Here is a 115,343-nt window from a genome sequence, read left to right as displayed (position 1 = left end):
CCAGGACTTCGACGCCTGGCTGGCACAGGTCGCGCCCCCCTACGACGAGGACCCCGAGGACCACCTGGCCGTGGTGCACGCGCACCCGCGCTGGGTGGTCTCCGCGCTGTGGGACGCCCTCGGCGGCGGCCGGGCCGGGATCGAGGACCTGCTGGCCGCCGACAACGAGCGGCCCGAGGTGACCTTGGTGGCCCGCCCCGGGCGCGCCACCCCCGCGGAGATCGCCGGCTCGCTGCCCGACGGCAGCACCGAACCGGGCCGCTGGTCGCCGTACGCGCTGCGCCTTGCCGAGGGCGGCGACCCGGCGGCGGTCGACGCGGTCCGCGAGGGGCGGGCCGGTGTGCAGGACGAGGGCAGCCAGCTGGTGGCCGCCGCACTCGCCGCGGCCCCGCTGGACGGCCCCGACCGGCGCTGGCTCGACGGCTGCGCGGGCCCCGGCGGCAAGGCGGCGCTGCTGGCCGCGCTCGCCGCCGAGCGCGGCGCCCTGCTGGTGGCCGCCGAGAAGCAGCCGCACCGGGCCCGGCTGGTCGGCCGGGCGTTGGCCGGCAACCCCGGCCCGTACCAGGTCGTCGTCGCCGACGGCACCCGTCCGGTCTGGGTGCCGGGCTCCTTCGACCGGGTGCTGGTCGACGTGCCCTGCACCGGTCTCGGCGCCCTGCGCCGCCGTCCGGAGGCCCGCTGGCGGCGGCGCGCCGAGGACGTCGCCGGGTTCGGCCCGCTGCAGCGCGGCCTGCTGGCCGAGGCGCTGCGGGCGGTGCGGGTCGGCGGCATCGTCGCCTACGCCACCTGCTCCCCGCACCTGGCCGAGACCCGCGCCGTGGTCGACGACATCCTCCGTGGCGACCAGGCCCCGGACGCCGAACTCATCGACGCCCGGCCGCTGCTGCCCGGTGTCCCCGTGCTCGGGGACGGCCCGGACCTCCAGCTGTGGCCGCATCTGCACGGCACCGACGCGATGTACCTGGCGCTGCTGCGCCGCACCGGCTGACCGGCGCTATCGCCGCTCCACCGGTATGCCGGCCGGCTCCGGCGCGGGCGGCGATGGTGCCCCCGCCGCGCCGAGCCGGCTCGCGCCGCCCGCACACCAGATGTGCTACTCGTCCAGCTTCGCCCGCCATGAGTGCGATCCCCCTGATCCGCTCGTGGTGTCCCCCGTCTGCCTTCCGCCGCGGGGGCGGGAAGACCGGCCAGAAGGCAAGCATGGCAGGACTCTCGGACAGCCGTGCGAAAGCCTGTGGACAACTCCTCCGGCGTATCGCGCGGGACCGCGCGCCGCCCGCCGTGCGCCCGCGTGGACCGCGCTGCACCGGCGGCCCGGAATCTGATTTGCTGGCCGTATGACCGTGCAGATCAACCCCAGCATCCTGTCCGCCGACTTCGCCCGGCTCGCCGAGGAGGCGCAAGCGGTCGAGGGCGCCGACTGGCTCCATGTCGACGTGATGGACAACCACTTCGTCCCCAACCTCACGCTGGGCGTTCCGGCCGTCGAGGCACTGGGCAAGACGACCGGGATCCCGCTCGACTGCCATCTGATGATCGAGCAGCCCGACCGCTGGGCACCCGCCTATGTCGAGGCGGGCGCGGGTTCGGTCACCTTCCACGCCGAGGCCGCGGCGGCCCCGGTCCGGCTGGCCCGGGAGATCCGGGCGAAGGGCGCCAGGGCGTCGATGGCACTCAAGCCGGCCACCCCGGTGGAGCCGTACGAGGACCTGCTGCCGGAGCTCGACATGCTGCTGATCATGACGGTGGAGCCCGGCTTCGGCGGCCAGGCGTTCCTGGACATCATGCTGCCCAAGATCCGCCGCACCCGGGCGCTGATCGAGCGGCACGGACTGGAGATGTGGCTCCAGGTGGACGGCGGTGTCTCGGCCGAGACCATCGAGCGGTGCGCGGAGGCGGGGGCCGACGTCTTCGTCGCCGGGTCCGCGGTCTACGGTGCTGACGACCCCGCGGCGGCGGTCCGTTCGCTGCGTGCACAGGCCACCGCGGCCCGCGCCCACTGAGCCCGCCCGTCCCGGGGGCGACGGCCGGGGAACGGGCCCGCGACCGTCCGGCGAACGGGTACGGACACCGGGCCGGTGCACCGGAAGCTACGCGCCCGTAACCTTGGGGATCTGGGAGGATGAGCGCTGAGCGGATCAGATGGGCGACTGGGGAGAGGCGACGTGAGCACAGGCCGCGCACAGCTGCGTATGGGCCCTGGCGAGATGGTCCAGGCGGCGGCGATGGCACGTCGCTTCTATCTGGAGGGCAAGTCGAAGATCCAGATCGCCGAGGAGTTCGGGGTCAGCCGCTTCAAGGTGGCCCGGGTGCTGGAGACCGCCCTCGAACGAGACCTGGTGCGGATCGAGATCCGGGTGCCCGCCGAACTCGACGCCGAACGCTCCGACGCGCTGCGCGCCCATTACGGGCTGCGGCACGCGGTGGTCGTGGAGACCCCGGCGGACCAGGCGGACGCGCCCGACCCGGAGAATCTGGGCGTGGTCGCCGCCGGTCTGCTGGGCGAACTGGTCAACGACGGTGATGTGCTCGGCCTGACCTGGGGCCGGTCCATCATCACCATGGCCAACGCGCTGGAGCACCTGGCGCCGTGCACGGTGGTCCAGCTCACCGGTGTATACGACGTCGGCACCACGGAACGCGGCTCGGTGGAGGCGGTACGCACCGCGGCCGCGGTCTCCGGCGGCGAGGCGCACCCGCTGTACGCACCGATGGTGCTCGCCGACTCGGCGACGGCCACCGCGCTGCGCTCGCAGAGCCAGATCGCGGCCGCCATGGGCTATTTCGACAAGGTGACCGTCGCGGTGGTGTCCATCGGCTCCTGGGAGGCGGGCATCTCCACCGTCCACGACGCCCTCACCGACGCCGAGCGCGAGCACTACGCCGGTCTCGGCGCCGCCGCCGAGATGTCCTCGCACCTGTTCGACGCGCAGGGCCGCCGGGTGGGCCGCGACCTGGGGGAGCGGTGCATCACCATCGACGCGGACCGACTGCGCCGGATCCCGGAGGTGCTGGCCATCGCGGGCGGCATGCGCAAGGCCGCGGCCATCGACGCGGTGCTCCGCTCGGGTCTGGTCACCAGCCTGGTCACCGACACCGCCGCCGCGGACCATCTGCTGCACTCCACCGGGCCGGCGCTGCGTCCCGCCCTGGACCGCGCGGACCCCGACGGGTCCTGAACCGCCGGGCGCCGGTGGGCGCGCTGCCGCCGTGGCGATGATCACGTGTGGCAGCATCGGCGCATGCTCGTGCTCGACCTGGCCGGTGTCGCCGACCGGCAGTCCTTCATGGACCGCTGCATCGCCGACCTGCGTCTTCCCGACTGGTTCGGCCGTAACTGGGACGCGCTCGCCGACTGCCTGACCGACCTCTCCTGGTGGCCCGCCGAGCCCGGCGGCCGGGAGCTGCGGGTGCGCAACTGGCAGGACTGCGCGGCCTCGATGCCCCGCGAGTGGCGGATCATCAAGGAGATCCTGCGGGACGCGGAGGTCTTCTGGCGGCACACCGACGCCGAGCTCTTCATCATCCTGGAGGACAGCTGACCCGGCCGCGAACCGGCCGTGAACGGCTGGCCCGGGCCGCGAACGCCCGGGGACGGCTGACGACGGCCGCGGCCGGCCGCGGGGCAGCCCGCCCCGCGGCCGGCCGATCGCCGGAGACGGCTCAGTAGCCGCCGCCTGAGGGCTGCTGCGACGTGCTCTTGGTGATCTGCTTGCCGTTGGTGCCCACGACGTACCACTTGGCGCCGAAGGCGTTCTGCCCCTGTCCGTTGGTCTGGCCGGCCTTGGTGTCGCCGGCGAACCGGTAGAGCGGGTGGCCGTTGTAGGTGGCCTGCTTGCTGCCGTCGCTGCGGGTGGCGGTGGAGAGCAGGCTGCCCTTGACCCCGCTGCCCGCGGTCGGCTTGCCCTTCACGATCAGCGGAGGCCACGCCGAGGCACACGCTCCGTTGCAGGTGGACTGGTTCTTCTTCTTGTCCGCCTGGAAGAGGTAGAGGACCTGGTTCTTGCTGGTCACCAGGATCGTGCCCAGATTCCCCTTGTGCGAGGCCACCGTCACCGACGCGGCGTCCGCCGCGGCCTCCGGCGCGACCGAGGTGGCGGACGCGCTGCTCGACGCGCTCTTGCCGCTGTCGGAGCAGGCGGTGGCGGCCGCGGCCACGAGTACGACGGCGGCTGCTGCGGTGACTGCTCTGGCGTGGTGCCTCACGGGGACTCCTCTGGTCCGGGCGGCCCTGGCGGGCGGCTGACGGCCCGCCGGATCGGGGCCGCGCATCCCCACTGAACGACAGCGCGGGGGCACCGACCAGCCGGGCGGAGCCGTCCGGGGTACCTCTCCGGGAACGCGGCGAGGGCGGGCCGGGAGCCGGCGGAAGCCACCACCGTGAGGACCCGCGGCCGGCCGGAGGAACAGTGACCGCCCGCGGATGCGCCACGAAGGGCGGACATCGGGGATGATGGTCAGAATGCGTTTCCTCAATGATGTGCAGCCCGCGTACGACCTGACCTACGACGATGTCTTCATGGTGCCGCGCCGCAGCGCGGTCGGTTCCCGGCAGGGTGTGGACCTGCGGTCCCCCGACGGGACGGGCACCACGATTCCGCTGGTCGTGGCGAACATGACCGCCATCGCGGGCCGCCGGATGGCCGAGACGGTCGCCCGCCGCGGCGGCCTGGTGGTCATCCCGCAGGACATCCCGATCCAGGTGATCACCGAGGTGATCGGCTGGGTCAAGCAGCGCCACCTGGTGCTGGACACCCCGATCACGCTGGCACCCGGCCAGACCGTCGCCGACGCGCTGGCGCTGCTGCCCAAGCGCGCGCACGGCGCGGGTGTGGTGGTCGACGACGGCCGCCCGGTCGGTGTGGTCACCGAGTCCGACCTCACCGGGGTGGACCGCTTCACCCAGCTCTCCGAGGTGATGTCCAAGGACGTCTTCCGGGTGGCGGCGGACATCGACCCGCGGGACGCCTTCAACCGGCTGGAGGCCGCGCACCGCAAGTTCGCCCCCGCGGTGGACGCGGACGGCCGGCTGGCCGGCATCCTCACCAGGACCGCGGCGCTGCGCGCCACCCTCTACGAGCCCGCGGTGGACGGCCGGGGACGGCTGCGGATCGCCGCCGCGGTCGGTATCAACGGCGATGTGGCAGGCAAGGCCAAGCAGCTGCTGGAGGCCGGCGTGGACACCCTTGTGGTGGACACCGCCCACGGTCACCAGGAGTCCATGCTCACCGCGGTCCGTGCGGTACGCGGCCTGGACCCGCAGGTGCCTGTGGTGGCGGGCAACGTGGTGGCGGCCGAGGGCGTACGCGATCTGATCGAGGCGGGCGCGGACATCATCAAGGTGGGCGTCGGCCCCGGCGCGATGTGCACCACCCGGATGATGACCGGCGTCGGCCGCCCGCAGTTCTCCGCGGTGCTGGAGTGCGCCGCCGAGGCGCGCAGGCACGGCAAGCACGTCTGGGCCGACGGCGGGGTACGGCACCCGCGCGACGTGGCGATGGCGCTCGCCGCCGGCGCCTCCAATGTGATGATCGGCTCCTGGTTCGCCGGTACGTACGAGTCACCCGGTGATCTGCAGCAGGCCGCCGACGGCCGGTTCTACAAGGAGTCCTTCGGTATGGCCTCGGCCCGCGCGGTGCGGAACCGTACCAGCGAGGAGTCGGCGTATGACCGGGCCCGCAAGGGGCTCTTCGAGGAGGGCATCTCCACCTCGCGGATGTTCCTCGACCCGTCCCGGCCGGGCGTGGAGGATCTGATCGACTCGATCATCGCCGGGGTGCGCAGCGCCTGCACCTACGCGGGCGCCGCCTCCCTGGAGGAGTTCGCCGAGCGGGCGGTGGTCGGCGTGCAGAGCGCGGCCGGTTACGCGGAGGGTCAGCCGCTGCACGTCAGCTGGCAGTAGCCATGCCCCTGAACGAGCTGGATGAGCGGATCGTCCACGCGCTGGCCGCCGACGCACGCCGCTCCTACGCGGACATCGGCGCCGAGGTCGGCCTGTCGGCGCCGGCCGTCAAACGCCGGGTGGACCGGCTGCTGGCGGCCGGCGCGATCACCGGGTTCACGGTACGGGTCGACCCGGCGGCGCTCGGCTGGCAGACCGAGGCGCTGGTCGAGCTCTACTGCCGCCACAACACCTCGCCCTCCGACATCAGGCGCGGCCTTGCCCGCTATCCCGAGGTGGCGTCGGCCTCCACGGTGACCGGGGAGGCCGACGCGGTGGTGCAGGTCTTCGCCGCCGACGTCCGGCACTTCGAGCAGGTGCTGGAGCGGATCGCGGGGGAGCCGTTCGTCACCCGGACGAAGTCGGTGCTGGTGCTCTCGCCGCTGCTGCGCAGGTACGGGGCCGGGAGCCCGGACTGACCTCCGGCAGCGTCCAGGGCAGCCACACGATGGAGTGAATGTCGCTTTTGAGGTGATTGTTTTGTTTCGGGCTGTCTGGCGTGGTTAGTCGCATGGATGAGGCCAAGGCCAGATCGGCCCCGGCAGTCCAAGGAGGCGACATGATCACGCGCGACCAGATACCCCAGGTCGTGGGCCATCCGGTCCATGATTCCCAGGGGAAGAAGATCGGCGACGCCAAGCACATGTACCTGGACGACCGCACCGGCGAGCCGGAGTGGGTCACCGTCAAGACCGGCTTCTTCGGCAACAACGAGACGTTCGTGCCGACGCGTGCCGCCCGCCTGACCGAAGATCACCTGGAAGTCCCGTACGACAAGGACCAGGTGAAGGGTGCGCCGAACGTCGACGTCGACTCGGGCGGCCACCTTTCGGTCGAAGAGGAACGCCATCTGTACAGCTATTACGGGATGGAGAGCCGGGGCGCGGGCGGCGACAGCGGAACGCCGGGAGCCGAGGCGGGGACGGCCGGGGCGGCAGGCGCGGGCGGAGCCGCCGGCATGCGCAAGGAGTCCGGCCAGGACATGGCCGGCGAGCGGACGTCCGCCGAGGGGATGAGCGGCAGCGAAGCGGGCGTGGGCAGCGGCTCCGCCGATTACGCGGCCGGCCGCACCGGACCTGCGCAGCGCCTCTCGGGCATCGAGGACGACGCGATGACCCGCTCCGAGGAGGAGATGCACGTCGAGGTCGAGCGCCGCACCGCGGGGCGGGCCCGGCTGCACAAGTATGTCGAGGTCGAGGAGGTCGAGCAGACCATCCCGATCCGGCACGAGGAGGTACGGCTCGAACGCGAGCCGATCACCGAGGAGAACCGCGGCGCCGCCCTGAAGGGGTCGGAGATCAGCGAGGCCGAGCACGAGGTGGTCCTCCACGAGGAGCAGCCCGTCATCGACACCCGGGTGGTCCCCAAGGAGCGCGTCCGGATGCGCGTCGAGGAGCACGTCGAACAGAAGACGGTGCACGGCCGGGTCCGCAAGGAGCGTATCGAGACCGACCTCGCCGACTCCGACACCGCCGAGAAGTCCGCGCCCTCAGCCGACCAGGGCCGCGACGACCCCCGATTCCGCTAGGGGTCCGGCACCGCTCGGCAGCACCCCGGCCCCGGCCGGCCCGCACGACGGGCCGCCCGGGGCCGAGGCGTGTCACGGCCGCGCCGCCACCCCCGAGGACCCGCGCAACGAATCGCCGTAAAGGGTTCCGAAGACGCAACGAATCGCTCTGCCGGCCGCAATGTTCGCGGCTTCCGCCGGGTCAGGGCGCCGCGTACCGTCGAGGGGGATTCACCACCCCCACCTGACCTGGCGGAAGAGGCCCCATGGCACCGTTGCGCGTCGCGCTGCTGCAGGGCCCCCCGGGAGTGCCCGGCGCAGTGGCGGAGAGCCTGGCAGCACTGGAGCGGGCCGCGCGCACCGCGGTGGGCCGGGGGGCGCGGCTGCTGGTGACCAGCGAACTCTTCCTGACCGGCTACGCGGTCGGCGGCCGGATGGCGGAGCTGGCCGAACCCGCCGGCGGGGCCTCCGAGCAGCGGGTGGCGGAGATCGCCGCCCGGCACCGGATCGGCATCGTCTACGGCGCCCCCGAGCGGGACGGCGACGCCGTCCTCAACACCGCGCGGTTCGTCGGCGCCGACGGCCGGCTGCTGGCCGCCTACCGCAAGACCCATCTCTTCGGTGAGTACGAGCGCGAGATCTTCCGCCCGGGCGCAGAACCCGTCGTACAGGCCGGCTTCGACGGCGTGCGGATCGGCCTGCTGATCTGCTACGACGTGGAATTCCCCGAGACGGTGCGCGCGCACGCGCTGACCGGCACCGAGCTGCTGGTGGTGCCCACCGCGCTGATGCGGCCGTACGACTTTGTCGCCCACACCCTGGTGCCGGCCCGCGCCTACGAGAACGGTCTGCACCTCGCCTACGTCAACCGCTGCGGCCCTGAAGGCCGTTACGACTTCGCCGGGCTGAGCTGCCTGGCCGGACCCGACGGCGCCGTCCGGGCCCGGGCCGGCGGCGGCGCCGAACTCCTCGTCGGCGACGTCGACCCCGCGGTGCTGCGGGCCGCCCGCGCAGAGACCCCCTATCTGTCCGACCGCCGGCCCGAGCTGTACGGCGCGCTCACCCGGAGAACCACCCCATGACGTCCGTGCCCACCGCCGTCCACGACGAGCAGCACATCGAGGCGCAGGCGCAGCCGCCCATCACGATGTTCGGCCCCGACTTCCCCTTCGCCTACGACGACTACCTCGCGCACCCGGCCGGCCTCGGCGCCGTCCCGCCCACCGAGCACGGCACCGAGGTCGCGGTCGTCGGCGGCGGGCTGTCCGGCCTGGTCACCGCGTACGAGCTGATGAGAATGGGACTGCGGCCGGTCCTCTACGAGGCCGACCGGATCGGCGGCAGGCTGCGTACCGTCACCTTCGACGGCTGCGACCCCGGGCTCACCGCCGAGATGGGCGCGATGCGCTTCCCGCCGTCCTCCACCGCCTTCCAGCACTACGTGGACCTGGTCGGCCTGGAGACCAGGCCGTTCCCCAACCCGCTGGCACCGGTCACCCCCTCGACCGTGGTGGACCTCAAGGGTGAGAGCCACTACGCCACGTCGGTGGACGACCTCCCCGAGGTCTTCCACCAGGTGATGCGTGCCTGGAACACCTGCCTGGAGGACGGCGCCGACTTCTCCGCGATGCAGCGTGCGCTGCGCACCCGGGACGTGCCGGCGATCCGCGCGATCTGGTCCCCGCTGGTCGAGAAGCTGGACAACCAGACCTTCTACGGCTTCCTCTGCGACTCCCCGGCCTTCCGCTCCTTCCGGCACCGGGAGATCTTCGGCCAGGTCGGCTTCGGCACCGGCGGCTGGGACACCGACTTCCCCAACTCCATCCTGGAGATCCTGCGGGTCGTCTACACCGGCGCCGACGACGACCACCGCGGCATCGTCGGCGGCAGTCGGCAACTCCCCCTGCGGCTGTGGGAACACCAGCCGGACAAGCTGCTGCACTGGCCGCGCGGCACGTCGCTGCGTTCGCTGCACGGCGGCGAGCCACGGCCCGCGGTCACCGCGCTGCACCGCACCGCGGGCAACCGGATCACCGTCACCGATTCGTCCGGCGACATCCGCGGCTACCGGGCGGTGGTCTTCACCGCGCAGAGCTGGATGCTGCTGTCCAAGATCGCCTGCGACGACTCGCTCTTCCCGATCGACCACTGGACCGCCGTCGAGCGGACCCACTACATGGAGTCCAGCAAGCTCTTCGTGCCGGTCGACCGCCCGTTCTGGCGGGACAAGGACCCGCGGACCGGCCGGGACCTGATGTCGATGACGCTCACCGACCGGATGACCCGCGGTACGTACCTGCTGGACGACGGGCCGGACCGTCCCGCCGCCATCTGCCTGTCGTACACCTGGGCCGACGACAGCCTCAAGTGGCTGCCGCTGAGCGCGCACGAGCGGATGGAGGTGATGCTGACGTCGCTCGGTGAGATCTATCCCGGGGTGGACATCAGGAAGCATGTGATCGGCAATCCGGTGACCGTCTCGTGGGAGAACGAGCCGTACTTCATGGGGGCGTTCAAGGCGAATCTGCCGGGGCACTACCGCTACCAGCGGCGGCTGTTCACGCACTTCATGCAGGACACGCTGCCCCCGCAGAAGCGGGGGATCTTTCTGGCCGGGGACGACATCTCGTGGACCGCGGGGTGGGCGGAGGGCGCGGTGCAGACCGCGCTCAACGCGGTGTGGGGCGTGCTGCACCACCTCGGCGGCGCCACGGATCCGCTCAACCCCGGCCCTGGGGACGTCTACGAGGAGATCGCGCCGGTGCTGCTGCCGGAGGACTGAGGCGGTCAGTCGCCCAGCGGGGTGAGCAGGAAGCGGCCGACCAGGCCGACGCCCGCGTCGAGCCGGGTCACGCACTCGTCGTAGGCGTCGTCGGTCTCCCGCAGCGCCCACAGCAGCCGGGCCGCCGCCCAGGCCGCGTCCCTGGCCCGCTCCAGGCTCCACGCGCCCACCACATGGGTCAGCGGGTCGGCGAGCTCCAGTACGTCGGGGCCGGGCATCAGCTCCTCCCTGACCCGCTCCTCGATCGCGGTCAGCACGTCGCCGATCCGGTCGAAGTCGCCTTCCAGCGTGCGCAGTTCGAGATCGCCCGCCCGGCAGGTGTCCACCACCGCCAGCGCCAGGTCGTGGCCGATGTGCGCGTTGATCCCGGCCAGCGCGAACTGGACGGGACGGATGCCGCGGTGGCCGCGGAGCCGCAGCAGCGGGCGCCAGCATGCGGGCGGGCGCCGGCCGGCGATGTCGTCCTCGATCGCGGCGAGGTAGCGGCCCGCGAACCGTACGGCCAGCTCGCCGGCGGCGTCCTGGTCGGCGAACTCCCGCGCGGCCAGGCGCCGCCGCACCTCCTCGGTGACGGACAGATACACCCGGTTGAAGACCGCGACCCCGTCCCGGTGCGGCAGCGCCGCGTTGAGGCTCCGCATCCGGGAGAGCACCTGGGCCACGTCTGCCGGGTCGGGGCGCCGTGCGGTCGTCATCCCCCCAGCGTGCCGCCCCCGGCCCCGCCGGCCCGGCGGCGGCACACCCCGGCCCCCCGAAATGGTGAACACGGCCGCTGCGGCACGCCCGGCAGCGCTCCAAACGGCGCGGGGGCGGTTATCCGGGGAGTAATGCTCCCTGGACAGCGCCTGGCCGCAGGGCCCGCGCGGCCGCATCCTGGAAGGCGTGAACCCTCCGGACCTCGCCGAATTCCTGCGCCGCTGCCGTTCCCGGCTGGCCCCCGCCGACGTGGGTCTCACCGGCGGCGCCCGGCGGCGCTCGCCCGGGCTGCGGCGGGAGGAGGTGGCCCGGCTCGCCGGGATGTCGGCCGACTACTACACCCGGCTGGAACAGGGCCGTGCCTCGCGCCCGTCCCGGCAGATGCTGACCGCGATGGCCCGGGCGCTGCGGCTGACCGCCGGCGAGCGGGACCGCCTGTTCGTCCTGGCGGACGAGGAGCCGCCGCGGGAGGCAGGCGGCTGCGGGCACGTCCGCCCCGGCCTGCTGCTCGTCCTGGACCGGCTCCACGACACCCCGGCCGAGGTGGTCACCGAGCTCGGGGACGTACTCGCGCAGAACACGATGGCCGCCGCGCTCTTCGGCGACATCTCGGCCCGTGCGCCGCGCGACCGCAACCTCGTGCGGCGGCTGTTCACCGACCCGGACGCGCTCGCCCTCATCCCGGCCGCGGACCACGAGGCGCTGGCCCGCGAGCACGTGGCGCACCTGCGGGAGCTGCTCGCGGCCCGCCCCGGCGACCCGCGGCCGGCCGCGCTGGTCGCCGAACTCCTCGCGGCCAGCGCGCTCTTCGCCCGGCTGTGGGACGGCCCCGGGGCCCTCCCACGCCCCTGCGACGTCCGACGCCTGCGGCACCCGGTGGTCGGCGAACTCGTGCTGGACCGCGAGGTGCTGCTGAGCTCCGGCCACGACCAGCGGCTGATCGTGCACAGCGCCCGCCCCGGGACCGCCTCGTACGAACGGCTGCGGCTGCTGCGCGTGGTGGGACTGCAGGACCTCACCGCGAGCTGAGCGGCGCCCGGGTTCCCCGGCCGCTGACGGGCCCAACTCCCCCTGCCCGTACGGGTGATGGCGGCGCGCCTGTGCCATGGCGTATTCCCGCGGCATGATTTCGCGCCGCCCGTCTCCAACCGGCCGGGACGGGCGGCTAACGTAATGACCACGGTCCGGCGGGCTCGATTCCCCCGTGCGTGCCCGCCGGACCCTTATCCGTACTGCTTGCGGGCCCGGCCCCGGCCGGGTGACCCGCGGGGCCTCTGCCCCCGGGACCACCCCGTATCCCCGCACCGCCTTGACCGCCGCCGGCCCGGTCAGTCCACCGCGCTCCTGCTGGGCACCGGCGACGACTCGGAGCCGGCGGGCGAGGGGATCAGCGTCCTCGGCGGCGGCCTCAGTACCCCGGCGCCCAGTACCAGGCCCAGCGTCAGCACCGTCACCAGGGTGAAGGAGACGGAGAGCGAACTGGCGCCCGCGATCCCGCCGATCGCGGCCGGCGCCACCAGCCCCGAGGTGTACGTGACGGTGGCGACACCGGCTATCGCCTGGCTCGGCACCGGCCCGCGCCGCCCGGCGGCGGCGAAGCAGAGCGGGACCACCACCGAGACGCCCACGCCCACCAGGGCGAAGCCCGCGATCGCCGGGACCGGGCTGTGCGCCAGCACCACCATCGTGCCGCCGATCGTGGCCACCACCCCGCCGGCCCGCACCGCGGTGACCGCGCCCAGCCGGCGGACCACGAAGTCGCCCAGCAGCCTGGCCGTCGCCATCGTGCACGAGAAAGCGGTGTACGCCAGTGCCGCGACCGCCGGTGAGGCATGGGCGATGTCCCGCAGATAGACCGCGCACCAGTCGGAGGTGCCGCCCTCGGCGAAGACCCCGCAGAAGCCGACCGCGCCGATGACCAGGGCGGCGCGCGGCGGCAGCGCGAACCGCGGTGGTGCCTCCTCGTCCTCCGCCGGGTGGATGTCGGGCGCGCCCGCGCAGACCAGCAGGCCGACCACCAGCAGCACCGCCGACACCAGGCCCAGATGGACCCGGGCGTCCAGCCCGGCGTGCGCGGCCGGCACACCGACCGCGGCGCCGATCAGGGTGCCGACGCTCCACATCCCGTGCAGCCCGGACATGATCGACTTGCCCTTGATCTCCTCGATGCCGACCCCGAGCGCGTTCATCACCACATCCGCCATGCCGGCGCTGGCGCCGAAGAGCAGCAGCGCGAGGCAGAGCCAGGGCAGTCCGGGCGCGAGGACCGGCAGCGGGAGGACCACGCACCACAGACCGAGCAGCATCCGCAGCGCGGTCCGGGAGCCGAACCGGTGCATCAGCCGGCCGGCCAGCGGCATCAGCAGCGAGGAACCGATCGCCGGGCAGACCAGGGCAAGGCCCAACTGGCCCGCACTCAGGTGCAGATGATCCTTGAGCCAGGGGATACGGGTGGCGAAGGTGCCGTTCGCCGCACCGTGCACGGCGAAGGCGACGGCGATGGTCAGGTGGGCCCGGCGGGCCGAAGCGGGGGCGCGCCCGGTGGCGTCAGCGCTCTGCATGGCCGGTAAACTATCAGGAAGGCTCCCTGAATGATAAGGAGTTTTCCGGTCTGGAAGGATCGCCGCATGACCGCCGTGACCCGCGCGTATCCCGGGCGCAATGCGTCGCCCCGTACCGCCCGCGCCATCAACGACCGGCTCGCCCTGCGGCTGCTCCAGGAGGAAGGGCCGCTCACCGCGGGGCGGTTGAAGGAACTGACCGGGATGTCCCGGCCCAGCGTCGCCGACCTGGTCGAACGGCTCCAGGAGTCCGGCCTGATCCAGGTGGTCGGCGAGGCGGGGGAGGCCAAGCGGGGACCCAACGCCCGGGTCTACGGGATCGTGGCCGACCGGGCCTACGTCGCCGGCCTCGACGTCCGCATCGAGAGCATCGGGGTGGAGATCGCCGACCTGCTCGGGCGGACCGCCGGCCGGGCGGAACTGCCGGTCGCCCCGGACCTGCCGCCGGAGAAGATCGTCGCGGCGGGGATCGCGCTGCTCGACCGGACGGTGCGGGCGGCCGGCGCCTCCACCGGGCTGCACACCGTGGCCTTCGGCGCGCCCGGGCTGATCGACCCGGTGACCGGCCGGCTCAGCTCCTCCGGGGCGCTGCCCGCCTGGCACAGCGACCTGGTGGACGAGGTGCGCAAGCACTTCGGGGTGCCGGTGCTGCTGGAGAACGAGGTGAACCTCGCGGCGGTGGCGGAACTGCGGACCGGCGGCCCCGACACCTTCGTCCTGCTGTGGATCGGGGGCGGCGTCGGCGCCGGGGTCGTACTGGAAGGCAGACTGCGGCGCGGGGTCTCCGGGGGAGCGGGCGAGGTCGGCTTCCTGCCGATCTCGCCGACCGGGGAACTGCCGACGGCCACCGACTGCGACAACGGGTACCACGGGCTGGTTGGCAGCCGGGCGGTGTGCGCGCTCGCGGCGCGGCACGGGATCGCCACCGGCCCGCTCGCCGACGCCGGAGCGGCGGGCGAGGCGGTGCGGTCCGCGCTGGCGTCCGGGGCGTCCGGGGAGGCGTTCCTGGACGAACTGGCGGCGCGGATCGCGCTCGGCGCGGCGGCGATGTGCGCCGTGCTGGACCCGGGACGGGTGGTGCTGGCCGGAGAGGTCGGGCAGGCCGGTGGTCCCGCGCTGGCGGCGCTGGTCGGCCGGCGGCTGGCCCGGCTCTCGCCGCTGCGGACCGCGGTCCAGGTCACAGCGGTCGAAGGGGAGGCGATCCTGCGGGGCGCGGTGATCACGGCGGTGGACGCCGCCCAGGACGCGCTCTTCGCCCCCCGGGCCTGACCGTCCCGCCGGGCAAACCCCCGCACTGTGTGAGAGACCGCACAGGGGAAGGCCGGGCCGGGCGTGGAGCGGCGTGGCACCATGGAGGACGTATCAGTGACGTTTGCGCACTCCGGGGTCGGTGCAATTCCGAACCGGCGGTTACAGTCCGCGACCCGACCGCAACCAGCGGCCGGTTGACCAGGTGAAACTCCTGGACCGACGGTTAAAGTCCGGATGGGAGGCAGTGCGCGGCGGGCGTTCATCACGGTACGCCGCCGCACGGCGGGTCACGCGGACAGCGTGGTTCCCGCGAGTGTTCCGGTGTGCAGCGAGGACCGTTCCGCTTCAAGTCCCACCACGCCCCGGAGTCCGTGCCCGAAGAGGCAGGAGGACCCGGTGGCCACCGCCACGGAAACCGACGCGATGCGTCGCGCTGTCGCGCTGTCCGCCCGCGCGCTCGGCGCCACCGCACCCAACCCGGTGGTCGGCTGTGTGATCCTGGACGCCGCCGGCGAGCCGGCCGGCGAAGGCTGGCACCGCAAGGCCGGCGGCCCGCACGCCGAAGTGCACGCGCTGGCCGCCGCCGGGGAGCGCGCCCGCGGCGGCACCGCGCTCGTCACGCTGGAACCCTGCAACCACACCGGCCGTACCGGCCCCTGCGCCCAGGCGCTGATCCAGGCCGGCGTCGCCCGGGTCGTCTACGCCGTCGCCGACCCCAGCCCGGCCGCGGCCGGCGGCGGACAGACGCTGCGCGCCGCAGGCGTGGACGTCGACAGCGGCCTGCTCGCCGCGGAGGCCGAGGCGGTCAACACCGCCTGGCTCACCGCCGTCCGCAAGGGCCGCCCCCATGTGCGGTGGAAGTACGCCGCCACCCTGGACGGCCGGATCGCCGCCGCCGACGGCAGCAGCCGCTGGATCACCTCCCCGCAGGCGCGAGCCGACGTCCACCGGCTGCGTGCCGAGTCCGACGCGGTCGTGGTCGGCTCCGGCACCCTGCTCGCCGACGACCCCCAGCTGGCGGCGCGCGGCATCGACGGTGCCACCCAGCCGCTGCGGGTGGTCGTCGACACCAGGGCCCGTATCAGCCCCGGTGCCCGGGTGCTGGACGACACCGCCCCCACCCTGATCGCCGTCGCCGAGGACGCCGACACCTCCCACCTGCCCGGCGTCGACACCGTCGCACTGCCGTACGCCAAGAGCGGCATCGGCCTCGAAGTCACCGCCCTGCTCGCGGAGTTGCACGCCCGCGGGGTGCGCTCGGTGCTGCTGGAGGGCGGGGCGACGCTCGCCGGGGCCTTCGTCGCGGCCGGCGCGGTCGACACCGTCACCGGCTACCTCGCTCCCGTACTGCTCGGCGCCGGCCCGGCCGTGCTCGCCGGCGCAGGAATCAGCACCATCGCGCAGGCGTTCCGGCTCGACGTGACAGACGTCGAACGACTCGGACCCGATCTGCGTGTCACCGCCGTCCCCACCGCCCGTCAGGAGAGTTGAAGTGTTCACCGGAATCGTCGAAGAACTGGGTGAGGTCACCGCCGTCGAGAACCTCGGCGACGCCTCCCGCTTCACCGTCCGCGGCCCGGTCGTGACCGAGGACGCCAAGCACGGCGACTCCATCGCCGTCAACGGCGTCTGCCTGACCGTGGTCGAGTTCGGGGACGGTGCCTTCACCGCCGACGTGATGGCCGAGACGCTGAACCGCTCCAGCCTCGGCGCCCTAGCCCCCGGCTCCCGGGTCAACCTGGAGCGGCCGATGGCACTGGGCGGACGGCTCGGCGGGCACCTCGTCCAGGGCCATGTGGACGGCACCGGCACCGTACTGGAGCGCACCCCGGGCGAGCACTGGGAGATCGTGAAGATCGCACTGCCCGCCGGACTCGCCCGCTACGTCGTGGAGAAGGGCTCGATCACGGTGGACGGCATCAGCCTCACCGTGGTGGAGGCGGCGGCCGGTCACTTCACGGTGAGCCTCATCCCGACCACCCTCGCGCTGACCACGCTCGGCATCAAGCAGCCGGGTGACCCGGTCAACCTCGAAGTGGACGTCATCGCCAAGTACGTGGAGCGCATGATGCAGCCGGCGGCCGAAGGGACCGGTGCCAAGTGACTGCCGTGCACTGGCTGAACAGCGAGGCGTTCACCGCCTTCGACCAGCACGTGGTCTGGTCCGACCTGATCGGCAACCTGCTCGGCCTGGCCGCTCTCGCGCTGGGCTGGCGGCGGGCCGTGCTCACCTGGCCGGTCCAGCTGCTCTCCGGGGCGGTGCTGGTCGCCGCCTTCTGGGGCGCGCACCTCGGCGGCGGCGTCGGCAAGCAGTTCGTGGTGATCACGGTGGCCGGCTGGGGCTGGTACCAGTGGCGGCGCGGCCGGTCCGGCGACGGACGCCTCGCCATCCGCTTCGCCACCTGGCGGGAGCGGGCCGTCCTGGTGGCCGCCACCGGTCTTGGCACCGTCGCGGTCGCCTCGCTCTTCCTCGCCTTCCCCTCGCTGTCCTGGAACCCGTGGCCGGACGCGTACATCTTCACCGGCACCCTCGCCGCGATGGTCGCGCAGGCCCGCGGCTGGGTCGAGTTCTGGTTCGCCTGGCTCGCCGTCGACCTGGTCGGCGTGCCGCTGAACTTCCACAGCGGACTGCCCTTCTCCGGGCTGGTCTACATCATCTACTTCGTCCTGGTGATCGCCGGTATGTACGCCTGGTGGCAGCAGACCCGGCGTACGCCCACCGGCCCGGCCAGGAGCAGGACCAGCACCTCCACCGTCGCGGAAGGAGTGACGGCATGAACGCCGTGACAGCAGTGCAGGACGCGAGCGAGCACTGGTACGACGACACCGCCCTCGTGCTCGACCCGGTCGAGCGTGCCATCGCCGACATCGCGGCCGGCCGGCCGGTGGTGGTCGTCGACGACGAGAACCGGGAGAACGAGGGCGACCTGATCGTCGCCGCCGAGAAGATCACCCCGCAGATCGTCGCCTTCATGATGAGCGAGTGCCGCGGACTGATCTGCGTCCCCATGGAGCCGGGCGAACTCGACCGGCTTGACCTGCCGCAGATGGTCGGCGCCAACACCGAGTCGATGCGTACCGCCTTCACCGTGTCGGTGGACGCCGGCCCGGCGCACGGTGTCACCACCGGTATCTCCGCCGCCGACCGGGCCGCCACCATCCGGCTGCTCGCCGACCCGTCCGCCGCCGCGGCCGACTTCGTCCGTCCGGGGCATGTCTTCCCGCTGCGCGCCCGCGCCGGCGGGGTGCTGGTGCGGCCCGGCCACACCGAGGCCGGCGTGGACCTGGCCCGGCTCGCCGGGCTGCGGCCTGCCGCGGCCATCGTGGAGATCGCGCTGGAGGACGGCACGATGGCCCGGCTGCCGGAGCTGGTGCCCTTCGCCCGCAAGCACGGCCTGTCGGTCATCTCCATCGAGGACCTGATCGCCTACCGCCGCTCCGCCGAGCCCGCCGTCCGCCGGGAGGCCGGCGCCGCCCCGCTGCCCACCGTCCGGCGGGAGGCCAGCACCGCGCTGCCCACCGTCCACGGCGACTTCCGCGCCTACGGCTACCGCGCCACCGACGACGGCGTGGAGCACATCGCGCTGGTCGCCGGTGACATCGGCGACGGCCACGACGTCCTGGTCCGGGTGCACTCCGAGTGCCTGACCGGCGATGTCTTCGGCTCCCAGCGCTGCGACTGCGGTCCGCAGCTGCAGACCGCGCTCCGCAAGGTCGCCGAGGCCGGCCGCGGAGTGGTGCTCTACCTGCGCGGGCACGAGGGGCGCGGCATCGGCCTGATGTCCAAGCTGCGGGCGTACGAACTCCAGGAGCGCGGCCGGGACACCCTCGACGCCAACCTGGAGCTCGGGCTGCCCGCCGACGCCCGTGACTACGGCGCCGCCGCGAGCATCCTCGCCGACCTCGGGGTGCGCTCGCTGCGGCTGATGACGAACAACCCCGAGAAGACCGGCGCGCTGGTCCGGCACGGTCTGGACGTCAGGGGCCGCGAGCCGATGCCGGTCGCGGCCGGGGAGCACAATCTGCGCTACCTGCGGACCAAGCGCGACCGGATGGGCCACGACCTGCCGTGGCTCGACGCGGCGGCCCACTGATCACCGGCCGGTCCGGTACCGCCGGAACGGCCGGCGCACCCGGCACGGCACGCACAGCCGGTACAGCACGTATGTCCACTCCACCCAGTACACCCAGCACATCCAGCACTGAGCACCGAGGAGAGAAGTGAGCGGTAAGGGCGCCCCCGAGCTGACCGTGAAGAACTGCGGCGACCTGCGGGTCGCGGTGATCGCGGCGCAGTGGCACACCCAGGTGATGGACGGGCTCGTCGACGGGGCCGTACGCGCCCTGCACGACCTCGGCATCGACGAGCCGACCCTGCTGCGGGTGCCGGGCAGCTTCGAACTCCCGGTCGTCGCCAAGGTGCTGGCCGGCCGTGGCTACGACGCCATCGTGGCGCTCGGGGTGATCATCCGCGGCGGCACCCCGCACTTCGAGTACGTCTCGCAGGGCGTCACCTCCGGGCTGACCCAGGTCGCCGTGGACACCGGCGTCCCGGTCGGCTTCGGCGTACTGACCTGCGACACCGAGGAGCAGGCACTGGACCGGGCCGGGCTGCCCGGCTCGAACGAGGACAAGGGGCACGAGGCGGTGACCGCCGCGGTGGCCACCGCGACCATCCTGCGCTCAGTATCTGAACCATGGCGGTGACCGGCGGGCACTTCCCCGTACGCTAGGACCACCATGGCCAACAAGACATTCGAGGAGCTCTTCACCGAGCTTCAGCACAAGGCCGCCACCGGCGACCCCAGCCAGTCCCGCACCGCCGAACTCGTCGGCAAGGGTGTGCACGCGATCGGCAAGAAGGTGGTCGAGGAGGCCGCGGAGGTGTGGATGGCGGCCGAGTACGAAGGGGCCGCCGCCACCGCCGAGGAGATCTCCCAACTGCTCTACCACGTTCAGGTGATGATGGTCGCCCGGGGAATCTCCCTGGACGACGTCTACGCCCATCTGTAAGGCTGCCGCCCGTTCCCGTGCGGCAGCACGGGCACCATCAGCACCACCGGCGGCAGCCGGCAGCACCCGGCAGTACGCCACCGTCGCACCAGCAGACTCCCCGACCAGCCAAGAGAAGGAAACCGTCCTCATGCTGCGCATCGCCGTCCCCAACAAGGGCTCACTGTCCGCGCCTGCGGCGGCCATGCTGCATGAGGCCGGGTACCGCCAGCGCAAGGAGTCCAAGGAACTCGTCATGGTCGACGCGGTCAACGGCGTCGAGTTCTTCTACCTGCGGCCCCGCGACATCGCGATCTACGTCAGCACCGGCCGGCTCGACATCGGCGTCACCGGCCGCGACCTGCTGCTGGACTCCGGGGCGAACGCCGAGGAGATCCTGCAGCTCGGCTTCGCCCGCTCCACCTTCCGGTACGCCGGCAGGCCCGGCACCGCCACCAGCGTGCAGGACCTCGTCGGGATGACGGTCGCCACCTCCTACGAGGGCGTCGTCGAGAAGCACCTCGCCGACAACGGTGTGGCCGCTTCCGTGGTCCACCTCGACGGCGCGGTGGAGACCGCGATCCAGCTCGGGGTCGCCGAGGTCATCGCCGATGTGGTGGAGACCGGCACCTCCCTGCGCAACGCCGGTCTTGAGAGTTTCGGCGAGCCGATCATGGAGTCGGAGGCGGTCGTCATCCGCCGGGTCGGCGCCGACGCCGACGACCCCAAGGTGCAGCAGTTCCTGCGCCGGCTGCAGGGCGTCCTGGTCGCCCGGCGCTACGTGATGATGGACTACGACATCCGCGTCGAGCAGGTCGAGCGGGCCGTCGCCCTCACCCCCGGCCTGGAGTCGCCCACCGTCTCCCCGCTGCACCACGAGGGCTGGGTCGCGGTCCGCGCCATGGTCCCCACCGCCGACGCCCAGCGGATCATGGACGAGCTGTACGACCTCGGCGCCCGGGCCATCCTGACCACCGGCATCCACGCCGCCCGGCTGTGACCTCCACCGGTCACCACGGCGCCACCCGGGATGACCTGCCGGTGACCTTCCGGCCGGTCGTCACCCGGGTGGTGCTGCTCACCCTGGGTGCCGCCCTGTTCGCCGCGCTCACCGCGGTCGCCGTCGCGATGCCGCACGACGGCGCCGCCCCGTGGAGCACCGGGGAGCGGGTCGTGGTGAGCCTCACCGGCGCGGTGTTCTGCGCGGTGCTGGTGCTGCTCAGCCGGCCCAAGGCGGTCGCCGACGCGGCCGGCCTCACCGTCGTCAACCTCGTCGTCAAGCGCCGGCTTGCCTGGCCCGAGGTGCTGGCCGTGCACCTGCGCAACGGTGACGCCTGGGTCCACCTCGACCTCGCCGACGGCACCAGCCTGGCCGTGATGGGCATCCAGCCCGGTATCGCCAAGGGGCAGGCGCTCCGTGACGCACTGCGACTGCGCACCCTGGTCGAGGAACTGGGCGAGGCCCACGGCAGTGCCACGCACGAGTCGTACTGACCGCACCCGGCACACGCGCCTTCGCGTCGCCCGCCGCAATGACTACCCTGGAGCGGACGGCGCCGACCGCGCCCGCCCCGCACCCCCTTGCCGCACCGCGGCCCGCGGGGCCCCGACCGACTGAGGAGTGACTTCCACAGCCCGATGGACGAACCGTCCGGTAGTACGTGCGCCGCCCCTCCCGCCCTGGAGATCTCCACCCCGGCCCGAGGAGCGGCGGCCTCATGAGCACCTCTCTGCTGCTGCTCGCGGCAGCTTTCGTGCTGATCCTCGCCAACGGATTCTTCGTCGCCGCCGAATTCGGCCTGGTGACCGTGGAACGACCCGCCGCCGAACGTGCCGCGGCAGCCGGTGACCGCCGTGCCCGCAGTGTGGTGGCGGCACTGAGCAAGCTCTCCTTCCAGCTCTCCGGCACCCAGCTGGGCATCACCATCACCTCGCTGGTGGTCGGCATGCTCGCCGAACCCGCCCTCGGGGACCTGCTCTCCGGGCCGGTCGGCTCGGTCGGGATACCGGACGGCGTCGCCCCCGCCGTCGCGGTGGTGCTGGGCATGATCGTGGCCTCCGCCGTCCAGATGGTGATCGGCGAGCTGGTCCCCAAGAACTGGGCGGTCTCCCGCCCGCTGGCCGTCGCCCGGATGGTCGCCGGACCGCAGCGCGTCTTCTCCCGCGCCTTCCGGCCGGTCATCGAAGTGCTCAACGGGACCGCCAACCGCCTGGTGCGGATGCTCGGTGTCGAGCCCGCCGACGAGCTCGCCTCCGCCCGCTCACCCTCCGAGCTGGTCTCGCTGGCCCGGCACTCCGCGCTGGCCGGCGCCCTGGAGCAGGACACCGCGGACCTCTTCGTCCGCACCCTGTCGCTCGGCCACCTCACCGCGGAGAACGTGATGACCCCGCGGGTGCGGGTCAGCGCGCTGGAGGACACCGCGACCGCCGCGGACGTCCTCAACCTCACCCGGGCCACCGGCCTGTCGCGTTTCCCGGTCTACCGGGAGCGGCTGGACGACATCTCCGGCATGGTGCACCTCAAGGACGCCCTCGCCGTCCCCGCCGAGCTGCGCGACCGCACCTCGGCCGGCCGGATCGCGGTTGCCCCGCTGCTGGTGCCGGAGACCCTGCCGGCCCAGCTGCTGCTGGAACTGCTGCGCAGCCAGCAGCCGATCGCGGTGGTGGTCGACGAGTACGGCGGCACCGCCGGGGTGGTCACCCTGGAGGACATCGTCGAAGAGCTGGTCGGCGAGGTCCGCGACGAGCACGACGCCGTGGACGTGCCGGAACTCGCCGCCGCCCCGGCCGAGAACGGCCACCCCGCCTGGGACGCCGACGGCGGCAGCCGGATCGACACGCTGGCCAGGATCGGCCTGTACGCGCCGGAGGGACCGTACGAGACGGTCGCCGGCCTGGTGGCCGACCTGCTGGCCAGAATCCCGGAGGTCGGTGACACCGTGGAACTGCCGCAGTGGCTGCTGCGGGTCGAGGAAGTCGGCCACCACCGCGCCGAACGGGTACGGATCGTGCGTACCGGTCCGGTCGCGGGCGAGGAGAGCGAGCGATGAGCGCGCTCCAACTCCTGCTCGCGGCACTTCTGGTGCTCGGCAACGGCTTCTTCGTCGGCGCCGAGTTCGCCCTGGTCTCGGTCCGCCGCAGCCAGATCGAACCGCTCGCCGCCGAGCAGCGCCGGGCCCGTACCGTCCTGCACGGCCTGGAGCACCTGCCGCAGATGATGGCCGCCGCGCAGTTCGGGGTCACCGTCTGCTCGCTGACCCTCGGCGCGGTCGCCGAACCGACCGTCGCGCACCTGCTGGAACCGCTCTTCACCGCCGCGCGGATGCCCGGGGAACTGGTGCACCCGGCCGGCTACGTCATCGCGCTGGCCCTGGTGGTCTTCCTGCACCTGGTGATCGGCGAACTCGTACCGAAGAACCTGGCGATGGCCGACCCCGAGAAGACCGCACTGTGGCTCAGTCCCGGCCTCATCGGTTTCGCCCGGGTGTTCCGGCCGGTCATCGTGGTGCTCGGCGCGAGCGCGCGGCTGATCCTGCGGGTCTTCAAGGTCGAGCCGAAGGACGCGGTGGACGCGGTGTTCACCAGCGCCGAGCTGACGCTGCTGGTCGAGGACGCCCGGCGGGCCGGGCTGCTCGACTCCGACGAGCAGGAGCGGCTGGAGGACGCCCTCGAACTGGGCACCCGGCCGGTCACCGAGGTGCTGCTCACCCCCGGCGAGCTGATCACCCTGCCGCCGAGCGCGACGCCCCGGGAGATCGAGGAGCTGACGGTACGCACCGGGTACTCCCGCTTTCCGGTCGCGGCGCCCGCCGCGGACGGCGGTGGGCCGGGCTACCTCGGCTATCTGCACGTCAAGGACGTGCTCGACGCGGAGGACGTGGACCGGGCGGTGCCGCAGCGGCTCTGGCGGCCGATGACCACACTCCGGGCCGACCTGCCGCTCGACGACGCGCTCACCGCGATGCGGCGGGCCGCCTCCCATCTGGCGGCGGTCGCCGACGCGTCGGGGCGCGTGCTGGGTCTGGTCGCGCTGGAGGACGTGCTGGAGATGCTGGTGGGGGAGGTCCGCGACCCCGCCCACCGGGACGCGGACGTCCCGGCCCCCACCTCCCCGGAGGCGGACCCGGCCGAACTCGTCCGCTGACGGCGCGGTGCCCTAACGGGTGGCGGTGCCCCGGTCTCCCGGGGCACCGCTACTCCGCGGGGTCGGGCGGAGGCGTGCCGGGACCACGGCCGGAGAGGACCTCGCCGTACGCCTGCATGAGGTCGGGGAGGCGGAGGGTGGAGAGCTCGTCGCGGCCGGGGGTCGTCGGGTACTCGGAAAGCCGCAGGTCCCGGTAGGCGCAGCTCTTCTCGTACAAGGTGCGCAGCAGCCGGCCGTTGCCGAGTTCGTCGATCCACCCCTGGTCCACCACGTGACCGCTGATCGCCGAGAGCTCCTCGCGCGCCTCCTCGTCCCAGTGGTCACCGTTCTCGGCGGCCAGCACCTCACCGATCCGGGTCAGCTCGGCGGGACGGTAACTGGGGAAGTCCACCCGGGTGGTGAAGCGCGAGCTGAGCCCGGGGTTGGTGGCGAGCAGCCGGTCCATCCCCTCGGGATACCCCGCCAGGATCACCACCAGCCGGTCGCGGTTGTCCTCCGCGCGTTTCAGCAGCACCTGGAGCGCCTCGTCGCCGTACGCGTCGCCCTTGCTGTAACCGGAGTTGGACAGCGCGTACGCCTCGTCCACGAAGAGCACCCCGCCCAGCGCCGAGTCGATCAGCTCATTGGCCTTCACCGCGGTCTGCCCCAGGAACTCGCCCACCAGATCGGAGCGTTGGGCCTCCACCAGATGGTCGCCGCCCAGCAGTCCGAGTGCGTAGAAGACCCGGCCGAGGATCCGGGCCACGGTGGTCTTGCCGGTGCCCGAGGGGCCGGAGAAGACGAAGTGCCGCTTCGGCGGCTGCACCGGAAGCCCCTGACCGGAGCGCAGCCGGGCCATCCGCAGCTGCGCCGACAGCGCTTTGACCTGCCGCTTGACCGGCTCCAGGCCGACCATCCGGTCGAGTTCGGCGAGCGCCTGGGTCAGGAGCACCGGATCGGAGCCGCCGAGCGGCAGTTGGGGCGGCAGGGCGCCGGCGAGCGGGGCCGAGGACCGGTCGCGTATGCCGTCCTCCAGCGGACCGGGGCCCAGCAGCGAGTCCTCCAGGTCGGGGCCGGGGCCGGCCGCGCCCGCCGGGTCGGGCAGCAGCGGCGGCTCCAGGTCGGCCGCGCCCTCCGGTACGGCCTGGCCGGTGCCGCCGAGCGACACGGCCGCCAGGCCCACGCCCTCGTCCAGCCCGTCGTCGGTCTCGTGTATCGCCGCCAGCCGCGCGGCGGTGTCCATGAAGGCCGGGTCCACCCGGTGCACGGCCCGGTAGAGCGGTACGGCGGCGGCGGTACGGCCGGTGCCCTCGTAGGCGCGGGCCAGCCAGTACCGCAGCTCCTTGCGCTGCGGCTGTTCGCTGCGGCAGCGCATCAGGGCGGCGGCGAGCAGCGGTTCGGCCTGGCCGCACATCTCCAGGCGGACCCGGGCCATGCCGCCGAAGAGGCCGGCCTCGATGCCGAGCACCGGGTCGCCGAGCAGCGGTTCGGTGTGCCGGACCAGGTGCTCCCAGTCCTTGACCAGATACGCCCGGCAGGCGTGCAGGAAGCGGACCTGCGGATCGGTGTCGATCGGCGGGCAGTCCGCCAGCGCCCGGTCGAGTTCGGCGACATGGCGGCCGTCCAGCCAGTGCGAGGCGTGCGCGAGCAGCAGGTCGCGGCTGGTCTCCAGCACCGGCTGCACCCACCAGCCCAGCCAGTACCAGGAGTTGAGGGTGCGCCGGTGGGCGGCCCGCTGCTCGCCGAAGCGGTCGCGGTGCCGGTACATCTGGAGCAGGGCGGTGGAGGTGTCGGCGCGCAGCGCGTGCAGGCCCAGCCAGGCGTCGGCCATCCCGGGGTCCATCCGTACCGCGGCGCGGAACTCCTCCTCGGCCTGGACGTAGGCGCCCATGGTGTACGCGTCGACCCCGCGCAGCCAGGCGAGATCGGCCGGGGCTCCCGGACGGTCGGTGCCGAAGTCCATCAAGTCCCCACCCATCCGTCCCCCGCGCCGACGCTGCCTCGTCCCAACCCCTGGCCACGGGTTGGGAGTTGAGGCAGGCAACGGCATCCCCCATGCCACCGCGCCGCCCCCCTTTCGGCATCGTACCCGCGATACTCCGAACGCCGTAGGGTGCCGTGAGAAGCGGAACCCAGGTGGCGTTCAGGACGCGAGGTGCCGGGGTGATCACGGGGAGTGAGAGCGCCGGGCTCGCAAGGCGGGCATACCGGGCGGGCGGACAGGACGGAGCCCCCGGTCACGGGGGAACAACCGGGGGCTCCGCGTCTGCTGAGCGGCCGCTTTCCTGCCGCTTGTTGAAAACGTAATTGCTGGATACCCGGGCGGTCAAGCGGTGTTGGGGCGGCTGTACGAGGCCGGGTATGCCTCCGGCGCGGGTCGCCGTCAACCCGCTACGTACGGTGACCTCGTACGGTGGGAACCGTCCGTACCGCCCCTCCTGTTTCGGCCCGGTAGCCGTCGGAGGTCTGGTGAACCAGCAGGTCCGCGAAGGGCCGGGACGGGTCGGCGGTGAAGTGCGCGTCCTCGTCGCGGGTCCAGCCGGTCCAGAAGTGCGCGAGCTGCGGGCCGTCGCGCCGCAGTCCCCGCCGGCGCGCGGTGCCGGGGTCCACCTCCAGCCACAGCAGGAGCGCGAGGTGCGGGCGTACGGCGAGGCGGCCGGTGCCGACGCCTTCCAGCAGGACCACGGGCGCGGGCGGCACCTCCTCTTCGCCGGCGAACCGGCGGGCCACCCAGTCGTACACCTGATGGCGGGCGGGGCGGCCTTCGGCCAGTGGGGTCAGTACCTGTTCGGTGAGGCGGTCGGTCCAGTCGAACGGCTGCTCGTGCGTGGCGAGGTCGTCGGTGTGCACGGTGGGGGCGCCGCCCAGCTCCGCGGCCAGCCGGGCGGCGAACGTCGTTTTCCCCGACCCGGCGTGCCCGTCCACGGCCACGAGCCGCACGGGGCCGCACGAGGGTGCGAGCGTGGGGAGCAGTGCGGCAAGCCGCGGCAGCGTGAGGTCGCCCATGCGGCCGAGCGTATGCCACCCACCCCGACCCCGCCCGGCGTCCCCCTCCCGGCACGGGGGTGCCCTACCAGGGCCGCGGGGTGCCTTCCCGGCACGGGGTGCCCTACCAGGGGCGCGGGGCGCCTTCCCGGCACGGGGTGCCCCACCAGGGGCGCGAGGAACTGCGCGGGCAACCGGCCACCGGCCGGTGGTCCGGACACGACAGCGACAGCCCCTCTCGGCCGGTGACGGAGTGCGGCCCTGTCGTGGCCGTTCGCGCAGTTCCTCGCGCCCCTTCGGGGCGCGGGTTCTCTTCGCGGAGTGGCTCGCCCCATGGGGGCGCGGGGAACTGCGCGGGCAACCACCCACCGGCCGGTGGTCCGGACACGACAGCGACTGCCCCTTTGCGCCGGTGGCGGGGTGCGGCGGCGTCGTGGCTGGTCGCGCAGTTCCTCGCGCCCCTTCGGGGCGCGGGTTCTCTTCGCGGAGTGGCTCGCCCCATGGGGGCGCGGGGAACTGCGCGAGCAACCACCCACCGGCCGGTGGTCCGGACACGACAGCGACTGCCCCTTTGCGCCGGTGGCGGGGTACGGCGGCGTCGTGGCTGGTCGCGCAGTTCCTCGCGCCCCTGGTAGGGCACCGCTGACCGCGAGGGGACCGGTAACGTGGAGGGCGTGAGTGGAAGTGAAGGCGTTGGGGAACTGTTCTCGTCGGAGCGGGTGGCGCTCGCACGGCGGGCCGCCGGAAAGGCGGGGCTCGACGCGCTGCTGGTGGCGCCCGGCGCCGACCTGCGCTATCTGACCGGATACCACGCCCTCCCGCTGGAGCGGCTCACCTGCCTGGTCGTACCGGCCGAGGCGGACCCGTTCCTCGTGGTGCCCGCACTGGAGAAGGCCGCCGCCGAGGCGTCCCCGGCCGGCGCGCTCGGCATCGAGATCACCGGGTTCGGCGAGACGGACGACGCGTACGAGCTGATCGCCCGCCGCCTCCCGCCGAACACCCGCCTCTTCGCGGTGGACAACCACATGTGGGCGGAGAAACTGCTCGCCTTCCAGGCCGCACTGCCCGGCGCCCAGGCCGTGCTGGCCGGCGACGTGCTCTCCGGCCTGCGGATGCGCAAGACGCCCGCCGAAGTGGCCGCCCTGCGCCGGGCCGGCGCGGCCATCGACCGGGTGCACCGCCGGATCGGCGAGTGGCTCAAGCCCGGCCGCACCGAGCGCGAGGTCGCCAAGGACATCGCCGACGCCATCATCGCGGCCGGCCACGCCACCGTGGACTTCGTGATCGTCGGGTCGGGACCCAACGGCGCCAGCCCGCACCACGAGGTCTCCGACCGGGTGATCAGGGCCGGGGACCCGGTGGTGGTCGACATCGGCGGCACCACCGCCGAGGGCTACTGCTCGGACTCCACCCGCACCTATGCCGTGGGCGAGCCGCCCGCCGCCTTCCGCGAGCTCTACGACGTGCTGCTGCGCGCCCAGACCGCGCAGACCGACGCGGTCCGGCCCGGCGTCACCGCCGAGGAACTCGACGCGGTGGGCCGCGACATCATCACCCGTGCGGGCTACGGCGAGCACTTCATCCACCGCACCGGCCACGGCATCGGCATGGAGACGCACGAGGAGCCGTACATCGTGGCCGGCAGCGCCCGCCCGCTGGAGCCGGGCATGGCCTTCTCCGTCGAACCCGGGATCTATCTCCCCGGCACCTTCGGCGCCCGGATCGAGGACATCGCCGTCTGTACCGACGAGGGCGGTGAGCGACTCAATCTGACCGGGCGTGACCTGGTGATTCTTCCCGGTTGACCGCCAGTGGTCCAGACCAATATTGGTTGCGCCACGCAGCCGGAAACCCTGGTGGAAACGGCCGGTGAACGGCGATAGTGGTCAGCATCCGCCCTCGCGTCCTTTTAGGGCGCGGGCGGGCTTTTCCCGTTCACGTCGAGGGAAACCGAGGGATTCAGCCATGACCCACCACGCGCCCCGGCGTGCCGTGCTGACCGCCGCACTCGCGGTCGCCGCCGCCGCCGCGACCGCGTCCACCGCGGAAGCCGTCCCGGCCCCCGCCGGTGCCGCCGCCCCCAATGCCGCACCGCGGACTTCCGGGGGCAAGCCCGCTCCCGACGACGCGCCTGTCGACTACCACGGCTGGACGTCGTACCCCGACTGGCTGTTCGGCGTGCACAAGGGGACGCTCCCGCTGCCAGGGCAGCGGCCGGGCGTACGGATCGCCCGGGCGACCGGCACGTTCGACTACACCGACCCGCACACCGGCACCACCGCCACCTGGGAGTCGGCCTCGTGGACCTCCCCGGTCCGCCGGGTGCCGCACCCGGCCAGTGAGCTGGTCGCCTCCTGGAACGCCCACACCCCGGCCGGCACCTGGATCCAGATCGAACTGCTCGGTACGTACACCGACGGCACCGCCACCCCCGCCTACATCATGGGCCGCTGGACCGCGGGCGACGGCCCCGAGGACATCCGGCGCACCTCCGTCGACGACCAGACCGACGGCAAGAGCAGCATCTGGACCGACACCTTCTCCATCGACGACGCGGCGGCCGGCCCGCTGCTGGCCTCCTACCGGCTGCGGCTGACGCTCTTCCGCAAGCCCGGCAGCCGGGAGACCCCGACCGTCTGGCGGCTGGGGGCGATGGCGTCGAACATCCCCGACCGCTACACCGTGCCGGCCTCCGTGCCGGGCGTGGGCGCGGGTGTCGAACTCCCGGTGCCGCCGTACTCGCAGAACATCCACAAGGGCGAGTACCCGCAGTACGACAACGGCGGCGAGGCGTGGTGCAGCCCCACCTCGTCCACCATGGCGATCGAGTACTGGGGCCGTGGCCCCACCAAGGCCGACCTGGCCTGGGTGGACCCCTCCTACGCCGACCCGCAGGTGGACCAGGGCGCGCGCTACACCTACGACTACCAGTACGAGGGCTGCGGCAACTGGCCCTTCAACGCCGCCTACGCGGCCACCTACAAGGACCTCCAGGGCGTCGTCACCCGGCTGCACTCGCTCAACGACGTCGAGCGGCTGATCAAGGCCGGTATCCCGGTGATAACGTCTCAGTCCTTCCTCGCCAGTGAGCTCGACGGGGCCGGTTACGGCACCTCAGGCCACCTGATGTGCCTGGTCGGCTTCACCCCCGAGGGCGACGTGGTCGCCAACGACCCGGCGAGCGACAGCGACGCGGTGGTCCGCAACGTCTACAAGCGGGCCCAGTTCGAGACCATCTGGCTGAGGACCAAGCGGCTCAACGCCTCCGGCGGAGTCTCCAGCGGCAGCGGCGGGGTCTGCTACCTCTACTTCCCCGCCAAGCCGTCCCCGGCGCAGCGTCGCGCGCTGGCCTCGGTGGGCGTCGCCTGACCCGGAGGACCCGGAGGACCCGGAGCATCGGGAGCATCAGGAGAGCCCGGACACCGGCGTCCGGCAGCTGAGCGGGCCGCCCCCTTCGTTACGGAAGGGGGCGGCCCGTTCCGGTCCAAGTGGTAGAGACCAATTTGTGGATTGCTCTAAAGGTCTGGACCAAATCATTGACGGGTGCACGGCGAAGGCAGGATTCTGCTGCCACATCCCCCCATAGAGAGGTCCGACGTGAGACGACTCAAAGCTCTCGGTTCGGGTGTCGCCGCCGCCGTGCTCGCCGTCGCGGGGCTCGGCGCCGCAGCGGCCGTCAGCGCGGGGCAGGCCGGCGCCGCGACGTCAGCGGCAAGCGCGCTCGGCAACAACTGGTACGCCGCCGCCCCCTACTTGATGCCTCTGGACAACAATCCGCCGGACGCGGGCCAGATCATGGACGCCACCGGTCTGAAGGCCTTCCAGCTCGCCTTCATCCTCGCGCCCAACTCCGGCGGCTGTACGCCGACCTGGGGCGGCACCAGCGCGGTCTCCTCCGACACCGCGGTGAGTGCCGTGATCTCCGCGATCCGCGCCAAGGGCGGTGACGTGTCCGCCTCCATCGGCGGCTACGGCGGCACCAAGCTCGGCCAGGCGTGCTCCGACGCGGCTTCCACGGCCGCCGCGTACCAGCAGGTCATCAACAAGTACCAGCTCAAGGCGATGGACTTCGACCTGGAGGAGCCGGAGTACGAGAACACCGCCGCGGTCGCGCACGAGATCGGCGCCGCCAAGATCCTCCAGCAGAACAACCCGGGCCTGTTCATCTCGGTGACCACCGCGGGCACCGCGGCCGGCACCGGCTGGTTCGGCCAGCAGATGCTCAACGAGGCCAAGGCGCAGGGCTTCACGCCGAACAACTTCTCCATCATGCCGTTCGACGGCGGCTTCAACGGGGCGGCCTCCCAGACCAGCGCGCTCACCGCGTTCAACGGCCTGCTCAAGACCACCTTCGGCTGGGACACCGCGACCGCGTACGCCCACGAGGGCTTCTCCGGGATGAACGGCCGCAGCGACTCCGGCGAGTACTTCTACCAGGCCGACTTCCAGACCGTGCTGGACTACGCGACCAGCCACGGCATGGGCCGCTTCACCTTCTGGTCGCTCAACCGCGACCGCCAGTGCAGCCCGCCGGACAACGGCACCACCTCCGGCACGTGCAGCAGTGTGGCGCAGGGCGCGTGGGACTTCGCCAAGTACTCGGTGCGGTTCGCCGGGGCCACCCCGCCCACCAACCCGCCCACGACGCCGCCGACCACTCCGCCGTCCGGCGGCTCCTGCACCGTCCCGCAGTGGACAGCCGGCGCGGTCTACACCAACGGTAACGAGGTCGCGCACAACGGCCACAAGTGGAAGGCCAAGTGGTGGACCACCAACGAGGAGCCCGGCACCACCGGCGAGTGGGGCGTGTGGCAGGACGAGGGCGCCTGCTGACACAATGCCGGGGCGCCCGCTGACACCGCGCGGGCGCTTGTCCGGCGGCTTGCCGGCACTGTCCTGATCCCGGGAGCGGGTCCGCGGCGCACACCGTCGCGGACCCGCTCCGGCGTCTGCGTGTCCCCGCAGATGCGCGTACGCGCATATACGCATGGCGGTCGTTGTTGGCTGAAAACGGACGCTGGATCTCCGGTTTCGTGTTTCCCTCCGAACAAGTGATCAGTAGCCTCGTTGACAGCACCTCGCAGCACGCGCCCCTCATCCGGCGCGGGCCTGCACTCGGCGAACCTCCGTACCAGACGCGTCCGTTGAGCCCGATACCTGTGGAGACACCGACCGTGACCGACCGTCCGTCCTGGGCCCCGCAGGGCATCGACATGAACGCGCCCAGCGTCTCCCGGATCTACGACTACTTCCTCGGCGGCTCGCACAACTTCGAGGTGGACCGGGAAGCGGCCCGGGCGGCGCTGCTGGCCATGCCGAGCGCACCGAAAATCAGCCAGGCGAACCGGGCCGTGATGCGCCGCGCGGTGCGGTTCGCGATGAGCCGCGGCATCACCCAGTTCCTGGACATCGGTTCCGGCATCCCCACCTTCGGCAATGTGCACGAGGTCGCCCAGGGCATCGACCCCGACGCGCGGGTCGTCTACGTCGACTACGACCCGGTGGCCGTCGCCCACAGCCGCGCGGTGCTGGAGAAGGTCGACAACGCCACTGTCGCCGCGGCAGACCTGCGGGAACCCCAGAGCATCCTGGACCACCCGGAGACCCGCCGGCTGCTCGACTTCGACCGGCCGGTCGCCCTGATGCTGGTCGCGGTGGTGCACTTCCTGCCGGACTCGGCGCACCCGGCCGAGGCCATCGCCACCCTGCGCGACGCGCTGGCGCCCGGCAGCGTCATGGTGATGACCCACGCCACCTTGGAGCACGGCCACACCCCGGACGGCCAGCGCGGCGTACAGCAGGCGTACCAGCGCACCGGCACACCGCTGCTGATGCGGAGCGTCGCCGAGCTGGAACCTTTCTTCGCGGGCTTCGAGATCGTCGAACCCGGCATCGTCCCGCTGCCGTACTGGCGCCCGGACACCCCCGAGCCCGAGATCGAGGACCCCGCCGTACTCCATGGGCTCGCGGGTGTGGGGCTGAAGGCGTGACCGCGGGGCCGGCCGGGGGCGAGCGGGACGCGGGGGTCGCGGGAGCGGCCGGCGCAGCCGCCACCACCGGCGCCCCCACCGGCGCTCCCACCGGCGTCGTCGCCTCCGCCGACGAGGTCGAGGAGAGCAGCCTGCGCCGGTTCGCCGCGATCTGGAGCCGGGCGATCTACCCGGTCACCGCCACCTCGATGACCCGCCCCGAGTTCGAGGAGCACCTGGTGCCGCTGGCCCGGGTGCTGCGCGACGCGCTGCGGGCCGACCGCTTCGACCCGCGGGCGGCGGTCCCGGTCGGCGCCGCCCTGGTCGCCGCGCACTGCACCGACCCCGAGTCGCTGCCCAGCGTGCTCGGCGTCATCGACGCCTATCTGGTGCTGTACTGCGCACCCGGCCCCGGCACACCCGCCGACGAGAGCCGGGCCCGCTGCGCCCGGCTCCAGCACGCGGTGGCCGTCGGCTTCTCCGCGGCGCTGCGCGAACGCACCCTGGCCGAGCAGGAATCCCTCTCCCGCGCCGCACTCGCCGCGCAGGCCGACGCCGAACGCGCACTCGCCGAGAGCGAGGCCCGCTTCCGGGCGGTCTTCGAAGGCGCCGCCATCGGGATCGGCATCGCCGACACCGAGGGCCGGGTGCTGGAGATCAATGACGCGCTGGCCCGGATGTTCGGCGGTCAGGCGCACGCGATGCGCCGCAACGTCGACGCATGGGTGCACGCCGAGAACCCGGCCCGTTTCCGCGGGCTCAACACCGACATGATGCGCGGCGAGATCGACGCCTACCACGTGGAGAAGGCCTACCCGCGGGCCGACGGCTCCCTGCTGTGGGCCAACGTCCGCGCGTCCGTGCTGCGCGACCCGGCCGGCCGTCCCCAGTACCAACTGGCCCTCTTCGAGGACATCACCGAACGCCGCGGGCTGCTCCAGCGGCTGCGTCACGAGGCCACCCATGACGCGCTCACCGGCCTGCCCAACCGGGCGCTCTTCTTCGAGCGGCTCGACCAGGCACTGGCCGAGCCCGACCGGCAGATCGGGATCTGCTACCTGGACCTCGACGGCTTCAAGACGGTCAACGACAGCCTCGGGCACGCGGTCGGCGACCAGCTGCTGGTCGCGGTCGCCGAGCGGCTCAGCGGCTGCCTCACCTCGCCGGAGCAGCTGGTCGCCCGGATCGGCGGTGACGAGTTCGTCGCCGTCCACACCGACCCGCCGAGCCTGCGCGAGGTCACCGACCTGGCCGGCCGGATCCTCGCTGCCCTGGCCACCCCGGTCCTGCTCGATGGCCGCGAACTGACGGTGCACGGCAGCATCGGCATCGTGCACGGCCCGGCCGGCGGACGCGCCGCCGCCGACGTACTGCGCAGCGCCGACATCACCATGTACCGGGCCAAGGAGCTGGGCGGGAACCGCTACGAGGTCGCCGACCCCGACGCCGACGCCCGCGCGATCACCCGGCACGGGCTGACCAACCGGCTGCCCACCGCCCTGGAACGGGGCGAGTTCTTCGTCGAGTACCAGCCGCTGATCGGACTGGAGGACGGCGCCGTGCACGGCGCGGAGGCCCTGGTGCGCTGGTGCCACCCGGTGCACGGCGTGCTCGGCCCCGACCGGTTCATATCCCTGGCCGAGGACACCGGACAGATCGTGCCGCTCGGCCGCTGGGTGCTGGAGCAGGCCGCCGCGCAGGCCCGCGACTGGCAGCTCGAACACCGCGGTGGCCGCGCCCCGCGGGTCAATGTCAACCTCTCGCCGATCCAGCTGCACCACCCCGATCTCGTCGTCGACGTGGCCCGGGTGCTGCACGAGACCGGTCTCGCCCCCGAGTCGCTCTGCCTCGAAGTCACCGAGAGCGCCCTGATCGGCGCCGACGAGGACCAGCTCAAGCCGCTGCGCCGGATCGCCGACCTCGGGGTGTCCATCGCGCTCGACGACTTCGGCACCGGCTACTCCAACCTCTCCTCGCTGCGCTGGCTGCCGGTCAGCGTGCTCAAGCTCGACCGCGCCTTCACCCGCGGCATGCGCCGGCGGCCCGCCGACCCGGTCGACCTCAAGATCGTCGAGGGCATCGTCTCGCTGGCGCACGCCCTCGGCCTCACCGTCACCGTCGAAGGCATCGAGACCCGTACCCAGGCCGACTACCTCCGTGAACTGGGCTGCGACACCGGCCAGGGCTGGTACTACGCCCGCCCGGGACCGCCGGACCGCCTGCACACGCTGCTCCTCGCGGACGCGAGCTGACGCCACCGGCCGGCAGGTGCCGTGATGGAATCACCGGGTACGCGTCTGTGACCGGGTGACGAGGTTCGCCCACCGAGCCGCCCGGGAGAACCGCTGAACACCGCCACCGCCGAGGTCCTCTCCGTGGCCTGCCTGCTCGGGGTGCTCGCCTTCGCGGTGGTGCGCCCCCGGGGCCTGCCGGAGGCCGCCGCGGCGGTGCCGGCCGCGGCCCTGCTGATCGCGGTCGGGGCGGTCGGGCGGGGCGACGCCTGGGACCAGATCAAGGAGCTGGCGCCGGTCGTCGGATTCCTCGCCGCGGTCCTGGTACTGGCCGAACTGTGCGCCGACGACGGGCTGTTCACCGCGGCCGGCGACGCGGTCGCGCGGGCCTGCCGGGGTGAGCCGGGGCGGCTGCTCGCGGGGGTCTTCACGGTCGCCGCGGTGGTGACCGCGGTACTGAGCCTGGACGCCACCGTGGTCCTGCTCACGCCGGTGATCATCGCGACCGCGGCACGGACCGGCGCCAGGGCCCGGCCGCACGTCTACGCGTGCGCGCACCTGTCGAACTCGGCCTCCCTGCTGCTGCCGGTCTCCAACCTGACGAACCTGCTGGCCTTCTCCGCCGCCGGGATCACCTTCACCCGGTTCGCCGCCCTGATGGCGCTGCCCTGGCTGCTCTCGGTGGGGATCGAGTACGCGGTCTTCCGCCGGTACTTCGCCGCGGACCTGGCCGGCACCGAGCACCCCCCGGAGCAGGGCGAACCGCCCAAGGTGCCGGTGTTCACGCTGGTGGTGCTGGCACTGACGCTCGCCGGTTTCGCGGTCACCTCGTTCGCCGGCGTCAACCCCGCCTGGGCGGCGCTCGCGGGCGCGCTGGTGCTGGGTGTACGGGCCCTGCGCCGCCGCCGGGCCACCGTGCGGGGGCTGGTGGTGGCGGCCGGACCGCTCTTCTGCCTCTTCGTGCTGGCGCTCGGCGTCGTGGTGAAGGCGGTGGTGGACAACGGGCTCGCCGACGCCGCGGGCCAGGTGCTGCCCGGCGGCTCAGGACTGCCCGCCCTGCTGGGCATCGCCGCCTTCGCCGCCGTGCTGGCCAACCTGATCAACAACCTGCCGGCCGTCCTCGCCCTGCTCCCGCTGGTCGCCGAGAGCGGCCCCGGGCCGGTGCTCGCCGTCCTGATCGGCGTCAACCTCGGCCCCAACCTCACCTACGTCGGCTCGCTCGCCACGTTGCTGTGGCGCCGGGTGCTGCACGACCACGGCACCGACGCCTCGCTGCGGACCTTCACCCGGCTGGGCCTGCTCACCGTGCCGCCGACGCTGCTCGCCTCGACGGTCGCGCTCTGGGCGGGCCTGCGGATCGGCTGACCGCCCCGCTCACTGCTTGGTGAGGGAGTCCGGGGCCCCGTTCGCCACCGTCCCCCCGGCCAGGCCGAGCTTCATGTGCCGGGAGTCGGTCAGGGTGAGCGTGTAGACGTTCTCGGTCAGGCAGGTGTCCGTCGCGTTCGGGTCCGTGGGCCGGGCGCTGCTGACGCCGAGCTGCACGCTGCTGCCCTGCACACCGGTCAGCAGCAGTTGCTCCGTACAGCCGAGTTCGGCGCCGGTGCCGACCGCGCTGATGCTGGCGATGTCCTGGCCGACCACACTGCCCTTCTGGCCGGCGCGCAGGGTGAGGGTGACCTTGACGCTGTCGGTGGCCGGCTGGAAACCCGAGGCGTTCGGATCGCCGGGACCCGAGCCGGTCCAGGTGCCCACCATCGCGGCGGGCAGCGCGTCCGGGTCGGCGCTCTCGCTGGCGGTGCTCGGCGCCGAGGTGGACGGCGTACCGCCGCCGCCCCCGGTCGAGCCGGCGTTGTCGGAGCCGGAGCCGCTCAGCTTGTCCACCAGCACGCCGACGAGCACCAGCACCACCACCGCGGCCGCCACGCCCGCGATCAGCGGGCCGCGCCTGTGGGGGCCGCCGGAGGCACCGGGCGGCCGTGCGGGCGGCGGCACCGGGCCCCAGCCGCCGCTCGTCGGCCCGGACGGTCCGGGCTGCGCGGGCACGGACTGTCCGGGCCGGGCCTGCCCTGGTACGGGGGCCGCTGCGGACGGGCCGGTCCGGTACGCCGGGTGGTAGGCCGCCGGGCGCGTCGTCGTGGGGGCGTACGGGGAGGGACCCAGCGCCGCGTCCGCGGTCGCCGCGGCGGTCATCGGCGGACGGGCCGGGTCCTGGGCCGCCGGCTCACCCAGCAGGGCCCGCATCTCGTCCTCACGCGCCCGCAGGTCCGCCGCCAGCCCCGGCGGCTGCCGCTCGGCCCAGCCGCCGGTCCCGCGCTCCGCGGCGGGCAGCAGCTCCAGCGCCGCGTGCGCCGTGGGCCGCTCCTGCGGGTCCTTCAGCAGACAGGCCCGTATCAGCGGCAGAACCTCCGCCGGCACGCCGTCCAGGTCGGGCTCCTCGTGCACCACCCGGTAGAGCAGCGCCGGGGTGGACGGCTCCTCCCCGAGGCGGTTGAACGGGCCGCGGCCGGTCGCCGCGTAGACCAGCACCGCGCCCAGCGCGAAGACGTCCCCCGGCTCGGCGGAGGCCCCCGCCGTGGCCTGCTCGGGTGCCATGTAGCCGGGTGAGCCGATCACCCCGCCGGTGCGGGTGTGCCGGGAGTCCTCGGCGGCGCGGGCGATGCCGAAGTCGATCAGCAGCGGGCGGGTGCCGGGCAGCAGCACATTGGACGGCTTCACGTCCCGGTGGGCCAGCCCCGCCTGGTGGACGGTGTGGAGCCCCTCGCACAGCTCCGCCGCGAGCGCGGTCAGGCTCGGCGCGGGCAGCGGCCCGTGCGCGGTCACCCACTCGGCCAGCGACGGCGCCGCGACGTACTCGGTGGCGAGCCACTGCGGGCTGGTGCCCGGCGGCGAGAAGTCCACCACCGCCACCGTCCACGGCGACCGCGCCCGGTCGGCGTGCCGGATCTCCCGGGCGAAGCGCTCCCCGAACGCGGGGTCAAGCCCGAACTCCGACCGTACGGTCTTCAGCGCCAGCGCCCGGCCGGCCGGGGTACGTGCCAGATACACCTGGCCCATGCCCCCCGCACCCAGCCGCGCGAACAGCGGATATCCACCGACCGACTGCGGATCGGCGGCCCCCAATCTCTCCATGGCGGAAGCGTACGACGCGCCTGTGCCGCGCCCCCGCCGGATCCCGAAACCGGTACCCGGCGCCCGTCGCGCCCCCCAACAGGCGTAACGGGTCCCCATGCGTCGAAGACCCCCGCAGCCGGGCCGGAACGGTCGTGACGGAGCGGCCCGGATCGGGCATACTCCAACCCCCCGGACCCGTTGATCACTCGTGTGCCGCGACCCGGCAGGGGAATATCGGGTACGGGGTATCGCCCGCCGGACGGCTCCGCCACACCCTCAGCGGTGCCGCCGTCGCCCCGACACAGGGAGGACGTCCCGCAATGACGCAGCACGGACAGGACCCACGAGGTCCCCGACCCGTCCACCGCCGGCTGCCGACCGAAGAGGCCGGTGAACTGCTCGCCCTGACCCGCGAGATCGCCCAGCGGGCCATCGCCCCCACGGCCGCCGCCGAGGAGGACGCCGGGGTCTTTCCGCGCGACACCTTCCGGCTGATCGGCGAGGCAGGTCTGCTCGGCCTGCCGTACCCGGAGGAGCACGGCGGCGGCGGGCAGCCCTACGAGGTCTATCTGCAGGTGCTGGAGGAACTGGCCGCGGTCCGTCTCACCATCGGCCTCGGGGTCAGCGTGCACACCCTGGCCTGCCACGCGCTGGCCGCCTTCGGCAGCAAACAGCAGCGCGCCGACCACCTGCCCGCGATGCTCGGCGGCGGACTGCTCGGCGCCTACTGCCTCTCCGAGCCGGCCGCCGGCTCGGACGCGGCGCACCTGCTCACCCGGGCGGTGCGCGACGGCGACACCTGGACCATCGACGGCACCAAGGCATGGATCACCCACGGCGGCGTCGCCGACTTCTACACCGTCCTCGCCCGCAGCGGCGGCGCGGGCGCGCACGGCATCTCGGCGTACCTGGTGCCCGGCGACACCCCGGGGCTGTCCGCCGCGTCGCCCGAGCGGAAGATGGGCATGAAGGGATCGCCCACCGCCCAGGTGAACTTCGACGGGGTGCGGGTGCCCGACGACCGGCGGATCGGCGACGAGGGGCACGGCTTCGCCATCGCGCTGGCCGCGCTGGACGCCGGCCGGCTCGGCATCGCCGCGTGCGCCATAGGGGTGGCCCAGGCGGCGCTGGACGCGGCGCTCGGTTACACCCTGGAGCGGCGGCAGTTCGGCCGCCCGATCGCCGACTTCCAGGGACTGCGGTTCATGCTCGCCGACATGGCGACCCGGATCGAGGCGGGCCGCGCGCTCTGTCTGACCGCGGCCAGGATGCGCGACGCGGGCGAGGACTTCTCGCCGCAGGCCGCCATGGCGAAACTCTTCTGCACCGACACCGCCATGCAGGTCACCACCGACGCCGTCCAACTGCTGGGCGGGTACGGCTACACCGCGGACTTCCCGGTGGAGCGGTACATGCGCGAGGCGAAGGTGCTGCAGATCGTGGAGGGCACCAACCAGATCCAGCGGATGGTCATCTCCCGCCACCTCGCGGGACCCGAGTCCCGGGACTGACGAAGCGTCGGGGGCGCCCCCAGCGTCCACTGGGGGACTCCCCGGATGCCTCCCGCGAGCGGTGCCGCCGACCGGGTGTCAGGCCGCCAGGCGCGGCGCGGGCATCCGGAACGGCCGGGAGCCGGGTCCGCCCACGTGGCTGAACGGCTGGGTGCGCCAGTCGAGTTCGGCCGGCAGCGTCAGCAGCGTCGCCAGCTCCTGCTCCTGGTCCTGCTCGACGGTCACCGGGCGGGCGTCGTCGACCGCGCGGCCCGAGCCGCCGCAGACCGTGAGGCCGAACGGGTTCCAGGGGGTGGGGCACAGGGCGTGCTGCGGCAGGCTCTCCTCGTCGGTGAAGACCGCGATCGGCCGCCCGCAGTCCGGGCACGCCAGCCGGACGACATCGCCGAACTCGTCCTCGAACGCCTCGTCCGCGTCGTCGCTCTCCCCGTCCTGCGCGGCGAGCGCGAGCGCGAACTCGCGTTCGTCGCCCTCCTCGAAAGCGGACCCGGTCCGCTCACTGCCATTGCGACGCATGTGGTTACGCATGACGCGTCTCCCCCTTGGGTGGATGCCCTCTTACAGGCCGGCCCGGCTTCACGCTCGCGGCCATAGCGAGCACTTCCCGCCGCGCTACGCGTGTAATCACGCCACCCGATGCGCCACCGTGGCACACGGTGTGGCCTTCGTCACATTGCCGGGGGCAAGCGGAGCATGCGCCCCCGCCGTGCCACCACGCACCCCCGAACGCCTCGCCCGGCCCGGCGCGGCGCCTTCCGCCACGCCGGATAGGGTGCGATACGGCGAGGCCAGGCCGGTCCGCCGACGGACGGAGGCGGCAGCGAATGCCAACCAACTGGGCGGGCAACCTCACTTTCTCGGCGGCCCGGGTGCACCGCCCGGCCGGCCTGAGCGAGCTGCGCGCCCTCGTCGCCGGCAGCCGGCAGGTCAAGGTGCTCGGCAGCGGCCACTCCTTCAGCGCCATCGCGGACACCGACGGCGACCTCGTCGACCTGCGCGCCCTGCCCGCCGAGATCGACCTCGACAGCGCCACCGGCACGGTCCGGGTGGCCGCCGCGGTGCGCTACGCCGAACTCGCCCGCACCCTCGACTCCCTGGGCCGCGCCCTGCCCAACATGGCCTCGCTGCCGCACATCTCGGTGGCCGGGTCGGTCGCCACCGGCACCCACGGCTCGGGGAACGCCAACGGCGGCCTCGGCACCTCGGTGCGCGCCCTCGACCTGATCACCGCCGACGGCCTGACCCGCACCCTCAGCCGGGAGAAGGACGGCGACACCTTCGACGGCGCGGTGGTCTCGCTGGGCGCCCTCGGCGTCGTCACCCACCTCACCCTCGACACCGTGCCCGCCTTCGCGATGCGGCAGCGGGTCCGTACCGGTCTCGAACTCGGCGACGCCACCGCCCACTTCGACGCCATCACCGGCGCCGCCTACAGCGTCAGCCTCTTCACCGACTGGCGTGCGGCCCGCTTCGGCCAGGTCTGGCTGAAACGGCTCGCCGGAACGCCCGAGCCCGACCTGCCGTGGACGCGGCCCGCCGACGGGCCGGTGCACCCGGTGCCCGGCGCCGACCCGGTGCACTGCACCCCCCAGGACGGCGAGGCCGGTCCCTGGTACGAGCGGCTGCCGCACTTCAGGTCCGGCTTCACACCCAGCAGCGGCGAGGAGTTGCAGTCGGAGTACCTGGTGCCGCGCGCCCACGCGGTGGCCGCCCTGGAGGCGCTGGCCGGTCTGCGCGGGACCATCGCGCCGGTGCTCCAGATCTGCGAGGTCCGTACCGTCGCCGCCGACCGGCAGTGGCTCAGCCCCGCCTACGGCCGTGACACCGTGGCGTTCCACTTCACCTGGGTCAAGGACACCGCCGCGGTCCGCCCGGTGCTCGGCGCGATCGAGGCGGCCCTGGCCCCGTTCGGCCCCCGCCCGCACTGGGGCAAGCTCTTCACCACCGACCCGGCCCTGGTGCGGGCCGCGTACCCCCGGATGGCGGACTTCCTGGCACTGGTGGAGGAGACCGACCCCACGGGCACCTTCCGCAACGATTACCTGCGGCGGCTGCTCTTCTCCTGACCGCGGGCCTGCCGCCGGCGGCTCCACAGCCGGTAAGGTCATCGGCTGTGGAGGAGCTTGACCGGCACATCGTGGAACTTCTCGTCGCCGATGGGCGGATGAGCTACACCGACCTGGGCAAGGCCACCGGCCTGTCCACCTCGGCGGTGCACCAGCGCGTACGGCGGCTGGAGCAGCGCGGGGTGATCCGCGGCTACGCGGCGATCATCGACGCCGAGGCGGTCGGCCTGTCGCTGACCGCGTTCATCTCGGTGAAGCCGTTCGACCCCAGCGCTCCGGACGACATCGCCGAGCGGCTCACCGAGGTGCCGGAGATCGAGGCGTGCCACAGCGTGGCCGGCGACGAGAACTACATCCTCAAGGTCCGGGTCGCCACCCCCATCGAGCTGGAGCACCTGCTGGGCCGCATCCGCAGCCTGGCCGGGGTCTCCACCCGCACCACCGTGGTGCTCTCCACGGCCTACGAGTCACGGCCGCCGCGCATCTGACGGGCCGGGCCGGCCGGGGGTGACCCCCGGGACGGGCGGCCCCGGGCGGCGGGGGAGACTGGCGGTATGCACGACACCTCCGCTCGTCCGGCCGACGACGTGAACGTATCCACCCGGAACCCCGCGGGAAGCCGCACCGTGCTGCTGCGCGGGGGGTTCGTCTACAGCCCGGCGGACCCCTTCGCCACCGCGATGGTGGTGGACGGCGACACCGTCGCCTGGGTCGGCTCCGAAGGGGCCGCTGACTCCTTCGCGGACGGCGTGGACGCCGTGGTGCGACTCGACGGCGCGCTGGTCACCCCCGCCTTCACGGACGCGCATGTGCACACCACCGCCACCGGCCTGGCGCTCACCGGTCTCGACCTGACCGGTGCCGGCTCGCTCGCCGAGGCGCTGGCCCGCACCGCCGCGCACGCCGCCGCCCACCCCGCCGACCGGGTCCTGCTCGGCCACGGCTGGGACGAGACCCGCTGGCCCGAGCGCCGCCCCCCGACCCGCGCGGAACTGGACCAGGTGGCAGGGGGCCGGCCGCTCTACCTGACCCGTACCGATGTGCACTCCGCGGCCGTCAGCACCGCCCTGCTCGCCCTCGTCCCCGGCATCGAGCAGCAGCCCGGCTACGACCCGCGGCAGCCGCTGACCCGCGACGCCCACCACGCGGTGCGCCGGGCCGCCCACGCGGCCGTCACACCCGCTCAGCGGGCCGCCGCGCAGCGTGCCGCACTGGCGCACGCCGCCGCCCAGGGCATCGGCTCCGTCCACGAGTGCGCCGGCCCCGACATCTCCGGCGAGGACGACCTGACCGGACTGCTCGCGCTGGCCGCCGCCGAGCCGGGCCCGCGGGTCCACGGCTACTGGGCGGAAGCCTGGCAGCGCCCCGGCGACCTCGACCGGCTCCGCGACCTCGGCGCGACCGGCGCCGGCGGCGACCTCTTCGTGGACGGTTCGATCGGCTCGCACACCGCGCGCCTGCACAGCCCCTACGCCGACGCGCCGCACACCGGCGTCAGCCACCTGGACGAGGAGACCATCGCCCGGCACCTCGCGCTGTGCACCCAGGCGGGCGTACAGGCCGGTTTCCACGCCATCGGGGACGCCGCGGTCGACGCGGTGGTGGCCGGCGTCCGGGCCGCCGCCGAGACCGCGGGAGTGGACCGGGTACGGGCGCTGCGGCACCGGGTGGAGCACGCCGAGCTGATGAGCGAGCGGTCCATCGCCGCGTTCGCCGCGTTCGGCCTGGTGGCGTCTGTACAGCCCGCCTTCGACGCCGCCTGGGGCGGTACGGACGGCATGTACGCCCGCCGGCTCGGCGCGGAGCGGGCGGCGGCACTCAACCCCTTCGCCGCGATGACCCGGGCCGGGGTGCCGCTGGTGCTCGGCTCGGACAGCCCGGTCACCCCGCTCGACCCGTGGGGCGCGGTGCGGGCCGCCGCCTTCCACCGCACCCCGGGGCACCGGATCTCCGCGCGCGCCGCCTTCAACGCGCACACCCGCGGCGGCTGGCGGGCCGTCGGCCGCGACGACGCGGGCGTCCTGGTGCCCGGCGCGCCCGCCGACTACGCGGTCTGGTCGGTCGGCGACCTGGTGGTCCAGGCGCCCGACGACCGCGTCGCCAACTGGTCGACCGACCCGCGCTCCGGCACCCCCGGGCTGCCCGATGTGACACCCGGCGGCGATCTGCCCACGGCGCTGCGCACGGTGGTCGGCGGCCGCACCGTCTTCGCGCGGCCGAACGGGTGACCTGCGGTTTCGTACATGCCGCCGAACGGTGTGCCCTCACCCCGCTGCGGCGTGTCGCAGGACGGCGCGGCAGTCCGTACTGACCTGCTGATTTGGCGAAAGTCCGCAGGTCACAGGGGTGTTGACAGTGGCTGGTCGGGGGCGAGTAGGTTCGGCGGAGTCCACCACAGGACGCCGGACCGGGGGCACTCCGCAGCCCCGCGTCGAGCACCGCTGGGCCATGGGGCGTCGCACCCGCACGTGCACGCGCCACTGGCAGCCAGGTCCAGCGCGCATGACGCGGAACGCGGCTCGCCAGTCGGCCCCTCCACCCGCGAGGGTACGGAGCGGGAGGGCCGCCCGATCGGCAGGTGTGACCCGGGAAGGGCCCGGACACCCAGTAGACAACGGCCTTGGTACCGACTCGCAGCCAGCGGGTCCCAGGTCGGCCCGAAGGGTGTCCGGGCCCGTTCCGTGTGTGGTGGGGCGGGTGGGGTGTGGGCTCGCAGCTGGGGGTGCCCCCGGACGGAGTCTGGGGGAGGGTCCCAGGTCGGCCCGAAGGGTGTCCGGGCCCGTTCCGTGTGTGGTGGGGCGGGTGGGGTGTGGGCTCGCAGCTGGGGGTGCCCCCGGACGGAGTCTGGGGGAGGGTCCCAGGTCGGCCCGAAGGGTGTCCGGGCCCGTTCCGTGTGCGCTGGGGCGGCGGGGTGCTGGTGGGGACAGGAGGGACGCTTTGCATCCCCGCGACCCACCCTGGAGCCAACTCGGGGTACCGTCGGCTTCACCACCTCTCCACCTGCAGGAAGGCCGCGATCGTGCGCCTGCGCCCCCAGACCGCGACCGCGGCGCTCTCGACGGACACCGAGCGGACGGTCGTGGCACCCGCGCCGGGGACCGCCCGGCCGGCGCCCGCCACGCGGCGCAAGCGGTTCGCCGCCACCGCCCGGAAGGCCGCGCCGAGCACCGCCGTCGCGGCCGTCAGCGGCGCCGTCCTGACGCTGGCGTTCCCGCCGTACGACGTCTGGCCGCTGTCCGTCGTGGCGGTCGCCGCGCTGTCGCTGCTGATGCGCGGCCGGACCGTACGGCAGGGCGCCTGGCTGGGCTTCGCCTTCGGGGTGCCGTTCTTCGTCTGGCTGCTCGCCTGGCTCAACGTGGTCGGCTGGGACGCGGTGATCGGCCTGTCCGTCGCCGAGTCTCTCTTCCTCGCCGCGCTGGGCGCCTGCCTGGTGCTCAGCCAGAAACTGCCGTGGTGGCCGTTGTGGGCCGCCTGCCTGTGGGTCACCGAGGAACTCGCCCGGGACCGGCTGCCCTTCGGCGGCTTCCCGTGGGGCCGCCTCGCCTTCGCCAACACCGGCTCCCCGTACACCCCGCTGGCCGCGCTCGGCGGTGCCCCGCTGGTCACCTTCGCGGTGGCCCTCAGCGGCACCCTGGTGGCCGCCGCGGCGCTGGCCGGGTGGCGGCTGCGGACCGAGCCCCGGCGGCTGCGCACCGCCGTCTCCTGCGGCATCGCGCTGGCCGCCTCGGCGGCGGCCCTGCTGGCCGGCTTCCTCGTGCCGGTGCCCACCGGCGCGGCCGACCACGTCCGCGTCTCCGTCGTGCAGGGCAACGTCCAGCAGCCCGGGCTGCACTTCCTCGGCCGCCCGATGATGATCCTGGACAACCACGTCGACGCCACCCTCAAGCTCGCCGCCGACATCAAGGCCGGCAAGGTGGCCAAGCCCGACCTGGTGCTGTGGCCGGAGAACTCCTCCGACCTCGACCCGTTCAGCAACCCCGAGGCGTACGACAAGATCACCCAGGCCGTGCAGGCGGTCGGCGTGCCGATCCTGGTCGGCGCCCTGGTGGACGGCCCGGACAAGGACCACGTGCAGAACGAGGGCATCGTCTGGGACCCGGTGACCGGACCCGGCGCCCACTACACCAAGCAGCACCCGGTGCCCTTCGGTGAATACGTGCCGTTCCGCAAGGAACTCACCAAGGTCATCAGCCGCCTCGACGAAATCCCGCGGGACTTCTACCCGGGAAAGAAGACCGGCGTCCTGCAGATCGGTCCCGCCGAGCTCGGCGACGTCATCTGCTTCGAGGTCGCCTACGACGGCATCGTGCGCGACACCGTCAACGCCGGCGCCCGGGCCATCGTCGTGCAGACCAACAACGCCACCTACGGGCGTACCGGCCAGCCCGAGCAGCAGCTCGCGATGTCGAAGCTGCGCGCCATCGAACACGGCCGGGCCGTGGTCACCGCCGCCACGAGTGGCATCAGCGCGATTGTCGCCCCCAATGGCAAGATCGAGCAGCGCAGCGGTGAGTTCACCCAGCAGGTTCTCAACGCCGACATCCCGCTGCGTGATGAGAAAACGGTCGCCGACCGCCTTGGTGCGGTACCCGAGTGGACACTCGCTATGGTGGGGCTCCTGTCCTGCGCGGCCGCTGTCGCGATCGGCAGGCGCGACCGCTCACGCATGACAAAGGGGTAAGGGAAGCAGTGACAGAGAACGACGGGGAGCAGCGGAATCACGGCCCGCTCGGGCAGATTCTGGTGATCATCCCGACCTACAACGAGGCCGAGAACATCAAGCCGATCGTCGCGCGGGTGCGGGCATCGGTCCCCGAGGCCCACCTCCTGATCGCCGACGACAACAGCCCGGACGGCACGGGCAAGATCGCCGACGAACTGTCGCAGAGCGACGAGAACGTGCACGTCATGCACCGGCAGGGCAAGGAGGGCCTCGGCGCGGCCTATCTGGCCGGCTTCCAGTGGGGCATCGACGCCGGATACGGCGTCCTGGTCGAGATGGACGCCGACGGCTCCCACCAGCCCGAGGAACTCCCGCGGCTGCTCACTGCCCTCAAGAGCGCCGACCTGGTGCTCGGTTCGCGCTGGATCTCCGGCGGCCGGGTGGTGAACTGGCCCAAGTCCCGTGAGTTCATCTCCCGCGGCGGCAGCACCTACTCGCGGCTGCTGCTGGACGTGCCGATCCGTGATGTGACCGGCGGCTACCGGGCGTTCCGCCGGGAGACCCTGGAGGGCCTGGGCCTGGGCGAGGTCGCGTCGGCCGGCTACTGCTTCCAGGTGGATCTGGCCTGGCGCGCGGTCAAGGCCGGCTTCCATGTGGTCGAGGTGCCGATCACCTTCGTCGAGCGGGAGCGCGGCGACAGCAAGATGAGCCGCAGCATCCTCGTCGAGGCGCTGTGGCGGGTGACCGCGTGGGGCGTCGGCTCCCGGGTCGCGAAGGTCACCAAGCGCACGGACTGAGTCCCGGCGGGAGTCCCAACGGGTCGGCGCGGGCGGTCAGTCGAGGATGTTGACGGCCCGCGCGACCACCAGCACGACGACCACCAGCGACACCGCCGACTGCACCAGCATCCACAGCTTCGCCTTCCGCGTCACCGGCATCACATCGGTCGGGCTGAAGGCCGTGGAGTTGGTGAAGGAGAGATAGAAGTAGTCGAGGAAGGCCGGCTCCCAGTGCGGGGGCGCCAGATCCGGCGACTGCATCTGCACGAAGAGGAAGTCCGGCACCGGCCGTTCACCGGCCGCCCGGGCAGCCGGCCCGCCGCGGTCGAGCTCCCAGTACAGCAGCGCGAAGATCGCGGTGTTGGTCAGCCAGATGCCGCCGCCGTTCAGCAGCAGATGGCCCGCCGACTCGCCGTCAGTCCCCCGTACCACCCCGCCGATCAGCCGCACCGCGGAGTACGCGTTGGCGCCGCCGATGATCCCGGTCAGGGTCAGCCCCACCACCTGGTAGACGCGCGAGTGGCGCTCGATGCGGTGCGGGTTGAGGATGATCAGGCAGGCCAGCAGGGCCAGTTCGACGGCCGGCATCAGCGGCCTCGGCGGCACCACCAGCCGGGCGGGGAGCACCCACTGGATCACCAGCACCGCGACCACCGCGCTCGTCGCGGCCCACCGCGGCTCTCCCCGGGTGGCCCGCCGCCAGGCGGGCAGCAGCCGGTGCTCGGCCTCGTCGAACGTGCCCCGCGCCGGGGTCGTCAGCAGCGCCTCGATGCGGGCCAGCCGCTCGGCCAGGACATCCGGCCGCTCGATCGCCGCCGGGGGAACGGGCGGCCGGGACCCGCCGGGCGGAGGTCCGTCGTTGTCGTCGGGGGAGTGGGTCACGCCGGTCATGGTGTCGCCGTTGCCCCTGCGGTGTCCATTGCCGTGCCGCCGTGCCGCCGTGCCGCCGTGCCGCGGTGTGACCGCGGCACGGCGCCGCGCCCTCACACCGAGGGCGCGTCCAGTCCGATGAGGACGCGGGACGAGCGGCCGGCACACACCATCGCGTCCGGATGTTCCCGGCCCAGGGTGCGGGCGTAGCCGTACTTGGTGCGCTCCCACTGGCCGTTGGCGGCGATCCGGCGGATCGGCGAGCCGAGCGCGTCGATGGTGGTGACGTGGTTGGCGGCGCCGGCCAGCGACCACGGGTGGTCCTCACCGAGGGTCCTGTTGAGCAGCGGCTGCGTCTCGGTCTCCGCCCGGTCCGCCCGTTCGTACTCCCGGCGCAGCCAGGCGCCGGTCGCCCGGTTGACGCGGACCGCGAGGGCGTGCGGGTGGTCCTGCGGCAGGGAGGTGCCGAAGGCGGCCGCCGCGGCCTCGAAGAGCGGCTCGGCGGAGTAGCCGTCCCGCAGCGCCAGATGAACCAGTGCGAGGTTGTTGCGGCAGATGGCGGTGGACGGGTGGTCCTCGCCGTTCACCGCCACCGAGAGGTCCACCGCGCGCCGGCCGGGGACCAGCGCCTCGGTGGCCCGGCCGGTGCAGCGCAGCGCGGAGGCCAGTTCGGACAGGGCCATGATGTGCTCGGGGTGCTCGGCGCCGAGCACCCGCCGCATGGGCTCCACGACGTTCTGCACGTTCCGCCAGCCCTCGTCGTACGAGCCGACCGCCCGCAGGCACGCGGCGAGGTTCAAGGTGGCGGTCAGCGCGATCACGCTGTCGGGTTCGAAGAGCTTGCGGCACCGCTGCGCGGTCTGCTCCTGCATCTCGGCGGCCTGCCGGTACTCCCCGAGGTCGCGGTGGGCGCGGGCGATCCGGTTGAGGGCGATCAGCGTCGCCCGGTCGCCGTCACCGCGGATCCGCCGCTGGTCGCGCCAGAGTGCCTGGTCCTGCTCCAGCGCCCGCCGTGGCTCGGCCAGCAGCAGGCTGGAGACGGCCGCGTTGTTCCGGGCCATCAAGGAGAGCCGGTCGTTCTCGCCGAACTCCGCGGCGGCCCGCTCCCGGGTGCGTTCGTCGACCTCCCGGGCCTCGGCGTAGCGGCCCAGCCGGCGCAGGTCGCCGCCGAGGTTGAGACCCACCCTGATCGCGATCTCCGGGCGGGTGTCGGGAACCTCCTCGATCCGGTCGGCGAGCGCCTGGTCCAGTTCCAGCGACTCCTTCGCCGCGCCCTGGTTGCGCAGCGCGTTGGCGAGTTCCAGGGTGGCTTCCCTGATGTCGGTGTGGTCACTGCCGAGGATCGGCTCCCAGGTGGCGAGCACCGCGCGGGCGGTGATCACGCTGTGCTCCGACTCGCCCCAGACCATCAGCGTGCGGATGACGTGCAGCATCAGCGACCGGGTGGTCTGGTCCCCGGCGCAACGGGTGCAGTCCCATGCCTGGGAACTCTCCAGGTTCCGCCAGATGTCCAGCATGATCTGCCACTGGGAGACCGAGCGGGCCGCGACCAGATCGCGCTCGCGCAGCATCAGGTGGATCAGATGGCGGTAGACCCCCAGGTCCGCCTCGGGGATGCAGCCCTCGATCACCCGCTGGGGGACGCGGTGCATCTCGATGGTCTGCTCGTCCTGGTCGAGGGTGATACGGGCCAGCGAGTGACGGCGGATCACATTGACGATGTCCCGCTCGCTGCCGCCGCGCTCCAGCAGTTGCGGCAGGCTCGCCAGGCCGGGGCTCGGCAGTGTCCCGGCGAGTGCCGGCAGGTTCCCGAACATTCGTACCGGGGTGGGCGCGCTGGCCATCAAGGAGAGCAGCTTCAGCAGTTCGCCGGCCGCGGGTGAGGCCGTGACCACATCGTCGAGCGCGGCCATGTAGGTCTGGTCGAGCGGCTTGGGGTATCCGGTGGGCCGGTACCGGAACGGCTGGGAGTCATGGCCGGTGACCCGGCGCAGATAGGCGTCGATCTGTACCGCAGGGGTGGCGGGGACGTCGATCAGCGCCAGGTCCGGCAGCGGCCACGGGCCCTCCTCGGCCGCTTCTCGCGGGACGGCGAGCACGACGTCACCGCGGTCGTCGCCCGCGCTGCTGCGGACCGTCACCCGGCGATGGCCGGCGACGACATGCGCGCAGGTCAGCACCTTGCCGGGGGCGACGAAGAAGCCGGAGCCGAGCAGGTCGGCGGCGCCGTCCGCGGTGAGCAGCGCCACGCAGGCGGCAGCCGCGTGGTTCTGCAGCTCACCGGCGCCCTGCGCCGGGCTACTCACCGGCGTCCGCGCCGCGGGCCGGGGGCGGGGCCGCCGGGGCCGGTCCCCCCTCGGGCGGTACGGCCGCGGCGGAGTCAGCCGCGGTGCCGTCCGGGCCGGCGGGCCCGTCGCTGTCGCTGTCGCCGTCGCTGTGGTCGTCCTCGCCGCTGCCCTCCTGGTCGCCTTCCCGCTGCCGGGCGCGGCCGTTCTCCCAGCCGAGGGTGATCCTGATGGACGAGGTGGCGTGCACATCGGCGAGCATGCTGACCAGTTCGCCCGAGGCGATCTCGATGTCGAGGCCGAACTCGATCTCCACGCTGTGCGGGGCGATGGACTGCAGGCCGTCGTGGACGCTGCGGGCGATTCCGTGGATCGCCTCGGTGAATCCGGAGAGCGGCACCGGGGTGTCCGGATCGCGGCGCCGCAGCCGGTCACGGAGACCGCCGGCGTCCTGGGCGTAGCCGCCGGCCGGGGCCTCGCGGGTGTCCTTGACCTTCACCCAGAGGAATTCGCCGCTGGGTAAGACCGCTTTGACCGATTCCTGCCCCGCTGCGTCCACGGCCCCCCCAGGCGAAATGTCGCTCCGACAGGCGACCAAGGTACTCGCGGGGACGGGGCGGTGTGAACGGTTCCGCGCAATCGCGCGGGACCGCCCGACAAGGGCGAAGGAGCAGGCGCCCGGGGCGCCGTTCGCGTGGTCGACTGCGGCACACTTGGACTATGACGACGAGTTCACCGCCCCCGGTCCGCCCGCAGCCGACCGAACGCCCCCAGCGGCGGCGCTCGCGCGCCCGCACGGTGGTGCCGCTGGTGATCGCGGCGTGGGCGGTGCTGGAGATCTGGCTGCTGATCGTGGTGGCCGGGGCGACCAACGGGTTCGTCGTCTTCCTGTGCATCCTGGCCGGCTTCGTGCTGGGTGCGGCGGCGGTGAAGCGGGCCGGCCGCAGCGCCTGGCGGAATCTCGCGGCGACCGTGCAGCGGCAGCAGCGCCAAGCCGGCGGCCCCGGGCCTGCCGAGGGCGAGGAGCCGCTGCAGCCCGGCGGCAGCCGTACCGGGCTGCACATGCTGGGCGGGATGCTGCTGATCATCCCCGGATTCGTCTCGGACGCGGTCGGCCTGGTGCTGCTCTTCCCGCCGACCCGTAAGCTCACCGGCGCGATCCTGGACCGGGTGCTGGCCCGCAAGCTCTCCGCCCCGGCCACCGCGGCCGACCCCGGCTCGCTCGGCGACCTGCTGTCGCAGGCCCGCGAGGCCGAGGAGCAGTCACGCATCCACCGCCCGGACGGCAAGGTCATCCCGGGCGAGGTCGTCGACCGCGACAAGCCCTGACGGAGGCCGGCGAACGGTGCGCGGTTCGTGGACGGACACGGAGTGGGCGTGACACCGGGGGGAGCGGATCCCCGGGCCGGGAGCGGGTCCCGGGTCCGCGCAAAGGTCCGCCCCGGTCCGCCCCGGGTCCGCCCCGCGGACAGAGAAAACCGCCCGGCTCGGGAGCGTGTACGCTCCCGCACCGGGCGGGGAAGTGTCGGGGGCCCGCGCCTTCGCGGGCCCGTGGGCCCACGGTCAGGCGCTCTTGCGGTTGTCTCGCGGATGCACCGCGATGTTCATCGCGCCGGAGCGCAGGACGGCCAGCCGTTCGGCCAGCACCTCCTCCAGCTCCTCCAGCGTGCGCCGCTCCATGAGCATGTCCCAGTGCGTGCGCGCCGGTTTGACGGCCTTCTCCTCGGGGCCCTCTCCGTCCACCAGAAGTGCGGTCTGGCCGCAGGCGCGGCATTCCCACTCCGGCGGAATCTCGGCCTCAACCGAGAACGGCATCTCAAATCGATGGCCGTTCCGGCATGCGTACTCAACGGTCTGGCGCGGGGCCAGATCGATACCGCGGTCGGTCTCGTAGCTGGTGGCCCCGAGTCGCGTGCCGCGGAGAGCTCGCTCACTCATGAATCGTGCCTCCCGGGCTTGGTCGCCCACAGGACAGGTGTCGCTGTCGTCGTCATCCGGTCAACGTCCGGTCGGCGGTGAAGATTCCCGTTGCGGGATATGCGTCGCCCGTCGTGTCAGCCCTGTTTGTACCCACCGGTGCCCGTTTTGTCACATCTGGGCAGAGATGTCACCCGGTGTCGTCGTATCTTTTCCTGCAGTAACGGTCAAGCTGCGGGGCCAACCGCGTACACTACCGGTCCGCGCCATCAAGGGCTAAATCGCCCCCGACAACCGCTGTCGCCCGTAGTTCCCGGGTGACTCCCGCGGTGACGCGAAGACCCGCAGGAAGAACTGGGCGAGCGGGCCGATAGTGGTCGCGTAAAGCACCGTTCCGACTCCTACCCCGCCGCCGAGCAGAAAACCCGCGGCGAGCACGGTCAGTTCGATCACGGTCCTGATCGACCGGAGCGAACGCCCGGTCCTGCGGTGCAGCCCGGTCATCAGTCCGTCGCGCGGTCCTGGGCCGAAGCGGGCGGCGAGATAGAGGCCGGTCGCCGCGCCGTTGAGCACCACGCCCGCGACGAGCAGCGGGATCCTGACCGCCAGGGCGCCGTAGTGCGGGACGACCGCCAGCGTCAGGTCGATTCCGGTGCCCACCAGGAAGACGTTGGAGACCGTACCCAGGCCCGGCCGCTGCCGCAGCGGCCACCACAGCAGCAGCACGGCCGCGCCGACGACAATGGAGACATCGCCGATGCTGATCCCGGTGTGCCGGGACAGGCCCTGGTGGAGCACGTCCCACGGGTCGAGTCCCAGGTCGCCGCGGATCACCAGGGCGTCGCTCGCGCCGTAGAGGCCGAGGCCGGCATAGAGGCGGACCAGCCTGCGGTACGGCAGCGGCCCGCGGAACGGCAGCCGCCGGCGGGACGGCGCGGGCGGCGGAGAAGGCGGTGACGGCACGGAACCCCCCTGGTTGTCGGTCGAACGCACGTGACACTCTGTGGCCTGAATATGCTGGTCTTCTACGGCCAATCACCGGAAGGTGGACTGAATTCGATGTCGCAGTGGACCGCGTCGGTGAGTGCGGCGCATCTCGCCCGGCTGCTCGAACCCCGGCCGCGCACCGGTGGGGGCGGCCGCAGGCTGCCCGCCTACCGCGGACTGGCCGATGGCGTACGGCTGCTGGTGCTGGAGGGCCGGGTCCAGGTGGCGGCCCGGCTGCCCGCGGAACGCGAACTGGCCCTCGCGCTCGGCGTGAGCCGGACCACGGTGGCAGCCGCGTACGAGGCGCTGCGGGCGGAGGGCTTCGCCCGCTCCCGGCGCGGCGCGGGGAGCTGGACCGCGGTCCCGGAGGGACACGTGCTGCCCTCGCGCAGCCTGGAGCCGCTGCCGCCGGACGCGGCCGGCTCGGTGATCGACCTCGGCACCGCGGCGCTGCCCGCGCCCGAGCCGTGGCTGACCCGGGCGATGGAGGGCGCGCTCGCCGAACTCCCCGCGTACGCGGCCACCCACGGCGACTTCCCGGCCGGGCTCCCGGTGCTGCGGGAGGCCATCGCGGAGCGGTACACCGCGCGCGGGGTGCCGACGATGCCCGAGCAGATCATGGTGACCACCGGGGCGATGGGCGCGATCGGTGCCGCGGCCCGGCGGCTGGTGGGCCTGGGGGAGCGGGTGGCCGTGGAGTCACCGAGCTACGCCAATGTGCTGGAGCTGTTCCGGGAGACCGGGTCCCGGCTGGTGCCGGTGGCCTTGAAGGAAGGGCTCGGCGGCTGGGAGATGGACGCCTGGCGCCGGGTGCTGCGGGATGCCGCACCGCGGATGGCCTACGTGATGCCGGACTTCCACAACCCCACCGGGACGCTGGTCGGCGACGACGAGCGGCGTGAACTGGTGGAGGCCGCGCGGGCCGCCGGGACGGTGCTGGTCGCTGACGAGACGATGGCCGAACTCGTGCTGGACGGCGCGGAGTCGGGGGTACGGCCGATGGCCGCGTTCGACCGCGGCGGCACGGTGATGACGGTGGGTTCGGCGAGCAAGGCGGTGTGGGCGGGGCTGCGGATCGGCTGGGTCCGCACCACTCCGGACGCGGTGCGGCGGCTGGTCTCGGCCCGTGCCTATCTGGACCTCGGCTCGCCGGTGGTGGACCAGCTGGCGGTGGCCTGGCTGCTGCGCGGCCAAGGCTGGGACCAGGCGCTGGCCGCACGGCGGCGGCGGGCGGCGGAGTGCCGGGACGACCTGGCGGCGGCGCTGCGGGAGCGGGTCCCGGACTGGGAGTTCACGGTGCCGCGGGGCGGGATGACCATGTGGGTCCGCACCGGTGACGTCTCCGGCTCCCGGCTGGCCGTGGCCGGCGAACGCCTCGGGGTCCGTGTCCCCTCCGGTCCCCGCTTCGGCGTCGACGGCGCCTTCGAGTCCTACGTCCGGATCCCCTTCACCGTCAGCGGGCCGCTCGCCGCCGAGGCGGCGGCCCGGCTGGCCCACGCCGCCGACGTGGTGCGCTCCGGCGGCGGCGCGGACGGCGAGGGCACCAGCCTCTTCGTGGCCTGACGGACAGGGCCCGCCAGAAGCCGGCGGGTCAGCCGAGTTCGAGGTCGGCGACGGTGCGGACCACCGCGTCCTTGCCGAGGGAGACCGCTTCGGGAGCCGGCGGCTCGGGGTCGGGCTCGGGCTCGGGGGTGGCGGCCGGCGCCGCCGGGGCCGCGCCCGGGAGGAGGGCCAGCACGCAGTCGCGGTCCGCGGGGGAGGTCTCCTCGTCGTACGGGTCGGGCGTGGCGGGGACCTGGAGCCGCAGGACCGGGCCGGTGCCGAGGCGGGCGTAACCGCGGCCCGGCGGCACCTCGGCGGCCGGGGTGGTCCGCTGCGGGGCGCCGAGCACCGCGGCGACGTGCTCCGGCGGCAGCGGCCCCAGCACGACCCGCGCCCTGGTCTGCGCGATGACGACCGGCGCCAGTGTCTCCGTGGCGTCGAGCTGGTCCGCCACCGCGACCGCCACATTGGCCGTCCGCCCGTGCCGCAGCGGAACGTCCAGCAGCCCCTGCGGATCCGGCCGCCCCTCGGCGAGGGCCAGTTGGGTCAGCGCGGTCGGCCGGTCCACCAGGATCCACAGCGGGCGCCGTACGTCGTCGGCGGCCGGACTGCCGGACTGCCGCGCCCGGTTGACCGCGATCAGCCGCCGCTCGGTCTCGTGCGCCGCCCACTCCAGCGTGGCCGACGCGCCGAGCAGCCCGTCCTCGACCGCCAGCACGCCGGGCCGGCCGGCCAGGCACGCGTACTCACCGGTCCCGCTCCCGTCGATCACCACGATGTCGCCGTGCACCAGCGCCTGGAGGGCGATCGACCGCAGCAGGCTGGTGGTGCCGGTGCCGGGCTGGCCGAGCGCGAGCAGGTGCGGCTCGGTGGAACGGGCGCCGGTCCGCCACACCACCGGCGGCGCGTCCTTGGTCTCGCCGCCCACGGTCACCGGCACGGTCCGCTGGACCGCGTCGGCGTCGGTGAAGCCGAGCACCGTCTCCCCGGGCGACGTGACGAACCGCTGCGCGACCACATCGGTCGGCAGCGGCGGCAGCGCGGTGAGCGTGAGCTGGTTCTCCTCCTCGTTCCAGTCGAAGCGGTACTCCCGCCCCCGGCCGGCCTTCGCGTGCAGCAACTGCTCGACCCTGGCCCGCGAGTCGGCCTCCCCGTCGGTGAAGTACGCCGGGTAGCGCAGGTGCAGCCGCACCAGCCGGCCGTCCTGGAACTCGTGCGAGCTGAACGCCTTCTCCCAGCTCCCGTCGTGCGCGTACAGCGGCGCCGGGTCGGCGGCATTGGACAGGTACGGCACCAGCGCCTCGTAGAGCGACTGCAGGCGCACCCCCTCCGCCTCGCTGGGCCCGGCAGGAGCCGGGGAGTTGCGGTCGCGGCCCATCCAGGCGGCGGACGCCATCAGCGCGACCACCGCGAGAATCGGGCCGTACGGCATCATCACCACGATGACGACGCCGGCCGCGGCCAGCAGCAGCGCCGGCCCGCGCTGCTCCTTGGCGGTCCGGCCCCACCAGCCACCGGCCCAGGCGGCCTGGCGGCGCATGCCGCGGCCGATGGTGATGACGGGGTGGAGCACGTCGGTCGCGCTGTCGGCCGCGGTGCGCGCGAGATCACGGCCGCGGACGAGCGCCGGTCGGCTGCTCAGGATGCTGGGAAGGGGACGCCTGACCACGGGGTGCTCCATGGGGTGGTTCGGGGGGTGGGGATGCGCTGTGGGACGCGCGGCCCGGGACGGGGGGACAGCCCGTACCGAACGGGTACAGGCCCGGAGCGGGTCGACCGCCGCCGGGCCCGTGGGGGTGGCAGGAGTGGCCGTCGGGGACGGCCGCTAGATCTTGAGCCCGCCGATGAGGCTGGCCAGGCTCTGCCCGCCCGCCTTGATGCTCGGGGCGATGGCGGTGCCCGCGAGGTAGAAACCGAAGAGAGTGCAGACCAGCCCGTGGGACACCTTCAGGCCGTCCTTGCGGAAGAACAGGAAGCAGATGACGCCGAGAAGAACGACGCCGGAGATGGACAGGATCATGTGGCTCTTCTCCTGGGTGATGGGGACGGTCACCTTCAGTTCTTCCAGGCTCACAAAAAGTAATAGGTCATGCTCGGTGGCAAATGGGTGATTTGTAGCGAATTTCCACCACGTGGGTGAGGCCCCGGCGGCCCGCCGCCCGGGCCCCGGCGCGATCACCGCAGGGCACCGCCGCACCACGCGCCGCCCCACCGCCGGTCCCGCTTCCGGACCGGCCACTTCCGCCGATCGGGTGAGCGCCCCTCCCGTTCGGCCCCGCCCGCCGCCCCTTGGCAGGATGGGAGGTGTGCGACTGACCCCGATCACCTGGCCGCGGCTGGCCGAGACCCTGGCAGAACGCGTCGCCACGGCGCCCCCGCCCGGACCCTGGTGGCGCGTCGCGGTGGACGGCGCCCCCGCGGCCGGCACCGGCGAACTCGCCGACGCCCTGGCCGCCGCGCTGCCGGCCCTCGGCCACCCGGTGCTCCGGGTCCGCGCCGAGGCATTCTGGCGCCCGGCCTCGCTGCGCCTGGAGTACGGCCACGAGGACGTCGACGCGTACTACCAACTCTGGCTGGACGCCGGCGCGCTCCGCCGCGAGGTGCTCGAACCGCTGGGCCCCGGCGGCACCGGACGCGCCCTGCCCTCGCTGCGCGACCCGGTCACCGACCGCTCCACCCGGGCCGGCTACGTACAACTGCCGCCCGGCGGGGTGCTGGTGCTGGACGGGCCGCTGCTGCTCGGGCAGGGGCTGCCGCTCGACCTGACCGTTCATCTGCGGCTCTCCCAGGGCGCGTTGGAGCGCCGCACCCCGCAGGAGGACCGGTGGACGCTGCCCGCGTACGACCGCTACGACCGCGAGGCACTGCCCGAAGAGACCGCCGATGTCCTGGTACGCGCCGACGACCCCCGGCACCCCGCCTGGACCGGCTGAACGGCCCGCGCCGGTACGGGTGCCCGGCGGCGCGGGCCGTTCGCCCGGTCCCGCCTTGCCGTGGGCCCGCGCCCCCCGCTAGCGTCCACGAGCACCATGACTGTCGCCATCGCGCCGCTGACCACCGAGCACATACCCATGGCCGCACAGCGGTACGACCGCTGGTTCTCGCGCGCCCGCCGCCCCCCTTCCCAGCGATCGTGGCTGGCCGACGGCCCGGTACGGGGCGATGAGCTGCTCGGCAAGCTGCACACCGCCCCCGGCCTTGAGGCGTGCCGCGCGCTGGACGGTGACGGCGAGCTGATCGGTCACCTCGCCGCGATCCCGGTCGACCTCGCGCCCGACGACCCGGCCGCGCTGCGCAGCCATCCGCGCTCCGCGCTGGTCCCGCACGGCGGCCACGCGCTGCCCTCCGGCCGGGAGAGCGAGGTGCTGCGCGCGCTCTACGTCCGGGTCGCCGCCCGCCTGGTCGCCGACCGGCGGCTGGTGCACTACGCCTGGGTGCCGGCCGGCGAGACCGCCACCTCCCCGTGGGCCGACCTCGGCTTCGGCCGCGAACTCGTGCATGGACTGATGGGCGTCAAACCGCGCGGCCGGCAGCCCCGCGGCGTCGAAGGGCTCGCCATCCGCCGGGCCGGCCCCGGCGACCTGCCGCAGATCGGCCGGATGGCCGCCGAGTCCTCCCGCCGGCACCGCGAGACCGCGGTCTTCCAGCCCCAGCCGGAAGGCGCGCTGGCCGCGCTCCGGCTCCGCTACGCCGACGCGCTCGGCGACCCCCGCTGCGGTGCCTGGATCGCCTCCCGCCGGGGCGAGGAGATCGGCATGGTGCTGCTCCACCCGGCGATACCGGACCCGGTGATACCGGAGTCCTGCGTCGAACTCGCCGAGGCGTACGTGGAACCCGCCGCCCGCGGCGAGGGCATCAGCCGGGTGCTGCTGGCCACCGCACTGGCCTGGGCGTACGACAACGGTCACCGCTACATGTCGGCCCGCTGGCCGTCCGCCTCCCCGACCGCGGCCGGCCACTGGCCGGCCTTCGGCTTCCGCCCGGTCGCCTACCGCCTCAGCCGCACCCTGGACGCCCGCATCGGGGGCGCGCCGGGCACCTACTGACCGGGACGTGCCGACCGGGACGTACTGACCGGGAGCCGGTCATCGGCAAGTGCGCCGCCGGCGCCTCGGTGCAGAGCGCCTCGGCCCGTTCGTCGGGTGACGGCAGCGGCAGCGGGCCACCAGGGCGTGCGCCCAGCCCTGCCGGCTGCGGGCGGCCCACTCCTCGAAGCGGGCCGGCGGCTCGTCCGCCTGCCGCGGTACGCCCAGCCGGACCGCGGCCTCCACCGGGTCGGGGACGCTGCGGACGGCGCAGATGTGGTGCCGGACCGACGGCCCGGACAGCAGGAGGAGCCGGTCGGGCGCCGACCGGGCGCGGCCCAGGCCGAGTTCGAGCAGCCCTTGCGACCAGTACGCCCAGGGCGCGCCCGGTGCCATCGCCGTACCCGCGCCGCGGGCGAGCGCCCGGTCCACGTGCCGCCGGCAGTCGTCCTGTTCGCCGCGGACCGCCGCGATGTGCGCCGGCGCGCTGCTCAGCTGGCTGACCCACTGGCCCTGCCCGGTGTCCCCGGCGATCCGCAGCCCGTGCGAGCACGCCGGGCGCTCAGGCCGGCAGGGTGCTCTGGATCTGCTTGAGGAAGGCCGCGTTGTCCGGGGTCTGCCGCATCCGCTCCAGCAGCACATCGATGCCCGACTGGGCGTCGCGCCCGTACAGGGCCCGGCGCAGCCCGCGTACCACCGACAGTTCGCCGGCCGGCAACAGCAGTTCCTCGCGGCGGGTGCCGGAGGTGAGCACGTCGACCGCGGGGAAGATCCGGCGTTCGGCCAGCGCCCGGTCCAGGTGGAGCTCCATGTTGCCGGTGCCCTTGAGCTCCTCGTAGTAGAAGTCGTCGGCACGCGAGCCGGTGTCCACCAGGGCGGTGGCCAGGATGGTGAGCGAGCCGCCCTCCTCGGCCAGCCGGGCCGCGCCGAAGAGCCGCTTCGGCCCGGTCAGCGCCGCCGCGTCCACGCCGCCGGACAGGGTGCGTCCGCTGCCGGCGCCCGCGGTGTTGTGCGCCCGGCACAGCCGGGTCAGCGAGTCCAGCAGGATCACCACGTCCTGCCCCAGCTCCACCAGCCGCTTGGCCCGCTCCACGGCCAGTTCCGCCACCGCGATGTGCTGCTTGGCCGGCTGGTCGAAGGTCGACGAGATCACCTCACCGCGCACGCTGCGCCGCATGTCGGTGACCTCTTCCGGGCGCTCGTCGAGCAGCACCACCATCAGATGGGCCTCGGGATGATTCGCGGCGACGGAGGCCGCGATGCTCTGCAGCAGCATGGTCTTGCCCGCTTTGGGCGGCGCCACGATCAGCCCGCGCTGGCCCTTGCCGACCGGCGCCATCAGATCGATGATCCGCCCGGCGGCGGCGCTCGACCCCTTGAGCCGATCGCTCTCCAGCCGTAGCCGCTGCCGCGGGTGCAGCGGGGTCAGATCGGCGAAGTGCCGCCGACTGAGGCCAGGCGGGCGTCCGTTGACCAGCCGTACCTCATCGAGGATGCCGGACCGGCCGGTTACCCCTTCGACCAGGTCCCCCTTGCGGAGGTCCGCGGCACGGATCTGCGCCGCGGAGACCTGGACGTCACCGGGTGACGGCAGCCACCCGGAAGCACGCAGCCGGCCGCCCCGGCCGCCGCTCACATCGAGCACGCCGGCCACGGTGGCCGGTGGCATGTCCCGCTGTACCTGCGGGCGTTCAAGAATGTCGGTCATGAATCGTCGTCCTTTCGAGGACGGGAGTCCCGAGCGGGTCGACGCGCGGCCGAGCAGGTCGGGGAGGAAGAATGCGGAAGATCACAAGGGGGATGCGGCGCGAGCGGAGAACCATCACGCTCCACGGACCGCGAGATGCCACCGGAGACCGGTGCATGGAGAACGTCGCGGAAAAATCACGACGGGGAGATCACAGAAGACCCCCGGAAGATCAGGGACAGCCGCCACAGAAAGGCGAGAACTATGCGTCCCTAGTAAGAGCTTAGCACGGCCGGTGCCGCGCCTGGTGTCACTCCACCTCGATGCCGTGTTCCTGCACCAGATCGAGCAGCCCATCGGGGCCCGGATACCCCTTGCCACCTGGCACGAAGTTCCAGTTCCCGTCCGCCCGCCGGCGGAAGGAGCCGAGCACCAGCGCGGTCTCGCCCGGCCTGCCGTCGGAGACCTCCAGCCGGTCGGCCTCGTCGCCCGCCGGATCGGTCAGGCGGATGCGGGCGTCGGTGAAGCCGGTGAGATCGGCGTGCGGATCCGCCTCCGGGTCGACCGCGGCGACCAGCACCACCCGGTCGGCGCGGGCCGGCAGCCGGTCGAAACTCACCCAGATCGCGGCCTTGTCCGTACCCAGGGCCGGCATCATCCGCACAGTGCCGTCCGGGGTGCGCGGGTTGTTGTAGAAGACGAAGTGGTCGTCACCCAGGGCCCGGCCGCCCGTGCACACCAGGGCGCAGACATCGAGCCGGACCGAGCCTGACCACCACATGCCGAGCACGCTGGCGTCAGCGTCCTCAGCGTCATCGGCGTCCTGAGCGTCATGGGCGTCACGGGCGTCCCGCGTGTCCTGTCCGGGGCCGCCGGCCGGGTGCGGGGCCGCTTCCGGAGCGGTCGCCGGGCCGAGCCGCCCGCGCAGCCCGTACTGGTGCAGCAGTGCCACCAGGTCGGTACCCGACACGAGAGTCATCGGTTTGCCGCTGACGAAGACATAGGAGCTGCGGCCGAAGCCGGAGGTGGTGACCAGCACGCCCTTGTTGGCGCCGATGCTCTGCACCGTGCCGTACAGGTCGCGCACCGCGGTCGGCGGCACCGTCTTGCGGTAACGCTTGACCTGTACGGCGATCTTCCCGCCGCGGATCGGATCGGGGTCGAGCGCGTCCACGTCCACCCCGCCGTCACCGGAGCGGACCGTGGTCACCGCCTGCATGCCCATCGCCCGGAACAGCTCGGCGACCAGCTCCTCGAACTCCAGCGGGTCCATCGCCAGCAGGTCGGGCTCGTCGTCCGCGTCCTCGCCGCCGTGCGAGACGACCGCCCGGCCCGCGGCCCCCGGCAGCCGGGCCGGCGGCACCGCGGTCCGCCGGTCGGGACGCGGTGACAACTGCCCGCCCAGCCCCTCGACCAGGCAGTCCGCCGCGTCGACCGCGGCCAGGTTGACCGCGGCGAAGTCGGACCTGGACACCGCGACACTGGCCAGATAGACCGGGGTACGGTGCCCGGTGGCCGGATCGACGTCGTCCACGAAGCCGTTGAGCACGACCGAGTCGAGCAGTTCGAAGCGGTCGGCGCCGAAGACCTCGCGCAGCACCAGCAGCAGACACTGGGCGAGCAGGTCGCGGTAGGCGGCGCGGCGCTCGGTGGCGGGCCTGGCCACTTCCTTGTCCCGGTCCGCGCCCGGCAGGTAGCGCACCAGCGAACTCTCCGGGATCACCGCGAAGGGCGGCAGCTCCCAGTTGAGCAGCAGCCGCCGCTCGGGCGGTTCGAAGGACGCCGACACCTGGCGGGGCAGGCCCTCCGGCCAGACCGGCGAGGCATAGAGAGCGGCCGTCAAGTACTCGACCACAGCTGCCGGTTCGCCCCGCCGCAGCGCCGCGAGGGTGGTTTGCACCTCGGCGTTGTGCCGCCGGACCTCGGCCAGGCGGCTGTCCGCCCACTGGCGGTACTGCTCGCGGTAGGCGGCGAGTTGCTGCTGCCGCCGCGCCTCCGCGGCCTGCGCGGCGCGCAGGCCGTCCTCGTAGCGGGCCCGCGCCGCCTGTTCCTGCGCGCGGTTGCCGAAGCCCCAGCCGGAGCGCTGCGCGGGCAGATACGCCTCGGGCCGCGGCATCGGGAGCGGGTCGGCGAGCCGGCCAGGTGCGAAGGGCTCCAACTGCTCCGAGGCGAGCAGGGCGTCCGGCGAGAACACCGCGGCGGTGCAGCCGGCCCGCAGCAGTCCTGACAACTCCGCCATTCTGCGGTCGAGTTCGTCGGTGCGGTTACGGGCGTCGGCCTCCCGCCGGGAGCGGTACTCCGCCTGCTGCTCCCGCCGGCTGCGTGCCTGGGCCCGCTCGGCGGCCCGCTGCCTGCGCTCCGCCTCCCGCAACTGCACGGCCTGGGCCCGGTGTTGTGCCTCGGTCTGCCGTTGGCGCTGCCGCTGTATCTCGGCCCACGTGGACACCGGACCGGTCGAACGACGGCTCATGACGCAGAAGGCTCCCTCCGGGCGGACGTCCCGGCCCCCCCGGGCGGCGTTGGCCTTGAGGCAACAGAGCGTACTGCCGACGATACGGCCACGTCAGCGCTTCTCCGCCACCGGCCCGGCAAAGATCGGGAACCGTCGCCTGCGGACCCCGATCGCGGTCACCGCGCGCAGGGCCTGACCGCGACGCCGGTCCGCCGGCGCCCTCGCGCCGGGCCGGGTTTCTGACCGGATCTCTGACCGGATCTCTGGCCGGGTTTCCGGCCGGCGGGCGCCTCAGCCCGTCCGCTCCGGCGCTGCGTCGTCACCCCGCTCGTAACGGACCGCGGCTGCCGCGATGTTGCGGGCCATGCCGCCGAAGACGGCCGAGTGGAAGGGGGAGATGCTCCACCAGTAGGCGTGGCCGAGCAGGCCGCGCGGGTGGAAGAGGGCACGCTGGCGGTAGTGGCAGCGATCCGGCCGGTCGCCGGGCATGACGGTCAGTTCGAGCCAGGCACGTCCCGGCAGCCGCATCTCGGCACGCAGGCGCAGCAGGCGCCCGAGCTGGAGCTCCTCCACCCGCCAGAAGTCGAGGGAGTCGCCGACCCGCAGGTGCTGGGCGTCACGGCGGCCCCGGCGCAGTCCCACCCCGCCCACCAGCCGGTCCAGCCGGCCGCGTACCGACCAGGCAAGCGGGAAGGAGTACCAGCCGTGCTCACCGCCGATCCCCTCGACGATCCGCCACAGCGCCTTGGGGGAGCAGGCGATGTGCAGCGACCGTACGTCGGTGTAGAGGCTGCCGCCGGCCCAGTCCGGATCGGTCGGCAGCGGGTCGCTGGGCGCGCCCGGCACCGCGGCCGACGACCAGCGCGTCTCCACCTCGGCGTCCCTGACCTTGCGCAGCGCCAGTCCGAGCGCCTGGTCCAGGCCGATCGGACAGCCGGGCGGGTCGGGAACGTACTCGGCGATGTCGTGCTCGGCGCAGACCACCTCATGGCGCAGCGACTCGGCCAGCGGCCGGGCGATCGCGGCCGGAACGGGGGTGACCAGTCCGACCCAGTGGCTGGACAGGCCAGGCGAGAGGACCGGGACCGGCACGATCAGCCGCCGGCTGAGCCCGGCGATCGAGGCGTACCGCCGCATCATGTCGCGGTAGGTGACCACGTCGGGGCCGCCGATGTCGAAGGTCCGGTTGATCTCCGGCGGCAGCCCGGCACAGCCCACGAGATACCGCAGGACGTCCCGCACCCCGACGGGCTGCAGCCGGGTACGGACCCAGCTCGGCGTGATCATGACCGGCAGTCGCTCGGTGAGGTACCGCAGCATCTCGAAGGACGCAGAGCCGGAGCCGATCACCACTGCGGCCCGCAGCACGGCGGTCGGCACTCCGGAGTCCAGCAGGATGCGGCCCACCTCCGCGCGGGAGCGCAGGTGCGGCGAGAGATCCTGCACGGGCACGCCGGGCGGGGTGAGACCGCCCAGGTAGACGATCCGCCGGACCCCCGCCGCCCGGGCCCTGGCCCCGAAGATCCGGGCCGACTCCCGGTCGGTCCGCTCGAAGTCGGCGCCGCCCAGCCCGTGCACCAGGTAGTAGGCCACGTCGATGCCGCGCATCGCCTCGGCCACCGCCCCGGCGTCGAGCACGTCCGCCCGGACCGTCTCCACGTCGGCCGCCCAGGGGTGGTCGCGGAGCTTCTCCGGGGTACGCGCGGCGCACCGCACCCGGTGGCCCGCGGCCAGCAGCCCGGGGACGAGCCGCCCGCCGATGTATCCGGTGGCGCCGGTCACCAGGCAGTGCAGGCCGCCGCCGTCGGTGCTCAACGCGGCCTGGCCGTCGCGCGCTTGCGCAGCACCAGCACCGACACGGCGGCCACCACGGCCAGCGCGCCGCCGATGTACCAGGCCGTCGGCGAGCCGGTCGGCGACGCGGTGTGCGCGGCAGGTGCCTCGGCGGGCAGTGTGGCCGGTGTGCGGCGGACCGGTGCGGCGGCGGCCGGGGCCTGCGCATGCGGGGCCCGGGCGGGCGGAGCGCCGGCGTGCGGGGCGCCGGCCGCCGGGGCGTTCGCCCCACTGCCCTGGAGCGCGGCCGGCTGGACGCTGTTGAGGGTGCCGACCGACCCGGTGCGTCCCGCCGCCTCGAAGCCCCAGTCCAGCAGCGCGGTGGCCTCGTGGTAGACGGCTTGCGGTTTGCCGGACTGGGGGTTCATGACGGTGGCGATGAGGGTGCGTTCGCCGTGGGTGGCGGCGGCGATCAGGGTGTTGCCCGCGTTGGTGGTGTAGCCGTTCTTCACCCCGATGACGCCGGGGTACTTGGTGACGCCGTCGGCGCCGGTGAGCAGCCGGTTGGTGTTCTGGATGCCGAAGGACTCCACGTAGTTGCCGTTGGCGTCGTAACCGCCGGGGAACTGCGCGCTCGCCGTCGAGCAGTACTCCGCGAAGTCGGGGTCGGCCAGGCCCGCCCGGGCGAAGACCGCCAGGTCGTAGGCGGAGGAGACCTGGCCCGGCTCGTCGTAGCCGTCGGGTGAGACCACATGGGTGTCGTCGGCGCCGAGCATCTTCGCCTTGGCCTGCATCTGGGAGACGGTCAGCGGCACCGAGCCGTTCATGTGCGCCAGGACGTGCACGGCGTCGTTGCCGGAGGCGAGGAAGACCCCGCGCCACAGGTCCGCGACGGTGTACGTCTGGCCGGCCTGGATACCGACCAGGCTGCTGCCCTCGCCGATGCCGGCCAGGTCCTCGTCGGTGACCTTGTGGGTCGTCTCGCGCGGGATACGGGGCAGCACCGTGTCGGCGAAGAGCGTCTTGAGGGTGGAGGCGGGCGGCAGCTGCCGGTGCGCGTCCTTCGCGGCGAGCACCTGGCCGGTGCGGGCGTCGGAGACGGTCCAGGAGAGCGCGGACAGGCCGGCCGGCAGCGCCGGGGTGTCGTCCTCGGGCCGCAGCTGGACACCGGGCCTGCCGAGCAGTGCGCCGCCGGCCGCGACGGAGGACGAGGAGCCGGCCGAGCCGTGCCCGTCGCCGGAGGCGGCAGCGGCGGGCAGCGTGCTCAGCGCCGCGAGGCAGCAGGCCGCGGCGAGGGCGCAGGCCGGTGTGGCGGTGTGGCGGCCGGCGGGTCCGGCCGCCCGGGTGGGGACACGGGAGCGAGGAGGGTGCGAGGCAGTCATGCCGCCACGTTAGGAACGCCCGCACCCGCCCGGCACCGCGGCGAGGCCCATCCGGATGAGAAGGCGTGCCTCCGGGTGACGCGGAACCGACGGGCCGTCACCCGGCAAGCCGACACACCGTCACTCCTCGATGTGCAGCAGGAAGTCCGCGTAGCGGTGCACACCGGGCCGGCCCCCGGCCTCGGTGAGGGCGCGCCGCAGCGCCCGCAGGTGCCCGGGGTCCATCTGCAGCGGCGCTTCGTCGGGCTGGTGGGTGGTGCCCCGCGGATAGTCGTCGCCGGGGGTGGTGGTCATCTCTATGTGGCACCCCAGCAGCTGGGTGACCGGGTGGCGCTCGCAGAAGTTCAGCAGCCGGTCCACGGTCGCGGTGTACGCCGGGAGGTCGCGGATGTAGAGGTGGCCGGGGTAGAGGGTGTCGCCGGTGAAGAGCAGCCCGGTGCGGCGGTCGTGGAAGACCGCGGCGGCCGGCTCGTGCCCCGGGCCCGGGATGACGTCCAGCACCCGGCCGCCCAGATCCAGCGACGCGGTGCCGTCCGGCCAGTGCGGAAGACCGAAGTAGCCGCGGACCGCGTCCAGCCCGGGGCCGACCGTCACGGTGTGCGGGCGGTCCGCGAACTGCCCGTCGCCCGCGATGTGGTCACCGTGGCCGTGGGTGTGCGCGACCACCATCCCGTACGACGGGTACGGGTGCAGCGCCAGCCACTGCGCCACCGCCTCGTCCACCACCCGCCGCAGCGGGAAGTACGCCGGGTCGGCGGTGGCCCCGGTGTCCAGCAGCAGCGCGCGCTCCTCGCCCAGCAGCAGGAACATGAACGGCGCCTCGAAGTGCACCGACATGTTCTGCCGCAGGATCAGCGTGCTCTCGTCGTAGGAGTGCAGCTGGATGTCCGGCGCCGGGTCGTGCTTGGCCGACGGCCACCCCGCGTGCCAGCGCACATCGAGCCCGCCCCGCTGTCGTTGAGTCATGCAACGACCCTATCCATCGGTGTCCCCCGTCGGTTCTCCGGTTCAGTGCGTCAGTGCGGCCAGCAGCTCGTACGAACGCAGCCGCTCGGCGCGGTCGTAACCGGTCGTGGTGACCAGGTACTCGTCCGCCGCGCTGCGGATCAGCAGCGACTCCAGCACCTTGGCCACCTGCTCCGGGGTGCCGTACAGCTGGCGGCTCGCGGCCTCCTCGAAGCGCTCGCGCTCCTGCACCGTCATGGCCCGCGCGGCGATCGCCTCGTACGGCTCCAGCGGCGGGAAGGCGCCGTGGCTGCGGCTGTAGGCGGTCGCCCATGCCTCGGCGGCCGGCAGCCGGCGGGCCTGCTCGGGGTCCTCGGCGACCGCGACCGTCCCGGAGAGCACCACATACGGCGCCGCGGCCCACGCGGACGGGCGGAAGGCGGCCCGGTAGCGGTCCACCGAGCGCAGCAGGTCGTCCTCGCTGCGGCCGCCGATCACCAGCGGCAGCCCGTGGGCGGCGGCCAGTTCCGCGCCGCTGCCGACGGCCAGCACGAACGGCGCAGGCCGCAGCCCTTCGGCCGGCCAGGCGTGCACCTGCGGATACGTCCGCTGGGTGCCGGTGAACCAGCCCAGCAGCTCGGTCAGCTGCGCGTCGAAGCCGTCGGCCGCGTCCTTGCCGGCGCCCAGTGCCTTGCGGATGCCCTCGGTGAAGCCCACCGACCGGCCAAGGCCCATGTCGATCCGGCCCGGAAACAGCGCCTCCAGCACGCCGAACTGCTCGGCGACCACCATCGGCCGGTGGTTCGGCAGCATCACCCCGCCGGTGCCGACCCGGATCCGGCTGGTGGCGCCGGCGATCGCGGCGGCCAGGACGGTCGGGGCCGAGCCCGCGACCCCAGGCACGCCGTGGTGCTCGGCGACCCAGAACCGGTGATAGCCCAGCGCCTCCGCCTGCCGGGCGAAGACCACCGTGTCCCGCAGCGCCCGCGCCGCGTCCTCACCCGCGCGGACATGGGCGCGGTCCAGGACGGAGAACGGGGTGGCACGCAGTACGGAACTCACGTACGTTTCAACGCCCCACACCCCCGGTGATTCCCCGGCGCGCCCCCGTACCCGCAGGCGCACACCTGTCCGACCTGTGGTATTGCGGGCACCCTTGTGGCGGAGTCGGCGGCGGGCCTATCTTGTCCCCGCCCGGCCACCGGAGAGGACTGCTGCCATGCCCTTACGCGGACGCCACCGCCGTTACCGCCCCAACAGGGTCTCCCAGGCCTCGCTGACCGTCACGGCGGGCGGCGCGGGTCTCGCCCTGCCGCTGATCGGACTCAGCAGCGCGCACGCGGCCTCCCAGAGCGTCTGGGACAAGGTCGCCAGCTGTGAGTCCTCCGGCAACTGGAACATCAACACCGGCAACGGCTACTACGGCGGCCTGCAGTTCGCCTCCAGCACCTGGAAGTCCTTCGGCGGTACGGCCTACGCGCCCCGCGCGGACCTCGCCACGAAGAACCAGCAGATCGCGGTGGCCGAGAAGGTGCTGCGCAGCCAGGGCCCGGGTGCCTGGCCGGTCTGCTCGGCGCGGGCCGGGCTCACCCGGGAGGTGGCGACGGCCTCGCACACCGTACGCATACCCGCCCAGAAGGCGAAGCCCAGGGCGGCGTCCAAGCCCGCGCCCAAGGCGACCCCGCACGTGGAGCCGGTGTCCGACGCGGTGCACACCGCGAAGATGCCCGCGAGACCTGCACATCCCGGACCCGCGGCCCCGGCCGCGCCCAAGGACCGCTACACCGTCGCCTCCGGGGACACCCTCTCCGGTATCGCCGCCGACGAGCATGTGAGCGGCGGCTGGCCGCAGCTGTACGCGGACAACCGCTCGGTCGTCGGCGGGGACCCTGACCTGATCTTCCCGGGCCAGCACCTGGCGCTCAGCACACCGCAGAAGAGCACTCAGGGCCCGAAGAGCACGCCGGCGCCGAAGAGCACGCCGAAGGCCGCCCCCAGGGCGACGCCGAAGCCCGCGGCCAAGCCGGCCGGCGGCACCAAGACGCTGGAGCGGCAGACCAGGCCCGCCGCCCCCAAGAAGAGCGGCTACACCCTGCCCGTCGAGCACGCGCCGATCGGTACGCCCTACAAGGCGGCCGGCAGCAGCTGGACCAGCGGCTACCACACCGGGGTGGACTTCCTGGTCTCCACCGGCACCGCCGTGCACGCGGTCGCGGCCGGCAAGGTCGTCACCGCGGGCTGGGGCGGCTCCTACGGGTACCAGATCGTGATCCGGCACGCCGACGGCCACTACAGCCAGTACGGCCACCTCTCGCAGATCTCGGTGAAGGCCGGCCAGCAGGTCAACGAGGGCCAGCGGATCGGCCGTTCCGGCGCCACCGGCAACGCCACCGGGCCGCACCTGCACTTCGAGATGCGTACCGGCCCCGACTACGGCGACGACATCGACCCGCTGCGCTATCTGCGGGCGCACGGCGTCTCCGTCTAGCCGCCCCCGGACGTCTCCTCCGTGTCGCTGTCGCCGGGGCCGCCGCCGTCGAGGTAGGCGGTCAGCGGCGGCAGCGTGAGACCGAGCCAGACGCCGGCCAGCAGCCAGCCGCCGACCACGTCGCTCGGCCAGTGCACGCCGAGGTAGACCCGCGAGCACCCCACGGCCACCGCGGCCGCGGCGCACAGCCCGGCCGCGGCCTTCCCGGCCGGGCCGGGCAGCGCCCGCAGCAGGCCCCACGCGAGCAGCCCCGCGGCGATCGCGCTGGAGGCGGTGTGCCCGGACGGGAAGGAGTGGCCCGAGACCGGGGCCGCCCAGTCCGCCACCGGCGGCCGGGCCCGGTCCGCCGCGGCCATCACGGCGGTACGCACCCCCTGCCCGACCAGCAGCACCAGCACCGCGAGCACCGCCGCCGCGGTCCTGCGCCGGACCGTGCCCTTCCCGGCGAGCCACCCGCCCAGCGCCGCCGCCAGCGGCGGGAAGGGTCCGGTACCCGCGTCGGTGACGATCCGCGCCGCGGTACGGAATCCGTGCGGCCGGTGCGCGACCGACCAGCGGTGCGGACCGGTGTCGAAGCCGTACGGGGCGCCGTGCCGGGTGAGCACCACACCGGCCAGTACCGCGAAGGCCACCGCGCAGGCGGCCGGGAGCAGCAGCCGGGACGGGCGCAGACCCGCCGTCAGGACCGCCGCTCCCCTGACCACCGGTTACGGCCGCTTGGCCGGCACGTTGTCGTACACGCGCTTGGGGTCGGTGGTCGCCACCGGCTCCAGGATCTCGTCGATCCGCGCCTTGAGCGCCGGGTCGAGGCGCACACCCGCGGCCTTGGCGTTCTCCGCGACCTGCTCCGGGCGGGAGGCGCCGACGATCGCCGCCGACACGTTCGGGTTGTCCAGCACCCATGCCACGGCCAGCTGGGCCAGGGAAAGACCCGCCTCCGCGGCCAGCGGCTGCAGCCGCTGCACCCGCTCCAGCACCTCGTCGCGCATCCAGCGGCTGATCATGTCCGCGCCGCCCTTGTCGTCGGTGGCGCGCGAGCCGGCCGGCGGCTGCTGCCCCGGCAGGTACTTTCCGGTCAGCACACCCTGCGCGATCGGGGAGAAGACCACCTGGCCGAGGCCCAGTTCCTCACAGGCGGGAATGACCTCGCCCTCGATGACCCGCCACAGCGCGCTGTACTGCGGCTGGTTGGAGACCAGCGGGATGTGCAGCTCGCGGGCGAGCGCGTGCGCCCGGCGGATCTGGTCCGCGGTCCACTCCGAGACACCGATGTAGTGCACCTTGCCGGAGTGCACGAGGTCGGCGAAAGCCTCCATCGTCTCCTCCAGCGGCGTGAACCGGTCGTAGCGGTGCGCCTGGTACAGGTCGACGTAATCGGTCTGCAGCCGCCGCAGCGAGCCGTCGATCGACTCCCTGATGTGCTTGCGCGAAAGGCCCCGGTCGTTGTGACCGGGGCCGGTGGGCCAGAAGACCTTGGTGAAGATCTCCAGCCCTTCGCGCCGTTCGCCCTTCAGCGCCCGGCCGAGCACGGATTCCGCGCGGGTCTGCGCGTAGACGTCGGCGGTGTCGAAGGTGGTGATGCCCGCCTCCAGGGCCGCGCCGACACAGGCGGTGGCCGCGTCCTCCTCCACCTGGGAGCCGTGGGTGAGCCAGTTTCCGTAGGCGATCTCGCTGATGATCAGGCCGCTGCGGCCGAGGTGACGGTAGTCCATGGTGATCGACTCTAGATCGTCACCCCGGCGCGCCGCGAGCGGTGGTCGGTGGTCGGGACAGGCGGGGCTCAGGAGGCGGTCAGGAAGCGTATGCCTCCAGCTCGGAGAGCTGTCCGGCCGGCCAGCCGGTGTTCCCGGTGAAGGTGAGCCGCAGGTAGCGGGCGGAGGCGGGGGTCAGACTCACGGTGACGGTGTCACCGCTGCTGGGGTTGAAGGTGTAGCCGGCTGATGCCTTCAGCGTGGTGTAGCTGGTGTTGTCGGTGGAGCCGAGGACGCTGAGGGTTTCGGTGCGGGTGCCCCAGCCCGCCGGGAGTTTCAGGACCAGGCGGCCGATGGTGTGGGTGGCGCCGAGGTCGACGGTGAGGGACTGGGGGAAGGCGTTGTTGGTGCTTTCCCAGTAGGTGGCGGTGTTGCCGTCGACGGCGTTGCCCGCGGTGTAGATGTCGGAGTGGCCGGTGTCGGTGGCGGGGTGGCCCTGGGCGAGGTTGGGGTTGCCGGCCGGCGGGGTGGTCGGCGGGGTGGTCGTGGGCGGGGGTGTGGTGGGCGGCGGGGTGGTGGTGCCGTCGGGTGCGTAGATCTGGAATTCGGAGATCTGGCCGGCGGTCCAGCCGGTGTTGGCGGTGATGTTGAGGCGGACGTAGCGGGTGTTGGCGGTGGTGAAGGTCACGGTGGCGGTGTTGCCGGTGGCGGGGTTGAAGGTGACGCCGCCGGAGGCCTTGAGGGTGGTCCAGGTGGCGTTGTCGGTGGAGCCGAGGACGGCGAGGGTTTCGGTGCGGGTGGCCCAGTCACTGGAGGGCGGGAGTTTGAGGGTGACCTTCCCGACCGGGGTGGCGGTGCCGAGGTCGACGGTGAGGGTCTGCGGGAACGCCCCGCTGGCTGATTCCCAGTAGGTGGCGGCGTTGCCGTCCACCGCGTTGGCCGGGGTGTAGCTCTGCACCGAGGACGACGCCGACGCCGGACGGCCCTGCGCCAGATTCCCACCCGCCGGCGGCGTGGTCGGCGGGGTGGTGGGAGGCGTGGTCGGGGGAGTGGTCGGCGGGGTGGTGGTGCCACCGCCGGTCGTGCCGCCGCTGCCGCCGGTGGGTACACCGCCGTTGGTCCAGATCGGCGCCGGCCAGGTGCCGGTGCAGGTCTGGCCCACGTTCCAGCCGGAGTTGCCGCCGCCGTCGGTGATCTGCAGGCTGGTGCCGACGCAGTTGTGGATCGGCGTGGCGGCCTGGCCGATGTTCTTGGCCTTGACGTTGATGAAGGTCATGTTGGCCGCGGCCTGCGCCTGGATCGCGTAGGTGCCGGCCCCGTCGATGTTCACATTCCGCATCGTCACACCGGTGACACCGGTCTCGATCGACTGGATCGCCTCGTAGGAGCTGTCGAGGATGTCGGTGTCGCTGATCTGGATGTCGGCGTTGACCATGCCCTGGAGCCCGTCGAACCAGATGGCGCCGACGCCGAACTGCCAGTTGTAGTCGCTGTTCCCGGCTCTGATCAGGGTGTTGCGGGCCGCCGTGATGGTGCCCGAGACCCCGTTGGGACCACCGCCGTTGACGCCCGGGTAGCGGTTGGCGATGTGCAGGCCGCCACCGTTGGTGATGGTGTCCGCCATGACGTTGTCGGAGAGATTGAAGTCCTTGCCGCCGTACGTGACGATGTTGTTCGCCAGGATCGGCAGGACGACCGTGCTGTGGTCGAAGCTGTCGTTGGTGTTCGGCGCCTTCTCCGGCCAGGAGGCCAGCCCGTCGTCACCGACGTTGCGCACAAAGGTGTTGGTGACCGTCGAGTTGGTGACACCGGAGTGGAAGTTCACGCCGTCGGCGGTGGTGTCGAGGATGCGGCTGTTCTTGATGGTGAAGTGGTCCATCGGACCGTCCATCCAGGCGCCGACCTTGACATGCTGGATCCACAGGTCGTCGATGGTCGAGTTCGACATGGCGCCGCCGAGACCGTTGACCTGGTCGTCGTCGACCCGCTCCTGGATGTCGCCGATGATCGCGAAGTCCTTGAGCGTCACATTCTGACTCGGCCCGCCGGCCTCCTGCGGGCGGATCGCGCCGCCGTAGCCGCCGCCGGCCACGTACTTGCCGTAGAAGCCGGCCGCGCGGTTGCGCTGTACGGGGTCACGGCCGCCGAAGACGGTGTACCACGGGCCCGCGCCCTGGACCGTCACGCCGTCGACGATCACATGGTCGTAGAGCGTGTAGGTGCCCTGCGGAACGTATACCACCTTGTGCTGCGCCTGGCCGGCGTTCACCGCCGCCTGCATCGCGGCGGTGGAGTCGGTGGCGCCGGTCGGGTCCACGCCGTAGTCGGTGACGGCGTTGATCGACCCGGCGGGCTGGCCGATGGGCGTCGCCACCTGCTCGAAGTCGGCCAGGTCGATGGTGAAGGTCGGCGACTGGGCGGTGGAGGTCACCTGGACGCGGATCTTGGTGCCCACGCCGTAGGTGGTCCCGAAGAGGGTTCTGGCCTCGTCGTAGAAGTGGTGCGGGTTACTGTCGCCGGGGTTGTTGTTGAAGGGGTAACCGCCGTAGTACCAGCTGTACTTCGAGGTCACCGGCAGCGTCTTCACCGACTGCCCGTTGGCCTGGACGTCCAGGGTGGCGCTGCGCCCCTTGCCGTCCGCGGAGTCCGGCAGGCTGTAGCGCAGGGACATCGCGTTGGCCGGCTTGGTGAGCGTGAACTCGACGTACTGGCCGACCGAGTTGAGGGTGACGGCCTGCCGGCCCGACGCCTCGGAGGGCAGGTGGCCGTAGAGCCGGTCCGGGCCGATCAGGGTGCCGTTGGTCGTGGCGTACTCCGCCTCCAGCTCGGTGAACGGCACAGTGGCGCCGCGTCCCGAGATACCGATCGGCGACGGCGCGGGCACGCCCGCGGCGCTCGCGGTCGGGGCGCCTGCCAGCGTCACGGCGGTCAGCGCCGCGGCGGCGGCCACGGCGAAGGACAGGACCGCGGCGAACCCTCGCCGTCCGGCCCGTCGATGGGGTTGGGGACTTCTGTCATCACTGCGAGGTGAGTGCGACACAGGCACACGTCCTTGCGGTCGGGGGTGAGGGGAGAAGGCTGAGCACCCGGCCGGGCGTGGAGAGACTACGAGCGTGGCCGCAGTAAGTCCATGAGTCTGCGCAAAACAGCGATGGTTCTTCGCAATATCCGCGACACCGTGCCGTCATAGACGGGCTCGGAGAGCGAGATTCCCCGACACGGGCTCGGGGCGGCGGGAGTTGACGCCGTGTCCGGGCGCCGCGGCGCCCTGCGGGGCGGGGCCGGAACCGGGCCGGGACCAGCGGTGCGGTGGTGCCCGCCGCGGGGTGGTGCCTGCCGCGGGGTGGTGCCTGCCGCGGGGCGGTGCCTGCCGGCGGGGCGGGACCGGGCCCGCGGGGCGGTGCCCGTCGGCTGATGCGGGATCGCGGTGCAGCGGGACCGGCCGGGTGGCGGTGACCGCAGCCCGCGGGGCCGGGACCGGAACCGGGGTGGGGCGGGACCGGCTGGTGGCGGTGCCCGCCGGCTGATGCGGGATCGGCGGTGCAGCGGGACTCGGCCGCATGGTGGCGCTCGTTGCCGGCGGACAGCGCAGCGGGGCATACGGTGTCGCGGCGGTCGCGGCGGTCGCGGCGGTCGCGGCGGTCGCCGCCGCGGGTGCTCGCGGCCCGCCCGGGATCGGCGGGGGCAACCGCGTGGCGGGAGGCGCGGGGTCAGCGGTGGGGGGAGGTCACCAGGAAGGGGTGGCCATCGCGGGTGCGGTGCTCGGTGCACTGCCATCCGCAGGAGTCGAGCAGGCGGGCGCACTTGGCGAGCGCGGCCGGTGCGGGGCCGGCCGCGGACCAGTTGATTTCGGCCATGCCCGGCTCGGCCGCCGGGGTCACCCGGTAGCCCGCGGTCGCCGCGCCGGCCGGCGGGCAGCCCGCCGCCTCCAGCGCCAACGACACCGCGTGCACACACCGTTCGCGCTCCCATGGCGCGGGGACGTCCGTGGCGCCGTCGAGCAGCACCGCCCGGATCTGCAGCAACCCCTCCCAGGCCGCGGCGACCTCCGCCGCCCGCCGTGCCCCGCCGCCGGGCGGCGGTCCCTGCCCCGTACCGTCGTCCGCGGTGAAACCCCCGCCCGGCCGCGGCTCCGGCGCCCGGTCCGGCGCGCTCTTCACGGCCGCGCCCGCCAACTCCGCCCGCACCCGCAGCCCTTCGGCCGTCAGGTAGTACGCGTGATGGCCGCCGCGGCCGTGCGGCACGGCAAGTCCCGCGGCGGTCAGCGCCGAACACACCTCGGGGCGCGCCGACAGCCGGCCGGTCGCCGGGTCGGAACCGCTGACCGCCCGCCGCTGAGCTGCCGGAAGTGCCTTCGCCATGCTCCGGACCTTAACTCCCGGCGCCGACATCTCCGGCGACCGCCAAGATCGTAAAAGCCGTTCCGGGCACTTTCGATCACGTTCCCTTCCTACGGAATCCGTATATCAGGGGGGTGCCCGCACCCCCTTGTAGATCAAGGTGTACGTTCCCGTTCTCGCGCGCATTCAGGCGGACGGGGGGCCTCGCCCGGGCAAGTTCCGGAAATACCAGGAGGATTCATGAGAATGTCGCCAAAGAACCGCAGAAGATCAGCTGTCATAGCCGGTACCGGAATGACTGCCCTGCTCGGTGCCGTGGTATTCGCGGGACCGGCGTCCGCCCACACGGGGGACTGGTCGGTCACCTGCGACACGGTGACCGTGCACCTGACGAACTACAACGGCCGGGCGCACAACACCGTGACGCTCTCCGACGACCAGGGCGACACCCTGGTGCCGAAGACGTCCTTCGGCGCCGGGTTCGACTTCACCGGTCCGCTGGCCGACCACGACGCGCCGCTCAAGCTGCACCTGGTGGTGAAGGCCGGCGACGGCAAGCAGTACAACAAGGACGAGTACAAGCTGGCGCCGGTCTGCGAGAAGCCGCCGACCACGCCGCCGACCACTCCTCCCACCACCCCGCCGACGACCCCGCCCACCACGGCGCCGACGACGGCTCCGCCTACGACTCCGCCGACCACGCCGCCCACCGGCTCGCCCACGGCGACCACCAACGCCCCCGTGGTGGCGGGCACCACCTCGCCGGCGGCCGGCACCGGCGATCTGGCCGAAACCGGTAGCTCCAGCGCCACTCCGATGATCGCGGGCATCGCGGTCGCCGCGGTGGTCGTCGGCGGCGGCGCGCTCGTATTCACCCGCAGGCGCCGTACCTCCTCGCACCGCTGAGCGTCCGCGGCAGCGGACAGCGCGTTGTGACCGACGCCCGGCAAGGGCCCGTACCCGATGGGGTGCGGGCCCTTCCGCGGTGCACGCCGAGGTAATCGGTGCAATTGCGGCGGCCTGTCGGCGGGACCGGTCGTCGATCAGCTCAATGATCATCTGGTGGCCCGTCAAACCATCCCGGAATTGGGCCCATTACCGACTTCACCGGCTGTTGCTCCGGCGAATGCCCGCCGCCGCTTTGCGGCCCGCCCGGCGAACCGGCCCCGGAGTCTGTGAAAACCCGGAGAAACGCCCGGCCCTGGCAGTTCCTGCCCCGCCGCCTGCCCGGGGCTGCCCTTAGGATCAGGGGATGGATCTTCGATGGCCGCGGCGCAAGCGGTGGTTGGCCGGGGCCGGCGCGCTCGCGGTGCTGGCGGCGGGGTCGGTCACGGTCGGTACCGCCGACGCGGCCGGCGGTGGCACGGTCCACCGCAGCGACGCCCTGCTCACCGGCGCCGGAGGAGTACGCCTCGACACCTCCTTCTTCACCGCCGGCGGCAGCGGTCGCAGACCCGCGGTGCTGCTCGGCCACGGCTTCGGCGGCAGCAAGGACGACGTACGCGGCCAGGCCGAGGACCTCGCCCGGCACGGTTACGCGGTGCTCACCTGGTCGGCCCGCGGCTTCGGCCGCTCCGGCGGCAGGATCGGCCTCAACGCACCCGGCGGCGAGGTGGCCGACGTCAGCAGGCTGATCGACTGGCTGGCCACCCGCCCCCAGGTGCGTCTCGACGCCCCAGGCGATCCCCGGGTCGGCGTCTCCGGTACGTCCTACGGCGGCGCGCTCTCCCTGCTCGCGGCCGGTTACGACCGGCGGGTGGACGCCATCGCACCCCGCGAGACGTACTGGAACCTCTCCGACGCGCTCTTCCCCGACGGCGTCTACAAGAAGCTGTGGGCCGGCATCTTCTTCGCCGGCGGCTCCGCGCCGCTGCCCGACAGCTCGTCACAAGGGAACACCGACACCCCCGTGCCCACCGTCCCGCCCGGCAGCGGCAGCGGCACCGGTACTGGTGCCGCGCCCGGCGCCGCCGCGCCCGGCGGCGATCCGCTCTGCGGCCGGTTCGCGCCGGACATCTGCGCCCTGTACCAGCGGGTCGCCCAGGCCGGCGTGCCGGACGCCGCCGCCCGTGACCGGCTCGCCGCGCTCAGCCCCTCCGCGGTGGCCGGCCGGATCAAGGTGCCCGCGCTGATCGTCCAGGGCCAGACCGACTCCCTGTTCACGCTCGCCCAGTCCGACGCGATGGCGAAGGCCATCAAGGCCAACGGCGCCCCGGTGGCGGTGGACTGGATCGCCGGCGGCCACGACGGCGGCGACACCGAGGACGCCCGGGTCGACCGCCGGGTCACCGCGTGGTTCGACCGCTACCTCAAGGGCGACACCGGCACGAGCACAGGACCGGCCTTCCGGGTCACCCGCACCGGCGGCCTGAACTCCATCGACGGCAGCGTGGTGCTGCGCGGCGCGACCGGCAGCGTCTACCCGGGTCTCGACGGCGCCGCGTCCCGCAGCGTCCCGCTGACCGGCCCCGGGCAGCGCATCACCAACCCGGCCGGCGGGGCCCCGCCCGCGATCTCCGCAGTGCCCGGCACCGGGGCACTCAGCGTGCTCTCCGGCCTCGGCGCGGGACTGACCACCGACTTCCCCGGTCAGTCGGCGTTCTTCCAGTCCGCCGCGCTGACCCACGCGGTCACCCTCACCGGCGCTCCCTCGGTCACCGTGAAGGTCGCCACCGGCGCACCGGACGCGGTGCTCTTCGCCAAGCTCTACGACGTCGGCTCCGACGGCAAGCAGACGCTGCCGGCCTCGCTGGTCACCCCGGTCCGGGTGGCCGGCTCCCCGCAGGGCCGCACGGTGCGCATCCGACTGCCCGCCGTGGACCACGAGTTCGCGGCCGGCCACCGGCTGCGCCTGGTGCTCGCCACCACCGACCTCGGGTACGCCACCCCGGTCGCGCCCGCGGTCCTCACCGTCTCGCTGGCCGGCCCGCTGCTGACGCTGCCCACCGATCCCGCGCTGAGCGCCTCCTCTGCCCCGCTGCCCTGGTGGGCGTGGGGGCTGCCGCCGATCGCGCTGGCCGTGGCGGCGGCGCTGCTGCTCACCGGCCGCCGCCGTACCCGGCCGGGGTCCGCCGATCCGGAGTCGGCGGGCGTGCCGCTGGTGATCACCGGGCTGAGCAAGCGGTATGCCAAGTCCGCGGACCGGTACGCGGTGCGCGACCTCTCCTTCCAGGTCGAACCCGGCCAGGTGCTCGGCCTGCTCGGGCCGAACGGCGCCGGCAAGACCACCACGCTGCGGATGCTGATGGGCCTGATCCGCCCCGACGAGGGCGAGATCCGGATCTTCGGCGAGCAGATCCGGCCGGGTGCGCCGGTGCTCTCCCGGGTCGGGGCCTTCGTGGAGGGCGCCGGCTTCCTGCCGCACCTCACCGGCCGCGCCAACCTCGACCTGTACTGGCAGGCCACCGGGCGCCCCGCCGAGGACGCCCATATGGCCGAGGCGCTGGAGATCGCCGGCCTCGGCGACGCGCTGCAGCGCGCGGTGCGCACCTACTCCCAGGGCATGCGGCAGCGCCTGGCCATCGCCCAGGCCATGCTCGGCCTGCCCGATCTGCTGATCCTGGACGAACCCACCAACGGCCTGGACCCGCCGCAGATCCGCGAGATGCGCGAGGTGCTGATCCGGTACGCGGCCGAAGGCCGTACGGTCATCGTCTCCAGCCATCTGCTGGCCGAGGTCGAGCAGAGCTGTACGCATCTGGTGGTGATGGACCGCGGCCGGCTGATCACCGCCGGCCCGGTGGACGAGATCATCGGCTCCGCCGACACCGTACTGATCGGTGTCGCGGGCGAGGTGTCGCAGAAGGTGGTGGACGAGGTGGCGGCGCTGCCCGGCGTGGCGACGGCGGTCCGCGAGGAGGACGGTCTGCTGGCCGTGCTCGACGGGATGACCGCTCCCCAACTGGTCGCGGAACTCGTCCGGTTGGGGGTGCCGGTGGACCGGGTCGGCCCGCACCGCCGGCTGGAGGACGCCTTCTTGACCCTGATCGGAGGCTCGGCATGAGCGACACGGCATCCACCGCGCCGGCGCCCCTGCCGGTGTCGGCCACCGCGCCCGGCTACCGCCCGGGGCGCACCCTGCGGCTGCGGGTCGAGGTCCGCCGCCAGCTGCGCAGGCGCCGCACGATGATCGTGGGCGCGCTGCTCGTCGCGCTGCCCTTCATCCTGATGGCCGCCTTCGCGATCGGCGGCACCCCGGACGGCGGCGGCCGCAACGGCCCGACGCTGATCGACACCGCGACCTCCTCGGGCGCCAACTTCGCGGCCACCTGCCTCTTCGTCTCGGCGGGCTTCGTCCTGGTGGTGCCGGTGGCGCTCTTCTGCGGCGACACCGTGGCCTCCGAGGCCGGCTGGTCCAGCCTGCGTTATCTGCTGGCCGCGCCGGTGCCCAGGGCCCGGCTGCTGGCGGTGAAGCTCACCGTAGCCCTCGGGTTCAGCGCGGTGGCGCTGGTCCTGCTGCCGGCCGTGGCACTGGTGGCCGGCACGGTCGCGTACGGCTGGGGCGACCTGCAGCTGCCGGCCGGCGGGACACTGGACTCGGGCAGCGCGCTGCCCCGGCTGGCGGTCGTGGTGGCGTACATCTTCGTCAGCCAACTGGTCACCGCTGCACTGGCGTTCTGGCTCTCCACCGTCACCGACGCGCCGCTGGGGGCGGTCGGCGGCGCGGTCGGGCTGACCATCGTCGGCAATGTGCTGGACGCGGTCACCGCGCTCGGCGGGTGGCGCGACGTCCTGCCCTCGCACTGGCAGTTCTCCTGGCTGGACGCGGTCCAGCCGACCATGGAGTGGACCGGCATGATCCAGGGCACGTCCGTGTCGGTGTCGTACGCGGTGGTGCTCACCGCGCTGGCGTTCCGCGGCTTCCGCACCAAGGACATCGTGTCCTGACGGCAGGCCGGGAGCCGGTGGCCACCGCTTCGCGGAGGCGGTCTCCGCGGCGGGTGCCACCGCTCTGACCGCCGCCGCCCTGATCGCGCGATTATCTGTTAGGGCTCTTGACAGTTGGGTGGTACAGACCAGCATATTGGTCCAGACCAAATGCGTCCCCCCACCGTCGAAGGGAGCGCGGTCCATGACCGGACCCGTTCGCAGACCCTCCCCCATAGCGCGTGTACGTGCATGGGGGCGCCCCAAGGCCCTGCTCACCGGCCTCGTCACCGCCGTCGCGTCGGCCGGGCTCGCGCTCACCGGCGCCGGCACCGCGCACGCGGCCACCGCACTGCCCAGCCATGTCTTCGCCCCGTACTTCGAGGCGTACAACGGCGACAGCCTCTCCGGACTCGCCTCCGCCTCCGGCAACAAGTATTTGACGATGGCCTTCATCCAGACCCCGTCGGTCGGCTCCTGCACCCCGTACTGGAACGGCGACAGCGGGATGCCGATCAGCCAGGCGAACTTCGGGGCGGACATCGACACCATCCAGGCCGGCGGCGGCGACGTCATCCCGTCCTTCGGCGGTTACGCGGCCGACAACAGCGGCACCGAGATCGCGGACAGCTGCACCAATGTCAACTCCATCGCCGCGGCGTACGAGAAGGTCATCACGACCTACGACATCAGCCGGATCGACCTGGACATCGAGGACAACTCGCTGACCAACTCGGCCGGCATCGACCGCCGCAACAAGGCGGTCAAGATCGTCCAGGACTGGGCGGCGAGCAACGGCCGCCCGCTGCAGTTCTCGTACACCCTGCCGACCACCACGGCGGGCCTGGAGGGCGGCAGCCTCGGTTCCGGCAGCGGTCTGGCGGTGATCCAGAACGCGGTCAGCAACGGTGTCAACCTGAACGTCGTCAACCTCATGACCTTCGACTACTACGACGGCGCCACCCACAACATGGCGACCGACACCCAGACCGCGGCCACCGGCCTGCACAACCAGCTCGCCACGCTCTACCCCAACAAGACCGACGCGCAGCTGTGGGGCATGGTCGGGGTCACCGAGATGCCCGGCATCGACGACTACGGTCCGGCCGAGACCTTCACCACCGCCAACGCCACCACCGTCTACAACTGGGCGGTCAGCAAGGGCATCAACACCCTGTCCTTCTGGGCGCTGCAGCGCGACAACGGCAACTGCAACGGCCAGGGCGGCTCGGACTCCTGCTCCGGCACTCCGCAGAGCACCTGGCAGTTCAGCCACATCTTCGAGCCCTTCACCAGCGGCGGCAGCACCACCCCGCCGCCGGCCAACGACTTCTCGGTGTCGCTCTCCCCGGCGTCCGGCTCGCTCGCGCCCGGCGGCAACACCACCTCCACCGTCCACACCGCGGTCGCCGCCGGCTCCGCCCAGTCGGTCAGCCTCTCGGTGACCGGCGCCCCGGCCGGTGTCACCGCCGCGGTCAGCCCCGGCTCGGTCACCGCGGGCGGCAGCGCCACGCTCTCGGTCACCAGCACCTCGGCGGCGGCCCCGGGCTCGTACACCCTCACCGTGCACGGCACCGGGCCGTCCGGCTCCCACACGGCGGCGTACGCGCTCACCATCACCGGCACCGGCGGCGGCTGCACCGCCACCGCCTGGCAGTCGTCGGCCATCTACGTGGGCGGCGACACCGTCTCCTACGGCGGCCACACCTGGAAGGCCAAGTGGTGGACGACCGGCGAGACCCCCGGCACCACCGGCGAGTGGGGAGTCTGGCAGGACCTCGGCGCCTGCTGAACCGGCCGGTCCGCGACCGGCGACCGGCCCCGGCTTAGGAGCCGGCCCGCTCATCCTCTAGAGTCTCACCGGACGTCTACGCGTATGTAGTCGGTACGGGCCGGACATGCCCATGGGGGGCACGTCCGGCCCGTCCGTCCACCGCGGGGGCCAGGAAATACCACCGGACAGACCAGGGGACGGGACCACCCAATGAGTGTCATCGGCGTCGGCCAGGCCGTCATTCTCGGCGTAGTGGAAGGAGTCACCGAATTCCTGCCGGTCTCCTCCACCGGCCATCTCAAGCTGGCCGAGGGCCTGATGAACATCCCGGTCGACGACAACGCCGTGGTCGGCTTCACCGCGGTGATCCAGGTCGGCGCCATCGCGGCCGTCTTCGTCTACTTCTTCAAGGACATCGCCCGGTTCGTCGGAGCCTGGCTGCGCGGACTGACCAACAAACGGGAGCGGGACAACCACGACTACAAATTCACCTGGTGGGTGATCTACGCCACCATCCCGATCGTGATCGTCGGCCTGGCCGCCAAGCCGCTCATCGACGGTCCGCTCGGGTCACTGTGGGTGGTCGCCTTCTCGCTCATCGGCGGCAGCATCGTCATGTGGTGCGCCGAGCAGATGGCGCGATTCAAGCGTGGTGAGGACCAGGTCACCATGAAGGACGCGATGTACGTCGGCACATCACAGATCCTCGCGCTGCTCTTCCCCGGCTTCTCCCGGTCCGGTGCCACCATCTCCACCGCGCTCATCCGCGACCTGGACCGGATGGCCGCCACCCGGCTGTCGTTCTTCCTTGGCCTGCCCGCTCTCACCGGCGCCGGCCTGTACGAACTCAAGGACGCCACCAGCGGGGGCGTCGGCGTGCCCGCGCTCGCCGTCGGCACCCTGGTCTCCTTCGTCGTCGCCTACGCCTCCATCGCCTGGCTGCTGCGGTTCGTGGCCAAGCACTCCTTCAACTCCTTCGTGATCTACCGGATCGTGGTCGGCGCGATCATCATCGCGCTGCTCGCCGGGAACGTCATCGACGCCTGAGGAATGCATAGTTCACGACTTATTTTTTGATGTGTATTGACTCCTCGGGCGAGCGGCGCCTAGCGTCCACACCGCATCGCGACCCCACAACGCGACCGAGGAGCCACCTGTGAACCAGGTACCCGCAGTGCCCGGCCCGCTCATCCGCCCCCCACGCCACCGCAGACGCATAGCCGCCATCGTGGCGGCGGTCGCCCTCCCGGCATCCGCCTGCATCGCGCTGGTCTCCGCCTCGGGCGCCGGCGCTGCGACCATCCCGACCGCACCCGCGACCATCACCGGCGTCGGCAGCGGCAAGTGCGTGGACGCCCGCGCCGCCGCCACCGCCAACGGCACCGCGGTGCAGCAGTACACCTGCAACGGAAGCAGCGCCCAGTCCTGGCAGTTCACCGCCACCGACAGCGGCTACTACCGGATCGGTGTGTCGACCGCGCCCGACCAGGTGGTGGACGTCACCAACGTCTCCACCGCGGACGGCGCGCTCGCCCAGCTGTGGCTCTACGGCGGCGGCGTCAACCAGCAGTGGCAGCCGGTGGCCGAGTCCAGCGGCGCCTTCCACCTGGTGAACCGGAACAGCGGCAAGTGCCTCGACGTGCCCTCCGCGTCCACCGCGGACAGCGTCCAGCTGCAGCAGTACACCTGCAACGGCACCGCCGCGCAGTCCTTCAACATCAGCGGCAGCACCGGCGGCGGCACGACCACCCCGCCGCCCGGCAACACCCCGGACTTCGGCCCCAACGTGACGATCTTCGACCCCTCGATGTCGGCGTCGTCGATCCAGTCGAAGGTCACCTCGGTCTACAACGCCCAGGTCGGCAACGAGTTCGGCACCCAGCGCAACGCCCTGCTCTTCCGGCCGGGCACGTACAACGTCGACATCCCGGTCGGCTACAACACCCAGGTCTCCGGCCTCGGTCTGTCCCCGGACGACGTCAACATCACCGGTGGCGGCGTGCACGTCGCCGGCCACACCAGCGACGGCAACGCCACCCAGAACTTCTGGCGCGACGTCGAGAACATGTCGCTGAGCCCCAGTTCCGGCAGCACCATGTGGGCGGTCTCGCAGGCCGACCCGTTCCGCCGGATGGACGTGCACGGCGGCATGCTGCTGTACGACAACACCCACGGCAGCTCGGGCAACTGGTCCAGCGGCGGGTACATCGGCAACTCCCGTATCTCCGGCACGATCAGCTCGGGCACCCAGCAGCAGTTCCTCACCAAGAACACCGCGATGAACGGCGGCTGGAGCGGCCAGAACTGGAACATGGTCTTCGTCGGCGACACCAACGCGCCCTCGACCAGCTTCCCCAACCCGCCCTACACCACGGTCGCGCAGAGCCCGGTCTCCAAGGAGAAGCCGTTCCTCTACGTCGACTCCGCGGGCAACTGGCAGGTGTTCGCCCCGGCGCTGCGTACCAACGTCCAGGGTCCTGACTGGACCAACGGGGCCCCGCCCGGGACCTCGCTGCCGATCAGCCAGTTCTACATCGTCAAGCCCGGTGACACCGCCACGACCATCAACGCGGCGCTGGCCTCGGGCAAGAACCTGCTGGTCACCCCGGGTGTCTACCACCTGTCGACGGCGCTGAACATCACCCGTCCCGACACCGTGGTGCTCGGCCTGGGCCTGGCCACGCTGGTGCCGGACAACGGCTCCACCGCGATCACCACGGCCGATGTCGACGGCATCGACATCGCGGGCCTGCTGATCAGCGCCAACACCACCAACTCGGCCACGCTGATGCAGATCGGTCCGGCGGGTTCCTCGGCGAGCCACGCCGCCGACCCCACGGTCCTGCAGGACGTCTTCTTCCGGGTCGGCGGCGACATCGCCGGCAAGGCCACCCAGACCCTGGTGGTCAACAGCGCCAATGTCATCGGCGACGACCTGTGGCTGTGGCGCGGCGACCACTCCAACGGCGTGGGCTGGAACACCAACCCGGCCGCCCAGGGCCTGATCGTCAACGGCGCCAACGTGACCATGTACGGCCTGGCGGTCGAGCACTACGAGAAGTACCAGACCACCTGGAACGGCAACGGCGGCCGGACGTACTTCTACCAGAGCGAGACCCCCTACGACGTGCCCGACCAGGCCAGCTGGACGACCACCGGCGGGGACCTCGGCTACGCCTCGTACAAGGTCGCCAACACGGTCACCTCGCACGAGGCATGGGGGGTGGGCATCTACGCCTATCTGCGCGACCACCCCGACCTGGTGCTCGGTCATGCCATCGAAACCCCCACCGCGGCCGGAGTGAAGTTCCACAGCATGGTCACCACCGTGCTCGGCGGGGCAGGCACCATCAACCACATCATCGACAACTCCGGGGGCCAGGTGACCGCGAGTCACAACGTCGAGGACCTGGTCAGCTACCCGTAACACCGCTCCGGCGGACGGTCCGCCGGTGACGGTCCCGGTGCGCCCGCGCCGACACCGGCGGGCGTCGCACACACAGGACAGAGGGGCCGGCCGTGGGCGGGCTGCCTGGCGGCTCGCCCGGCCGCGCCCTCCGCCCGCCGGAAAACCACCGGCCGGCCCATCCCCCCACGGGTGGGCCGACCGGTGAACCGGGGGTGTCCCGGCTGGCGGTGGCGGCGGCGCCGGGTCAGGTCAGCGTCGCCACCACCGGGTCCCAGTCCTCCGGAAGGACCCGCACATCCGGAGCGCGTGATTCGAGCCCTACGAAGCCGTGCCGCTCCGCGGAGACCGCCACGCTCGACATCAGTTCGAGGACGTGCTGGGCGAGTTCACCCGACGCGCGGTGCTCGGTGCCGCCGCGGATCGCGCGGGCCATGTCGAGCACGCCGATGCCCCGCCCCGCGGTCGTACCGGTCACCGGCAGCTCGCGCCACTCCTCCTCGCCGAACGCCCGCACCAGCAGCGGCCCGTCGAAGGTGTTCGGGTCGGGCAGCGCCAGCGTCCCCTCGGTGCCGGTGATCTCGATCATGCGGCGCGGCACCGACGAGTCGAAGCTGAAGGTCGCCGACGTGCTCGGCCCGCTCTCGAAGTCCAGCAGCGCATGGACATGGGTGGGCACTTCGACCGCGAAGGAGGTGCCGGCCCGGGGTCCGGAACCGATCACCCGCTCCGCCCTGGCCTGCCGGGCCGTCGCGGCCACCCGCGACACCGGCCCGAAGAGCGCGACCAGCGCCGTCAGGTAGTACGGGCCGATGTCGAAGAGCGGCCCGCCCCCGTACTGGAAGAGGAACTCCGGGCTGGGGTGCCACCCTTCGGGCCCCGGCCCCTGGGTGACCGCGACCGCGCTCACCGGCTCGCCGATCACCCCGGCGGCCAGCGCCCGCGCCGCCGACTGGAGCCCGGCGCCCAGGAAGGTGTCCGGCGCGCTGCCGACCCGCAGTCCCCGCGACTGCGCCTCGGTCAAAATCTTCGCGCCGTCCGACGGGGTCAGCGCCAGCGGCTTCTCGCCGTAGACGTGCTTGCCCGCCTGCAGCGCCGCCGCCGCGACCTCCGCGTGCGCGGCCGGAATGGTCAGATTGACGACGATCTCCACCTCGGGGAGCGCCAGCACCGAGGCCACGTCACCGGCCGCCGGCACCCCGTACCGCGCCGCCGCCGCCCGGGCCCGCTCGACATCGAGGTCGGCGACCGCCAGTACCCGTAGGTCGGGGAACGCCGAGAGCGCGGTCAGATACTGGGTGCTGATCACCCCTGCGCCGACCAGCGCGACGCCGACCGGACCTCTCCCCACGGGTCCGCCGGTCATGAACGCCCCTCCAGCGCGGTCAGATACGCGTGGCTCTCGGCGACCGCGGTGAAGATGTCGGTGGCGCAGCTGTCGAGTTCGACGATCCGCTGCGCGTCGGGCGCCGCCGCCAGGATCGACGGCACATCGATGGTGCCCTTGCCGACCGCGGTGTGCGGCTCGTCCTTGACGCCGGGCCCGTCCTTGATGTGCAGGGCGAGCACCTTGGTGCCGAGCGTGCGCAGCAGTGCGGGGACGTCCGCGCCGCCGACCGCCGCCCAGTAGGTGTCCACCTCCAGGAAGACCTCGGGCGCCAGCAGACCGGCGAACACCTCCAGCGCGGTGCGGCCGTCGAACCGCGGCTCGATCTCCCACCAGTGGTTGTGGTAACCCATCCGCATGCCGTGCTCGGCAGCCTTTACGGCGAAGCCGTTGAGCAGGTCGGCGGTGCGCTGCAGCCCGTCGAGGGTGGTGAACTCCTCGTGCTCAATGCCGCCGGGGATGATCACCAGGTCGGTGCCGACAGTGGCGACCGCGTCGAAGACCTCGCCGGCGTCCTTGCTGAACAGCGCGTAGGCGTGGGTGCTGGAGACGGTGATCCCCAACTCGTCGGCGGTCTTGCGGAAACCGGCCGGGTCGGCGGTCGGGTCGTACGCCTCGACCTGGCGGTAGCCGATCTCGGCGAGCCGGGCCAGCGTGCCGTCGCGGTCGGCGGCGATCTGGTCCCGGAGGGTGTAGAGCTGGATGCTCAAAGGTGTGGCCATCGAAGCGATGCCTCCTGGAAGTCCGTTGCGTACGGCGGTGGTCCGGCGGATGCGGTCGGTCCCGCCGGGCGGTGCGGTGCGGGTGGCGCGGGCGGATGCGGGTGCGGTCCCGGGATCAGCCGACGATCAGCGGTCGCAGTGTGCGGTGGGCGATCTCCAGCCCCTGGGTGATCCGCTGGACATCGCCGCTCCACACCGGGTCCTCGTGCTCCACGGAGAGCACTCCGGTGAAGCCGCCCTCGTAGAGCGTGTCGACGATCCGCCGCCAGTCGACGTCGCCGAGGCCGGGCACCCGGTAGCGCCACCAGCCGCTGTCCCAGCCGTCGTCGCGTTCGACGGCCTTGCCGAAGAAGCCGTAACGGTCCCGCGCCCGCGGGTCGAGTTGCGCGTCCTTGGCCTGGGCGTGCGGGATCCGGTCGATGTACGGCCTGAGCGCCGCCACCGGGTCGATGCCCAGCCACAGCAGGTGCGAGGGGTCGTAGTTGAGGTAGAAGCCGAGGTCGAACATCCACTCCCACAGTTCCGGGGAGTAGGCGAGGTTGCCGGGGTAGCCGTCCGGGTGCCACCCCTCCATCACGCAGTTCTCGATGATGAGTTTCACGCCGTGCTCGCCCGCGTACTCCACCAGCGGCGGCAGTTCCCGTTCGGCGAGCCGCAGGTTCTCCTTGACCGAAAGCCCCGGGTGCCGTCCGACGAAGGTGCCGACGTACTCCACGCCGAGCTTCTGGGCGGCGTCCACGTTGGCCCGTACGTGGGCGGCGATCTCGGACCTGCGGGTCTGGTCGGGGTGCAGGTTGTTCTCGTAGTAGGCGAGCGCCGAGAGGGTCAGTCCGTGCTTGTCGAACAGGGTGCGGACCTCGTCGGCGTGCTGTCCGGTGAAGCCGGTCACGTCGATATGGCTCGCCTCGAAGTCCCGGGAGCCGGTGGACGGCCAGGTGGCCACTTCCAGCGCCTCGTAGTCGTGCCCGGCCGCCCAGGCGGCGATCTCGTCGAGCGGGAGCTGCGGAAGGCAGGCGGTCAGAAAGCCCAGCTTCATCTCAGGAGACCTCTTTCCAGGACCGGTCCGCCGCGGAGCCGAGGACGGCTTCGGTGAGGCGGACCATGCGGGCGGCGTCGTCGAAGGTGGGGAAGGCGGGGGGCGTGGCGGGTTCGCCGGACGCGGCGCCGCCGGCCCGGATCGCGCTGTGCACATCGCGGACGAAGGCCGCGAAGCAGTCGAGATAGCCCATCGGGTGGCCGCCGGGCACCGTGGAGAGCCGGGCGGCGGCCGGCGAGAGGGTCGCCGGGTCGCGCAGCACCACGGCGTTCTCACCGCGGCTGCCGACGAAGAGCGACTCCGGGTTCTCCTGGTCGAAGGCGAGCGAGGTACGGGCGCCGTCCACCTCGAACCACAGCCGGTTCTTGCGGCCCGGGGAGATCTGGGAGACGGTCAGCGTCCCGGTGGCGCCGCGGTCGGTGCGCAGCAGCAACTGGACCGCGTCCTCGGTGGCGGGCCGGCCGCCGTCCCGGTCGACGGTCTGGGTGACCGCGGTCACCTCGGTGATCCGGTGGCCGGTCACCCACTCCACCAGGTCGCACCAGTGCGAACCGATGTCGGCGAACGCCCGGGAGGGGCCGCCTGCCACGGGGTCCACCCGCCAGTTGGTGTCGCCCGGCTCGGCGAGCCAGTCCTGCAGATAGTGGCCGTGCAGCAGCCGGATGTCGCCGGCCCGGCCGTCGCGCACCCGGGAGCGGGCCTCGGCGGCCATCGGGTGGTAGCGGTAGACGAAGGGCACCGCGGCCACCAGCCCGGTGCGCGCGGCGAGCGCGGCGAGCGCGTCCGCGGTGGCCGCGTCGGTGGTCAGCGGCTTCTCGCACACCACGTGCTTGCCGGCCCGCAGTGCGAGCCCGGCGAGTTCCGCGTGCGCGGCGTTGGGCGTGCAGATGTGCACCACGTCCACGTCGTCGCTGGTGACGAGGGCCTGTGAGCTGTCGAAGGCCCGCTCCACGCCGAGTTCGGCCGCCGCTTCCTTGGCACGCGCGGGGGAGGACGAACTGACCCCGACGACCGGGGCGCCGGAACGGCGTACCGCGTCGAGGTGGACCCGTCCGATCATGCCGGTGCCGGCGATGGCCGTACGCAACGGCGGCGGATTCGCTGAATCCGCGGAGATTCGGCCCACGAATGCCCTCCCTTTCGGTTCGTAGAAAACGCTAGCTACCCGGCTTTCGGTTGACAATGGCAACATTTCCGCTACCTTCTGTCATAAATACGGGGGCCACGGGTCCCGGGCCGAGGAAGGGCGGGCGCAGGTGACGGCACCAGTGGGGGACCGGCAGTTGACGGCGCTGAGCGAGCTGGCCGGTCTGGTGGCCGGCGGCGCCACCCGCCGCAGCCAGCTCGCCACCGCCACCGGGCTGTCGCGTGCGGCCGTCGCGCAGCGGGTCGACCTGCTGATCGACCGCGGGCTGCTGGTGGAGACCGGCACGGTGGCGACCGACCGCGGGCGCCCGCCGCTCACCCTCCAACTGGCCTCGCGCGCCGCGGTGGTGTGCGCGGTGGACCTCGGCGCCACGCACAGCACGGTCGCGGTCGCCGAACTCGGCGGCACGGTGCTGGCCGAGGCCACGGAGGAACTGGACATCAACGATGGGCCCGAGGCCGTACTCACCGGGCTGCACGAGCAGGTGGGGCGGCTGCTGGCCGAGGCCGGCCACCCGGCCGGGCATGTGCGGGCGATCAGCATCGGCGTCCCCGGGCCGGTCGAGGCGAGCACCGGGACGGTGGTGCGGCCGCCGATCATGCGCGGCTGGGACGGCACCCGGGTGCCGGACTTCTTCGCCGGACGCTACGACGCGCCGGTCCTGGTCGACAACGACGTCAACATGATGGCGCTCGGCGAGTACGCCCACCGGCCGGCGACCGCGCATCTGCTCTACGTCAAGGTGGGGACCGGGATCGGCTGCGGGATCGTCTCGGGGGGAGTGGTGCACCGGGGGGCGTCCGGTGCGGCCGGGGACATCGGGCACATTCCGGTGCCGGGACACGACCATGTGCCGTGCCACTGCGGCAACACCGGCTGCGTCGAGGCGGTGGCCTCCGGCGCGGCCATCGCGGCCACCCTGCGCGAGGCGGGGCTGCCGGCCGAGCACGCGGCCGACGTGGTGCGGCTCGTCACGGCGGGGGACCCGCTGGCCCGCCGCCAGGTGCGGCTCGCCGCCCAGCGCATCGGTGAGGTGCTGGCGTCCCTGGTCAGCTTCTACAACCCCGACACGATCGTCCTCGGCGGCAGTATCGCCAGCCTCCACGACGACCTGCTCGCCGACATCCGCGGCGCCGTCTACCGCCGGGCCCTCCCACTGGCCACCAGGACCGTCGCCATCGAGACCACCCTCCTCGGCCGCCGCGCCGGTATCGAGGGTGCCCGCCGCCGCGCCCTCCACCACCTGCTGTCCCCCGAGGGCATCGCCCACATGCTCACCGCCGCCAGTCGGTAGGGCCCCAGGTAGGGGCCGGACACGGGCCTGGCACGGGCCGGCGGCGCCCGGAAGGGGCCGCGGCCGGCGGGGCCGCCGCAAGGGGGAGCGGACTGATGGGCCGGTGGACGCGGGTAGCGCGGGAATGTCAAGAGGCCCCCTTTTGGGGAACCTCTCCCGTGCGGCGGGTCCAATGGGCATGCTGGAGTCATGAATCCGCAAGGCGACGATTCCGCTTACCGGACCGCACCGGGCACCGCGTCGGACTCCCCGGTCGCGGCGCTCGCCGACGTGGAGGCGTGGAAGGCCCGCAAGACGTATCCGTCCACGTTGCTGGCGGGCGGGCCGGTCTTCGGGGTGGCCCGCGAACGGTCCGAAGGCGGCTGGGAGGTGCAGCCGTACTTCTCCGGACTCGCCCCGCAGGACGCCCGCGACAGCCTCGCCGGACAGCTCCGCGACCTCGCCGGGGCGGCGGAATCCGACGGGCCGGACGGATCGGACGGGCTGGACCGGTCGGATGGGCTGGACCGGTCGGATGGGCCGGACGGATCGGAGTCGCCGGACGGATCGGAGTCGCCGGACGGGCCGGAGTCGCCTGACGGTGCCCGGGCCGCGCGGGACGCCTGCCTCGCCGCCGCCGACCGCCTCGACCGCGGGGAACTCGACGAAGTCACCGTCGGCGGCGTCCGCTTCCGGGTGGTCCGCGCCGAACGCTTCATCCGGATGGGCCCGGACGGCCCGGAGCCGCCGCGTACCACCGACCCGGACCCGGCGCCCGCCGCCGCCCGCACCGGCGACCCGTTCGCCGCCCCCGACCCGGCGGCCGGCCTCGTCATCGACCCGGCCCCGCACGGCAGTTCTGAAGCTGTCCTCGACGCGGAACTCCTCGCCGCCCTGCGCCGCAACGACACCGTGCCCAGCGCCGTCCGCGACGACTCCCGCCGCGCGGCCCGCACCCACCCCGGCACCGTCCGGCTGCCCGCCACCTTCATGACCGCCGAACGCGAGGGCGGGCGCTGGCGCCCGCACTCCACCGGCACCGCCGCCACCCCGCGCGACGCCCGCAACGGACTCGCCGTCCACCTGCGGGTCATCGTCCCCTGGCAGCGTGACCTCACCGCCGAGGAGCACGAGCTCTACAGACGCGCCGCCGACCACCTCGACGCCGATCAGCCGGACGAACTCGACGTCGCGGGACGCCACTTCCGTATCGTCCGGGTCGAGCGCCTGGTCCGCACCGGCCCCGAAGGACCCGAGGGACCCCGCCCCTCCGACCTCGACGCACTCCCCGAACGGGACGACGTCGCCGAGCCCGCACCCCGCTCCGGCCGTTTCCTCGAACTCTTCGATGAGGAGAAGCGCCGCCTCGACGGGCTGCGCGACAGCGCGAGTTCGTAGCTCAGCGCATCGCCCTGCCAGCGCAGGGCAACCCTTCGGCGTTCTGCGGTGTCCAACCTGTGTCCCGCGCAGCCGACGACGACGCCGCACTGTGACCGGGCCACACCACCGGGGAGTTCAGGTGCATCTCCGTCCCGCCACAGCTCGTACCATCGCCGCTGCCGCACTTCTCCTGGCCACGACCGGGCTCGGGGCACTGCCCGCCCACGCGACCGTCGGCCCACCCGGGCAGCCCTATGAGCTCAACCTCGCCACCGACCGCCCGGCCACCGACTTCGACCACCGCACGGTCGATCTGACCGGTGTGCTGACCACCGCCGACGGCGCACCCGTGGTGAACGGCAGCGTCGTGGTGAGCGAGGACATCGTCTTCGAGACCTGGAACCCGTGGGGCGATCCCATCGATCCGGTCTACACCGAGAGCCGCGCCCTGGGCACCGTGCAGACCGACGCCGAGGGCCGGTTCGCCCTCCCCGGCACGCTGGTCGACCATGTCGGGGACAGCTCGCTGGCGCAGGTCACCCACCTCGTCGACTTCAACGCCGAATATGACCCGGACGGCAACCCGGAGACGTACAACAGTGTTTACGACTCCATCCGGCGGGAGGCCACCGCGCTGCCCACCACGGTGACCTACAAGGTCAGCCGCACCCGGGTGCACACCGGTGACGTCCTCACCGTCAGCGGCACCGTCAACCTGCCGCCGGGGCACGGCAGTCCGGCCGGTACCGAGATCTTCCTGCGGGCGTACTGGGAGGCCCAGTACAACGCCCGGACCACCGCGGACGCGAGCGGGCGGTTCTCGCTCAGCTACACGGTCCGCGACGACGACGGGGACTTCGCGGTCACCACCGCCCCACGGGACTTCTACCTCGCGGGTGTCAGCCACGACCTGGCGGTCAGCCACCCGCTGCCGATGTCCTTCGGCAGCCTCTCCGCGACCGTGGACGCGAACGGGCTCGCCACCGTCAGGACCCAGCTCAACCAGGTCTGCCACCAGGACGAACGGCCCGTGCTCGGCCTGCAGTTCGCCAAGGCGGGCAGCACCGCCTGGAAGACGGTGGCCACGGCCACCAGTGATGCGAACGGCGCGGTGAAGGCCACCTACCAGGGCGGCAACGGCAGTTACCGTTGGGTGCACGCCGAGAGCAACTCCTGCCTCGCTGCCACCTCCGCGGCGAAGGCCGTGCACCGCACCGAGGAACGGATCACCGGCTTCAAGGGCACCCCGCAGCCGGTCCGCAAAGGTGCGCGGCTGGTGCTCACCGGCACCCTCCAGTACCTCAGCGGCTCCACCTGGAAGCACCGCGGCACCGAACCGGTGGAGATCTGGTACCGGACCACATCCACGAGCGCGTGGGTGCGGAAGTCGGTGGTCACGTCCACCACCTCGGGAGCGTTCCAGAAGACCGTCACCGCGAGCGCCGACGGCTGGTGGCGGGCCGTGCAGGTGGGCGACGCCGGCAGCTACACCTCCACCAGCGCCGCCGACTGGATCGACGTCCGCTGACCCGCGGCGGGCCGCCGGGCCGCTGCTACCGGCGGGGGACCGAGTGGGGGCCGATACACACCGCGCCCACCGCTTCCACCCGGCGGCGCAGTTCGCGGTCCGCGGTCACGACCAGGCAGTGCCGGTCAGGGGTGTCCGTACGGCACTTCACGGCGAGCGCGGTGATCAGGTCGTCACCGCTGCCGGAGGCGGACTCCACCCGTACGCCCGGCACCGATGCCACCCCGCGGGCCGCGCCCTCCACCACCAGCACGACCTCCAGCGGCGTGCCGACCGCCCACGGCGGCGCGCCGCCGGCGGCGGGCAGGCCGCCCGCGCCGACCGGCGCCAGCGCGTCCCGCAGCCGCTCGGCGGCGCCGCGCCGGTCGCGCCACCAGCCGTCCGGTACGGAACCGACGACGTTGGCGCCGTCCACGATGAGCAGCGGCCGGTCTGTCATGGACGGCCTCCCGGCGGAGCGGCGGCGATACGGAGCATGCCCGCAGTATGCCGCCGCCTTGCCGCCCGGCCGGGGAGGCGCCGGGCGACGGCCTGCCGCTCAGTCGGCCGGCGCCGTCGACTCGCGGGTGACCAGCGTGTACCCGGGCTGGATCCGTTCTGCCCGGATCTGCGGCGTGCCCGACAGCCGGGCCACCACCCGTTCGACCGCCAGCCGGGCGATGGCCTGCTTGTCCGGGGACACCGTGGTGAGCGCGACCGTGGAGAAGCGGCCCTCCTCGATGTCGTCGAAACCGACCACCGACACGTCCCGGGGCACCCGCAGCCCGCGTTCCACCAGCGCCCGCATCGCGCCCAGCGCCATCAGGTCGTTGTACGCGAAGACCGCGTCGGGCGCGGCTCCGCGGTCCAGCAGCCAGGTCATCGCCGCCGCGCCGTCCCAGCGGCCGTAGCCGTCGGTGGCCGCGACCAGCTCCTCGCCGCAGGGCAGCCCGGCCGCGGCCAGCTCTTCCCGCCAGCCGCGCAGTCTCAGATGGGCCGGGCGGCGGGCCAGCTCGCGGCGGGCGCCGATGAAGGCGATCCGGCGCCGCCCGAGCGCCGTCAGATGGCGTACCGCGGTCCGTGCGGCGGCCACGTTGTCGATCGCGATGTGGTCGTAGGGCGCGTCGTACTCCCGCTCGCCGAGCAGCACCAGCGGCCCGTCGTCTGCGCGCCGGCCGAGCAGGTCGGCGGCCTCCAGCTCGATCGGGCTGAGGATGAGGCCGTCGATCACATGGGCCCGGAAGCCCTGGGAGACCAGCACCTCCTGCTGCCGCAGGCCCGCGGTGTGGTCGAGCAGCACGGTGTAGTCGTGCCGGGCGGCGGCGTCGATCACCGCGCCCGCCAGCTCCGCGAAGTAGGGATTGCCCAGCTCCGGGACGGCGAGCGCGATGATCCCGGTACGGCCCTTGCGCAAGTGACGGGCCGTCAGATTCGGCCGGTAGCCCAGCTCGTCGATCGCCCGCTGCACGCGGTCCCGCATCGCGGGCGTCACATGCGGGTAGTTGTTCACCACGTTGGACACGGTCTTGATGGACACGCCCGCCAGCAGGGCAACGTCTTTGAGGCTGACGCCCACGGACTTCCTTCCCTCTTCCCGCCCCCGGCGGCCTTGCGTGGCGCCGGAGGTTCCGGCCCCAGTGTGCACAAGGTCCGGTGCCGTGCCGGCGAACGGGCGGCACGGCACCGGACCGCTCAGGTGCCGCGGCGGGCCGCGGACAGATACCGCTGGGCGACCACCACGACGATCAGGAAGCCGCCGCTGACCACGGACTGGTAGGAGGAGTCGAGCGAGCCGATCTGGTTGATCAGGTTCTGGATCACGGCGAGCAGCAGCACACCCCACAGCGTGCCGGAGACCGACCCGGCGCCGCCCACCAGCAGGGTGCCGCCGATCACCACCGCGGAGATCGCGTCCAGTTCCATCCCGACGCCGACGATGGTCACACCGGACGACAGCCGGGCCGCGTTGAGCGCTCCGGCCAGCCCGGCGAGCAATCCGCTGAGGGTGTACACGGCCACCTTGGTACGGGCCACCGGCAGCCCCATCAGCAGCGCCGCGTCCCCGCCGCCGCCCACCGCGAAGAGCGCCTGCCCGAAGGAGGTGCGCTGCAGCAGCAGCCCGCCGGCGCAGAAGAGCGCCACCGCGATGAGCACCGGGTAGCCGAAGCCCCACACCTGCCCGCCGCCGAGTTGCCGGAAGGCCGAGCCGCGGGGAACGAGATACGTGGTCGCGCCCTCGTGGGTCAGCGCGAGCAGCAGGCCGCGGGCGCCGAGCAGTGAGGCCAGAGTGACGATGAACGGCGCCATACCGGCGCGCGCCACCAGCAGCCCGTTGACCGCGCCGATCGCCCCGCAGACCGCGAGCGGCAGCAGCAGCGCCGGCAGGAAGCCGTACTGCGAGGCCCAGGCGGCCAGTACCCCGCCGAGTGCGAACACCGACCCGACGGAGAGGTCGATGCCGCCGGTGATGATCACCAGGGTCATGCCGAGGGCGACGATCGCAGGAAAGGACGCCTGGATGGTGATGCCGCGGGTGTTGTCCAGGGTCGGGAAGGCCGAGAAGAGGAAGGAGGAGACCAGGCAGAGCAGCACCAGGACGGCCAGCGCGCCCTGCCGTTGCAGGAGTTCGGCGGCGCGCTGCCGCCCGGAGGGGCGCAGGGCGGCGATCGGGGCGGGCGGTGGGCCGGCCGGGACGGCCAGTGCGGTGTTCAGCGCGGACTTCATCGGGATCGACGCTCCCGGGCTACGTAGACGGCGAGCAGGATGATGCCCGCCTGGACCATCTGGGCGGTGGAGTCGTGCAGGTTGTGGCTGACCAGCGTGGCGTGCAGCAACTGCATCAGCAGTGCGCCCATCACGGTGCCGAGGACCCGGACGGAACCGCCGCTCAGCGGGGTGCCGCCGACCACCACGGCGGTGATCGCGGAGAGCTCCATCAGATTGCCGAGCGAGGACGGGTCGCTCGCGGTCAGCCGGGCGGTGGCCAGCACACCGGCCAGCGCGGCCAGCACACCGCAGATCACGTACACCCCGAGCAGCACCCGGCGTACCGGCAGCCCGGCCAGCGCCGCCGCCGCCCGGTTCCCGCCGACGGCCACCAACTGCCGCCCGAAGGTAGTGCGTTGCACCAGCAGAGCGACCAGGACGGCCAGCACCGCGGCGATGACGACGACCACCGGCACACCGAGCACGCTGTCGGTGCCGAGGTTCAGCAGGTCCTGGTTCCTGATCTGCTTCAGCCGGCCGTGGGCGATGACGAGCGCGAGCCCGCGGCCACCGACGAACAGGGCCAGGGTGGCGACGATCGGCTGCAGGCCGACCACCGACACCAGGGAGCCGTTGACCAGCCCGACCACGACGCCGGCGAGCAGGGCAACCAGCAGCCCCGGGAGCAGGCCGTACCCCAGATAGAGCGGCAGCACCGCGCTCGCCAGGGCCATCGTCGAACCCACCGACAGGTCGACGCCCTCGGTGCCGATCACCAGCGCCATGCCGAGCGCGACGATCAGGACGGGGGAGACCTGAACGGCTTGCGTGCGCAGGTTGTCGGCGGTGAGGAAGCGGTCGGTGAACAGGCCGTTGAAGGCGAGCAGGGCGAGGACCGCGGCGTAGACGCCGTACCGCTGGAGCCAGCCGGTCATGCGCGGGCGGTCCAGGCCGCGGGGGATGGCGAAGGCGGTCACAGCTCGGCCTCCGGGGGGTCGTCGGGGGTCTGGGGGGTCTCGGGGGGCTCGGAGGTCTTGGAGGTCTTGGACGGACGGGGATCGGTGCCGGGACGCGGGGGCTTGCTCGCTACGGGTACGGCGGGTGCGGGTGCCCGGTCGCCGGAGTCGGGACCGCCGGACACCGGGCCGGAGGCGGGGCCGGCGTCCGCTTCCGGGGCCGCCTCCAGACCCGTTTCCAGACCCGTTTCCGGATCCGTTTCCGGGTTCCCTTCCAGGTCCCCTTCCGGGTCGCCCTCGGCGAGCACCGCGAGCAGCGCCGCCTCCGAGACGTCCTCACCGGTCAGTTCGCCGGCCACCGCTCCGGCGCGCAGCACCACGATCCGGTCGGCGCCTTCCACCAGCTCCTCCAGCTCGGAGGAGATCAGCAGCACGGCAAGCCCCTCCGCCGCCAACTCGTCGATGAGCGCCTGGACTTCCGCCTTGGCGCCGACATCGATACCGCGGGTCGGCTCGTCCAGCAGCAGCACCTTCGGCTCCAGGCAGAGCCACCGGGCGAGCAGCACCTTCTGCTGATTGCCGCCGGAGAGCTCGCCGACCTTCTGCTCGGGGCTCGCCGCCTTGATCCGCAGCCGCTTCATGAAGATCTCGACGACACGGTCCTGCCGGCGCCGCGAGACCATGCCGCCGCGGGAGAGCCGGGGGAGCGCGGCGAGCACGATGTTCTCCCGCACCGACAGGCCCGGCACGATCCCCTCCGCCTTGCGGTCCTCCGGCAGCAGGCTGATGCCGGCCCGGATCGCGGCCGCCGAGGTGAGCCGGCGCAGGGTCCGGCCGCCGACCCTGACCTGGCCGGCGTCCAGCGGCAGCGCGCCCGCCAGCGCCTTCGCCGTCTCGCTGCGACCCGACCCCAACAGGCCGCCGAGTCCCAGCACTTCACCCGGTCGCAGCTCCAGGCCGACCTCCTGCAGCAGGTGCCGCCGGGTCAGTCCGGTGGCGGTGAGCACCGGTTCCGGTGCCGCCTCGTGCCCGGCCCCGAAGGCGGTGGTGCCGCTCCTGCGCACCTCGGCGATCTCGCGGCCGAGCATCATCGACACCAACTGGACCCGTGCGGTGTCCCGCAGTGGCCCGGAGTGCACCAGCCGGCCGTCGCGCAGCACCGTCACGCGGTCGCAGATGCGGTAGAGCTCGTCCATCCGGTGGCTGACGTAGACCAGCGAGATGCCCCGCTGGTGGAGTTCACCGATGACCCTGAAGAGGGTCTCGACCTCGCGGGGTTCGAGGGACGAGGTCGGTTCGTCCATCACCACCACCCGGGCCTGGACGCTGACCGCCCGGGCCAGCGCGACCATCTGCTGGGTGCCGACGCCGAGGGTGTGCAGCGGCCGGCGCGGGTCCGCCGTGATGCCGAAACCGGCCAGCAGTTCCGCGGTCTGGCGGTGCATGCTGGTGAAGTCGATCAGGCCGAGCCGGGTCTTGGGCTCGCGGCCCAGGAAGATGTTCCGGGCCACGCTCATCAGCGGGACCAGGTTGACTTCCTGGTAGATGGTGGAGATCCCGGCGCGCTGCGCCTCGTGCGGCCGGTGGAAGACCACCGGCCGCCCGCCGAGGCGCAGTTCGCCCTCGTCGGGGCGGTGCACCCCGGTGAGGATCTTGATCAGGGTGGATTTGCCGGCGCCGTTCTCGCCGACCAACGCGTGGATCTCCCCCGTCCGCAGGGTGAACGACACGTCGTCGAGCGCGACCACACCGGGGAACCGTTTGCCGACGCCGACCGCTTCCAGCACCGGTGCCGGTTCGCGCTCCGGCGGTGGCTGCTGGGGTGGGGCGGACCGGGCCGCGGCGGTGTCCGGCGGCACCATCAGAACGCGCCCGCCACCGACGTCTTGGCGTTGTCCTCGTCGTAGGCGCGGTCGGAGATGATCACGTCCTCGGGGATCGACTCACCGCCGTAGAACTTCTGCGCGGTGGCGAACGCCAGCGGCCCGAAGCGGGGGTTGGACTCGATCACCGCGTTGTACTTGCCGTCCACGATGGCCTGCACCGCGTTCCGGGTGCCGTCCACCGAGACGATCTTGACGTCCTTGCCCGGGTTCTTGCCGGCGCTCTGCAGCGCGGTGACCGCGCCGAGGCCCATCTCGTCGTTCTCCGCGTAGACGGCCGTGATGCCGGGCTTGGACTGGATGAGCTGCTCCATCACCTGCTGGCCCTTGTCCCGGGTGAACTCGCCGGTCTGCTGGGCGACCACCTTCAGCCCGGGCGCCTTGGCGGCGATCTCGTCGACGAAGCCCTTGGTGCGGTCGGTGGTGACGTTGTTGCCGGACGAACCGAGCAGGATCGCCACCTGCCCCTTGCCGCCGGTGGACTTGATCATGGCGTCGGCGGCGCGCTTGCCCTGCTCCACGAAGTCCGAGCCGAGGAAGGTCACATAGTCCTTGCAGGACGTGGCGTTGATCTTCCGGTCGATGGTGATGACCGGGACGTGCTTGGCGGCGGCGGCCTGGAGTGCCGGGTCCAGCCCGTCGGAGTTGAGCGGGGCGACGATGAGCAGCTGGGCGCCCTGCGCCAGCATGTCCTGGATGTCGCTGATCTGCTTGGGGAGCTGGGACTGGGCGTCGGTGGTGAGCAGTTTCTTCACGCCCAGCCTGGCGGCCTCGTCCTTGATCGACTGGGTTTCGGCGATCCGGAACGGGTTGTCCTCCTTCTCCGACTGGGAGAAGCCGACGACCGCGTTCTTCAGGTCGAGCTTGGGAGCGCCGTAGGCGGAGAGTGTGCAGCCCCCGCCGGCCGAGGCGCTCGGCGTCTGGGTGACCTGCTGCTGTGCGGCCTGGCCGGAGCCGCTGGGCGCGGCAGCGGCGTCGCCGTCCTCGGACTTGGAGCAGGCGGTGGCCGTGAGGCCGGCGGTGGCCAGCAGTACGCAGACGGCGAGCGCGCGCGTTCTGCGGGTGAGCGGGCGTATGGTCATGCTCACGACACTCCTTCTTCTACGGTGCCCCGGCGAGCGGGTACGGCGTACGGGGAGGGTGGGTGCACCGGGAGCCTGAAGTGGCCGTCCCGTGCTGCGGATTTACAACGTTATACAGACGGCGCGGCGACTCGACAAGGAGTCGCGCGGAGACTTTCGGAAGCTTGCCGTTCGTCGACCCACCGCGTTGACCAGCCATCAAAAACTCCTCCCGTGAGTTCTGTTGCCACTGTGGACACGGCCCCGAAGCCGTGCTGTCATGCCGGATGGCAGCGCATCTTTCCAACGTTGGAATAGCCGGTTCGGAGGGATGCCCCCCAGTGCCAGGAGGCCACCCCCATGCCCCTGAACCGCAGATCCTTTGTCACCACCACGCTGGCGGCGGGAGCCGCCGCCGGCATCCCGCCGGCCCTGGCCGGTCCCGCCAGGGCCGCCGCACCCACCACCGCGGCAGGCGCCGCCGGCCGGGTCGCGCCGGCCCCCGGCGGTCTCTACACACCCAACGCGGCGCCGCTGGCGCCCACCGCCTTCCTCCGCCTGCCGCCCGGCGCGGTCACCGCCCGCGGCTGGCTCGACGGCGAGCTGCGCCGCCAGCTGGCCGGGCTCTGCGGGCAGTACGCGGCGGCCTCGCACTTCCTCGACATGAACACCAGCGGCTGGGCCCACCCCGCCAACACCGGCTGGGAGGAGGTCCCTTACTGGCTGCGCGGCTACACGGACCTCGCCGTGCTCACCGGGGACGCCACCGCACTGGCCGCGGTGCGCCGCTGGATCGACGCCATCCTCGCCACCGCCCAGCCGGACGGTTTCTTCGGCCCGACCGCCTTGCGCACCTCGCTCGGCGGCGGCCCGGACTTCTGGCCGTACCTGCCGCTGACCTGGGCGCTGCGCAACTGGCAGGAGTACAGCGGCGACGGCCGGATCGTCCCGCTGCTCACCGCCTTCTTCCGGTACATGAACGCCCAGGGTCCTGGTGCCTTCAACCAGAGCTGGGTGTCGGTGCGCTGGGGCGACGGCCTGGACAGCGTCTTCTGGCTCTACAACCGCACCGGTGACGCCTTTCTGCTGACCCTCGCCGACAAGATCCACGCCGGCGGCGCCAACTGGGTGAACAACCTGCCGTCCCTGCACAACGTCAACATCGCCCAGGGCTTCCGTGAACCCGCCCAGTACGCACTGCGCTCCCCGTCCACCGCCCTCAGCCAGGCCGCTTACCAGAACTACACCGCGGTGATGACGAGTTGGGGCCAGTTCCCGGGCGGCGGCTTCGCCGGTGACGAGAACGCCCGGCCGGGCTTCGGCGACCCCCGGCAGGGCTTCGAGACCTGCGGCATCGTCGAGTTCATGGCCAGCCACCAGCTGCTGACCCGGATCACCGGCGACCCGGTGTGGGCCGACCGCTGCGAGGACCTCGCCTTCAACTCACTGCCCGCCGCCCTCGACCCCGACGGCAGGGCGGTCCACTACATCACCGCCGCCAACAGCGTCGACCTGGACAACGCCCCCAAGACGCAAGGGCAGTTCCAGAACGGCTTCGCCATGCAGGCGTTCATGCCCGGCGTCGACCAGTACCGCTGCTGCCCGCACAACTACGGCATGGGCTGGCCCTACTTCACCGAGGAGCTGTGGCTCGCCACCCCCGACCACGGCCTGGCCGCGGCGATGTACGCGCCCAGTTCCGTCACCGCGAAGGTCGCCGACGGCGTCAGCGTCACCATCACCGAGACCACCGACTACCCCTTCGGCGACAGCATCACCCTGACCGTGTCCGTCCCGCGCCCGCTCGCCTTCCCGCTCTACCTGCGTATCCCCGGCTGGTGCACGGCCCCGCGCATCACGGTCGGCGGCGCCACCACCACCGCCCCCGCGGGACCCGCCTTCACCGTGCTGAACCGGACCTGGCGGAACGGCGACACGGTCACCCTGCGGCTTCCGCAGAACACCACCGTCCGCAGCTGGCCCGGCAACCACGGCGCCACCGCGATCGACCACGGACCGCTCACGTACGCGCTGAGCATCGGTGAGAGTTACGTCCAGTACGCCGGCAGCGCCCAGTTCCCCAGCTACGAGGTGCACGCCACCAGCCCCTGGAACTACGGCCTCGCCCTGGACGCCGGCAACCCCGCCTTCAGCCGGACCGCCGGGCCGCTGCCCGCCAACCCCTTCACCCAGGGCGGCACTCCGGTGCGCATCACCGCGCCGGCCCGCCGGATCGCCGAGTGGCAGGCCGACAGCGAGCACGTGGTCACCCCCTTGCAGGACTCCCCGGCCCGCAGCACGGCGGCCGTCGAGACCGTCACCCTCGTCCCGATGGGCGCGGCCCGGCTGCGGATCTCCGCCTTCCCCACCGCCACCCCGGACGGCCGGCCGTGGACACCGGCCGGCGACTACCGCCGCATCCGCAACCGCAACTCCGGCAAGGTCATGGGTGTCGACCTGATGTCCACCGCGAACAGCGCCCACGTGGTGCAGTTCGACGACAACGGCACCGCCGACCACCTCTGGCAGCTCGTCCCGGACACCGACGGCTGGTACCGGATCCGCAACCTCAACTCGGGCAAAGTGCTCGGTGTCGACCTGATGTCCACCGCCAACAGCGCCCAGGTCGTGCAGTTCGACGACAACGGCACCGCCGACCACCTCTGGCAGCTGATCGACAACGGCGACGGCTGGTACCGGATCCGCAACCTCAACTCCGGCAAGGTGCTGGGCGTCGACCTGATGTCCACCGCCAACAGCGCGCCTGTCGTGCAGTTCGACGACAACGGGACCGCGGACCACCTCTGGCAGTTCAGCTGACCCCGCTTCCCCCACCCTGACCAGGACGGACTTCACCGTGACCTCCGAAGACTCCCGTATGCCCCGGCCCGGACGACGCGAACTCCTGCGCTGGAGCGCGGTATTGACGGTGGCAGCGGCCACCGGTGGCCGGCTGGCGGCGGGCACCGCGCACGCCGCCGCGCCCACCGCCTCCCCGCAGGCCGCTGCCACTTCCACGTTCAGCCCGCTGCGCCCGCCCGCGGTGCCGCTGGCCGTCCGCTCGCCGTATCTCTCGACCTGGCTGCCGGCCGACAACCTCGCGGGCACCTGGTCCACCTTCTGGAACGGCCACATCGCCGCGCTCTGCGGCCTGGCCCGGATCGACGGCGCCGCCTACATCTTCGCCGGCGCCCCCTCCGTGCCCGGCGGCCCCACCCTGACCCCCATGGAGCAGGTCTCCCTGCACTTCACCGCCACCCGCTCGGTGTTCACCCTCAGCGGCGGCGGCGTCACGCTCACCGTCACCTTCTTCTCCCCCGTCGACCTGGGCAATCTGCGCCGCCAGAGCGTGCCGCTGAGCTACGTCACCGTGCGGGCCGCCGCCAACGACGGCCAGGCGCACACCGTGGACATCCACCTCGACGTGTCCGGCGAGTGGGTGCACGGCGACACCGCCACTCCCATCACCTGGGCGCAGGAGCGGGCCGGCCGGATGACCGTACTCAGCTGCCGGCCGGCCACCCCGGGGGTGCTCCAGGAGCACGGTGACCAGGCGTCCTGGGGCCGTATGGTCCTGGCCGCCCCCACCGGCACCGGCCTGACCTGGCAGATCGGCCAGGACACGGTGGTGCGCGCCGCCTCGGCGGCCGACGGGCGGCTGGCCGGCACCGTGGACAGCGACCAGCCCCGCGCGATCAACGACCGCTGGCCGGTGCTCGGCCTCAACCGCGACTTCGGCACCGTCGAAGCCGGCAGGCCGTCACCGGAGTTCACCGTCACCCTGGGCCATGTCCGCACCCCCGCGGTCAGTTACCTCGGCGCGCAGCTCCAGCCCTGGTGGACGCGGTACTGGCACACCTGGACCGACATGGTCGGCTGGTTCGACGCCGACCACCGCGCCGCGCTGGCCGCCGCCACCGCCCTCGACCGGCGCATCCACGACGCCGCGGTGACCGCCGCGGGCGGCGGCAGCACCGGCGAGAACTACGCCGCGGTCTGCGCCCTCGCCCTCCGGCAGGCGGTGGCCGGCACCGAACTGGTCGACCACGGCGGCAGCCCCTGGGCGTTCCTCAAGGAGATCTCCTCCGACGGCAACATGTCGACGATCGACGTCACCTATCCGGCCTTCCCCGCCTATCTGTACCTCTCCCCTGACTATCTGCGGCTCCTCCTCGAACCCCTGCTGGACTACGCCGAACACGGCGGCTGGCCCAAGGAGTTCGCCGAGCACGACCTCGGCTCCGGCTATCCCAACGCCACCGGGCACAACGACGGCAACGAGGAGGACATGCCGGTCGAGGAGTCGGCGAACATGCTCATCATGGCCGCCGCCCTCATCCAGCGACTGCCCGCCAGTGAAGCGGCCGCCTTCGCCCGTGCGCACTACCCGATCCTGCGCCAGTGGGCCGAGTACCTCGTCGCCAACGCCCTCGACCCCGGCTTCCAGAACCAGACCGACGACTTCACCGGTTTCATCGCGCACAGCGCCAACCTCGCCCTCAAGGGCATCATCGGCATCGGCGCGATGAGCATCGTCGCCACCGCGCACGCGAAGGCCGCCGACGCCGCCCACTACCGCACCCTGGCCCGCGGCTACATCAGCCAGTGGACCTCGCTCGCGGAGGACCCCAGCGGCAGCCACCTCAAGCTCGCCTACGACCAGGACGGCACCTGGAGCCTGAAGTACAACGGCTTCCCCGACCGGCTGCTCGGGCTCGACCTGGTGCCGACCGGCACCGCCGCCAGGGAAGCCGCCTGGTACTCCGCCCACGCCGGCACGTACGGCATCGAACTCGACCCCCGCAACGACTACACCAAGGGCGACTGGGAGCTGTGGACGGCGGCCTGGCTGGCCGGCCATCCCGGCACCCGCGACGTCCTGGTCAACGGCGTCCACAACTTCGTCAGCACCTCGCCCCAGCGGGTGCCGTTCACCGACTGGTACGTGGTGGCCACCGCGGCACAGCGCGGCTTCCAGGACCGGCCGGTGGTCGGCGGCATGTTCGCCCTGCTGCTGCCACCGGCCCGCTCCGCGGTCCGCTGGCACCGCATCCAGAACCGCCGCTCCGGGAAGGTGCTGGCCGTCGCGGGGATGTCCCTGGCCGACACCGCCGAGGTCACGCAGTCCCGTAGCCATGGGACCGCCGACCAGCTCTGGACGCTGCTCGACAACGGCGACGGCACCGTACGCCTGCAGAACCGCAACAGCGGCAAGGTGCTGGCGGTGCACGACCAGAGCCTGGCCGACGGCGCGCATGTCCAGCAGTTCCAGGACAACGGCACACCCGACCACCTCTGGCGGCTGGTGCGGGACCGCGACGGCTGGTCGAAGATCGTCAACGTGCGCTCGGGGAAGGTCCTCGCGGTGGACGGCAGGTCGCTCTCGGACGGCGCTCAGGTCGTCCAGTGGACCGACGACGGGACCGCCGACCACCTGTGGCGGCTGGTCTGACCACCGCGCCGCCCCGGCTCCGGGGCCCCGCACGCGGGGCCCCGCACCGCCCGGCGCGCGGAGGCCGGACTCAGTAGAGCGGGCCGGGCGCCGGGATCGGGTTGGGCTCGGGCGTCGGCGGCACCGGGTCGGGGCCGGGTGCGGGCGGCGACGGCTCGGGTCCCGGGGCCGGGGGCACCGGGTCGGGCGCCGGGCCGGGCACAGGACGCGGTTCGGGCGCGGGTACGGGGTCGGGCCCCGGCGCCGGCTCCCCGGGGCGCCCCGGAGGCACCGGTGCGGGGAACGGGTCGGGGGTGGGCTCGGTCATCGGACACTCCCGTGGCTCGGGCGGGAACGCGGACCGCTCCCGCGGTTGAACCCAGCGCGTACCCCCGCTGCGCCCACCCATGCCGCGCACGGCGAGCGGGCCGCGGGTGGTCCGTCGCGGCCTTCGATCCAGGACAATGAACGCAAGGGGTAGATAATAGCCATATTGCTTCCCTGGTATCCGTCCCGCCCGTCCCGCCCCGCCATTTGCCCATGGCCGCAGATCCGACCCCGGAGCACGCGCATGGCACCTCCTCAGCACTCGCTGCGCGGCCGTCCCTACGATCCCCGGCTCGACCCGCCCGGGGGGCGCAAGGGCGGGCGGATCACCGCGTCGCGGATCGGCCCCGGCGAGCGGCTCGCCATCAACGGACTGGGCAGCTTCGACTGGGACCTCGACCAGGGCACCTTCGACCTGGACCAGGCCGGGCTCGCCGTCTTCGACCTGCGCCCGGAGGAGTACGACCGCAGCCCCGAGTCCCTGGTGCTGCGGGTGACCCCCGAGGAGGGCGCCCGGCTGGACAGCGCGGTGCGCAAGGCGCTCCAGTCGGGACGGCGCAGCTACGGCGGGTACTTCCAGGTCACCCGGCGTGACGGCATCAAGCAGTGGACGTACACCCAGGGCACGATCCTGCGCGACGAGCGGGGCAACGCGTACCGGATCGTGGGCATCGTCCGGGACGCCACCGACGAACTCGCCCACGCCCCGCTGGGCGGCGGTCTCCCGCCGGGGCCGGAGCGGCGCACCCTGCCGTCCATCCTGCGGTGGACCACCGAAGCGCTGTCGCACGCGGTCACTGTGGAGGACGTCACCGCCGTGCTCACCGGAGCCGGCGGGCTGGAGCGGTTCGGCGCCGAAGGACTCGCCCTGGGGCTGGTCGAGGGCCTCACCTTGAGGTTCGTGGCGGCGGCCGGCTACTCGGTGGGCGGCCTCGATACGCTTCCGCCCCGCCGGCTCAGCGAGCCGCTGCCGCTGACCACCACCGTGATGACGCAGCGGCCGCTGTACTCCACCGACTTCGACCAGCTGCGGAAGCGCTTTCCGCTGCTGGGCCCCTACCGGGAGTGGACCGGCATGTCCTCCGCCGCCTTCCTGCCGCTGATCGCCCAGGGCCGCTCGATCGGGGGCCTGGCGCTGTTCTACGGCAGCCGCGAGGGCTTCAGCCGCGAGGACCGGGAGCTGGCCGAGTCGCTGGCCGGCATCCTCGCCCAGTCCTTGCAGCGGGCGATCCTCTTCGACCAGGAGCGGGAGTTCGCCACCGGGCTGCAGGAGTCGATGCTGCCCCGGCACATCCCGCGCTTCGAGAGCGCCGAGATCGCGGTCCGCTACCACGCCGCCTGGGGCGGCCGGGAGGTCGGCGGCGACTGGTACGACGTGGTGGCGCTGCCGCAGAACCGGGTCGGCCTGGTCGTCGGCGACGTGCAGGGACACGACACGCACGCGGCGGCTGTGATGGGCCAGCTGCGGATCGCGCTGCGGGCGTACGCCGCCGAGGGCCATCCGCCGTCCACCGTGCTGGCCCGGGCCTCGCTCTTCCTGGCGGAACTCGACACCGATCGCTTCGCGACCTGCGACTACGCCCAGCTCGACCTGAACACCGGCACCATCTGGGCGGCGCGGGCCGGACACCTCGGGCCGCTGATCCGGCACACCGACGGCCGTACCGGCTGGCCCAACGTCCGCGGCGGCCTGCCGCTGGGCCTGGCCACCGTCCTTGATCTGCAGGAGTTCCCCGAGACCCGGCTCGACCTGGTGCCCGGCGAGACGATGGTGTTCTGCACCGACGGCATGGTCGAGGAGCGCGGTGTGGACATCACCATCGGCATGGAGGCGCTCGCCGAGGCCGTCCACAACGGCCCCCAGCACGCGGAGCAGTTGGCCGACCACCTCGCCGACAGCCTCTGGGAGCGCTGGGGTTCGGACGACGACGTGGCCCTGCTGATCGTCCGCAGGTCGCCCGACCCCGGCACCGAACGTGCGCCGCGGATGCACGCTTACGTACACCAGGCCGACCCCGAGGGTCTGGCCGATGCCCGTGATGCGCTGCGTCAGGCGCTGCGCGACTGGCAGCTGTCCGATCTCGCCGACGACGTCGAACTCGCCGCGGGGGAACTGCTGGTGAATGTGCTGCTGCACACCGAGGGCGGCGCTGTGCTCACCTTGGAGGTGCTGCCGGAGCCCGTCCGCCGGGTGCGGCTGTCGGTGCAGGACCGCTCCAGCGTGTGGCCGCGCCGCCGGTCGCCCGGCGAGGCGGCCACCTCGGGCCGCGGACTGCTGATGATCGACGCGATGGCGGTGCGCTGGGGGGTCGAACCGCGCGGCGAAGGCAAGGCCGTCTGGTGCGAGTTCGGCCCCACGGAGCAGTGACCCCGCCGCCGGACCCGTCAGCCGACCCGTCATCCGACCCGCCGCCGGACCGGCCGGGGGCCGGACCGGCGGCAGGCAGCGCGGATCAGCTGACGTTGAGCGCCACGTCGTCCACCACGAAGGACGTCTGCAGCTTGGAGCCCTCCACCCCGGTGAACTTGACCGTCACCGTCTGCCCGGCGTACGCGCCCAGATCGAAGCTGCGCTGGGTGAAGCCGGAGGCGGCGTTCACGTTCGAGTACGTGGCCAGGGTGCTCAGTACCGTGCCGGAGGAGTTCAGCACCTGCGCCTTGAGTGTGTCGTACACCGTCGAACCGGTCTCGGCGGTGTCGATGTGCAGCCAGAAGCTCAAGGTCGCGGCGCAGCCGGAGCCGATGGTCACCGACTGGGAGAGCGTGTCGGTGGTCGCCTTGCCGTAGCCGTCGAGCCACGCCTTGTACGAACCGCTGTGCGCCGCTTCGCTGCTGGAGTTGTTGATCACTCCGCTGGAGGCGGACCAGGAGGAGGCACCGGACTCGAAGCCGGGGTTGGCCAGGAGCTGGGCGTCCGTGCAGCTGCCGCCACCGCCGCCGGTGGTGGTCCCGCCGGTTGTGGTGCCGCCGGTTGTGGTGCCGCCGGAGCCGCTGCCGGCCAGCCACGCGGTGGCGTTCAGCGCGAGCGCCGCGTCCGTGCCGGCCGGGTCGTTCCAGCCGTCGTAGAGCGTGTTGCCGGACTGGCCGGTGCCGTCGTCGACCGGTGAGCTGTCGCCCCAGATGGCCACCCGGCCGCTGCCGAAGGTGCTGGTGACGAAGAACGCCCCGGAGTTGCCCGAGCTGCCGGCGGTGTAGAGCAGGCCCTTGACGTTCGGGTTGTCGTTCGGCTTGAGGGTGAAGGTGGTGCCGTCGCGCAGGATGCTGCCGGTGACGGTGCCGAACGGGCCGTGCAGTACCGGGTCGGAACTGCTGCTGATGGCACGGGGGTTGTCGGTGCTGATGTCCTTGAGGTCGACGGAGAAGCCGAACGGGTCGGTGTTGTCGACGCCGTTGTTGGTGAGCAGGTCGTTGATGACGCACGGCGAGTCGCAGCCGTCGTTGTTGCGGTCGCTGTTGTTGTGGTCGGAGATCAGGAAGAGGCCGCCGCCGGCCTGCACGAACTTCATCACCGCGGTCTTCTCCGCGGCGCTGAGCTTCACGTTGGGCTCGGTCAGCACGAAGGTGTCGAAGTTGCTCAGGTCCTGTGCGCCGGACGAGCCGTAGGTGATGGTCTTCCCCGACGGCAGGGTGTTCAGCTGGTACCCGCCGGTCTTCTGCAGGGCCACGCCCCACGAGGACAGGGCGCCGGTCCAGTCGGTCTCCGAGCTGGGGCTGGAGTCCTGGCCGAGCGGGTCGGGCTGGCTGGTGCTGATGATCCAGTCGGCGTTGCCGGCCGTTTCGGCCTTGGTGTTGTCGAAGAGCACGCGGTGCGCCGGTGCGGCGGGCGCGGCCTGCGCACTGCCGGTGGCGACACCGGCGGCGCCCAGGGCGAGCACGCCCAGCGCGGCGGCCGCGCCGATCAGCACGCGGCTGCGGGGCATACGGGGACCAGGCATCCGTCAACCTCCAGGTGGGGGGGCGATCAGTGGGGGGAGTGGATCGGAGACACGGGAGACTCGGGAGACACGGAGAACCACGGAGGTGCGCGATGATTCTGCGCGCGTAGAACCGGTGACCGATGTGCCGGGAGTTACCGGCCGGTGAACGCTTCCGGTCGGATCCGCGGGGGGCGGTCTGGCGGCGGGCGGCCACCGGTGGCGGGACCGGGCAGGACCGCGCCAGGCCCGGGGCGACCCGGTTGGGCGGCGAGCTGGTGCGGCCCGGCGGGGGGCGGGAGAGGATGGGGCCGCATGGACCGGCGGGGTGCGGGTAGGCGGCCCGGCCGGACCGCCCGTGCGGACGCCGGGCCGTGAGCCGGCATCCGGCCCCGGCAGGAGGAGGAACCCAGCATGCCCATCGCCACCGTGAACCCCGCGACCGGGGAGACCCTGCGGACCTTCGACGCGCTCGGGGCGGACGGGATCGAGGAACGGGTCGCCCGGGCCGAGAGCACGTTCCGGAGCTACCGCCTGACCGACTTCGCCACCCGCGCCGGGCTGCTCGAATCCGCCGCCGACCTGCTGGACAAGGAGCGGGACGAGATCGCCCGCACCATGACCACCGAGATGGGCAAGACCTTCGCCGCGGCCAAGGCGGAAGCCGCCAAGTGCGCCAAGGCGATGCGCTGGTACGCGGCCAACGCCGAGCGGCTGCTGGCCGACGAGCTCCCCGCCGAGGCCGACGTCGAGGACAGCGGCGCGCACCGCGCGTACGTGCGCCACCGCCCGCTGGGTGTCGTGCTGGCCGTCATGCCGTGGAACTTCCCGCTCTGGCAGGTGGTCAGGTTCGCCGCCCCTGCCCTGATGGCCGGGAACGTCGGCCTGCTCAAGCACGCCTCCAATGTCCCGCAGACCGCCCTCTACCTGGGTGACCTCTTCCACCGGGCGGGCTTCCCCGAGGGCTGCTTCCAGACCCTGCTGGTCGGCTCCGACGCCATCGAGCACGTGCTCCGCGACCCCCGGGTGGCCGCCGCGACGCTCACCGGCAGCGAGGGCGCGGGCCGCGCGGTCGCCGCGATCGCCGGCGACGAGGTCAAACCGACCGTGCTGGAGCTGGGCGGCAGCGACCCCTTCGTGGTGATGCCCTCCGCCCGCGACGAGCTGGACCACGCGGTGCACACCGCGGTCACCGCCCGGGTGCAGAACAACGGCCAGTCGTGCATCGCCGCCAAGCGGTTCATCGTGCACGAGGACATCTACGACGACTTCGCCGCCGCCTTCAGCCGTGCGATGAGCGCGCTGGTGGTCGGCGACCCGATGGACCACTCCACCGACATCGGCCCGCTCTCCACCGAGCAGGGCCGCGCCGACCTGGAGGAACTCGTCGAGGACGCGCGCGCCAAGGGCGCCACCGTGCTGTGCGGGGCCCGCCGCCCGAAGGCGCTGCCGCCGGGCTGGTTCTACGAGCCGACCGTGCTCACCGACGTCACCGAGGCGATGCGGATCCACCGCGAGGAGGCGTTCGGCCCGGTCGCCACGCTCTACCGGGTGCCGGACCTGGACGCGGCGGTGGCGCTCGCCAACGACTCGCCCTTCGGCCTGAGTTCCAACGTCTGGACCCGGGACACCGACGAGCAGCAGCGCTTCGTCCGCGACCTGCAGGCCGGCGGCGTCTTCTTCAACGGGATGACCGCCTCGCACCCTGCCCTCCCGTTCGGCGGCATCAAGCGCTCCGGCTACGGCCGTGAACTCTCCGGCCAGGGCATCAAGGCGTTCTGCAACGTCACCACGGTCTGGTACGGCCGCTGAGCCGGTCCGGGAGCAGACTCTCCCGGCCGGCTCAGGGCTCAGCAGAACCAGCCGTTCTGCACCCACCCGTGCCGGTTGATGTCCCCGTAGGCGAAGCCGTACACCCATGTGCCGTTCACCTGCTCCACCAGGAAGGTCTGGCCCTGGTAAAGCGTGCCCATCCAGGCGCCGACCGGTTCGGTGCGGACATAGAGGTCCTGGGCGCAGACGGTCTCCCGGACTCCGACGGTGCCGTTCGCGGCCTGCGCCGGGACAGCGCTGGCCAGCAGGGCCGCGGCGGCGAGCACGGCGCCGGCGGCAGTGGTCGTTGCGGTACGCAGCATGATCGACTCCTTTGGTGTGCGCGGGTAGTGGGGGCGGGCGGCGGGCCGGGCGCCGTCACCAGGAGTCGTAGCCGCCGATGCACTCGATGCGCAGATAGCCCCAGTCGTTGGGGCCGTAGTCGAAGCCGGCGGCCCACCCGTTGTAGACCGGGTGCGAACCGGGGGTGTGGCCGATCTTGTCGCCGTAACCGAGGGTGCGCTTGAGCCCGGTCGGGCCGCCGGAGCTGTCGTAGTTGGCGTAGAAGCCGGCGCTCTGGCAGACCACGATCGCGTGCTCGGGCGGCACCGCGGCCTCCGCGGAAGGCAGCAGGGCGCTGAGGGCGGGTGCGGCCAGGGCGCAGGCGGCGATGAGCGTACGACGGCGTCGCGTCATGTCACGTCCAGGGGTGAGGGAGGTGCCGGACGGTGCGGAAGTGCCGGGAGCTACGCGCGTCACTGTACGATCCTGACGCGCCCCTGACAACACCGGATTTCCACCGGCCGGCTGACCTCCGGCTGGTGTGCGGGCCGGCCGGAGCCGGCCCGCACACGGTCACTCCTCGGCTCAGCCGACCGTCCACACGAAGGTCGCCGTGTCCGCGGCGCCATGACCGTTGGAGGCGGTCACGCTCACGGTGCTGGTCCCGGCCTTCGTCGCGGTGCCGGAGATCACCCCGGCCGGGCTGATGGACAGCCCCGCCGGCAGGCCGGTGGCGGTGAAGGCCAGCTGCTGACCCGCGACCGACGCCTTGGCGGTGACCGGCAGCCGGACCGCCCTGCCCGCCGGGCTGCTCATACCGTGCGGGTTGTCCACCGTCACCGACGCGGTCGCGGTCGCCGCCGCGTCCACCGTCTTCGCGCTCATCGCGGTGGCCACGTTGAGCGTTCCGGTGAGCGGCAGATTCCGTGACGAGTCGCCGACCATGATCTGGTAATTGCCCGCGGCGGTGGTCCAGTTGCTGCCGCTGGTGTTCCAGTAGGCCAGGTCGTGCGCGGTCACCGGGAAGGTGACCCTCGCGCTCGCCCCCGGCTGGAGGTCGACCCGCTGGAAGCCCTTGAGCTGCTTGGCGGGTTCCCCGGTCGAGGCCGGGTCACCCACGTACAGCTGGGCGATCTCGGCGCCTGCCCGGGTGCCGGTGTTGGTGACGGTCGCGCTCACCGTGGCGTTGCCGCTCCCGTCCAGCGCACCGACCTGCAGCCCGGAGAAGGAGAACGAGGTGTACGACAGGCCGAACCCGAACGGGAAGAGCGGCGCGATGTTCTGCGCGTCGTACCAGCGGTAGCCGACCTTCAGGCCCTCGCTGTACTGCACGCCCGTGCTGTCGCCCGGCCACTGGGCGGGGGTGTGCGCGGGCACGTCGTTCAGCGAGCCGGGGAAGGTGACCGGCAGCTTGCCGGACGGGTTCACGTCGCCGAAGAGCAGCGCGGCAAGGGAGTTGCCGACCTCCTGGCCCGCGTACCACTCCTCCAGCACGCCCTTGACCTGGCCGAGCCAGGGCATGGTGACCGCGGAGCCGGTGTTGAGCACCACGATCGTGTTGGGGTTGACGGCCGCGACCTGCTGGATCAACTGGTTCTGGTTGCCCGGCAGATCGATGGTGCTCAGGTCGGTGCCCTCGTTCTCGCCGTAACCGACGCAGACGATCGCCACGCTCGTGGTACGGGCCGCGTTGACGGCGGCGTTGATGTCGGTGCCGTCGTTGTACGTGACGGTGCCGGCCGTGCCGAGCCGGTTCTGCAGCGCGGTCAGCGGCGAGACCGTACCCGAACTCGTCGCGGTGGCGCTGCCGCCGCCGACACTGCGGACACCGGCGCCGCCGTCCGGGCCCAGCAGGGCGATGGACTTCGTAGTGGCGGTGGAGAGCGGCAGGACACCGCTGTTCTTCAGCAGCACCGAGCCCTGCTCGGCGACCTGACGCGCTGTCGCCTGGTGGGCGGGCGAGGTCACCACCGCGTTGCGGTCGCCGGTCTTGGCGTGGTCGAAGAGACCGAAGGCGAACATCTGGGTGAGCACCCGGCTGACCATGGTGTTGAGCGTCGTCTGGCTCACCTGCCCGTTGGCCAGTGCCTGGTTGAGGAAGTCGGCGTAGAAGTAGCCGTTCGGCATCTCGATCGTCATGCCGTTGTTCGCCGAGTCCACCGTGGAGTGCGCGCCGCCCCAGTCACTGGTGACGAAGCCGCCGAAACCGGCCTGTTGGTAGAGCGCGTTGTTGAGCAGGTAGGCGTTCTGGCAGGCGTACACGCCGTTGACCGTGCTGTAGGCGCACATCACCGACGCCGACGCGCCCTTGCTGACCGCCGCCTGGAAGGCCGGCAGATAGATCTCCTGCAAGGTGCGGTTGTCCACGATCGCGTTGTCCGCCGGCCCGTTGCGGTTGGTCTCCTGGTTGTAGACCGCCACGTGCTTGGCCTGCGCCATCACGCCCTGGCTCTGGATGCCCTGGATGCTCGCGGTCGCCATCTGGGCGCTCAGGTACGGGTCTTCGCTGTACGTCTCGAAGGCCCGGCCCCAGCGCGGGTCGCGGACGATGTTCATCGTCGGGCCGAGCGCCACATCGGCGCCCTTCCCCTTGAACTCGGCGCCGGCCACCGTGCCGTAGCTCTTCTGCAGACCGGTGTCCCAGGTCGCCGCGGAGGAGACCGCGGCCGGCAGCTGGGTCACCCCGCCGAGGCCGTCACCGACCCCGCTCGGGCCGTCCTGGAAGCCCATCGCGGGGATGCAGAGCGACGGGATGGCCGACATGTCGCCGATGTACGGCTGGGTGGCGCCGTTGCCGTGCAGCATCTGGATCTTCTGCGCCTGCGTCATCTGCGCCAGCAGCTGTGAGACGCGGGTGGCCACCGGCGCGGTCGAATTGACCCATGGGCAGTCGCCGTTGCCGCCGCCCGGCGGGGGAGTGG

90 protein-coding genes, 1 pseudogene and 1 riboswitch (2 of these 92 running past the window's edge) are annotated in these 115,343 nt (G+C 72.8%); of the genes and pseudogenes, 51 read left to right on the top strand and 40 right to left on the bottom strand.

Features of this window, described 5'->3' with window-relative positions; all coding sequences use genetic code 11:
• From OG552_RS05580 to OG552_RS05565, 4 genes are all read left to right on the top strand, one after another.
• On the top strand, nt 1-988 hold the 3' portion of the coding sequence (locus tag OG552_RS05580) for an RsmB/NOP family class I SAM-dependent RNA methyltransferase (protein ID WP_329130076.1). It extends 458 nt beyond the left edge of the window; 988 of the gene's 1,446 nt are visible here — the last part of the coding sequence; its start codon lies beyond the left edge, outside the window; the stop codon is at nt 986-988.
• Between the two features lie 349 nt (nt 989-1,337).
• Entirely contained in the window at nt 1,338-2,003 is a 666-nt protein-coding gene (rpe, locus tag OG552_RS05575) for a ribulose-phosphate 3-epimerase (RefSeq protein WP_329130075.1), read from the top strand.
• 162 nt (nt 2,004-2,165) lie between these two features.
• Complete coding sequence (locus OG552_RS05570) at nt 2,166-3,179, top strand: sugar-binding transcriptional regulator (protein WP_329130074.1); 1,014 nt, start codon at nt 2,166-2,168, stop codon at nt 3,177-3,179.
• A gap of 63 nt (nt 3,180-3,242) precedes the next feature.
• Nucleotides 3,243-3,542: a barstar family protein gene (locus OG552_RS05565; protein ID WP_329130073.1), complete on the top strand. Its 300-nt coding sequence runs from the start codon at nt 3,243-3,245 to the stop codon at nt 3,540-3,542.
• 121 nt (nt 3,543-3,663) lie between these two features.
• On the opposite strand, the gene OG552_RS05560 is transcribed toward OG552_RS05565, so the two are convergent.
• Nucleotides 3,664-4,206: a COG4315 family predicted lipoprotein gene (locus OG552_RS05560; protein ID WP_329130072.1), complete on the bottom strand. Its 543-nt coding sequence runs from the start codon at nt 4,204-4,206 to the stop codon at nt 3,664-3,666.
• A 247-nt stretch (nt 4,207-4,453) separates the two neighbouring features.
• Here OG552_RS05560 and OG552_RS05555 point away from each other — a divergent pair, with 247 nt between their 5' ends.
• The 5 genes from OG552_RS05555 to OG552_RS05535 all read left to right on the top strand — a co-directional run bounded on the left by OG552_RS05555 (nt 4,454) and on the right by OG552_RS05535 (nt 10,230).
• Nucleotides 4,454-5,902: a GuaB1 family IMP dehydrogenase-related protein gene (locus OG552_RS05555; protein WP_329140561.1), complete on the top strand. Its 1,449-nt coding sequence runs from the start codon at nt 4,454-4,456 to the stop codon at nt 5,900-5,902.
• A gap of 2 nt (nt 5,903-5,904) precedes the next feature.
• A complete protein-coding gene (locus OG552_RS05550) occupies nt 5,905-6,360 on the top strand; it encodes an Lrp/AsnC family transcriptional regulator (RefSeq protein ID WP_329130071.1) in 456 nt (151 codons plus the stop codon).
• Between the two features lie 140 nt (nt 6,361-6,500).
• A complete protein-coding gene (locus OG552_RS05545; RefSeq protein WP_329130070.1) occupies nt 6,501-7,469 on the top strand; it encodes a PRC and DUF2382 domain-containing protein in 969 nt (322 codons plus the stop codon).
• A 245-nt stretch (nt 7,470-7,714) separates the two neighbouring features.
• Nucleotides 7,715-8,530: a carbon-nitrogen hydrolase family protein gene (locus OG552_RS05540; protein ID WP_329130069.1), complete on the top strand. Its 816-nt coding sequence runs from the start codon at nt 7,715-7,717 to the stop codon at nt 8,528-8,530.
• Nucleotides 8,527-10,230, top strand: coding sequence for a flavin monoamine oxidase family protein (locus tag OG552_RS05535; RefSeq protein WP_329130068.1), 1,704 nt, complete (start codon nt 8,527-8,529; stop codon nt 10,228-10,230). Before OG552_RS05540 ends, OG552_RS05535 begins: the two co-directional genes overlap by 4 nt.
• Before the next feature lie 5 nt (nt 10,231-10,235).
• On the opposite strand, the gene OG552_RS05530 is transcribed toward OG552_RS05535, so the two are convergent.
• Complete coding sequence (locus tag OG552_RS05530; RefSeq protein ID WP_329130067.1) at nt 10,236-10,925, bottom strand: DUF5995 family protein; 690 nt, start codon at nt 10,923-10,925, stop codon at nt 10,236-10,238.
• 187 nt (nt 10,926-11,112) lie between these two features.
• Here OG552_RS05530 and OG552_RS05525 point away from each other — a divergent pair, with 187 nt between their 5' ends.
• Complete coding sequence (locus OG552_RS05525) at nt 11,113-11,955, top strand: helix-turn-helix transcriptional regulator (protein WP_329130066.1); 843 nt, start codon at nt 11,113-11,115, stop codon at nt 11,953-11,955.
• Between the two features lie 299 nt (nt 11,956-12,254).
• On the opposite strand, the gene OG552_RS05520 is transcribed toward OG552_RS05525, so the two are convergent.
• On the bottom strand, nt 12,255-13,487 hold the full coding sequence (locus tag OG552_RS05520; RefSeq protein ID WP_329130065.1) for an MFS transporter: 1,233 nt from the start codon (nt 13,485-13,487) through the stop codon (nt 12,255-12,257).
• Between the two features lie 66 nt (nt 13,488-13,553).
• Here OG552_RS05520 and OG552_RS05515 point away from each other — a divergent pair, with 66 nt between their 5' ends.
• From OG552_RS05515 to OG552_RS05465, 11 genes are all read left to right on the top strand, one after another.
• Nucleotides 13,554-14,756 (top strand): ROK family transcriptional regulator, encoded by a 1,203-nt coding sequence (locus tag OG552_RS05515; protein ID WP_329130064.1) that lies wholly within the window; start codon nt 13,554-13,556, stop codon nt 14,754-14,756.
• Between the two features lie 103 nt (nt 14,757-14,859).
• Nucleotides 14,860-14,990, top strand: a riboswitch (FMN riboswitch).
• Nucleotides 14,991-15,134: 144 nt separating this feature from the next.
• A complete protein-coding gene (ribD, locus tag OG552_RS05510; RefSeq protein WP_329130063.1) occupies nt 15,135-16,229 on the top strand; it encodes a bifunctional diaminohydroxyphosphoribosylaminopyrimidine deaminase/5-amino-6-(5-phosphoribosylamino)uracil reductase RibD in 1,095 nt (364 codons plus the stop codon).
• A gap of 1 nt (nt 16,230) precedes the next feature.
• Nucleotides 16,231-16,842, top strand: a complete 612-nt coding sequence (locus OG552_RS05505; RefSeq protein WP_329130062.1) for a riboflavin synthase — start codon at nt 16,231-16,233, stop codon at nt 16,840-16,842.
• Complete coding sequence (locus OG552_RS05500) at nt 16,839-17,516, top strand: nicotinamide mononucleotide transporter family protein (protein ID WP_329130061.1); 678 nt, start codon at nt 16,839-16,841, stop codon at nt 17,514-17,516. The genes OG552_RS05505 and OG552_RS05500 overlap by 4 nt, the downstream gene beginning before the upstream one ends.
• Nucleotides 17,513-18,832: a bifunctional 3,4-dihydroxy-2-butanone-4-phosphate synthase/GTP cyclohydrolase II gene (locus tag OG552_RS05495; RefSeq protein ID WP_329130060.1), complete on the top strand. Its 1,320-nt coding sequence runs from the start codon at nt 17,513-17,515 to the stop codon at nt 18,830-18,832. The genes OG552_RS05500 and OG552_RS05495 overlap by 4 nt, the downstream gene beginning before the upstream one ends.
• A 127-nt stretch (nt 18,833-18,959) precedes the next feature.
• On the top strand, nt 18,960-19,445 hold the full coding sequence (gene ribH, locus OG552_RS05490; protein WP_329130059.1) for a 6,7-dimethyl-8-ribityllumazine synthase: 486 nt from the start codon (nt 18,960-18,962) through the stop codon (nt 19,443-19,445).
• A gap of 33 nt (nt 19,446-19,478) precedes the next feature.
• Nucleotides 19,479-19,751 (top strand): phosphoribosyl-ATP diphosphatase, encoded by a 273-nt coding sequence (locus tag OG552_RS05485; RefSeq protein WP_329130058.1) that lies wholly within the window; start codon nt 19,479-19,481, stop codon nt 19,749-19,751.
• Between the two features lie 130 nt (nt 19,752-19,881).
• Complete coding sequence (gene hisG, locus OG552_RS05480) at nt 19,882-20,730, top strand: ATP phosphoribosyltransferase (RefSeq protein ID WP_329130057.1); 849 nt, start codon at nt 19,882-19,884, stop codon at nt 20,728-20,730.
• Complete coding sequence (locus tag OG552_RS05475) at nt 20,727-21,224, top strand: PH domain-containing protein (RefSeq protein ID WP_329130056.1); 498 nt, start codon at nt 20,727-20,729, stop codon at nt 21,222-21,224. The genes hisG and OG552_RS05475 overlap by 4 nt, the downstream gene beginning before the upstream one ends.
• A gap of 224 nt (nt 21,225-21,448) precedes the next feature.
• Nucleotides 21,449-22,780: a hemolysin family protein gene (locus OG552_RS05470; RefSeq protein WP_329130055.1), complete on the top strand. Its 1,332-nt coding sequence runs from the start codon at nt 21,449-21,451 to the stop codon at nt 22,778-22,780.
• Nucleotides 22,777-23,874 carry a hemolysin family protein gene (locus OG552_RS05465; RefSeq protein ID WP_329130054.1) on the top strand — a complete coding sequence of 366 codons (1,098 nt, stop codon included), beginning with the start codon at nt 22,777-22,779 and terminating at the stop codon, nt 23,872-23,874. The genes OG552_RS05470 and OG552_RS05465 overlap by 4 nt, the downstream gene beginning before the upstream one ends.
• A 49-nt stretch (nt 23,875-23,923) precedes the next feature.
• Here the strand turns inward: OG552_RS05465 and OG552_RS05460 are convergent, their stop codons facing one another.
• Together OG552_RS05460 and OG552_RS05455 are read right to left on the bottom strand one after the other, a co-directional pair.
• Nucleotides 23,924-25,816 (bottom strand): AAA family ATPase, encoded by a 1,893-nt coding sequence (locus OG552_RS05460; RefSeq protein ID WP_329130053.1) that lies wholly within the window; start codon nt 25,814-25,816, stop codon nt 23,924-23,926.
• 428 nt (nt 25,817-26,244) lie between these two features.
• On the bottom strand, nt 26,245-26,859 hold the full coding sequence (locus tag OG552_RS05455) for a uridine kinase family protein (protein WP_329130052.1): 615 nt from the start codon (nt 26,857-26,859) through the stop codon (nt 26,245-26,247).
• Between the two features lie 653 nt (nt 26,860-27,512).
• Here OG552_RS05455 and OG552_RS05450 point away from each other — a divergent pair.
• The 6 genes from OG552_RS05450 to OG552_RS05425 all read left to right on the top strand — a co-directional run bounded on the left by OG552_RS05450 (nt 27,513) and on the right by OG552_RS05425 (nt 36,403).
• Complete coding sequence (locus tag OG552_RS05450) at nt 27,513-28,643, top strand: M24 family metallopeptidase (RefSeq protein ID WP_329130051.1); 1,131 nt, start codon at nt 27,513-27,515, stop codon at nt 28,641-28,643.
• A 160-nt stretch (nt 28,644-28,803) separates the two neighbouring features.
• A complete protein-coding gene (locus tag OG552_RS05445; RefSeq protein ID WP_329130050.1) occupies nt 28,804-30,207 on the top strand; it encodes a C39 family peptidase in 1,404 nt (467 codons plus the stop codon).
• 228 nt (nt 30,208-30,435) lie between these two features.
• Nucleotides 30,436-31,671, top strand: coding sequence for a carbohydrate-binding protein (locus OG552_RS05440; protein WP_329130049.1), 1,236 nt, complete (start codon nt 30,436-30,438; stop codon nt 31,669-31,671).
• A gap of 380 nt (nt 31,672-32,051) precedes the next feature.
• On the top strand, nt 32,052-32,828 hold the full coding sequence (locus OG552_RS05435) for an SAM-dependent methyltransferase (RefSeq protein ID WP_443071142.1): 777 nt from the start codon (nt 32,052-32,054) through the stop codon (nt 32,826-32,828).
• Nucleotides 32,829-32,959: 131 nt separating this feature from the next.
• A complete protein-coding gene (locus OG552_RS05430; protein WP_329140558.1) occupies nt 32,960-35,059 on the top strand; it encodes a putative bifunctional diguanylate cyclase/phosphodiesterase in 2,100 nt (699 codons plus the stop codon).
• A 123-nt stretch (nt 35,060-35,182) separates the two neighbouring features.
• Nucleotides 35,183-36,403 carry an SLC13 family permease gene (locus OG552_RS05425; protein WP_443070873.1) on the top strand — a complete coding sequence of 407 codons (1,221 nt, stop codon included), beginning with the start codon at nt 35,183-35,185 and terminating at the stop codon, nt 36,401-36,403.
• 9 nt (nt 36,404-36,412) lie between these two features.
• Here the strand turns inward: OG552_RS05425 and OG552_RS05420 are convergent, their stop codons facing one another.
• On the bottom strand, nt 36,413-38,167 hold the full coding sequence (locus tag OG552_RS05420; RefSeq protein WP_329130047.1) for a serine/threonine-protein kinase: 1,755 nt from the start codon (nt 38,165-38,167) through the stop codon (nt 36,413-36,415).
• A 302-nt stretch (nt 38,168-38,469) separates the two neighbouring features.
• Here OG552_RS05420 and OG552_RS05415 point away from each other — a divergent pair, with 302 nt between their 5' ends.
• Nucleotides 38,470-39,660, top strand: coding sequence for an acyl-CoA dehydrogenase family protein (locus tag OG552_RS05415; protein ID WP_329130046.1), 1,191 nt, complete (start codon nt 38,470-38,472; stop codon nt 39,658-39,660).
• A gap of 78 nt (nt 39,661-39,738) precedes the next feature.
• Here OG552_RS05415 and OG552_RS05410 read toward each other — a convergent pair whose 3' ends face one another.
• A complete protein-coding gene (locus OG552_RS05410) occupies nt 39,739-40,188 on the bottom strand; it encodes a hypothetical protein (protein ID WP_329130045.1) in 450 nt (149 codons plus the stop codon).
• A gap of 296 nt (nt 40,189-40,484) precedes the next feature.
• On the opposite strand from OG552_RS05410, the gene OG552_RS05405 reads away from it, so the two are divergent.
• The 5 genes from OG552_RS05405 to OG552_RS05385 all read left to right on the top strand — a co-directional run bounded on the left by OG552_RS05405 (nt 40,485) and on the right by OG552_RS05385 (nt 47,186).
• Nucleotides 40,485-41,726 carry a D-arabinono-1,4-lactone oxidase gene (locus OG552_RS05405; RefSeq protein WP_329130044.1) on the top strand — a complete coding sequence of 414 codons (1,242 nt, stop codon included), beginning with the start codon at nt 40,485-40,487 and terminating at the stop codon, nt 41,724-41,726.
• A 47-nt stretch (nt 41,727-41,773) separates the two neighbouring features.
• Complete coding sequence (locus tag OG552_RS05400; RefSeq protein WP_329130043.1) at nt 41,774-42,214, top strand: Lrp/AsnC family transcriptional regulator; 441 nt, start codon at nt 41,774-41,776, stop codon at nt 42,212-42,214.
• 66 nt (nt 42,215-42,280) lie between these two features.
• A complete protein-coding gene (locus tag OG552_RS05395; protein ID WP_329130042.1) occupies nt 42,281-43,954 on the top strand; it encodes an amidohydrolase in 1,674 nt (557 codons plus the stop codon).
• A 797-nt stretch (nt 43,955-44,751) separates the two neighbouring features.
• On the top strand, nt 44,752-46,407 hold the full coding sequence (lnt, locus tag OG552_RS05390; RefSeq protein WP_443071141.1) for an apolipoprotein N-acyltransferase: 1,656 nt from the start codon (nt 44,752-44,754) through the stop codon (nt 46,405-46,407).
• 8 nt (nt 46,408-46,415) lie between these two features.
• On the top strand, nt 46,416-47,186 hold the full coding sequence (locus tag OG552_RS05385) for a polyprenol monophosphomannose synthase (protein WP_329130041.1): 771 nt from the start codon (nt 46,416-46,418) through the stop codon (nt 47,184-47,186).
• A 36-nt stretch (nt 47,187-47,222) separates the two neighbouring features.
• Here the strand turns inward: OG552_RS05385 and OG552_RS05380 are convergent, their stop codons facing one another.
• The 3 genes from OG552_RS05380 to OG552_RS05370 form a co-directional block, all read right to left on the bottom strand.
• Nucleotides 47,223-48,050, bottom strand: coding sequence for a hypothetical protein (locus OG552_RS05380; protein ID WP_329130040.1), 828 nt, complete (start codon nt 48,048-48,050; stop codon nt 47,223-47,225).
• Nucleotides 48,051-48,151: 101 nt separating this feature from the next.
• On the bottom strand, nt 48,152-50,344 hold the full coding sequence (gene fxsT / locus OG552_RS05375; RefSeq protein ID WP_329130039.1) for an FxSxx-COOH system tetratricopeptide repeat protein: 2,193 nt from the start codon (nt 50,342-50,344) through the stop codon (nt 48,152-48,154).
• Nucleotides 50,337-50,822: a CU044_2847 family protein gene (locus tag OG552_RS05370; protein ID WP_329130038.1), complete on the bottom strand. Its 486-nt coding sequence runs from the start codon at nt 50,820-50,822 to the stop codon at nt 50,337-50,339. Before OG552_RS05370 ends, fxsT begins: the two co-directional genes overlap by 8 nt.
• Nucleotides 50,823-51,043: 221 nt before the next feature.
• On the opposite strand from OG552_RS05370, the gene fxsA reads away from it, so the two are divergent.
• Complete coding sequence (fxsA, locus tag OG552_RS05365; RefSeq protein WP_329130037.1) at nt 51,044-51,652, top strand: FxsA family membrane protein; 609 nt, start codon at nt 51,044-51,046, stop codon at nt 51,650-51,652.
• Nucleotides 51,653-51,886: 234 nt separating this feature from the next.
• On the opposite strand, the gene OG552_RS05360 is transcribed toward fxsA, so the two are convergent.
• On the bottom strand, nt 51,887-52,261 hold the full coding sequence (locus tag OG552_RS05360; protein WP_311295778.1) for an RNA polymerase-binding protein RbpA: 375 nt from the start codon (nt 52,259-52,261) through the stop codon (nt 51,887-51,889).
• Nucleotides 52,262-52,516: 255 nt separating this feature from the next.
• Complete coding sequence (yczE, locus tag OG552_RS05355; protein ID WP_329140552.1) at nt 52,517-53,158, bottom strand: membrane protein YczE; 642 nt, start codon at nt 53,156-53,158, stop codon at nt 52,517-52,519.
• Between the two features lie 141 nt (nt 53,159-53,299).
• Here yczE and yczR point away from each other — a divergent pair, with 141 nt between their 5' ends.
• Nucleotides 53,300-54,790 carry a MocR-like transcription factor YczR gene (gene yczR, locus OG552_RS05350; RefSeq protein ID WP_329130036.1) on the top strand — a complete coding sequence of 497 codons (1,491 nt, stop codon included), beginning with the start codon at nt 53,300-53,302 and terminating at the stop codon, nt 54,788-54,790.
• 28 nt (nt 54,791-54,818) lie between these two features.
• Here yczR and OG552_RS05345 read toward each other — a convergent pair whose 3' ends face one another.
• Together OG552_RS05345 and OG552_RS05340 are read right to left on the bottom strand one after the other, a co-directional pair.
• The gene (locus tag OG552_RS05345) at nt 54,819-56,438 is read right to left on the bottom strand and encodes a hypothetical protein (protein ID WP_329130035.1); all 1,620 of its coding nucleotides are present in this window, start codon (nt 56,436-56,438) and stop codon (nt 54,819-54,821) included.
• A gap of 156 nt (nt 56,439-56,594) precedes the next feature.
• Nucleotides 56,595-56,789: a hypothetical protein gene (locus OG552_RS05340; RefSeq protein ID WP_329140550.1), complete on the bottom strand. Its 195-nt coding sequence runs from the start codon at nt 56,787-56,789 to the stop codon at nt 56,595-56,597.
• Nucleotides 56,790-57,075: 286 nt separating this feature from the next.
• On the opposite strand from OG552_RS05340, the gene OG552_RS05335 reads away from it, so the two are divergent.
• Together OG552_RS05335 and OG552_RS05330 are read left to right on the top strand one after the other, a co-directional pair.
• Nucleotides 57,076-57,702 carry a uridine kinase gene (locus OG552_RS05335; RefSeq protein WP_329130034.1) on the top strand — a complete coding sequence of 209 codons (627 nt, stop codon included), beginning with the start codon at nt 57,076-57,078 and terminating at the stop codon, nt 57,700-57,702.
• Nucleotides 57,703-57,798: 96 nt separating this feature from the next.
• Nucleotides 57,799-58,815 (top strand): GNAT family N-acetyltransferase, encoded by a 1,017-nt coding sequence (locus OG552_RS05330; RefSeq protein WP_329130033.1) that lies wholly within the window; start codon nt 57,799-57,801, stop codon nt 58,813-58,815.
• Between the two features lie 39 nt (nt 58,816-58,854).
• On the opposite strand, the gene OG552_RS05325 is transcribed toward OG552_RS05330, so the two are convergent.
• The 7 genes from OG552_RS05325 to OG552_RS05295 form a co-directional block, all read right to left on the bottom strand.
• Nucleotides 58,855-59,226: a hypothetical protein gene (locus OG552_RS05325; protein ID WP_329130031.1), complete on the bottom strand. Its 372-nt coding sequence runs from the start codon at nt 59,224-59,226 to the stop codon at nt 58,855-58,857.
• Nucleotides 59,227-59,356: 130 nt separating this feature from the next.
• On the bottom strand, nt 59,357-60,502 hold the full coding sequence (rho, locus tag OG552_RS05320; protein WP_329130029.1) for a transcription termination factor Rho: 1,146 nt from the start codon (nt 60,500-60,502) through the stop codon (nt 59,357-59,359).
• 289 nt (nt 60,503-60,791) lie between these two features.
• Nucleotides 60,792-62,951: a restriction endonuclease gene (locus tag OG552_RS05315; protein ID WP_329130028.1), complete on the bottom strand. Its 2,160-nt coding sequence runs from the start codon at nt 62,949-62,951 to the stop codon at nt 60,792-60,794.
• Nucleotides 62,952-63,224: 273 nt separating this feature from the next.
• The gene (locus OG552_RS05310; RefSeq protein ID WP_329130026.1) at nt 63,225-64,748 is read right to left on the bottom strand and encodes an SDR family oxidoreductase; all 1,524 of its coding nucleotides are present in this window, start codon (nt 64,746-64,748) and stop codon (nt 63,225-63,227) included.
• Nucleotides 64,745-66,088, bottom strand: coding sequence for a D-alanyl-D-alanine carboxypeptidase family protein (locus OG552_RS05305; protein ID WP_329130025.1), 1,344 nt, complete (start codon nt 66,086-66,088; stop codon nt 64,745-64,747). Before OG552_RS05305 ends, OG552_RS05310 begins: the two co-directional genes overlap by 4 nt.
• A 120-nt stretch (nt 66,089-66,208) precedes the next feature.
• A complete protein-coding gene (locus OG552_RS05300; RefSeq protein ID WP_329130023.1) occupies nt 66,209-67,054 on the bottom strand; it encodes an MBL fold metallo-hydrolase in 846 nt (281 codons plus the stop codon).
• Between the two features lie 42 nt (nt 67,055-67,096).
• Nucleotides 67,097-68,095: an LLM class flavin-dependent oxidoreductase gene (locus OG552_RS05295; RefSeq protein WP_329130021.1), complete on the bottom strand. Its 999-nt coding sequence runs from the start codon at nt 68,093-68,095 to the stop codon at nt 67,097-67,099.
• Nucleotides 68,096-68,252: 157 nt separating this feature from the next.
• Here OG552_RS05295 and OG552_RS05290 point away from each other — a divergent pair, with 157 nt between their 5' ends.
• Complete coding sequence (locus OG552_RS05290) at nt 68,253-69,521, top strand: transglycosylase family protein (protein WP_329130019.1); 1,269 nt, start codon at nt 68,253-68,255, stop codon at nt 69,519-69,521.
• On the opposite strand, the gene OG552_RS05285 is transcribed toward OG552_RS05290, so the two are convergent.
• The 4 genes from OG552_RS05285 to OG552_RS05270 all read right to left on the bottom strand — a co-directional run bounded on the left by OG552_RS05285 (nt 69,518) and on the right by OG552_RS05270 (nt 75,573).
• Nucleotides 69,518-70,225, bottom strand: a complete 708-nt coding sequence (locus OG552_RS05285) for a phosphatase PAP2 family protein (RefSeq protein WP_329130018.1) — start codon at nt 70,223-70,225, stop codon at nt 69,518-69,520. The genes OG552_RS05290 and OG552_RS05285 overlap by 4 nt on opposite strands.
• Nucleotides 70,226-70,228: 3 nt before the next feature.
• The gene (locus OG552_RS05280; RefSeq protein ID WP_329130017.1) at nt 70,229-71,233 is read right to left on the bottom strand and encodes an aldo/keto reductase family protein; all 1,005 of its coding nucleotides are present in this window, start codon (nt 71,231-71,233) and stop codon (nt 70,229-70,231) included.
• 79 nt (nt 71,234-71,312) lie between these two features.
• The gene (locus OG552_RS05275) at nt 71,313-74,162 is read right to left on the bottom strand and encodes a discoidin domain-containing protein (RefSeq protein ID WP_329130015.1); all 2,850 of its coding nucleotides are present in this window, start codon (nt 74,160-74,162) and stop codon (nt 71,313-71,315) included.
• 760 nt (nt 74,163-74,922) lie between these two features.
• Nucleotides 74,923-75,573 (bottom strand): hypothetical protein, encoded by a 651-nt coding sequence (locus tag OG552_RS05270; protein WP_329130013.1) that lies wholly within the window; start codon nt 75,571-75,573, stop codon nt 74,923-74,925.
• A gap of 273 nt (nt 75,574-75,846) precedes the next feature.
• Between OG552_RS05270 and OG552_RS05265 the strand changes: the two genes are divergently transcribed.
• The 6 genes from OG552_RS05265 to OG552_RS05240 all read left to right on the top strand — a co-directional run bounded on the left by OG552_RS05265 (nt 75,847) and on the right by OG552_RS05240 (nt 85,619).
• A complete protein-coding gene (locus tag OG552_RS05265; RefSeq protein ID WP_329130012.1) occupies nt 75,847-76,458 on the top strand; it encodes an LAETG motif-containing sortase-dependent surface protein in 612 nt (203 codons plus the stop codon).
• A gap of 346 nt (nt 76,459-76,804) precedes the next feature.
• On the top strand, nt 76,805-79,555 hold the full coding sequence (locus OG552_RS05260) for an alpha/beta fold hydrolase (protein ID WP_329130011.1): 2,751 nt from the start codon (nt 76,805-76,807) through the stop codon (nt 79,553-79,555).
• Nucleotides 79,552-80,439, top strand: coding sequence for an ABC transporter permease (locus tag OG552_RS05255; protein ID WP_329130009.1), 888 nt, complete (start codon nt 79,552-79,554; stop codon nt 80,437-80,439). The genes OG552_RS05260 and OG552_RS05255 overlap by 4 nt, the downstream gene beginning before the upstream one ends.
• A gap of 184 nt (nt 80,440-80,623) precedes the next feature.
• The gene (locus tag OG552_RS05250) at nt 80,624-82,210 is read left to right on the top strand and encodes a chitinase (RefSeq protein WP_329130007.1); all 1,587 of its coding nucleotides are present in this window, start codon (nt 80,624-80,626) and stop codon (nt 82,208-82,210) included.
• Between the two features lie 192 nt (nt 82,211-82,402).
• Nucleotides 82,403-83,239 (top strand): undecaprenyl-diphosphate phosphatase, encoded by an 837-nt coding sequence (locus OG552_RS05245; protein ID WP_329130006.1) that lies wholly within the window; start codon nt 82,403-82,405, stop codon nt 83,237-83,239.
• Between the two features lie 109 nt (nt 83,240-83,348).
• The gene (locus tag OG552_RS05240) at nt 83,349-85,619 is read left to right on the top strand and encodes an RICIN domain-containing protein (protein ID WP_443070872.1); all 2,271 of its coding nucleotides are present in this window, start codon (nt 83,349-83,351) and stop codon (nt 85,617-85,619) included.
• Between the two features lie 226 nt (nt 85,620-85,845).
• Here OG552_RS05240 and OG552_RS05235 read toward each other — a convergent pair whose 3' ends face one another.
• The 4 genes from OG552_RS05235 to OG552_RS05220 all read right to left on the bottom strand — a co-directional run bounded on the left by OG552_RS05235 (nt 85,846) and on the right by OG552_RS05220 (nt 89,869).
• Nucleotides 85,846-86,964, bottom strand: coding sequence for a Gfo/Idh/MocA family protein (locus OG552_RS05235; RefSeq protein ID WP_329130005.1), 1,119 nt, complete (start codon nt 86,962-86,964; stop codon nt 85,846-85,848).
• Nucleotides 86,961-87,707 carry a sugar phosphate isomerase/epimerase family protein gene (locus OG552_RS05230; RefSeq protein ID WP_329130004.1) on the bottom strand — a complete coding sequence of 249 codons (747 nt, stop codon included), beginning with the start codon at nt 87,705-87,707 and terminating at the stop codon, nt 86,961-86,963. Before OG552_RS05230 ends, OG552_RS05235 begins: the two co-directional genes overlap by 4 nt.
• Nucleotides 87,708-87,822: 115 nt before the next feature.
• Entirely contained in the window at nt 87,823-88,743 is a 921-nt protein-coding gene (locus OG552_RS05225; protein WP_329130003.1) for a sugar phosphate isomerase/epimerase family protein, read from the bottom strand.
• 1 nt (nt 88,744) lies between these two features.
• Entirely contained in the window at nt 88,745-89,869 is a 1,125-nt protein-coding gene (locus tag OG552_RS05220; RefSeq protein ID WP_329130002.1) for a Gfo/Idh/MocA family protein, read from the bottom strand.
• Nucleotides 89,870-89,999: 130 nt separating this feature from the next.
• Between OG552_RS05220 and OG552_RS05215 the strand changes: the two genes are divergently transcribed.
• The 3 genes from OG552_RS05215 (at nt 90,000) to OG552_RS05205 (ending at nt 94,071) form a co-directional block, all read left to right on the top strand.
• Complete coding sequence (locus tag OG552_RS05215; RefSeq protein WP_329130000.1) at nt 90,000-91,184, top strand: ROK family protein; 1,185 nt, start codon at nt 90,000-90,002, stop codon at nt 91,182-91,184.
• A gap of 189 nt (nt 91,185-91,373) precedes the next feature.
• Nucleotides 91,374-92,561, top strand: coding sequence for a DUF5954 family protein (locus tag OG552_RS05210; RefSeq protein WP_329129999.1), 1,188 nt, complete (start codon nt 91,374-91,376; stop codon nt 92,559-92,561).
• Nucleotides 92,562-92,682: 121 nt separating this feature from the next.
• On the top strand, nt 92,683-94,071 hold the full coding sequence (locus OG552_RS05205; protein WP_329129998.1) for a hypothetical protein: 1,389 nt from the start codon (nt 92,683-92,685) through the stop codon (nt 94,069-94,071).
• Nucleotides 94,072-94,096: 25 nt separating this feature from the next.
• Here OG552_RS05205 and OG552_RS05200 read toward each other — a convergent pair whose 3' ends face one another.
• The 6 genes and pseudogenes from OG552_RS05200 to OG552_RS05175 form a co-directional block, all read right to left on the bottom strand.
• Nucleotides 94,097-94,510, bottom strand: coding sequence for an NTP pyrophosphohydrolase (locus tag OG552_RS05200; RefSeq protein ID WP_329129996.1), 414 nt, complete (start codon nt 94,508-94,510; stop codon nt 94,097-94,099).
• Nucleotides 94,511-94,609: 99 nt separating this feature from the next.
• Entirely contained in the window at nt 94,610-95,626 is a 1,017-nt protein-coding gene (locus OG552_RS05195) for a LacI family DNA-binding transcriptional regulator (protein ID WP_329129994.1), read from the bottom strand.
• A gap of 116 nt (nt 95,627-95,742) precedes the next feature.
• Nucleotides 95,743-96,774 (bottom strand): ABC transporter permease, encoded by a 1,032-nt coding sequence (locus tag OG552_RS05190; RefSeq protein ID WP_329129993.1) that lies wholly within the window; start codon nt 96,772-96,774, stop codon nt 95,743-95,745.
• Nucleotides 96,771-97,691 carry an ABC transporter permease gene (locus OG552_RS05185; RefSeq protein ID WP_329140546.1) on the bottom strand — a complete coding sequence of 307 codons (921 nt, stop codon included), beginning with the start codon at nt 97,689-97,691 and terminating at the stop codon, nt 96,771-96,773. The genes OG552_RS05190 and OG552_RS05185 overlap by 4 nt, the downstream gene beginning before the upstream one ends.
• Before the next feature lie 308 nt (nt 97,692-97,999).
• Nucleotides 98,000-99,574 (bottom strand): annotated as a pseudogene (locus OG552_RS05180) (sugar ABC transporter ATP-binding protein); the annotation flags it as partial.
• A complete protein-coding gene (locus tag OG552_RS05175) occupies nt 99,574-100,677 on the bottom strand; it encodes an ABC transporter substrate-binding protein (RefSeq protein ID WP_329129991.1) in 1,104 nt (367 codons plus the stop codon). The gene OG552_RS05175 and the pseudogene OG552_RS05180, both read right to left, overlap by 1 nt.
• A gap of 339 nt (nt 100,678-101,016) precedes the next feature.
• Here OG552_RS05175 and OG552_RS05170 point away from each other — a divergent pair, with 339 nt between their 5' ends.
• Nucleotides 101,017-103,476 (top strand): RICIN domain-containing protein, encoded by a 2,460-nt coding sequence (locus OG552_RS05170; RefSeq protein ID WP_329129989.1) that lies wholly within the window; start codon nt 101,017-101,019, stop codon nt 103,474-103,476.
• A 37-nt stretch (nt 103,477-103,513) separates the two neighbouring features.
• On the top strand, nt 103,514-106,108 hold the full coding sequence (locus tag OG552_RS05165; protein ID WP_329129987.1) for a glutaminase domain-containing protein: 2,595 nt from the start codon (nt 103,514-103,516) through the stop codon (nt 106,106-106,108).
• Nucleotides 106,109-106,178: 70 nt separating this feature from the next.
• On the opposite strand, the gene OG552_RS05160 is transcribed toward OG552_RS05165, so the two are convergent.
• A complete protein-coding gene (locus OG552_RS05160; protein WP_329129985.1) occupies nt 106,179-106,415 on the bottom strand; it encodes a hypothetical protein in 237 nt (78 codons plus the stop codon).
• Nucleotides 106,416-106,658: 243 nt separating this feature from the next.
• Here OG552_RS05160 and OG552_RS05155 point away from each other — a divergent pair, with 243 nt between their 5' ends.
• The gene (locus OG552_RS05155) at nt 106,659-108,782 is read left to right on the top strand and encodes a SpoIIE family protein phosphatase (protein WP_329129984.1); all 2,124 of its coding nucleotides are present in this window, start codon (nt 106,659-106,661) and stop codon (nt 108,780-108,782) included.
• Between the two features lie 85 nt (nt 108,783-108,867).
• Here OG552_RS05155 and OG552_RS05150 read toward each other — a convergent pair whose 3' ends face one another.
• Nucleotides 108,868-110,349, bottom strand: a complete 1,482-nt coding sequence (locus OG552_RS05150; RefSeq protein WP_329129983.1) for a hydrolase — start codon at nt 110,347-110,349, stop codon at nt 108,868-108,870.
• Nucleotides 110,350-110,742: 393 nt separating this feature from the next.
• On the opposite strand from OG552_RS05150, the gene OG552_RS05145 reads away from it, so the two are divergent.
• Nucleotides 110,743-112,140, top strand: a complete 1,398-nt coding sequence (locus tag OG552_RS05145) for an NADP-dependent succinic semialdehyde dehydrogenase (RefSeq protein WP_329129981.1) — start codon at nt 110,743-110,745, stop codon at nt 112,138-112,140.
• A gap of 38 nt (nt 112,141-112,178) precedes the next feature.
• Here the strand turns inward: OG552_RS05145 and OG552_RS05140 are convergent, their stop codons facing one another.
• From OG552_RS05140 to OG552_RS05130, 3 genes are all read right to left on the bottom strand, one after another.
• A complete protein-coding gene (locus OG552_RS05140; RefSeq protein ID WP_329129980.1) occupies nt 112,179-112,463 on the bottom strand; it encodes a hypothetical protein in 285 nt (94 codons plus the stop codon).
• 55 nt (nt 112,464-112,518) lie between these two features.
• Nucleotides 112,519-112,836 carry a hypothetical protein gene (locus OG552_RS05135; RefSeq protein WP_329129978.1) on the bottom strand — a complete coding sequence of 106 codons (318 nt, stop codon included), beginning with the start codon at nt 112,834-112,836 and terminating at the stop codon, nt 112,519-112,521.
• A gap of 171 nt (nt 112,837-113,007) precedes the next feature.
• A protein-coding gene (locus OG552_RS05130; protein ID WP_329129976.1) for a discoidin domain-containing protein crosses the window boundary here: on the bottom strand, nt 113,008-115,343 show its 3' portion. Its footprint extends 973 nt past the window's final position; the window shows 2,336 of its 3,309 coding nt (coding positions 974-3,309); its start codon lies off the right edge, out of view; the stop codon is at nt 113,008-113,010.

Origin of the sequence: Streptomyces sp. NBC_01476 (genome assembly GCF_036227265.1) — a bacterium.
In the GTDB taxonomy this organism is placed as follows: domain Bacteria; phylum Actinomycetota; class Actinomycetes; order Streptomycetales; family Streptomycetaceae; genus Actinacidiphila.
The sequence above is the reverse complement of the archived record's forward strand: the minus strand, read 5'-3'. Positions and strand labels throughout refer to the sequence as shown.

What these genes read in the sequence shown, in the direction of transcription:
- rpe (WP_329130075.1), top strand. Translation starts at nt 1,338, where the DNA reads ATGACCGTGCAGATCAACCCCAGCATCCTGTCCGCCGACTTCGCCCGG.
- OG552_RS05565 (WP_329130073.1), top strand. Translation starts at nt 3,243, where the DNA reads ATGCTCGTGCTCGACCTGGCCGGTGTCGCCGACCGGCAGTCCTTCATG.
- OG552_RS05555 (WP_329140561.1), top strand. Translation starts at nt 4,454, where the DNA reads ATGGTCAGAATGCGTTTCCTCAATGATGTGCAGCCCGCGTACGACCTG.
- OG552_RS05550 (WP_329130071.1), top strand. Translation starts at nt 5,905, where the DNA reads ATGCCCCTGAACGAGCTGGATGAGCGGATCGTCCACGCGCTGGCCGCC.
- OG552_RS05545 (WP_329130070.1), top strand. Translation starts at nt 6,501, where the DNA reads ATGATCACGCGCGACCAGATACCCCAGGTCGTGGGCCATCCGGTCCAT.
- OG552_RS05540 (WP_329130069.1), top strand. Translation starts at nt 7,715, where the DNA reads ATGGCACCGTTGCGCGTCGCGCTGCTGCAGGGCCCCCCGGGAGTGCCC.
- OG552_RS05535 (WP_329130068.1), top strand. Translation starts at nt 8,527, where the DNA reads ATGACGTCCGTGCCCACCGCCGTCCACGACGAGCAGCACATCGAGGCG.
- OG552_RS05530 (WP_329130067.1), bottom strand. Translation starts at nt 10,925, where the DNA reads ATGACGACCGCACGGCGCCCCGACCCGGCAGACGTGGCCCAGGTGCTC.
- OG552_RS05520 (WP_329130065.1), bottom strand. Translation starts at nt 13,487, where the DNA reads ATGCAGAGCGCTGACGCCACCGGGCGCGCCCCCGCTTCGGCCCGCCGG.
- OG552_RS05515 (WP_329130064.1), top strand. Translation starts at nt 13,554, where the DNA reads ATGACCGCCGTGACCCGCGCGTATCCCGGGCGCAATGCGTCGCCCCGT.
- OG552_RS05495 (WP_329130060.1), top strand. Translation starts at nt 17,513, where the DNA reads ATGAACGCCGTGACAGCAGTGCAGGACGCGAGCGAGCACTGGTACGAC.
- OG552_RS05485 (WP_329130058.1), top strand. Translation starts at nt 19,479, where the DNA reads ATGGCCAACAAGACATTCGAGGAGCTCTTCACCGAGCTTCAGCACAAG.
- hisG (WP_329130057.1), top strand. Translation starts at nt 19,882, where the DNA reads ATGCTGCGCATCGCCGTCCCCAACAAGGGCTCACTGTCCGCGCCTGCG.
- OG552_RS05470 (WP_329130055.1), top strand. Translation starts at nt 21,449, where the DNA reads ATGAGCACCTCTCTGCTGCTGCTCGCGGCAGCTTTCGTGCTGATCCTC.
- OG552_RS05465 (WP_329130054.1), top strand. Translation starts at nt 22,777, where the DNA reads ATGAGCGCGCTCCAACTCCTGCTCGCGGCACTTCTGGTGCTCGGCAAC.
- OG552_RS05460 (WP_329130053.1), bottom strand. Translation starts at nt 25,816, where the DNA reads ATGGACTTCGGCACCGACCGTCCGGGAGCCCCGGCCGATCTCGCCTGG.
- OG552_RS05455 (WP_329130052.1), bottom strand. Translation starts at nt 26,859, where the DNA reads ATGGGCGACCTCACGCTGCCGCGGCTTGCCGCACTGCTCCCCACGCTC.
- OG552_RS05445 (WP_329130050.1), top strand. Translation starts at nt 28,804, where the DNA reads ATGACCCACCACGCGCCCCGGCGTGCCGTGCTGACCGCCGCACTCGCG.
- OG552_RS05435 (WP_443071142.1), top strand. Translation starts at nt 32,052, where the DNA reads ATGAACGCGCCCAGCGTCTCCCGGATCTACGACTACTTCCTCGGCGGC.
- OG552_RS05420 (WP_329130047.1), bottom strand. Translation starts at nt 38,167, where the DNA reads ATGGAGAGATTGGGGGCCGCCGATCCGCAGTCGGTCGGTGGATATCCG.
- OG552_RS05415 (WP_329130046.1), top strand. Translation starts at nt 38,470, where the DNA reads ATGACGCAGCACGGACAGGACCCACGAGGTCCCCGACCCGTCCACCGC.
- OG552_RS05410 (WP_329130045.1), bottom strand. Translation starts at nt 40,188, where the DNA reads ATGCGTAACCACATGCGTCGCAATGGCAGTGAGCGGACCGGGTCCGCT.
- OG552_RS05405 (WP_329130044.1), top strand. Translation starts at nt 40,485, where the DNA reads ATGCCAACCAACTGGGCGGGCAACCTCACTTTCTCGGCGGCCCGGGTG.
- OG552_RS05395 (WP_329130042.1), top strand. Translation starts at nt 42,281, where the DNA reads ATGCACGACACCTCCGCTCGTCCGGCCGACGACGTGAACGTATCCACC.
- fxsA (WP_329130037.1), top strand. Translation starts at nt 51,044, where the DNA reads ATGACGACGAGTTCACCGCCCCCGGTCCGCCCGCAGCCGACCGAACGC.
- OG552_RS05360 (WP_311295778.1), bottom strand. Translation starts at nt 52,261, where the DNA reads ATGAGTGAGCGAGCTCTCCGCGGCACGCGACTCGGGGCCACCAGCTAC.
- yczR (WP_329130036.1), top strand. Translation starts at nt 53,300, where the DNA reads ATGTCGCAGTGGACCGCGTCGGTGAGTGCGGCGCATCTCGCCCGGCTG.
- OG552_RS05340 (WP_329140550.1), bottom strand. Translation starts at nt 56,789, where the DNA reads ATGATCCTGTCCATCTCCGGCGTCGTTCTTCTCGGCGTCATCTGCTTC.
- OG552_RS05330 (WP_329130033.1), top strand. Translation starts at nt 57,799, where the DNA reads ATGACTGTCGCCATCGCGCCGCTGACCACCGAGCACATACCCATGGCC.
- rho (WP_329130029.1), bottom strand. Translation starts at nt 60,502, where the DNA reads ATGACCGACATTCTTGAACGCCCGCAGGTACAGCGGGACATGCCACCG.
- OG552_RS05315 (WP_329130028.1), bottom strand. Translation starts at nt 62,951, where the DNA reads ATGAGCCGTCGTTCGACCGGTCCGGTGTCCACGTGGGCCGAGATACAG.
- OG552_RS05305 (WP_329130025.1), bottom strand. Translation starts at nt 66,088, where the DNA reads ATGACTGCCTCGCACCCTCCTCGCTCCCGTGTCCCCACCCGGGCGGCC.
- OG552_RS05300 (WP_329130023.1), bottom strand. Translation starts at nt 67,054, where the DNA reads ATGACTCAACGACAGCGGGGCGGGCTCGATGTGCGCTGGCACGCGGGG.
- OG552_RS05290 (WP_329130019.1), top strand. Translation starts at nt 68,253, where the DNA reads ATGCCCTTACGCGGACGCCACCGCCGTTACCGCCCCAACAGGGTCTCC.
- OG552_RS05280 (WP_329130017.1), bottom strand. Translation starts at nt 71,233, where the DNA reads ATGGACTACCGTCACCTCGGCCGCAGCGGCCTGATCATCAGCGAGATC.
- OG552_RS05270 (WP_329130013.1), bottom strand. Translation starts at nt 75,573, where the DNA reads ATGGCGAAGGCACTTCCGGCAGCTCAGCGGCGGGCGGTCAGCGGTTCC.
- OG552_RS05265 (WP_329130012.1), top strand. Translation starts at nt 75,847, where the DNA reads ATGACTGCCCTGCTCGGTGCCGTGGTATTCGCGGGACCGGCGTCCGCC.
- OG552_RS05260 (WP_329130011.1), top strand. Translation starts at nt 76,805, where the DNA reads ATGGATCTTCGATGGCCGCGGCGCAAGCGGTGGTTGGCCGGGGCCGGC.
- OG552_RS05255 (WP_329130009.1), top strand. Translation starts at nt 79,552, where the DNA reads ATGAGCGACACGGCATCCACCGCGCCGGCGCCCCTGCCGGTGTCGGCC.
- OG552_RS05250 (WP_329130007.1), top strand. Translation starts at nt 80,624, where the DNA reads ATGACCGGACCCGTTCGCAGACCCTCCCCCATAGCGCGTGTACGTGCA.
- OG552_RS05245 (WP_329130006.1), top strand. Translation starts at nt 82,403, where the DNA reads ATGAGTGTCATCGGCGTCGGCCAGGCCGTCATTCTCGGCGTAGTGGAA.
- OG552_RS05235 (WP_329130005.1), bottom strand. Translation starts at nt 86,964, where the DNA reads ATGACCGGCGGACCCGTGGGGAGAGGTCCGGTCGGCGTCGCGCTGGTC.
- OG552_RS05230 (WP_329130004.1), bottom strand. Translation starts at nt 87,707, where the DNA reads ATGGCCACACCTTTGAGCATCCAGCTCTACACCCTCCGGGACCAGATC.
- OG552_RS05225 (WP_329130003.1), bottom strand. Translation starts at nt 88,743, where the DNA reads ATGAAGCTGGGCTTTCTGACCGCCTGCCTTCCGCAGCTCCCGCTCGAC.
- OG552_RS05210 (WP_329129999.1), top strand. Translation starts at nt 91,374, where the DNA reads ATGAATCCGCAAGGCGACGATTCCGCTTACCGGACCGCACCGGGCACC.
- OG552_RS05200 (WP_329129996.1), bottom strand. Translation starts at nt 94,510, where the DNA reads ATGACAGACCGGCCGCTGCTCATCGTGGACGGCGCCAACGTCGTCGGT.
- OG552_RS05190 (WP_329129993.1), bottom strand. Translation starts at nt 96,774, where the DNA reads ATGAAGTCCGCGCTGAACACCGCACTGGCCGTCCCGGCCGGCCCACCG.
- OG552_RS05185 (WP_329140546.1), bottom strand. Translation starts at nt 97,691, where the DNA reads ATGACCGGCTGGCTCCAGCGGTACGGCGTCTACGCCGCGGTCCTCGCC.
- OG552_RS05175 (WP_329129991.1), bottom strand. Translation starts at nt 100,677, where the DNA reads ATGACCATACGCCCGCTCACCCGCAGAACGCGCGCGCTCGCCGTCTGC.
- OG552_RS05170 (WP_329129989.1), top strand. Translation starts at nt 101,017, where the DNA reads ATGCCCCTGAACCGCAGATCCTTTGTCACCACCACGCTGGCGGCGGGA.
- OG552_RS05160 (WP_329129985.1), bottom strand. Translation starts at nt 106,415, where the DNA reads ATGACCGAGCCCACCCCCGACCCGTTCCCCGCACCGGTGCCTCCGGGG.
- OG552_RS05155 (WP_329129984.1), top strand. Translation starts at nt 106,659, where the DNA reads ATGGCACCTCCTCAGCACTCGCTGCGCGGCCGTCCCTACGATCCCCGG.
- OG552_RS05150 (WP_329129983.1), bottom strand. Translation starts at nt 110,349, where the DNA reads ATGCCTGGTCCCCGTATGCCCCGCAGCCGCGTGCTGATCGGCGCGGCC.
- OG552_RS05145 (WP_329129981.1), top strand. Translation starts at nt 110,743, where the DNA reads ATGCCCATCGCCACCGTGAACCCCGCGACCGGGGAGACCCTGCGGACC.
- OG552_RS05140 (WP_329129980.1), bottom strand. Translation starts at nt 112,463, where the DNA reads ATGCTGCGTACCGCAACGACCACTGCCGCCGGCGCCGTGCTCGCCGCC.
- OG552_RS05135 (WP_329129978.1), bottom strand. Translation starts at nt 112,836, where the DNA reads ATGACGCGACGCCGTCGTACGCTCATCGCCGCCTGCGCCCTGGCCGCA.